Genomic DNA, 114,277 nt, shown 5'->3' with positions numbered 1-114,277 from the left:
CCTGGCTGCTGCCAAGGGCGAAAAGGCTGAGTCAACCGTAAAGCCCGTTGACGCCAAGCCCGAGTTCGTTGTTCCCGAAAAGGGTTCGGTCATCCTCCCTGAGGCAATCACCCCCAAGGGCGAGGACAAGGCTGAAGAGGTAGCTGAAGAAGCTCCCGCAGAAGAGGCTGCTGACGAAGCAGCTTCTGAGGAAGCAGCTGAGTAATCATGTTGGCTGACGCTCTCGAACACCTCGTTCGGGGTATTGTTGATCACCCGGAGGACGTGAAAGTTCGTTCTAAGGACGGCCGTCGCGGTGAAACTCTGGAGGTTCGTGTCAACCCTGATGATTTGGGCCGTGTGATTGGCCGCTCCGGCCGTACCGCCCAGTCCATCCGCACCGTAGTCAACGCCATCAACGACGGCGACCACGTGCGGGTAGATGTGATTGACACCGACAAGAGACGCTAACTAAATACATAAAAAGAGGCCCCTACCGTTTCACACCAAGCGGTAGGGGCCTTCTTGCATCTGCCCCCTGGCGTCCGCGCCTTTGGCAGACCACCTGCTGGGCTAGGTCCTTTCGCTCCTGCTTACGGTCACCAGCCCCGTAACAATGAAACGGCGTAGAAGAGCCAAAACCCGGTAAAGTTAGTACAAAACCCACACACCACCTCAAGGAGAACCCATGCAGGTTCTGGTTGCCCGCATCGGCAAACCCCATGGCATTCGGGGCGAAGTCACCGTTCAGCTCTTTACGGATGCTCCTGAAGAACGCTTTGCCCCCGGTTCCGTACTCAAGATTGACAACTTTGACCCGACGTCCGCAGCGGGGCGCATCGCCCCCGCCGGCACCCTCACCGTCAAATCTTCCCGCTGGAACAAGAAAATCTTGGTCGTCGGCTTTGACGAAGTAAAAAACCGAAACCAGGCTGAAGACCTGCGGGACACCCGCCTCACCTTTGACTCTGCTAGCGAAGCAGAAACCGACGGTGACGATGAAGGCTACTATGAGCACGAACTGCTTGACCTACCCGTCTACTTGGCCGCCGACATCAAGGACGGCTACCTGCCAGAGGAGCCCGTCGCCATCGTCACCGGGCTGCAGACCATGCCCACCCAGGACCTGCTCATCCTTGAAAACACCGCAGATGGTGAAGAGGTCATGATTCCCTTCGTCGAAGAACTTGTGCCTGCCATTGACACCGAAGAAGGATACGTCATCATCAACCCGCCTGCCGGCTTGCTCGAACTCAACAGCGATGAAGACGACGAAGTAGACACCGAGAGTGAGCACAGCTAAACCCCATGCGCTTTGATGTCATCACCATCTTCCCCGAATACCTGGCCCCGCTCCGGCTTTCTCTCATGGGTAAAGCATGCAACTCCGGCAGGGTTGATTTGCACGTGACCGACCTGCGTGATTTCGCTTTCGATCGCCACAAAACAGTGGATGACACCCCTTACGGTGGGGGAGCGGGTATGGTCATGAAGCCCGAGCCCTGGGGCCTAGCCCTTGACCAGGCGCTTGCCGCCACCCCAGTGCCCCTCACGGAACAGGGCGAGAAGCCCCTGCTCATTGTGCCGTCTCCCGCCGGGGCCGTGTTCACCCAGCAGATGGCCTATGAACTGGCAGCTGAAGAGCATATTGTCTTTGCTCCTGCCCGGTACGAGGGAATTGACGAGCGTGTACTTGACTGGGCTCAGGGCCATTTCAGGGTCAGGCCGGTCTCTATCGGCGACTACGTGCTCTATGGTGGTGAGGTAGCGGTCATGGTCATGATTGAGGCAGTCACCCGCCTGATTCCCGGTGCTATGGGCAACCCTGAATCACTGGAAGAAGAATCTCATACCGGGGGCCTACTGGAGTACCCGGTGTACACCAAACCTGCCACCTGGCGGGAGCAGGAGGTGCCGCCCGTCCTGCTCTCAGGTAACCACGGGGCCATTGCCCGCTGGCGCCGCGACGAGCAAATAAAGCGCACCTTCGCCCGCCGCCCCGACATGGTCAAGGCCTACCCGGCAGAGGGCTGGGATAAAAAAGACCGCAAGCTCCTGCAAGAACTGTATTCTGCCAAGAAAGAGGGCGGGAGCTAACCACCGCGCGTTTTACCTGCCCTTAAAGGCTGGCTCTGCCGCAAGCAGGGTAGTGAGACACCGGAGACGGTAGAGGTCAGCTGCCCCTACTCGGAACCTGCAACCAAACTCACAGAATTCCTCCGCTGCGCCCGCCTCCATTCATCTGGCGAAGGTGGCTTTTCTGTGGGATAATTTTTCTTTGTGTTCGTGTTGGGCACGCCCCTGCCGCAGGGGGAAGAGCGACCACCAACAACACGAGCTACCGGTGCCCCAACGGCGGGTACCGGTGAGAACAGTGTACTCGCAGACAGCATCGGTCTGGTGCCGCCAGATAGCGGTAGCCCTCAGACACTGCCTGCGCGAAACTCGAATATGTTTGACCTGCGGCAGAGATATTCACGGAGAAACTCAATGCAGACTCTTGACTTCATTGACAACAAGTCACTTCGCACCGATATACCCGAATTTGGCCCCGGAGATACCCTCAACGTTCACGTTAACATTGTTGAAGGTAGCCGTAGCCGTGTTCAGGTTTTCAAGGGCTTTGTGGTAGGCCGTCAGGGTGGCGGCGTCCGCGAGACCTTCACCGTCCGTAAGGTTTCCTTCGGCGTTGGTGTTGAGCGTACATTCCCCGTTCACTCTCCTGTCATCGATAAGATTGAGGTTGTGAGCCGCGGTGACGTTCGTCGTGCGAAACTGTACTACATGCGTGACCGTCACGGTAAAGCCGCTCGTATCCGCGAGAAGCGCGAATCCTAAACCGCGACCAGGTTTTAGCTGTATCAATGGTAACTGGCGATTCCGCCGAATCCACTGAGATAAGGCGCCAGCCCTTTGCGCGGGGCTGGCGCCTTATTGCTGTTGCCACCGCCTTGGCATTTGCCTTGCTCTTGCTCATGAGGACGTTTGTGTTTGATGTGTTTTATATACCGTCAAGTTCCATGGAGCCAACCTATGAGCCGGGTGATCGTATTGTGGTGGCTAAATACGATCGGCACCCAGCGCGCGGTGATGTGGTGGTGTTTGATGGTTCTGGCTCATTTGCGCCCTATGTCTCAGGTAGCCCCTGGGTGCGTGACCCCATAGGGACGGCTGGGCAGTGGCTGGGACTGGTGGGCTCAGATACGGTGTATATCAAACGTGTGATTGGCATTGAAGGTGATACTGTGGTCTGTTGCGATTCTGAGGGCTATGTACTGGTGAACGGTGAGCGCGCCGATGAGCCCTACTTATTCCCGGGAGATGCACCTAGCGACGTTGAATTCAGTGTTCAGGTACCCGCTGGGCGTATGTGGGTTATGGGTGATCACCGCTCAGCGTCAGCTGACTCACGGGCACTACTGGGCGCTCCAGGTGGCGGCATGATTCGCACTGAAACCGTCATTGGTAAGCCAATCTTTTTGGCCTGGCCAGCAGGGAGATTTGGCCAGGTGCCGCACAGCGCTACACTTTCTCCTACAGATTAAATTTACTCGCAGACGTTCACAGCAGAAAGGCGCATGCTTATGGAGCAAAACCAAGATAAGGTCGATGAAGCTGCAAGTCAGGCCGTCACCGACACCAAAAATCAGCCGCGTGGCGGTAAACGCCGGCGCGAAAAGAGCGTGATTAAAGAGTACGCGCTTATTATCCTCTATGCGGTACTCATCGCTTTTCTGCTGAAGACTTTTATTGTGCGAGGATTTTATATTCCATCAAGCTCGATGGAAGATACTCTTCAAGTTAATGACCGCGTGTTCGTCAACGTAGCTGGAGGACTCTTTACCGAGGCTGAACGCGGCGATATCGTGGTGTTTAAAGATACTCAGGGCTGGATGCCCGCTGTATCGAACCCCAATCCGGTACGTTCGGTTCTGGCGTTTGTGGGTGTCATGCCTGAGAGCTCTTCGAACTATTTGGTCAAGCGTGTCATTGGTGTGGGTGGCGACCATGTTGTGGGTACGGCTGACGGCCGCATCACCGTAAACGGGGTAGAGATTGACGAGACTTACCTCAAGCCCGGTGTGAGCCCCACTGACATACCGTTTGATGTAATCGTTCCACAAAACTCATATTTTGTGATGGGCGATAATCGCTCAAATTCCGCTGATTCACGCTACCACATACCGGCAGGAACAGAGTTCATCAATGACGCGGATGTGGTAGGCGAGGTCTTTGTAGTGGCCTGGCCCCTGTCTAACTTCACTTTTGTGAACGGGGCAGATGAGGTCTTCGCTGACGTGCCTGCTTCTGAATAGGGTGCCTATGGCGGAAGGCGGTACTGTTGCTGATCTGACGGTGGAACGCGAGCTCTTTGCTCGGGGTATAACACTGCTCGCTGGTATGGATGAGGTGGGCCGCGGTCCACTTGCCGGGCCGGTGACGGTGGGCGTAGCCGTCATCGGTAGGAATGCTCAGCTGAGCATAGATGGCCTGGTTGATTCTAAGAAGCTGACAGAGAAGAAGCGGGTAGCAATGGTTCCGCTGGTGCGGCAGTGGGCAGTCACAGCGGTGGGGCACGCTAGCCCAGCTGAGATTGATGCCCTCGGAATTATTGTGGCCCTTCGCCTCGCGGGTCAGCGGGCCCTGGCTCGGGTAGCGGCCGCTGGCGCTTACCCGGATGCGGTTCTACTCGATGGCAAACACAACTGGCTGACCCCGCCTCAGACTGACCTGTTTACTGCTGAACTTGACTCAACCACAGCTCTGTATTCTCACTTAGTGGGGCAGGCGTGGGCAGAGGGAGATGTAACTGGACAGGCCCATGCAGGCTGGTTCGGGCCGGTGCAGATGGAGGTCAAAGGAGACCTGCGGTGTGCGTCAATAGCGGCAGCCTCGGTGCTGGCCAAGGTGGAGCGAGACTCTCTCATGGGAGATTTGGACGCCCGCTACCCCGGTTACGGTTGGGCCAAAAACAAGGGCTATGGGTCAGCATCACATCGCACTTATATAGAGCAAGTGGGGCCTACCCCAGAACACCGGCTCACCTGGGCTCTCCCAGCTAGCCCCGAACAGGTGAGAAAAGCAATGATGAAGCGTGAGAAGGAGGAACTGTGAGTAATGAGGATCTTGAAAGCTACGAGTCAGGAGCCCAGCTTGCCCTGTATGAAGAGTACAAAAATGTGGCAGAACTCTTCACCTACATTGTAGAAACTGAGCGTCGCTTCTACCTGGCTAACCAGGTCAAGATCACCCCCAGGGCTACTGATGGCGCGGTATTTTTTGAAGTGGAGATGCAGGACGTGTGGGTGTGGGATGTCTTCCGTTCCTCCCGGTTCGTCAAGAATGTGAAAGTATATTCAGTGCGTGATGTCAACGTGGAAGAGCGTGCAGCTACTGAAGATTTCGTCGTCCCCACAGTGACTGGCTTCGACCCGAGCGCAAGCTAATTTTTTCTCCACACCTCTTTCATCGCCCCCCGTTAGGTTAGCCCTGGCGGGGGCTTTTTATGGAGAGCAGGTTATCCACAGACGGTGCCGGGCAAGAGACCAGCGCGTCATATCAGCGTCATGACTGCACCAATGCCCGAGCTGTTGAAAACACCGAGCCTGTAAAGCCAGGGGTGGGAGCTTGCACTTTTATCCACAGGCAGCACTGGGCTGGACGCTGAGGTAGACCGACCAGCAGAATGGGGCCCAATAAAGGAGCTTATGGCAAGCCCAAGAGAAAGGACGGCCCCATGACTCGTAACGCAATCATTTTACGAAATAACCCTGCACGGGTGGGGCAATGGGGTGAGAGCGTGGCCCGGGTGGTGCTGGAGCAAGCCGGGTATACGTGCCTGGCAAAGAATTGGAGGGCACCAGCTGAGCTGGGCAAAGAACGGCCCACCGGGGAGCTTGATTTAGTGATGGTTGATCCGGACTGCGTCCTGGTTGTGATTGAGGTGAAAACACGGTCGGGTGAGGGGTTTGGGCACCCGTTCGAAGCCATCACCGGTGAAAAAGCAGGTAGATTACGGCAACTAGCCTATACTTGGGCTCAGCTACACCCCGGTGATTTCAGGGGACTCAGGGTAGATGCTGTGGCTATCTGCGGAAACCCCGCCCGCTTTGACTTTGAACACCGGCAGGCGGTGGTGTAGCCGTGGCTTTCGCACGTACCTTTTCTGTAGCTCTGGTGGGAGTTACAGGGCATATCGTGGAGGTTGAAGCCGATATATCAGCGGCTCTACCCAGTTTTGTGCTACTGGGTCTACCCGATAGTTCACTCAACGAAGCTCGCGACCGAATCAGGTCGGCGGCCAAGAACTCAGGGCTACCGCTACCCGCTCAGAAACTCACTATCAATTTGACGCCTGCGACCTTGCCTAAACGAGGCTCAATGTTTGATTTAGCTATGCTTGTGGCGGCTCTGCAAGCCGATGGCGAACTACAGCCATCGGGGCAGACCGTTTTTCTCGGGGAGGTTGGGCTTGACGGATCAGTGCGTGAAATCCCAGGAATCCTGCCGGCAGTTAAAGCGGCCGTGGACGCCGGTTACTCACAGGTTCTCGTACCGGCAGGTAACGCACGCGAAGCAGCCCTCGTGAGTGGTGCCCAAGTGCAGGGAGTCACCTGCTTGGCAGAGGTATTTGTGGCCCTGGGGGCAAAAAACCCAGATCAACTCAAACGACCCGCCCAAGAGCGTCCGGTACCACAGACTACCACCGCATCAGCTCTTCGGCTGGAGCCAGATATGGCAGACGTTGCTGGGCAAGCCGAGGGGCGTCTAGCCCTTGAAATCGCAGCCGCTGGCGGCCACCACCTGCTTTTCACTGGGCCACCTGGCTCGGGTAAAACCATGCTGGCTGAGAGGCTTACCGGTATTCTGCCGCCTCTGAGCACAGAGGATGCCATGGAGGTTACTGCCATTCATTCACTCTGCATGGCCGGTGCTCCACTTCAGGAACTCATCAGCAGACCGCCCTTTGAATCTCCCCACCATTCCGCCAGTTCGCCAGCCATCCTTGGTGGTGGAGCCGGACTACCTCGACCTGGCTGTGTATCAAGGGCCCACCGAGGTGTGCTCTTTCTCGACGAGGCCCCGGAGTTCAAACGAACGGTTCTTGATTCGCTCCGTCAGCCCTTAGAGAACGGTGAAATTATCATTGACCGTTCGGCAGCCTCAGCCCGGTACCCTGCCCGCTTTCAACTCGTGTTGGCGGCTAATCCCTGCCCCTGCGGAAACAACGTTGGGCGCGGCCTAGAGTGTACCTGTACCAGTCGCGAACGTAGATCGTACTTCGGCAGGCTTTCGGGCCCCTTACTTGACCGGATTGACCTTCAGGTGGCTGTGCCCAAGGTTACCGCTACCGATCTTGCCGCCACTGGAAAGGGTGAGTCATCGGCACACATCAGAGCACGAGTTGAACAGGCCAGGGCCACCCAGGCTGAACGCCTCGCCCCCTTAGGCCTGACCACCAATGCTGAGACTAATGGTCAGATTCTACGAGGACCCCTCAAAATTTCTTCTCAGCTCACCTCTGGGCTTTCGCAGGCACTTGACCGGGGGAGTTTAACGGCCCGGGGGTTTGACCGGGTCCTGCGCACCGCATGGACTCTGGCTGATTTAGACGGTGCTACCGGCCCCACACGTGAGCACATAGACCTGGCCCTCTATTTTAGAAACCTCAATAGCGAAAGGGTAGGAGCATGACAGGCTCAGTCAACGCTACAAGTGTGCAGATTCAATCCAGTTCGACAGCAGACCTCGAAGACATCCGACGGGCACGTACCGAGATTCTGCGCATTACCGACCCCGAAGACGCCCCTACATCAGCGCTGATTCAGCTTGTGGGGCCGGTGCTGGCTGCTGACTACCTCACCGGGCGGGCGCAACTAACCTCCAGAGTCCTGGCTGAGCACCTTGAAGAACGTGGCGTTCAAGATCTCGCTGGAGCCCAGGCCCTTTCTACTACTGTATCTGAGCGCAATCAACGGTGGGTGACCCGTCGCGGCCACATCACCGCAGAGCAGGACGCTCAGCTGGCTCGGGCCTGTGATGCTTGGTTCTGTATACCAGAAGATGATGACTGGCCCAGCTCCCTCAATGATCTTGACACCGCTGGACCTGTAGGCATCTGGGGTAGGGGCGACCGCGCTCGGCTGGCACAACTCAACAGAGCCCTTACCGTGGCCGTGGTCGGTTCACGGGATGTGACCTCCTATGGCAACTCTGCTACCAGCCACCTCGCCGGTGATTTAGCGGCGGCCGGTTACACTGTTATTTCAGGGGGAGCCTTTGGCGTTGATGCCACAGCCCACCGGGCAGCACTTGCCACAGGCGTTGGTGACCTATCAACGGTAGCGCTTATGGCTGGCGGACTCGACAGGCTATACCCCAAGCATAACGAGCAACTCTTACACAGCATCATTGAGCAGGGGCTGGTGCTGAGTGAAATACCCCTGGGGCAAAACCCTACCCGCTTTCGCTTTCTTCAACGCAACAGGTTAATAGCGGCTCTATCCGATAGCACTGTGGTGGTAGAGGCCAGGTGGCGTAGCGGCGCACTCAACACTGCCAACCATGCACTTGCCCTCGGCAGGTCGGTTTATGCCGTACCCGGCCCTATTTTTTCACCCACCTCAGAGGGGTGCCACCGGCTGATACGTGACGGATTAGCTCAGCTGACTACGGATGCCCGGCACATTATTGAAGACAGTGCCCCTCTGGGAAACCAGAACGAACAGAGTCTACTAAGCCAGCCAGATACTCATCAGCTACTGATTGACTCACTGACCGAGGCTCAGGCGCGAGTTTGGGATTTGCTACCTGTGCGCACACCGGTGGGTGCCGACACCCTAGTTGCTCAAGTAGGGTTGCCCGGTAGAACCGTCATGCTGACCCTAAGCCAGCTAGCGTCGCTAGGTCTGGCGACAACCAACCGAGGCGGGTGGGCCAAAACACGTATGCCAGCAGACAACCCTGCGGTGGGGCGATAAACTAGTTTCGAAAGGCGCCAAAATTGAGGGGAGGGACTCACGGTGAGTGCAGAGAACTCGAGTCAGCTACCTGTTACTCTCAAAATTGGTGCTCCCACGGTGAACGAAGACCGAGAGTTCACCAGGGCCAGCGAAGCTTTTGAGCGGTATCTGACGTATGAACTACACCGGTCACCGGCAACGGTACGTGCCTACCGCTCTGATATGTCAGATTTCTTCGCCTACGCCGCCCGCCACGGAGTCACTCACCTGACTGACATCACTCTCGACATGCTTCGTAGCTGGCTGGCCACGCATCACCATCGGCGGTCAGCCAGAAGCTCCATGGCACGGCGTACCTCTACCCTGCGTACTTTTTTCTCCTGGGCTGAGGAAGAGGAACTTATGCAGACCAATCCGGCTCTCAAGCTGAGCACACCGAAGAAAACTCAGCACCTGCCACCGGTCCTAACCGAGGAACACATGCAAACCGTCACCCAGACCTTGGTAACGGCGCTTGAAGCTGACCCTCTCGACCCCAGGCTACTCCGTTTGCACGCAGTGGTTGAGCTACTCTATTCCACAGGCATTAGAATCTCTGAGCTCACCGGCCTTGACCTCGACTCTGTTGACCGCGCCAACCGTACCGTGCGGGTCCTTGGTAAAGGCAATAAAGAACGTATTGTACCTTTCGGTTCTCCCGCTCTGGTAGCTCTCAACCGGTGGGTCACTCGCGGGCGCCCGATATGGCTTCCCGCGAAAAACAACGCCCAACCCGCCGTTAGCTCACCCCAACCCGCTCTGTTCCTCGGGCCGCGAGGAGGAAGAGCTAACCCCCGGCAGATCCGAGCAGACCTGACCACCTTGCTGGGCACCCTAGATGACACCACCGCCAGCGGAGCCCACATCTTTAGGCACACGGCTGCCACCCATCTGGTTGACGGGGGAGCAGACATCAGAGCGGTACAAGAACTACTGGGGCACAGCTCTCTAGCGACCACCCAAATCTACACACATGTTTCAGTAGATAGGCTAGCTTCAGCCTATCTGGGAGCCCACCCCCGAGCCTAGCGTCACGAGGGTATAGGATGGAAGCAATTATGTTTTCGACACCAGAAGCACTCCCTGTGCCCAAGAACGCTGGTAGCCAGCGCCACCCACACGGCGGTAGCTTAGTCACCTCCACCGGTGGATTGATTCTGCTCCATGCGGTGCCCGCCCATCTAACGAGCCATGTACGCTGGTCATTAGAAAATATATTGGGTACCACAGTACAGTTGCGGTGGGAACCTCAACCACATGTAGTAGCGCACCAACGAACAGAGCTGAGCTGGAATGGGCCAGCAGGTACAGCTGCACAGCTTGCTTCCGCCCTGAGACCCTACACCGGTAGTTTTTATGAGGTGACCGAGCGCCCTACGCAGACCACCAGTGGTCTGCGTATCATGCATGTACCTGATTTGGGTATCTGTAGCGTCCCAGTAGATGCGCACGGTAACTTTACGGTCACCGAAGACCGAATCCGTTACGCCCTCGAGCAGGCGGCCGGGGATTTCAATACTTTATACGACCATCTGGCTTTGGCCCTCGGGCAACCTTGGGATGATCAACTTGAGCCTTTGCGGCCCGGTGCCGTTCTTCACCCAGCTACACGAAACATCGATGCGGATCAGGGCGGTATGTAGAGTGGGTGGCATGAGCAGCCTTCGCAGACGCTATTGAGCTTTACAAGAAAATAAGTTGCGGGGTTTCCATCAGGAGGAAACCCCGCAAAGGCCTCAATCAGGGGTGACTCAGATTAGGCTTCAACGCTACGGAAAGCAACTACAGCGTTGTGACCACCAAAGCCAAACGAGTTAGATACGGCAACAATTTCACCGGAGGGCAAATCGCGGGCTTCGGTGACCACATCTAGATGAATTTCTGGGTCCTTGGTGACTAGGTTAATAGTGCAGGGGGCCTGGCGGTGGTAGACAGCGAGAACCGTGAGCACAGCTTCAAGCGCCCCAGCACCACCGAGTAAATGACCGGTCATAGATTTGGTTGCCGACACAGCTACCTGCTCAGTATGATCGCCAAAGACCTCCCTCAGAGCTAATGACTCGGGAATATCACCGACCGGGGTTGAGGTTGCGTGGGCATTGACGTGTACAACCTGGTTTGGGGATATTCCGCCGTCGGCCAGCGCCTCACGTAGGGCACGGGTGGCGCCAAGCGCAGTTGGATCCGGTGCAGTGATGTGGAAGGCGTCTGCTGAAACACCGGTGCCAGCCAGTTCAGCGTAGATGCGGGCGCCCCGAGCGCGAGCGTGCTCTTCAGACTCAAGGATCAGAGCGGCACCGCCTTCACCCATCACGAAACCGTCACGGTCAGTGTCATAGGGGCGCGAGGCACCCTCAGGGTCGTCGTTACGGGTTGAAAGGGCCTGCATTTTGGCGAAAGCTCCAATGGTCATGGGGTGGACGGCAGCTTCAGAACCGCCAGCAATTACCACATCAGCCTTGCCCAAACGAATGAGCATAAGGCCCAGTTCAAGAGCTTCAGTTGACGAAGCGCAGGCAGAAACAACAGTCTGTGCCGCACCGCGAGCCTTGAGGTTCATTGATATGGCGGCGGCGTTGGAGTTGGGCATAAGCATGGGCACAGTCATCGGAAGCATCCGTCGTGGGCCTTTGTCGCGCAGGGTATCCCAGGCACCCAGCAGGGTCCACACCCCACCAATGCCAGTGCCGAAAGCAACAGCGGTGCGCAGGGGGTCGCATTCCTCTGCTGCTTCTGCATCAGGCCCCGAAAAACCGGCATCCTCCCAGGCCTCACGGGCAGCAGCCAGCGCCAGCTGCCCTGATGGATCAAGGCGCTTAGCCTCGACCTTGGTGATTCTGCCTGAATCAACCGGGTCGAGAGCGACTCGACCGGCAATTGAGACCGGCAAATCATATTCTTCAACCCAGGGCTCATCAATGGTGCTAATTCCTGAAACACCGGCGATGGCGTTCTTCCAGGTGGTTTGAACATCCCCGCCAATGGGGGTGGTAGCGCCGAGGCCGGTCACCACAACTTTACGAGTCATGAAGGTTTTCCTTTGAACTGAAATGTGGGTTGAATGATAAAAAGCGGGTTGGGCACGGAGTTCCCGTGCCCAACCCTTAGCGCTCAAGCTTAGGCGTTTGCGATGAAGTTAACTGCATCGCCAACGGTCTTGAGGTTCTTGACCTCTTCGTCGGGAATGGTGACGCCAAACTTCTCTTCAGCATTGACAACGATGGTCATCATTGAAATGGAGTCAATGTCGAGGTCCTCGGTGAAGGACTTATCGAGCTGTACGTCTTCAACCTCTACGCCGGTTTCTTCGTTGACGATTTCCGCAAGGCCTGCAAGGATTTCGTTCTGGTCTGCCATGATGGCTCCTTCATCTGGTTCATCTGATTTGCGCGGCGGACGCCGCCTGATTCGGTCTCACCGCAACAATAGGGGCGGCGAGGGCTTGATGGGGCCGTGCCCACTTCAGTAGCCTCCTCACATGAGTGTAGCCCCTAGCCCGCGTAAAAGAAGACTAAGACTCCCCCGAATTTTTGAAATAAATCTAACAATTTTCAAAATATGGTGGGGCCCTCCTAGCCAGCTACAGTGAGCGCATGACCGCGGCGAGGGCCGGTGTGCAGAGGGTCAGGGAAGACGTACGACCTGTGCAGCGTAGACCAGTCCGGCACCGAAGCCAATCTGTAGGGCTAACTGACCCGACAGCTCTGGGTTATCCTCCAAAAGCTGGTGAACTGCAAGAGGCACAGAGGCGGCGGAGGTGTTGCCGGTGCATTCAATATTGCGGGCAACCGCTACCGTCTCTGGCAGTTTGAGGGTCTTGACCATCTGGTCGATAATTCGCATGTTGGCCTGGTGGGCGACGAGAGCGCCCAAATCTTTGGCAGTGACCCCGGCGGCATCCAGTGCTTGTTGGGCTACCTTAGCCATTTCCCATACAGCCCATCGGAAAACGGTCTGGCCATCCTGACGTAGGGTAGGCCACAGCTTCTCTCCCTCCTGCACCGGATTTGCCAGAAAGTCGCGATGACGAATTTCGAGCAGGGAGTGGGTCATGCCTATTGCATCCCATCGGGCTCCGTCAGATCCCCAGACCGTGGGGCCGATACCGGGTTCATCTGAAACACCCACAACTGCGGCACCAGCGCCGTCACCGAGCAGGAAAGAGATGGTGCGCTCGGTGTTGTCGATAAAGTCTGAGAGCTTCTCAACGCCAATGACCAGTACTTTCTGAGCCGTGCCTGAACGTACCAAGGCATCAGCCTGGGCGATGCCATAGCAGAACCCCGCGCAGGCAGCAGAAATGTCGTAAGCCGGTGCCTTAGAACCAACAGCTTCGGCAACAAGCGCAGCTAAAGAAGGTGTGGCGTAGGGGTGGGTGACTGTGGCAACGATGATGCCGTCAAGTTCCTCGCCGCTGACGCGTGAGGCAGCCAGCGCGTCTTTGGCCGCACCAATGGCTAAATCGGCAACAGAAATCTTCTCTGACGCTCGTTGACGGGTCTTAATGCCGGTACGCTGAACAATCCACTCGTCGGAAGAATCGATAGGCCCAGCGATATCGTCATTGGTGACCACGAGGTCGGAGCGCGAAGCGCCATACCCCAGGATGCGGGAGTAGCGGTTGATATCAACCTGCTTCAGAGAGGGCATAGAAGGTCCTTTCAAGGAGTTAGGCAGTCAGTGTATCGGCTAGCGCTACGATGTCGGCGGGGGAGTTGATAGCAGAAGCAGGGGTGCCTCGTAGGCCGCGCTTAGCGAGGCCTGTGAGAGTGCCAGCGGGTGACACCTCAACCAGATGCTGTACGCCCATGTCAGCCAAGGTGAACATGCACAGATCCCAGCGGACAGGGCGGGTAACCTGGGCAACAAGCGAGTTCAGGGCGGCCTGGCCGTCAGCTACCTGCCTGCCGTCAAAATTCGACAGCAGGGGAGCGGTGGGTTCACCGGCAGAGAGTGTCGTGGCAAACTCGGCTAGGGGCCCTTGAGCTTCTGCCATGTATTCGGTGTGGAAGGCTCCCGCTACCTTGAGCGGAATCACGCGGGTCCTTGCGGGAGGAGCCTCGGCAAAAGCGGCTAGATTGTCGAGCGACCCGGCTGCGACGATTTGACCAGCACCGTTGGAGTTGGCTGCGGTGAGACCAGCTGCCTCAATCGCCTCACGCACATCAGCCTCAACCCCGCCCAGCACGGCAGACATGCCTGTGGGGTGAGTGGCCGCTGCCTGCGCCATACCGGTGGCCCGTACCTTAATAAAGCGCATAGCTTCTTCCTCAGTGAGGACGCCCGCCAAAGCTGAGGCAGTAATCTCACCTACAGAGTGCCCCGCAAACACTGAGGAGCGGCCCTCGAGAACCTGCTGGGTGAGGCGTCCTGTTACAAGCCCAGCCGCAACAATGAGCGGCTGGGCGATAGCGGTATCTTTAATCGTTTGCTCATCAGCTTGGGTGCCATAGTGAACCAAATCGAGCTGGGCAGCATCTGAGAGGCGCTCCAGGTGTTCCTTCACGCCCTCTTCGCCAAGCCATTCTGAAAGGAAACCTGGCTTCTGAGAACCCTGCCCGGGGCACAGCAGTGCAATCACGCGTTTAACCGCCTCACATTACTAAAGAACGCCAGATGTTGAAACTTCCTGGCAAATATTTCAAATAACCATCCTACACCTGCTGCAATAGATACAACAAAGGGTGGCACCCGGTAAACCGAGTGCCACCCCGTGCCAGCGAAGTATTACCTGTTAGGCGTCGCCACCTGCGGTGCCTGATGTGCCGGCCTTGATGTTGTTGAGGTCGTACATCTCAAAAGCCTTGGCAGGAGCCTCTGCCGGGACCTCGCCACGCTTGGCCAGCATCTGCAGGGTACGGACGACGATGGACTCAGCGTCAATCTTGAAGAAGCGGCGGGCGCCGGCGCGGGTATCTGAGAAGCCGAAGCCGTCAGCACCCAGGGTGGCGAATTCGTTGGGAACGAACTGGCGGATACCGTCCATCAGGTCGGTCTGGTAGTCAGACACAGCTACGATAGGGCCGGTAGCACCCTCTAGCTGTCGGGCAACAAAGGGGGTGCGGGGGGCGGCTGAAGGATTGGTCATGAGCTCGCGTTCTGCAGCCAGGCCGTCGCGTCGCAGGTTGGTCCAGGAGGTCACTGACCAGACGTCTGCTGAGACGCCCCAGTCCTCGGCTAGAATCTGTTGAGCCTTTTCAGCCCAGGGGACCGCAACACCTGAGGCCAGAAGCTGGGCGCGAGGGCCGTCATTCTTTGCCTCGTGCAGGCGGTAGATTCCGCGGAGCAGGCCGTCAACGTCGAGGTTTTCGGGTTCAGCGGGGTGCTGAATGGGCTCGTTGTAGACGGTGATGTAGTACATGACGTTGTGGTCTTCGTCCTTGTCACCGTACATGTGCTCGATACCGCGCTTGACGATGTGGCCGATTTCGTAACCGTAAGCAGGATCGTAGTGAATCACTGCGGGATTGGTGCCAGCCAGAATCGGTGAGTGGCCGTCAGCGTGCTGCAGGCCTTCACCGGTCAGGGTGGTGCGACCAGCGGTTGCACCCATGATGAAGCCGCGAGTCAGCTGGTCAGCGGCTGCCCAGAAGGAGTCACCGGTGCGCTGGAAACCAAACATGGAGTAGAAGATGTAAACCGGAATCATGGGCTCGCCGTGGGTGTCGTAGGAGGAACCTACGGCAGTGAAGGCGGCAGTACCGCCAGCCTCGTTGATGCCCACGTGAATAATCTTGCCCTCGGGGGATTCCTTGTAGGCCAGCATGAGCTCACGGTCAACAGCCAGGTAGTTCTGTCCGTTGGGGTTGTAAATCTTAGCGGTGGGGAAGTAGGAATCCATGCCAAAAGTACGGGCCTCATCGGGGATGATGGGCACGATACGGTGGCCGAAGTCCTTCTCTCTCATCAGGTCTTTAAGCAGACGCACAAAGGTCATGGTGGTAGCGGCCATCTGCTTACCGGTGCCCTTGAAGGCACCCTTGTAGGCCTTGTCAGAAGGCAGGGTAATCTTGGGCTGAATGTTCTTGCGTGCGGGAACGAAGCCACCCAGCTCCTCACGGCGAGCCATGAGGTACTTGTATTCCTCGGAGTCTTTACCGGGGTGGTAATAGGGCGGGTTGTAGAGATCCTTCTCTAGCTCTTCGTCAGAGATAGGGATGCGCAGGTGATCGCGGAACTGCTTCAGGTCCTCCATCGACAGCTTCTTCATCTGGTGGGTTGCGTTGCGAGCCTCGAATGAGGCACCCAGGCCGTACCCCTTAACAGACTGTGCCAGAACCACGGTGGGCTGGCCTTTGTGCTCAACGGCTGCCTTAAAAGCTGAGTACACCTTGTGGTAGTCGTGGGCACCGCGCTTCATGGCCCAGATTTCGTCGTCGGTCATATCTGCAACCAGTTCTTTGGTCTCAGGGGTCTGGCCGAAGAAGTGTTCGCGGATGAAGCCACCGGACTCAGCCTTATAGGTCTGGTAGTCGCCGTCACGGGTCTCATTCATAATACGGACGAGCTCGCCGGTCTTGTCCTTCTCGAGCAGTGAGTCCCACTCACGGCCCCAGAGAACCTTAATGACGTTCCAGCCCGCCCCGCGGAAGAAGGCTTCGAGTTCCTGAACAATCTTGCCGTTACCGCGAACAGGGCCGTCCAAGCGTTGCAAGTTGCAATTGACCACAAAGGTCAGGTTATCGAGCTTGTCGTTGGCAGCTAACTGCAGGGCGCCACGTGACTCGGGCTCGTCCATCTCGCCATCGCCCAAAAAGGCCCAGACATGCTGCTGTGAAGTGTCCTTGATACCGCGGTTGTGCAGGTACTTGTTGAACTGTGCTTGGTGGATTGCGTTGAGGGGCCCAAGGCCCATAGACACGGTGGGGAACTGCCAGAAGTCGGGCAGGTTGCGGGGGTGGGGGTAGGAGGGCAGGTGGGTGCCGGCCTTGGTCTTCTCCTGGCGGAAACCATCCAGCTGCTCTTCGGTGATGCGGCCCTCAAGGAAGGCGCGGGCGTAGTTACCGGGGGATGAGTGACCCTGGAAGAAGATTTGGTCACCGCCGCCGGGGTGGTTGCGGCCGCGGAAGAAATGGTTGAAGCCTACCTCGTAGAGGGTAGCTACACCTGCGTAGGAAGAAATATGGCCGCCTACACCGATGGTTGCTTTCTGGGCGCGCTGAACCATCATGGCTGCATTCCAGCGCAGGAAGGCACGGTAACGGCGTTCAATTTGCTCGTCGCCGGGGTATTCGGGCTCCTGATCGACGGGGATAGTGTTGACGTAGTCAGTGGTTGTCACCATGGGCACGGTGATTGACTTCTGGCCTGCACGCTGCATGAGTGAGCGCACAATGAACTGCGCACGTTCTGTGCCGTGGGCTTCAACGAGTTCGTCGAAAGACTCAAGCCATTCGCTGGTCTCTTCGGGGTCGATGTCGGTGAAGCTGTTGGTCAGTGCACTCAAAACGTGATCGTTCGTTTCTGAGGGTCCCACTAGTCAACCTCTCTTTGTTGTTGGGGAGTGTGTCAGTGCCCGGCTCTTTACATAGCCGGGGTAACCGGGCGTGTGTCAGGAGCGGCGAACAAGCTACTTCAGACAACTTCCTTTCTATGTTGTCACATTGCGGCGGTTTTAGGGCTCCGCTGTCTTGGGTTTGTGAGTGTGAATTAGCCGTCACTTGAACCCTCTTTTTCTGTAGGTGAAATTCAGTAGGCTGTTTTGACCGTGTTCTGTTGATTTGAAGGCTGTGAGGGTGTTCAGTAGGTAGTGACGATGCCTGCCTACATAGGCCAGCGCGTCACTGGGCTATGAGGGCCTATTTTGTTTCACACATGATGATGGAGGATGCACGTGAGCGCCACCGGTGCTGCACAGGAGCTAGCTGTTGCAAAGATGGGCTTGCCGCAGGGAAGCCTGGTTCAGGAGTTTGGTTACGATGAGGACGTAGATTTTGATTTACGCGATGCGCTCGAAGACTTCATTGGGTCTGAGCTCCTTGACGAAGATGACCAGGACGTTGTTGATGGGGTGCTGCTGTGGTGGCGTGCTGAGGACGGCGACCTGGTTGACGGCTTGATGGATGTTTTAGCGACTCTTGATGAGGGTGGTGTGGTGTGGTTGCTAACCCCAAAGTCCGGACGTGAGGGTCACGTTCCTCCGGTTGAGGTTGAGGAGGCGGCCCCACTGGCTGGGTTGCACGTCACCACTTCCGAACCGCTCTCTCGCGAGTGGGCTGCAGCTCGTCTTGTGATGAAACAGGGTGGATAGTTTGCTCTACCGAGTAGGGCGCTGTGCGGGGTTGTACTGCTTCTGATGGCTGATGCCTCAGGGGTTCGAAAAAATGTGAAAATTTTTTTACAGCAATAAAATACCTGGTCAGATGCTTTTTAGGTGAGTTCTGTGGATGCTAAACAGGTGGAAAACAGGGGCGTTTGGCGGCTTCATGAGCGGTGTTGATTTGCGCGTCAGTTTCAATCTGCGTAGAGTATTACATGTCGTCGCGCGAGAGAGCGCGAATGGCCTTATGGGTCTTTAGCTCAGCTGGTAGAGCGCCACGTTTACACCGTGGATGTCATCGGTTCGATCCCGGTAGGACCCACCCCGTATGAGGGCGGCGAAGGGCTCAGTGAGTCAGTTCGCCGCCCTTTTTGTCCTATAATCCCCTATACCCCGAATAGCCGGTTCAAGCCTCAGCTGCTGGAATGAAATCACCTATGGATCGCTAGGTTCTCATGTTGTGGGTAAACTAACCCGCAACATGAGAACCTAGTGGCCCATAAGGGGGGGGGTAAGGCGACGTCTGTGGCTCGGTTGGAGTTTGTCACTGCCCATTCGAAAAGCCCTGCACTGTTCGCCCGAGATCTTTTGCAGAAAAACCTTCCTAGTGCCACTGATCTTAGTGGGCGAATTGGCGAAAATGTAGGCCTATATGTGGGCACTTTTGGGCCCACATTCTGAAGTGGGTGCCTTGGTGCCGCGGGTAAACTAAAAATCTCTGTTGTTACAGCATCGCACCTATATACAAATGAATAAAAGGGGAATACACTCTTGACCACTTCACGTCGCACCGTCCTTCAGGGCGCCGCTTGGGCTGCTCCTGCCGTCCTTGCAACCGCTACCATTCCTGCATACGCTGCGTCATCATCTACTAGCGTTTTCGTTCAGGGATCACCTGAAACCTTTAATTTTCAGAACTCTGATTCCACTAACCCAACTAAGTTCACCGGTAGAGTCCGTCAGCAGTCGTTCGCGAACGGTTCCAGCGGTTTTGGTTTCTACACCACAGACGGTAGCCAGGCAACCGTGACACTGACCGGGCTGACCTACTACCTGCTCATCCCCCGTAGTGCCGACTACACCATTGATTCTGTTAGCACCAATTACGGAGTCGCGGCGACCACCTGGGATACGATACAGCCTGCCGCCGAAGGAACCGTTACCCTCGCCAACGGCAACGTAGCCTCAGCCGCTGATTACTACATTTTCAGTTCAGTCTACAATGCAGTCCCTGTAGAGACCACTGCCGCGTCACAAGACGCTTCGACTACGGTGAAGTCAACCACTGTGGCCACCGATATCGCCGGTGCATTCACCTCGCCCGACGGCCCTGTGCAGGCATCAGGTATTAACGGTGTACTGACCGGGTACGTAGCTAACTACGTGGTCAGCGGTGGTGTCTCAACCACCTCATCAACCGTCACCGCCGCAACCAAGGCTGCCTAGCCTGTATTCAAAGGTTGGTGTAGAGGAGGGGAAGGCTCACGAGGCCTTCCCCTCCTCTACGTTTGTTTTTATGCGACTTGCTTTTGGGCTCAGATATACACTTAGGTCTGGAAAGCAGAAAACAATTGTTGATGGGAGAAGACTTTGAGTCGCAACTTTAAACCTCGTCATACCACCGCGGTTTTTTTGTCGGTGACCTGGCTACTTATTTCTCTCTTCTTCATAACACAGGGGACCCTGGTCACGCTTTGGTCGATTTTCGCGCTTGTTGCCCTTCTCATCGGTGCTGCCGCCGTCTGGGTGCTTTTCACCGATACCTACGACGCCGACTAGCAGGAGGGAGTAGGGGAGCGGCACGTGGGCGCCCCTGCCGCCCGCCCAAAATATGAGAGTTTTGTTGCTCTCAGCACTCCAAGGCGCTCAACAGTGCCGAACCAGCGTAGTCTTAAAGGCATGACTGAAAATAACTCTGCGCGTAAGGCACAAATTGGCGTAACCGGCCTAGCGGTTATGGGGGCCAACCTGGCTCGTAACCTGGCCCGTAACGGCTACACCGTAGCACTGCACAACCGCTCTGTTGAAAAAACAGATGCCCTCCTGGCAGCACACGGCGATGAAGGTGACTTCATCCGCACCGAGACCCTGCAGGAACTCGTGGACTCTCTAGAGGCCCCTCGCCGTATTCTGATTATGGTCAAGGCGGGAGCTCCGGTTGATGCCGTCATTGATCAGCTTGTGCCCCTGCTCGATGAAGACGACGTCGTTATCGACGGCGGCAACTCGCATTTTCCCGACACCATCCGCCGCGAGCGTGATCTGGCTGAGAAGGGCCTGCACTTCGTCGGTATCGGCGTCTCCGGCGGCGAAGAAGGTGCACTCAACGGCCCCTCCATCATGCCCGGTGGATCGGCCAAATCCTACGAATCTCTCGGACCCCTGCTCGAAAAAATTTCCGCGAAGGCTCCCAACGGCGACCCCTGCTGCGCATGGATTTCAACCGATGGCGCAGGCCACTTCGTTAAGATGGTGCACAATGGTATCGAATACGCCGATATGCAGGTCATCGGTGAAGCCTACGACCTGCTACGCACCGTTGCCGGTATTGAACCCGCTGAGCAGGCTGAAATTTTCAAGCAGTGGAACACTACCGACCTGAACTCCTACCTCATCGAAATCACTGCTGAGGTGCTGGCCCAGGTCGATGCCAAGACAGGCAAGCCCCTCATCGATGTCATTGTTGATGAGGCTGGCCAGAAGGGGACCGGCCGCTGGACTGTTCAGGCCGCCCTTGACCTGGGTGCGCCTGTATCCGGTATTGCAGAATCAGTATTCGCCCGTGCCCTTTCATCATCCAACAGCGAGGCCCGCCGCCAGGCCCAAGAACAGCTCCCAGCTGGCCTCATCGCCACCACCGCTGTTGCTAACGGTGATGAAGAATTCATCGAGGACGTCCGCAGAGCTCTCTTCGCGTCCAAGCTGGTTTCTTACGCCCAGGGCCTTGACATGTTAGCTAAGGCTGGCGACGAATACGGTTGGGATCTCAAACTTGACGTCATCGCAGGCCTGTGGCGAGCTGGCTGCATCATTCGCGCCGAACTGCTGGGCGAAATCATGGAAGCCTACAAGAACGAAACTCCGGCTAACATGCTCCTGGCCCCCGGCTTCAAGAAGCTGATGGAAGAGCTGGTTCCTTCTTGGCGTCGTGTGGTTGCTAAGGCAACCGCCGAGGGCGTGCCCGTCCCTGTATTCGCCTCATCCTTGAGCTACTACGATGGACTGCGTCGCAAGCGTCTGCCCGCAGCCCTGATTCAGGGCCAGCGTGACTTCTTTGGGGCTCACACCTACGGTCGTATTGATTCTGAGGGCATGTGGCACACTGAGTGGAGTGGCGATCGGAGCGAAATCAACGCTGAGGATTCCCACACCCACTAACTCTAGAAAATCTAACCGCTAGATTTAGTCAAGGGCCGGCCGCGATTGCGGCCGGCCCTTAGTCGTGGGTGAGTGGTTAGATCCACATGGTGGGGTCAACGTACTCTACTGCATCGACCAGGGGTTTCTTTGCATCGGGGGTACGCGGACGCGATCGGGCAGGAATGCCGGTAATGATGGAGTCGGCGGGGTGGTCGTGAACCACTACTGAGTTTCCACCTACTGCGGAGTCCGCTCCAATGAGAACCGGGCCAAGTACCTTGGCACCGGCACCAATAGTAACCCGGTCACCTATGGTGGGGTGGCGTTTACCTTTCTCAAGCGACCGCCCGCCCAGGGTGACGCCGTGATAAAGCATCACATCATCACCGATTTCAGCGGTCTCACCAATCACCACGCCCATACCGTGGTCAATGAAGAAACGACGGCCAATTGTTGCCCCGGGGTGAATTTCTACACCGGTCATAAACCTGATGAACTGGCTTAGCGTACGTGCCAGGGTCTTGGTTGCTTTGTTCTGCCAAAGGTGATGCGCCAGTCGATGCCCCCAAATGGCATGCATTCCTGAGTAATTAATCATAATTTCAAGGTCACCGCGGGCAGCGGGATCATGTGATTTAACTGTCTCAAGATCCTCACGCAGTCGTGCTCTAAAACTCATCGGCTCCTCGTCTCTTTGTTGTATCGCCTGGGCAGTCTGATGGCGACAAGTCTCCCTTGCGCAACTGTATAACAGCTAATGCCTTCCCGCTATTTCCATTCCGCCGTGCAAAACCATAAAATCCTACCCGGCTGGGGTAGCTGCGACCAAGCCGTCCGGTCTATAGCTCAAAAGCACCCCGTTTCTAGTCTCAACGGGGTGCTTTCAAGAAGGTTCTGCTGTGCCGGGTTTTAGCCTCGGATGTCTTCGTAGAGGAGCGTGGAGATGTAGCGTTCACCGAAATCAGGCACAACGGCAACAATCAGTTTGCCAGTATTCTCGCTCTTTTTCGCTTCTTCGAGCGCGGCCCAGACCGCCGCACCCGAGGAGATGCCGCCGAGAATGCCTTCGTCAGTGCCAAGCTTGCGGGCTGTAGTGACGGCATCATCAATAGAGACGTCAGTGACGGCATCGTAGATATCGCGGTCAAGGATTTCGGGCACAAAATTAGCACCCAGGCCCTGAATCTTGTGGGGGCCAGCCTTACCCTCGGTCAGCAGGGGGGAGTCCTTGGGCTCGACCGCAACAACTCTAATGTTGGGGTTCTTTTCTTTCAGGTACTTACCTGCACCTGAGACAGTACCCCCGGTGCCCACACCAGCAACAAAAATATCTACCTTACCTTCGGTAGCCTCCCAGACCTCAGGGCCAGTGGTGTTGTAATGGATTGCAGGGTTGGCCTCGTTAGAGAACTGTGAAGCTAAGATTGCGTTGTCGGTTGAAGCAACAATCTCCTTGGCCTTCTCAACAGCGCCGCGCATGCCCTCAGAGCCGGGGGTCAGCACGATTTCAGCACCGTAGGCGCGCAACATGACGCGGCGCTCGTTGCTCATGGTCTCGGGCATAGTCAGAATAACCTTGTAGCCGCGGGCAGCGCCCACCATGGCCAGAGCGATACCGGTATTACCTGAGGTGCCCTCAACGATGGTTCCACCGGGCTTGAGAGCACCCGACTTTTCAGCCGCGTCAATAATAGCAACGCCAATTCGATCCTTGACGGAGTTGGCGGGGTTATAGAACTCCAGCTTGACGGCGACATTGCCGGGTAGGTCAGCGTCCAGGCGGTTCAGGCGCACGATAGGGGTGCGGCCAACAACCTCGGTGATGTTGTTGTACAGGGCAGTCATGGGTTTCATCCTTACCGTATTAGAGGTGTGATTGATGTTCGTTCTCTAGTGTACGAAAGTTAGGCGAATCAACTACGCCTTAAGAAACTTGGCGTAACGTTGGCGGGCCTTACTCAGCTTGGGATTAATCACGGCCATGCAGTAGCCCTGGTATGGGTTGAGCGCGTAGTAGTTCTGGTGGTAGCTCTCGGCCTCGTAAAAGGCACCCAGAGGTTCAACTACAGTGACGATGGGGCGCTCCCAGAGTTTCTGCGCCCGGGTAATAGCCGACTCAAAGAGCTGCTTCTGTTGCTCATCAGAATAGTAGAGGGCTGAACGGTACTGGCTACCGACGTCCGCGCCCTGACGATCCCAGCTCGTGGGGTCGTGCGAGGTAAAGAAAATATCGAGCACAGTTTCAGCCGGAATGACGGCTTCATCAAACTCGACCTTGACCACCTCAACGTGCCCGGTGAGCCCTGAACAGACCTCCCGGTAGGTTGGATTCTCAGTGTGGCCGCCGGTGTAGCCGCTAACACTCGCTGTAATTCCATCAAACTGACGGTATACGGCGTCAATGCACCAGAAGCACCCACCGCCAAAAACAAAAGATTGCATACCAACCTCAAGGTTGAGCCAGTACCTTTTATTCCCGTGAGAAGTTCACCCATGACAAAATAAAACCTATGACTGAACTTGCTACCCCCACCCTAGGCGACGTCGTTACCGCCTTCCACCAGATCTTCCCGCCCGCACTCGCAGAGAAGTGGGACGCGAGCGGGCTCATTGTCGGGCGCACATCGACCCGTGTAACCACCGTCGGCTTTGCCGTGGACGCCACCGTAGCCACCGCACGAGAGGCAAGAGAAAAAGGGGCGGGGCTACTGGTCACACACCACCCACTTCTGCTACGCGGGGCATCCTTTCTACCTGACACCGACTACAAGGGCGAAATCGTCCACACCCTCATCGAAGGTGGCTGCGGCTTACTAGGTGCCCACACAAACGTGGATTCAGCCCCGCACGGCACCAATGAGGTCTTCATGGATCTACTCGGTGTGACTGACCGCAAGATACTCTCAGGAGGAGAACTCACCCAGGTTAACGGTGAGGAGGCCGCCGTCGGCATTGGGCGCGTAGGTATGCTCCCCGCACCCAGGACCCTGCGCGACCTAGCCGAGACTATTGCCGACTTCTTGCCCGCAACCGCAGGCGGACTACGCATCGCAGGATCGCCTGAGACAACCGTTGAAACGGTTGCCCTGTGCACCGGTGCCGGAGATTCGCTCTTCGCTGAGGCACGAAAGTCAGGAGCAGACGTTTACATTACCGCCGACCTCCGCCACCACCCCGCCTCAGAAGCCCGTGAACAAGCCCTTATCTCCAACGGTACCCCCGCCCTAATCGACTGCTCCCACTTTGCCAGCGAATGGCTCTGGATGGACGGTGCCGCCCGCTTACTCACCGATAAGCTGGCCGAGCAAGGATTCGGCGTCGACACCTACGTCTCCACCCTTAACACCGACCCGTGGGACTTCACCGTCTCAACCGGGCAGGTAGAAGGATCAGCCTCAACAGCCCGATAAGGCGCATCACTTCAAGCGCGAACCACCAGGGTCAGAGTACCCGGTTTCTTCTCGGTAGGGGAGCTCAACTCCACTTCAAAATCCTGCCCCAGAGCAACAGCCAGCTCACCCGGCTCCTCAACACCCGTAAGATTGTGCTCTACCAGATAACGGCCCAGCAGCCCCCGGTAATGCTTAGCCATATGAGAGACCACCTGACGAGTACCACCCGCGGTGACTCGCTCCACCCGCACCAGCAGGTGCCTGGCAGGAGAGGGGGACCAGGCCCTCAGATAGGCAGAAGAGCGCCCATCAATCACCAGCTGCTCCCCGGCATACTCATCCAGGGCCTCCCCCAACTCACCCTTCCAAAACTTCGCCAAATCCCCTATCTCACCGAGCTTGGTGCCCATCGACAGGCGATAGGCCGGAATACAATCTCTCAAGCGCACAGCACCCCAAACAGCAGAGATAATCACCGTAGAACTTTCCGCGCGCACTCGGGAGGCAACGTCCAACCCCTCATAGTCGAACGCCTCATACAGCACCCCCGAATACACCTTCGCTGCCGCCTGTGCAGGCTCTCCCCACAACCGGGTATTGCGCTGCACCTCAGCGAGAAGAGACTTACCCACCTTTAACTGCTCAGCGGCACCCTCACCTCTCGAAACCCGAACCAGCTCATCCACCACCGCCTCACGGGCACCCGTCAACGCCGGAAACGACAACTCACCCAACTCAACAGGCGCACCCCCGAGCGCGGCAGATTTACCCTCAGACGGCGGAAACAAAATCAACATATCCACCAGTGTAGTAAAGTAGACCCAGAACGGGATGCCCAGGCAACCGCGCGGCTAAACAGCCTCGAGGAAAGTCCGGGCTCCACAGCACAGGGTGGTCGATAACGTCGACTCAAGGTAACTTGCAGGCCAGTGCCACAGAAAACAAACCGCCCCACACAGGGGTAAGGGTGAAAAGGTGAGGTAAAAGCTCACCAGTGCCGCAGGTGACTGCGGTAGCTCGGTAAACCCCACCCGGAGCAAGGCCAAACAGAGCGCGCCAGTAATCAGTGCGGTGAAGCGCTCGGGTAGGCTGCTTGAGCCCCCAGGCAACTGCGGGCCTAGATGGATGGTTGCCGCCCACGTTGGTGGGTACAGAACCCGGCTTATCGGGCATCCTGTTCACACTTCAGTCTTTATACTCGGGGCCGTAGCCGGGTTCTGCGGCTCGCTCACGCTCACCGATTCCGCGCATTTTTTGTTTCCTCGCGCGCTCGGAAAAATGCGCTTCATCCCGGGCTTATCGGGCATCCTGTTCCTGAGAAAAATCCTCGCTCACCGAGTGACCGAAAGGATCAGGATCAACACCCGGAAGCCAGGTATTACCGTCCACAGTCCAGCCTTCAGCCTTCACAACCCTCTTATATTTCTTGGTGTACCTGGCATTTAAACGATTCACATAGAGCTTGCCATCCAAATGATCGGTTTCATGCTGCATAACACGGGCAAACCATCCTGTTGCCTCAAACCTGAGTGGGTTACCGTCCCCATCAAAACCGTTGACAGTCACCCAGTCAGCACGCTTGAGCGGAAAGGAATAACCAGGAAAAGAAAGGCAACCTTCAACCTCCTCATGAGGATCAGGATCAGTGGTCGCAATCTTGCCCAGAGTCAGAACCGGGTTAACTACCACCCCAACCGGAGGAACGCCGTCCTCATTCTCATAAGAATAAGTAAAGAGGCGTAGACCCACACCCACCTGAGGGGCCGCCAGACCAACACCATGAGAGGCCTCCTGAGTCTCATACATATCATCGATGAGAGCGCGTAACTCATGGTTGAACTCGGTGACCGGGGCAGCTGGTCGGTGTAACACAGGATTACCGTGAATAACAATCGGACGAACAGACATAATCAACCTCTCAAAAACAGGGAAAAGAAAGAAGGGCCGCCACGGTACTACCGTAGCGGCCCTTCTCACTCAGGGTGATCGACGGGGGTTGAACCCGCGACCTCCTGGACCACAACCAGGCGCTCTGCCAACTGAGCTACGACCACCATGTTTCAAAATCTCACCGAATCGACCGGGTTATTTTGGCAACGGATATTAGCTTACATGCTACTTTTAATCCCCGCAAACTCAGAGGGCCGCCAACAGGGTGGCTATACTCACGAGCAGGAGATTTGACAGCTCAATCGACTGGAAAATGGTGGGGTAAACTAGCAAACACAAGCAAACTTTCACTCACATTCATCCGCTACGGCACTACAGAAAACTAACTCGCCAGCGGATACCAATCACATCAGGGGCTTACCACAACACCATGACGACACCAAAAAACCCCCACTCATGGGTAGGTTACGCCATACTCGCGCTCGTGATTGTAGGCCATAGCATCTACTCGCTCACCATTGGCGGCCTAGACTTCTCAGTCTACCGAGCCGGAGCCATGACCATCTTCAACAATGAAGGCTTCGCCAAAGATCTCTATCAGATTGATCTCATGAAGCTCAGTGACACTTTCTGGCTACCCTTCACCTACCCACCCTTCGCGGCCATGCTTTTTGTGCCCCTGGCCTTCATGCCCAGCTGGCTAGGAGTCACCCTCATGCTGGTGCTTTCCTTTAGTGTTGCCTGGTGGATGTCCACCTTGATATATGACTACGCCAACCAGCGGGGTTACTCTCTTCCCCTTCAATCAAAACTAGGGCGGACCGGCACCATCGCACTCTTGACCGCCCTCATTCTCCTTTCAGGCCCTTGGAGGCGAGGGCTGGGCCTGGTCCAGATCAACCCGCTCATTATGCTACTGGTCATGCTTGACATGCTCCGCCCGGCAACCAAGGTGCCTCGCGGCGTCCTCATCGGCATTGCAGGTGGCATCAAACTCACTCCACTTGCCTTCGGCTTGATCTTGCTCATGCGCAAGGATATCAAGGGAGTTATCACCCTAGGAATTAGCTTTGCAAGTACGGTGGCTCTGGGCTTTATACTGATGCCCAAGGAAGCCCAAGACTTTTGGTTCTCAGCTGTTTCAGACCCCTCACGCGTTGGTAACATCAACTATCCCGATAACATCTCAGTTCTAGGCTGGCTCATGCACCTAGGGGTTCCTGAAGGGCCAGTCCTTAAACTTCTGCAGTACACCCTCATCCTGCTTCTGCTTGCAGCAACGGCAGCCCTGCTGCCCCTGTTGCACCGGCGCGGCATGGTCCTCAGCGAAATCGCGGTCAATGCCTTCTTAATGATGTCGATGTCACCTATCTCATGGTCTCACCACAACACATGGCTACCGCTGATTGTCCTGGCCCTGGCTGTTGACGCCTTCGGTGTCTTCTTTGAACCCGGCAAGGCAGTCACAAAGCTTGCCAAGGTGCTCAGTTGGGTATCAATCGTTGGTCTCTTAATCTCACCGCTCTGGATCGCATCGGCCATCAACGGTAGCTCCGATGATCTTGACCATGCAACCTTCACCGCAATTCTCATTGCGGGCATACCTGCTATTTGTCTCTACCTGGTAATTATTATGTGGGCAGCGGTTGCCCTTCAGAGGCGCAAGACTCTGCCTCACCCTGAGCTGAATCAAGCCTCTGAGAGCTAAAAAATCGGTGGTCACATGTTTGTGTGGCCACCGATTTTTATTTAAAGAGGACTAATAACCTGCCGGGTCTCAACTATCTGGTGGGCAACTGCCTGCGCAGTTTTGCTGTCGGGCCCAGGGGAGGGCACGAACACCGTGGAACGGTAGTAGCGTAACTCGTCAATCGAATCCTGGATGTCGCCGAGGGCGCGGTGATTTCCCGTTTTTTCGGGTGAATTGTAGGCGGCTTTCTCGAACCAGCGCTTAGACAGTTCCTTAATGGTCGAAACATCAATGACCCGATAATGAAGGTAGCCAACGAGCTCGGGCATATCTCTCATAAGGAACGTTTTATCGGTTCCCACCGAATTGCCGCCCAAAACAGCCTTACCTGGTTCAGGGACCCACTGCTTAACGTAGTCAAGTACCTGGGCCTGAGCCTCGGCTAGAGTTACTCCCTGCTCCAAGTCATCAAGTAGGCCAGAGGCGGTGTGCATTGACCGCACAAAATCCCCCATCTGCTCAAGAGCCTCAGGCTCAGGGCTAATCACTACATCAACACCGGTACCTAAAATGTTCAGCTCAGAATCGGTGACAAGAGCCGCAACCTCAATGAGGGCGTCTGTCTCAAGCGAGAGACCGGTCATCTCGCAATCAATCCATACAATGCGTTCAGTAGAAGTAGACACATCTCTAATCTACCTCCCCAGGGCTTCTGAGCGCCCCGGTGCCAACCGCCGTTTCGCCCAGAAAAAAACAGGGAGGGTTCCCCTGTGACCGGCTCAAGGAACCAGCAGGTAAAATGCAGGTGTAATCACTTGGCTGAAATCAGGAGACCCATGAGCCCAAGAACTGCGGCGGCCCCCACCGATGACTGGCCTGTGCACCGATACGACCAGAAAACAGCAGCCTATGTCTCAGGAAGCCCTCTGCGTACCCTGGTCTTTGGAACCATTGGCTCCCTTCTGGTGATGTTTGCATCCTTTGGGGTCGGCTGGCTCGCAGATGCTTCGCCCTTTCGCAGGGTTGAGTGGATTATTCCGCTGAGGTACACGGTCAGCGGTATTGTTGTCTGCATCGTCCTGCTGGCGGTTGGAGCTATGATGCTCTGCCGCGAATGGATTCGCATGGTACAGAAACTTAGAGTATGGGACTTACGCACCCAAAAATGGGCTGTGGCGGCAACCATCTGCTGGATTATCCCACAGCTTTTCGCCTTCCCTCTCTTTAGCCGCGACGTCTTTTCCTATTTTGCTCAGGGGCGAGTCATGGCCTCTGGCCTTAACCCTTACGACTACGGGGTATCGGCTGTTAACAACTTTTTTCAGTATGGCGCCGATCAGCTGTGGTCTGAATCTGCCCCTCCCTACGGGCCACTTTTTCTCATGATTGAAAAATGGGTTGCGCAAATTTCGGGGAATTCGGTTGACCTGGCCCTGTATCTTTTTCGTGCCGTTGCACTGGTAGGAGTGGGTCTCATCGCCTTTTATGTGCCCAAGCTAGCGGCACTGCACGGGATTAACGGAATCCGGGCTAACTGGCTGGTTGTAGCAAATCCTCTTTTTATTGCGGCTTTTGTGACTTCTTCTCACAATGATGCGCTCATGACAGGTCTTATTTTGGCAGGTATCTATCATGCGGCCTCCCGCAGGGACGCCGTAGGCGGCTTGGTGGGGGTGACCCTTGTGAGTGCCGCGATAGCCATCAAGCCTATCGCCCTCGTTGCCCTGCCCTTTATCGGGCTTATGTGGGCGGGGAGAGGGGCCTCTTGGCCCCAAAAATTTATGTACTGGGCTTTGACTCTTGCACTTTCTCTAGCGGAACTAGCACTGCTCGGGTTTGTGACTGACCTTGGTTTCGGCTGGATTGGGGCCCTTGCAACTACTGGCGGCCAGTTTATCTGGTTCACGCCAATTGGGTTCATCGGAATCCAACTCAACCAGATTGTTGCCTCTATTACTTCAGACAACGACTTGGCTAACTCTATCCGCGATACTTTCTTCTCTGCGAGCAAAATGGTGGGTATGATCTTAGCTGTTGTAACAATGTTTGTGGGTAAGGACGAAAATCTTATCCGCCGCACCGGGCTTGCTTTAGCCCTGGTTGTTATCTTTTCGCCTATGATTCAGTCATGGTATCTACTCTGGTTTATTCCGCTTTTAGTTGTTGCAGGTATCAGAACTGACTGGCAGCTTGATTTCTACTTTATTACTACCCTCTTCTTTGTGATGTTCGCGGTCTCAGACCAGCTGGCGGTGTCACCCTACCTAGAGAACTTTAATCAGAATATGGGCCGTCTTATTGCTGCCGTTGTTAGCGTTGCTTATGCCTTCTGGCTCATTTTCTTCGACCCTGCAACAAGTAGGGTTCTCAGGCGAGCTCAGAGATCTTCCCTCTACGAGATCACCATCTAACCATCCACCTCAAAGTGACTTTTAGAGCTCCAGTGGATAGTATGGACTGGGCCAGCCTCAGTAGCTCAGTGGATAGAGCAGGAGCCTTCTAATCTCTTGGTCGGGGGTTCGACTCCCTCCTGGGGCACGCACAGCAGGCGTCTCATGAGGAGCTTCATAGAATCTCATGAGACGCCTTGCTCTGAATGCTGATGGCCGGTGACCACGGTTTGATAGAACATATGCAATACAATGAACTCATGCGTTCGAATAGCCGCCCAACCGCACCATCACAGGCAAAAGTGCCCCTGCCCGCCACAAATCGTCGCCAGATACTCCAATGCATCGGTCTCGGTTTAGCCGGTATATCAATGATGTCAGCCTGCGGACCGGACGACGAACAGATACAGCCCACCGCAACCGGCGGGGAGCACACTAACGAACCCCAAGATGTTGATATCAATGTGGCCCTGAACAAACTGGAAACCACACACGGTGTCACTATTAGCCTCGCAGTTTATAACCACAGCACTAACAAGATTTTTCTGCATAGGGGAGACCAGTGGTCTTATGAAGCCTCCATCGTGAAGGTTCCCATATCGCTTACGTTACTCCGCCTTGCTGCCTTTGAACAGCGCAGTCTCACTGAAGACGAAAAAGCTCTCATTGAAGCATCGATTACCTATTCCGATAACGGTGCAACGGTCGAAATCTATAACCGTTTCGGTAACGGTGATGGCACCTTAGAGGCATCCGCAGAGTCACTCAATAAAACCTACGAACTTTTGGGAGCTACCCAGACCCGTTCAGCAGGAACGTGGGGAGATAATCAGACCTGGGCTGAAGACCAAGTTCAGATTATGCGTTCCATCGTAGATACAGTTGAATGGGTCAACGCACCTGATGCACAGTATCTTCTTGAAAAAATGGTGCCACTTGACTGGTCGCAGACATGGGGTGTGGGCGCCCTTTACGGGCAGACTGTGCTCGGGGCTCCGGTGAGCGATGTATCCGTCAAGAACGGGTGGATTCAGGACGACACCGGTGCTTGGCATATAAATTCCGTTGGTGTAACCCGCACTGAGAGCGAGATTTTTTCTATAGCTCTTCTCTCGAAAGGTTTTGCCGATCAGACAGAGGGCTACGACGTTGCCAGCCAAGCCGTACAGGCTTACTTTGACTACGTCGGTTAACCGCTTCTAAATCTGATGTAGCCAGTTGCCTGAGCGAGAGCGCACAGGGTCACAGGGCCCAGCCGCACAAAACCCATCTCTGTGAGACTCTTCGCTAATTCATCGGTTGCTTCTAATCTTTTGGGAGGATTCTCGATTGACTCTACCCAGATGGGCTCGGGGAGAGCTTCACTCAAAAGATCTGCTAGCTGTAACCCGGTTTGGTCAAATATTGAAGCGTTAGTGAGGCAGGCCCGTAATTTTGACTCGTTACGAATACCCTGATTTCCTGTCAGATAGGCAGCGATTTCAGGCTCACCCCACCTAGCTAGCCTGGTCTGGTTAAACCCATCAAGGGCATTAGCTAGCTCCTGGCGTTTTCGAAGTACAAGTGACCACCCTAGACCCGAGTGAAAAATGAACAGGCAGAGGTGCTCAAACAGGGCTTGCTGAGTTCTGGGCACCTGCTGCCACTCCTGTTGAAGATAGTCTCTGGTAATGCAATCCTTGGCCCAGGGCGGGTAAGGTCGAGCTGACTCGGGTTCTTGAGACGAAGCCATGTGGGGGCCTCCTTTCACAGAGACAGGGCTAGAGATATTTGAAAGTGCCGAAGCTATGCTCTTTGTTGCACGAGCGGTGCTCTATTCCGTTGAGCTACACACTAAAACCATCGCTTGGTTTCGGACCAGGTATGTGGACAAAATCCGTCATAAAGACGCGTACTCTCGCAATGGCTGCACCACTTGTGCAAGCGCTACCCCGGAATGGCAGGGAAATACTGATAAAAAGTTATCCACAAACGGCACTTTGCTGGCATTGTGACGGCATGCTCTGCAACCTGGAAACTACCCGTTGTAGTTAACGAGTCACTCAAGGAGGAGTCATGACAGATACCGTCACTATCCGAGGCTTTATTGCCACAGCACCCACTCAGAGGTTCCTGCCGAATGGAAATATTCCGGTAACCAATTTTCGTATCGCATCAACTCCCAGATGGTTTGATGCAGCTACCGGGAGCTGGAAAGAGGGAGCAACTAACTGGTACACCGTCAATACGTTTAGAGCTCTTGCCTATAACTGCGCCCGAAGTCTGCACGTTGGGCACCCCGTCCTTATTACCGGGCGGTTAAGGGTGAAACAGTTCGAGCGGGCCGATGGTTCCCCGGGAACCAGCATAGAAATTGATGCTACCGCTGTTGGCCATGACCTCAACTTTGGACTGGCGAATTTTGCCCGTATCTCCGATTGTAAACCCGAGGTGGACGAGACCGACCGTAAGTTCCATGAGCAGATGCAGGGCAAACAGCAGCAGGATCAGCTTGCTCATCACGGGTATGCCAGCCTCCCGGCAGTAAAGCAGCAGGGAGAACCGAGACACGAGAACCAGGGGCAGGATTTACCGCTAGCTCATGAAGCACCGAAAGAACAGGGCACACAGACACAAGCTAGTGATTCTCCGCTGGTTGAGGCTGGAGAGCACGCTGTTGAGGCCGCCCTCACCTCATAAGGTGACGGTGACGGATTTGCGATGGGGGCTCAGCCCCCGGAGGTACCGGGAGGGCTGGGCAAAATTACACAAAAATCTGCCCAGCACTTTACCGGGAGTCATCGTCACCTTGACAGCAACCGGTAGGCTTAAAGGCATGGCAGAATTTATCTACACCATGACCAAAGCCCGCAAAACTGTGGGAGATAAGGTCATTCTCAACGACGTATCCATGTCGTTCTTCCCCGGCGCAAAAATCGGTATGGTTGGCCCCAACGGTGCCGGTAAGTCCACCATTCTAAAAATCATGGCGGGGCTAGACACCCCCTCCAACGGTGAAGCCCGGCTTTCAGAAGGGTACAGCGTAGGCATCCTGCTACAGGAGCCCCCGCTGAACGAAGAAAAGACCGTTCTTGGCAATGTTCAAGAAGGCGTCGGCGAAATCTACGAAAAGATTGTTCGTTACAACGAAATCTCTGAAGAGATGGCGAATCCTGAGGCAGACTTCGACTCACTGATGGAAGAGATGGGTAAGCTGCAGGAGGCTATTGACGCCGCCAACGCCTGGGACATCGATTCTCAGCTGGAGCAGGCCATGGACGCTTTGCGGTGCCCCCCGGGGGATTCACCTGTCACCCATCTTTCCGGTGGTGAACGTCGCCGCGTGGCCCTCTGCAAGCTCTTGCTCCAAAAGCCCGACCTTCTACTACTTGACGAGCCTACCAACCATCTTGATGCGGAATCGGTGCTCTGGCTTGAACAGCATTTACAGTCCTATGAAGGCGCGGTTATTGCAATTACTCACGACCGCTACTTCCTCGATCACGTAGCTCAGTGGATCGCCGAGGTCGACCGAGGCAACCTCTACCCATATGAGGGTAACTACTCCACCTACCTTGACAAGAAGCGTGCGCGCCTTGAAGTCCAGGGCAAGAAGGACGCCAAGCTCGCCAAGCGTCTAGAAGAAGAACTGGAATGGGTGCGCTCCAACGCTAAAGGACGCCAGGCTAAGTCAAAGGCTCGTCTGGCCCGCTATGAAGAGATGGCAGCAGAGGCAGAGAAAACCCGCAAGCTGGACTTCGAAGAAATTCAAATTCCTCCGGGCCCGCGTCTGGGTAACGTCGTTATTGAGGCTGAGAACCTACAGAAGGGCTTTGACGGCCGCTCCCTCATCAGCGGCCTCTCTTTCTCGCTGCCTCGCAACGGTATCGTCGGCGTCATCGGTCCTAACGGCGTGGGCAAGTCGACTCTTTTCAAGACCATCGTAGGCCTTGAAACCTTGGACGGCGGTACCCTGAAGATTGGTGAAACCGTCAAAATTTCTTACGTTGACCAGAACCGGGCCAACATCGACCCGGAGAAATCACTCTGGGAAGTTGTCTCGGATGGGCTAGATTACATCCAGGTAGGGCAAGTAGAAATGCCCTCCCGCGCCTATGTTTCTGCCTTCGGTTTCAAGGGCCCCGACCAGCAGAAGAAGGCAGGTGTGCTCTCTGGCGGTGAGCGGAACCGTCTGAACCTTGCTCTAACCCTGAAACAGGGCGGCAACCTGCTCCTACTCGACGAGCCGACCAACGATTTGGACGTCGAAACCCTGACTTCACTGGAAAACGCGCTACTGGAATTCCCCGGCTGCGCCGTCGTGGTCTCCCACGACCGCTGGTTCCTCGACCGTGTGGCCACTCACATCCTTGCATGGGAGGGCACCGAAGAAGAACCCGATAACTGGTACTGGTTTGAGGGTAACTTTGAGTCTTACGAGAAGAACAAAGTTGAGCGTCTTGGCCCCGATGCCGCCAAGCCGCATCGCGTCGTTCACCGTAAACTCACCAGATAGTTTTAATAAACCGGCACGGGCCTCTCCCACCATTTCAAGTGTGGGAGAGGCCCGTGCTGTACCCAAGGTTACCGGTCGCGGTACTCAGGGAGCCGAATCATAGCCTCTTGGGCTACAGTGGCCACATGAACGCCGTCCCGTGTAAAAATCCTACCGACTGATAGGCCTCGGGCATCCTGCGCGCTAGGCGACTCCTGCACAAGTAATAACCACTCATCAGCGCGTGCCGGGCGATGAAACCACATGGCGTGATCCAGCGAAGCTACCTTCATATCAGGCTCCAACCAGGTCTTGCTATGCTGACGTAAAACCGGCTCCAGCTGCGTGTAATCTGAGGCATAAGCTAGAGCCGCCTGATGAATTATGGGGTTATCGGGCAGAGAATCGAACGTTTTAAACCACACCATATTGGTTGGCACCTGTTCTGGAGCGGGAGCAATATAGACCGGGTCGCTGATGTGGCGCACATCGAAGGGCCGCCCAAAAGCCACTTTCTGAGCAACCGGAACCTGTAGGTGCCCAAGCAGATCAGCTGCTGCGGGCAGGGATTCCGGGTCAGGCAGGTTCTCGGGCATTGTCGAAGAATGACTGGGCCCTGCAGAAACCGATTGAAAGGAGGTAATACACGAAAAAATGGGTTGCCCACCCTGGTAGGCTTGAACCCTGCGTGTGGCGAAGGAGCGGGCATCGTTCAGCCTCTCGACCCCGTAGGAGAGGTCGCGGTCTACGTCCCCGGGTCGTAGAAAGTAGCCGTGTAAAGAGTGGAGATTCTTACCTTCAACCGTCTGGTAGGCTGCCATGATTGCCTGAGCCAGAACCTGCCCACCGAAGATGCGTGGGGATTCCTTAGTCAAGGTAACTGCTTCAAAGACATGCTCGTGAGCCGAGGCAACTGCACGGTTAAGGTTGAGCATGGCAAGGAGTTTGCCTGTGGGGGTTAGTTGCTGTGATGCTGCTTGACTCATGGTTCAACTTTCTCATATTTGGGCTACAGTTGTGGGGTAAGTGAATGGAAGAGACGTAGGGAGAACAATCATCATGGCTGACCCCCATCACTCGGGCGCCACCGAATTTTTGCACCTGCCCGATGCTGCAACGGCTCGGGACTTCGTAACCTTCTTGACCCGAGCTCGGTCAGTTGACCCTTCTGCAGCGGTACGCCTGCAAACCAGGGGAACAGTACTGGGCATCTACGTGTGTGTGCTGGCCCCAGAAGGCCTTCTCGATGTAGCCCCTACAGTTCTGGGTTTGCGGGCTCTGCACCTTGCCCAGCCCGCAACCTGTAATCTCACCGTTGATGCCCAAGCGCTGTTAGACCGGTTGAATCGCATTGAGGACGCTGGCCTTCGCCTAGCCCTCCCGCCGGTCTCCGTAACCGCTCCCTGGGCCGGAGTCACGCCACCCACCGCAGGTTGGGAAAAGACCGGTTTTTATCTCTCTGATCATGCTCGGACTGCCGCCCAAGAAGGTATCTTAGCCGTGGACAAGGCTTTACCTGCCAACCCCGGCCCTGCTGTGGTGAATACGGTACGCTCCCGCATCTGGTCTTCGCCCCTCAGCGCCCCCGATACGACTGCTCAGTTGCCCACAGGCGCAGCTTTTGCCCTCGAAGTGCTCGGTTTTTTGCCGCCGCGTTCAACGGAGGCGATGCCGGTTTTCACAGCCGGCCGCTGGGCGCGCATCTCGGCTCGTGCCGGTCATGTTCTGATAAGAAACGGGGGAGCGGGTCTCTAAAACCGCCCCATATACGCACAGGCTGAGAAGAGTGCCCGCCCCGCAAAACTCTCATTCAGCCCGGTTCTGCATGGCGTGGGCTGCACGGTCAAAATAGGCCCACATCTCAGCGTCATAGAGAGGTGGAAGCTCAAGGGTGTCTAGGGCCTCACGCATATACTTGAGCCAGGTGTCACGCTGTTTGGGGCCGATAGAGAAAGGCACGTGACGCATGCGCAAACGAGGGTGCCCGCGCTCAGCCTGATAGGTTTTGGGCCCGCCCCAGTACTGTTCCAAAAACATGAAAAGGCGCCGCTCGGCGGGCCTTAAGTCCTCTTCAGGGTACAGGGCGCGAAACTCTGGGTCTTCAGCTACCCGCGCATAAAACTCGCGGGTCAGCTTCTCAAAAACTGGGCGGCCGCCTACCTGATAGTAGAAGGAACGCTCGTCAACCGAATCATCGGTGTTAGGTTTCTGACCGCTGAGTTCACCGGCCGTAGACAGAGGACGGAAGGCTGGGTTAGGTAGCTGACTCATACCCACCAGTTTACTCCCGCCCTCTATCGGAGGCCTCACACACATCTCTAGATATCAGCTTCCTGAACCTTCAGTGCACGAACTAGCGCATCGCGGCCCTCGGCAACCTGACGTTTGAGAGCAGCGGCGTCCTCAGGCAAAGATGCAAGGAAGGCTTCAGCTTTTTCTAGAACCTCAGCAGTGTAGAAACGCGGGAACAACCCGCCGATAATCTGGCTTGAAATTTCGTGGGAGCGTTCACGCCATACACCCTCAACCGACTCAAAGTATCGGTCGATGTAGGGCTCAGAAAACTCAGGTGCACCCCGGTAAAAACCGAGAATAGCTGAGCGCTGCATGATGTTGGAGAGTTCGCCTGTCTCAACTATTGAACACCAGGTGACAGCCTTGGCTTCCGCAGTAGGAATGGCTGCCTGAGCTGTTGCTGCTGCCTGCTGACCATTAGAAGTGTTGTCAGCAGCCAAGGCCTCGTCGATGTCTGCGGCAGTGCGGCGGCCGCCAGCTGCCAGAGATCCGAGCAGGGCCCAGCGTAAGTCAGTATCAATGGTCAGGCCACCCAGAGTGACCTCACCGGTCAGTAGGGCCTCAACAGCATCTAACTGGGCATCGGTATGGGCTAAACGAGCAAAAGTACCAACCAGCTGGAACTGGCTATCTGAGCCGGTTTCAGCATCCTGCGCCAGCTCCCAAACACGGTCAGCAGCCTGTTCACGCACTTCAGCTGCATGCGCGGGATTCAGGTAGGCGCGCAGGGTAGTTTCGAGGTTGAGCAGCTGAGTGCGCACAGCGGTAGAGTTAGTTTCAGAGCCAATATTGTTGAGCACAAGGTCAACGAACTGGCGGGCAGGCATCTGGCCATCACGCACGGTGTCCCAGAGCGAGCCCCAGACAACGCCGCGGGCTACCGAAGCATCAATGGCGCCCAGGTCGGTCACGGCGGTGGCGCGGGAGCGCTCGTCCAAGCGAATTTTGGCGTAAGCCAGGTCTTCATCATTGACCAGAATCAGGTCGGGCCGCTTGGCACCAAGAGCTAGCGGCACTTCGGTCACCTCGCCGTCCACATCAATTTCTAGACGTTCGGAGCGGGTCAGCACGTCTTCGCTCAGGTTGTAGAAACCAATGACCAGGCGGTGGGGGCGCAGGGTTTCGTAGCCTTCGGCGTAGGACTGACGCAGGGCCAGGCGGGTGATGGTGCCATCCTCAGCTTCTTCAACCTCGGTGGTGAGAGTGTTAACTCCTGCGGTCTCGAGCCAGAGCTTAGACCAGGCGCGCACATCGCGGCCACTGGTAGCTTCTAGCTCATCTAGCAGGTCATCGAGCACAGTGTTGCCGTAGGCGTGCTTATCGAAGTAGACCTTGAGCGCTGCCATGAAATTTTCCTGGCCAACCCAAGCCACCAGCTGGCGCAGAACAGAGGCACCTTTAGCATAGGTGATTCCGTCAAAGTTAACCTGGACGTCCTGCAGGTCGCGGATGGGGGCAACAATGGGGTGAGTGGAGGAGAGCTGATCCTGGGCATAGGCCCAGGTCTTCTCGGAAGCTGAAAAAGTCGCCCAGGCCTCAGGGGCGAACCGGGTATTCTCTGCGGCAGCCAGGGTTGACATGAACTCAGCAAAGGACTCATTGAGCCACAGGTCGTTCCACCATTTCATGGTGACCAAATCACCGAACCACATGTGGGCCAGCTCGTGTAGCACGGTAATGGCGCGGCGCTCAACCATAGCTTCGGTGACCTTGGAGCGGAAGATGTAGTTCTCCAGAAAGGTCACAGCACCGGCATTCTCCATGGCCCCAGCGTTGAACTCAGGCACAAAGAGCTGGTCATACTTTTCGAAGGGGTAGGGGGTCTTAAACTGTTTCTCGAAGAAGTCAAAGCCCTGGCGAGTGGTATGAAAGATTTCATCAGCGTCAAGGTATTCCATGAGCGATTGACGGGCATAGCAACCGAGTTTGATATCGCGGCCCTCGCTGTTGGTCAGCGAAGAATGCACGGAAGCGTAGGGGCCTGCGATAATAGCGGTAATGTAGGACGAGATGCGGGGCGTTGGTTTGAAGGCCCAGGTCTTATTGCCGTCGGCACCCTCAACAGAGGCTTCAGGCTGATTCGACACTACAACCCAGTGGTCGGGGGCCGTCACAATAAACTCAAATTCAGCCTTCAAGTCGGGTTGCTCAAAAACGGGGTAAACCCGGCGTGAATCGGGAACTTCAAATTGAGAGTAGAGATAGACCTCGCCGTCCACCGGATCAACAAAACGGTGCAGACCCTCACCGGTGTTGGTGTAGAGCATGTCGGCTTCAATAAGCAATTCATTGTGCTCAGCTAGTGCTGGCAGAGCAATCCTCACACCGTCAGCGGCACTCACGTCTACGGTTTCACCATTGAGCTCAACGCGATGCACCCTGTCTGTTACTGCATCAATAAAAGTTTGCTGCCCCGCCACAGCATCAAAGCGGACGACGGTGCGCGAGCCAAAAATCCGTTCGCCCAGCGTCAGATCTAGCTCGATACGGTAGGATTCAACGCGCTGAATAATAGAAGCCCGTTTTTCGGCCTCAGCACGGGTTAAGTTCATTCCAGGCATATCAACCTCATTTTGTCTCGTTTAATATTTGGGTCGCGGCAGTTCACTCCGACGGTTTAGGCCGCCTGTCAGAAACTCTGGCTACCTACTTTGGCGCTCGCGGTGCCCTACAATCGTGTATAGGCACACCCTCGCGCATTCCCAGCCAATTCTATGCGCTCGGTGAGTGATTCACCTAACTAAAACAACCATCGGGTATCCGATGAGAAGCCCAGCTTCAAGGAGAGAAACTGTGCGCGTACATATCGCAACTGACCACGCAGGCCTCGAACTCAGCCACTACCTCATTGAGCAGCTTTCGGCTGAGGGGTATGAGATGGTCGACCACGGCCCAGCTGAGTATAACGCACTCGATGACTACCCCAGCTTCTGTATCAATGCAGCCTTGGCTGTGCGCGCAGACCGTGAAGCAGGCCTTGATTCGCTGGGCATTGTGCTTGGCGGTTCGGGAAATGGTGAGCAGATGGCCGCGAATAAGGTTGAGGGAATTCGGGCCGCTCTAGCCTGGAATCACAGCACAGCTGCTCTTGCACGTGAACATAACAACGCTCAGATCGTTGCTGTAGGGGGGCGTCAGCACTCCGCTGAAGAAGCTTTGAGCATCATCAAGGTCTTTCTCACCACTGCCTGGACTCAGGAGGAGCGCCACACCCGCCGTATTGGTCAAATAGCGGAGTACGAAACCACCGGTCGTATTAGTGGTAAGCAGATTGACGGGGCAGAAGGCTAGCCCATGCCTGAGGGTCACTCCATCCATCGTCTGGCTCGACAACTTACCGATGTGTTTACGGGTGAGAGGCTAGAAGTAACAAGCCCTCAGGGGCGCTTTTCCGATGGCGCCTCCCTGCTCAACGGTCAGGTTTTCTGCCAGGCCTTTGCCCACGGCAAGCACCTCTTCGCCCGGTTCGGCAACGACCTCTACCTTAACGTTCACCTGGGTATTTATGGGGCCTTCACCTTTGGTGGCGATGAGTATTTTACCGGTGCTTCTTCTATCGGTGCCCCGCGCAGAATAGGTGAACAAGAGGATTACACCGGGGCCCTGTCCTCTAAGCCGTCAGCGCCCAGGCCGACCACGCGCGTCCGGCTGGTCTCAGCTCACGGTTGGGCAGACCTGGTGGGTCCGACTGTGTGCCGTACCCTCACTGAAGAAGAGGTGGGGCAGGCACGGGCCAAGCTTGGCCCTGACCCCCTGAACAAGGACGCTGACCCCACGGCCTTCTTTGAGGCGGCAGGAAAGACGTCGCGCCCGATAGGGGTGGTACTCATGGATCAAAAAGTGATTTCTGGGGTGGGGAACATTTTTAGGGCCGAATCGCTCTACCGTATCGGGCTAGACCCTTTTAAACCGGGTAAGGACTGCACCCTGGCCGAGCTTGAAAACCTGTGGCAAGACAACAAACAGCTGTTAGAAATTGGGGTGAGAGTCGGCCGCATTATCACCACTGACCCGGCTGATCGGCCCGGTGTTCCTGAGTCTCAGGCCTGGCCTGACCACGCCAATTATGTTTATCATCGCCAGGGGCGTAGCTGTGGAAGGTGTGGAGCAACCATTGCTGTGCAAGAAGTTGCAGGGCGTAAGCTTTACTGGTGCCCCGGCTGCCAGTGTTAGGGATGAGTGATGAGAGGGTTAACTGCTGAAATCCTTGATGTTATTGCTGAGCGCAAACCAATGTGTACCATTGTCGCAACGGGCAGCCCCTTCAGGGGTCGCAGTGCAGGTGAATTCACCGAGTGTCAGGGTTTGCCCGGCTGGCAGAATCGAACCGTAAGCAAAAGCCGGGAAGCCTGGTTGAATGAAATCGAGGAAATCCTGATATGGAACGCTCCCAGGATTCAGCCACATGACACCGTAGCCATGGCGACCCTGTGACCCGATGCGGTAGCATGACACAGCCTCAGGTTCCATGACGCACCCGGCTCCGTCTGCGGTTTGGAAGTAAAGTTTGCCGTCCTGAAGCGGGGTTGTACGGTCTCTACCTACCTGGTAGGGGGCGAGGTCGGTGACGAGGGCGGGTGCCCCGTCATTTACCGGCGGATTGATAGCCTGTACAGGGGTTTCTTCAGGAGCAGAGGGTTGCTCTGACGGCTCAATGATGGTTGTAGCGCCGGTGGAAGCCGAGGTTTCGGTTGCGGGGTTGCTCGGGCTCGCCTCGGTGCTTTCTGGGGGCGTGCTGGTGGCAGTTGCTGTGGTTTCACCGGTTGATGGTTGAGTACTTACTGCGCTGGTGGGGCTAGAAGTAGGTTCAGGGCTGGGGGAGGAGGTCTCAGCTTGATTGTTGCTGCCGCATGCGGTGAGAGCTAGGGCTGCGAACAGGGGGAGTATCAGCGAGGCTGCGCGGGGTGACATGGTGTCTCCTTTGACGAAATGGGGGTGTACTCCATCATAGCCATAGGGAGAGGATAAGCTGGTGCGTGACCAAAATTCGCTTGTGTGTTGGGAGGCGCCTTGATACATGCCGGGAGTTTGCTCCTGGAAAGAGCCAACCTGGTTTTGTTTGACCTTGATGGCACTTTGCTTGACTATGACACGGCCACAGCGGTGGGTTTTAACCGAGCTGTGCGTGAGTTTGTTTCTATTGGGGGGTTAGCCGATACCCAGAGCTATTTTCAGGCTTGGGCTGATATCCAGCGTGAAGACTTTCAACGCTATTTAGTGGGTGAGCAGGCTTTTGATGAAAACCGTTTGTACCGTACATCGAGTTTGTTGCATCTGATGACCGGGCGGGAGCCGTCAGCTGAGTGTGCTCAGGGGTTTTTGGCGGCTTTTCAGGAGGAGACGAGTAGGGCCTGGGCTCCTTTCCCTGAAGTGGATAGTTTTTTTGAGCGGTTAGGGGAACGGTTCGGGCACTTACAGGTGGCTGTGATTTCTAACGGTTCACTGTTGACGGAGCGGAAGAAGCTTGAGGCGATTGGGTTGCACGATATACCGCTGTTTTCTTCGGAGCGGGTGGGGATTTCTAAGCCGGACCCTATGCTCTTTAGGTTTGTGTGTGCCCAGTTGGAGGTTGACCCGGCGTTTGCGGTGCATGTGGGTGACAATTATATTGCGGACGTTCTTGCACCGGTTCGTTCAGGCTTACAGGCGGTTTGGGTGGCTCGGCAACGCCGTGTTCAGAAGCTACCTCGCGGCACGGTGCGTGTGAAGGATTTGTCTGAGCTGCTCGATGTTGTGGTTCCTGCCCCGGTGCGTGCCTGGGGCTGGTAGGTGGCTTGTGTTGGACTGGTTTCCGTTAGGGTGAGAAGTTAAATGGAGCGGCTGACGGGATGAGCGCTGGGATTCCGAGCGAGCGAGGAAATAAATCCCGGCGCGAATTAAGAAAGGGGGGGGCTGGTAGGTGGCTTGTGTTGGACTGGTTTCCGTTAGGGTGAGAAGTCAAATGGAGCGGCTGACGGGAATCGAACCCGCGTATCAGGCTTGGGAAGCGTGCGCTCTACCATTGAGCTACAGCCGCATGAGAGGGGATGACGGGAATCGAACCCGCGTCATCAGTTTGGAAGACTGAGGCTTTACCATTAAGCTACATCCCCATATGTACCTGGCACTGTTGTGGGTGTGCCCGGTGTTTAGACGAGTTCCAGTAAACCGGTTTTGGTGTGGCCTTGTCAAATCCGGCGGGTTTAGGGTGTGGCAACACGCGGGGTGGTTTTGGGGGTGTGGGTTAGGTGTTGGGGTGGGTTTGCCGTTAGACTAGGTGGTGCCTTCCGTGCAAAATTCGGGGTGTGGCGTAGCTTGGCTAGCGCGCCTGCTTTGGGAGCAGGAGATCGCAGGTTCGAATCCTGTCACCCCGACGTGAAATAGATTGGCCCGCCGGAGACGGCGGGTTTTTCTATAGAACGTATGTATTTAGCCCCACTCTTTTCCGGGTGGTGGTTCCAACAAGTTATTCAGGAGATCAACGGACGTGAAGACTGCCGTCGAGAAGATCAACCCGACCCTCGCAAAGATTGAGGTTGAGGTTCCTTTTGCTGAGTTCAAGACCTACCTTGACAGCACTTATAAGTCGCTGGCTAACCAGATTTCGGTTCCCGGTTTCCGCAAGGGTAAGACCCCTAGGGCTTTGATTGATCAGCGCGCTGGTTTTGATTTTGTGGTTGAGAGCGCTTTGAATGATGCTCTGAACAATTTTTACCAGCAGGCTTTGGCTGAAAATGAGCTGACTCCGTTGGCTCAGCCTGAACTTGATGTTGCTTCAAAGCCTGATGCGGGTAATCGTGAGGCTGACGTTAAGCTGACTATTGAGGTTACTGTGCGCCCTGAGGTTGAGGTGCCGGACTATTCAGGTATTAAGGTTGAGGTTGCTTCTGTTGAGGTGACTGAGGAGGACGAGCGGAAGGCTCTCGATGCCTTGCGCGGCCGCTTTGGTACTTTGAAGTCTGTTGAGCGCCCGGCAGCTGATGAGGACTTCCTGACCATTGATATCTCTGCTGACATTGACGGTGAGCAGGTTGACGCTGCAAACGACCTCTCGTATCAGGTCGGTTCGGGTACCATGCTGGACGGTTTGGATGAGGCTGTTCTGGGTCTGTCGGCTGGTGAGGACGCAACTTTTGTGACCAAGCTTGCTGGTGGCGAGCATGCTGGTGAGGAGGCGACCGTTAAGGTTAAGGTCACCGCTGTTAAGGAGCGCGAGCTGCCTGAGGCTGATGATGATTTTGCCCAGCTGGCTTCTGAGTTTGACACTATTGAGGAGCTGAAGGAAGACCTGAAGAAGCAGGCTGCTGATTCTAAGGTTGCCGAGCAGGGCGCCGAGGCGCGTGAGAAGGTTCTGGATGCTCTGGTTGAGCTTGTTGAGGTTCCTGTTCCTGAGAAGGTGATTGATGACCAGCTGGCTCAGCACTTTGATGCTCCCGGCCAGGATGAGGACCACGATACTGAAGAGCATCGTGCTGAGGTTCGTGAGAACACCGAGCGTGCTTTTAAGAACGAAATGATTCTTGATGCTATCGCTGAGAAGGAAGAAGTTTCTGTTGAGCAGTCTGAGCTGATTGATTACATCATCACGATGAGCCAGCAGTACGGTATGGATCCCAACCAGTTCGCTCAGATGCTTGACGGCTCCGGGCAGTCTGGCATGATTGTTGGCGAGGTTCGCCGCTCCAAGGCTCTGGCGGCTGTTTTGGCTCAGGCTGAGGTTAAGGACGCTGACGGTCAGGTTGTTGATCTCTCCTCCTTCCTGGGTGAGGGCGCAGACTCTGAGTAGTTGTAGCTGGCGTAGGCTCTAGCCATAACCCCCTGGTGACCGTAAAGGGTCACCAGGGGGTTTGCGCGTGTGCGGGCACCTTGCTACCTACCTACAGAAAAATAGATTAAAAAAATATTCCGTAATAGAGGTTTTGGTTTGAAAACTTAGGTGGGGCTAACTAGGCTTGAGTAAGTCAAGCCTTATTAGAAACTGAGGCTTACCAAGATGCACACCACACTACAGATATAGGAAAACCAGTGAAGGCAAACCGTATCTCCCTTATTGCAGCCACCTCCGTTTTTGCTTTGGCTCTCACCGCTTGTGGAGCAGGAACAACTGAGTCTTCGAACGAATCGTCGGCCTCTTCCTCATCATCAGCCTCGCAGGCTTCAGGTACCGTCACCGTCACTGACAACTACGGTGAGCATACTGTCACTGTGCCCCCGCAGAAGGTCGTAGCAACCGATAACCGCACTTTTGAGGTGCTTGAAGAATGGGGAGTTAGTTTGGTTGCAGCCCCCGTCCCCCTGATTCCCGATACAGTTGAGACCTACAAGAACGACTCCTCAATCACCGATATCGGAAATCACCGTGAGCCCAACCTTGAACTTCTAGCCGCTGAAGAGCCGGACCTCATTATCAACGGTCAACGCTTCTCCCAGTACTATGAGGACATCAAGAGCCTTAGCCCTGATGCGACCATTCTTGAGCTAGAACCCCGTGACGGTGAACCTTTGGACTCCGAACTTAAGCGCCAGGTCACCACACTGGGCGAGGTCTTTGGCAAGCAGGCTGAGGCTGAACAATTGATTGCGGACTTTGACGCGGCCCTGGCTCGCGCGAAGGCTGCCTACGACGGCGAGTCCACCGTCATGGCCGTCAACGTCTCCGGCGGCGAAATCGGCTATATTGCCCCCTCTATCGGCCGTACCTACGGGCCGGTCTTCGACATGCTCGATCTCAAGCCCGCTCTTGAGGTAGAGGGATCTTCTGATAACCACCAGGGCGATGATATCTCGGTTGAAGCTATCGCCGAAGCTAACCCTGACTGGTTGCTGGTTCTGGATCGCGATGCGGCAACGAGCAACGATGAAGGCTCAGCTGCCGCTGCCGACGTCATTGCCGGTAGCTCAGCCTTGGCAAACGTTACTGCGGTAACCAAGGACCAGATTCAGTACGCCCCGGCGGACACCTACACCAACGAATCGATTATCACTTACACCGAGATCCTTAACGATCTTGCAGATAAGTTCGAGGCAGCCAAGTAGCTTTCGGGCCATCAAACTGCCTTTAATACAGGAGTCACTCCACCACAGCCTTGGTGGGGTGACTCCTTGAAAGCTTTTATGACAACGATAGACAACACCCGCTTAACACGCACCCGTAGCTCTCTCTGGAACCTGCGTTTTATTTTTGCTGTACTGGGCGTGCTGGCTCTGCTGGTCGCCTCACTGCTCGTGGGGCAGTACGATATCTTCAGCCAACCCGACGGTGCATCAATGTTTGGGACTACCCGTATACCTCGAACTGTTGCACTGGTTCTGGCAGGGGCGGCTATGGCTATGTGCGGCTTGGTCATGCAAATGCTGACTCAGAATAAATTTGTGGAACCTACCACCACAGGGACCACTGAATGGGCCAGCCTGGGGTTGCTGTGTATGCTCTATTTCTTTCCCGCAGCGAATATTTTGCAGCAGATGACAGCAGCCATTGTATTTGCCTTTATCGGGTCAATGGTCTTCTTCCTCTTTCTGCGCAGGGTCTCTTTACGCTCGTCACTCATTGTTCCAATTGTGGGTATCATGCTGGGCGCGGTGGTCTCTGCCTTCACCACTTTCTTTGCGCTCCAAACCAATCTATTGCAGAACCTGGGTGTTTGGTTTGCCGGTAGCTTCACCTCGGTGATTGGGGGCCAGTATGAGGTTCTTTGGCTGGTGGTCATCGTGGTGGCCGTTATCTTTTGGTACGCTGACCGGCTCACCGTAGCTGGTCTGGGCCAGGAGTTCGCTACCAACGTGGGGCTCAACTACGCTCAAATCATGTTTATCGGAACTGCGCTTATTGCTGTGGCAACCGGCGTGGTCACGGTCGTAGTGGGCTTCTTACCCTTCCTGGGTCTCATTGTTCCTAACCTGGTGAGTATGTTCCGCGGTGACGACCTGCGCTCTAACCTGCCGTGGGTGGCGCTGACCGGCATCGCGGTCGTCACCGTCTGTGACCTGGTGGGCCGTACCATTATCGCCCCCTTCGAGATTCCGGTCTCGGTCATTTTGGGAATGGTGGGAGCTGTTGTCTTTATCGGTTTGATTGTGAAGGGGCGCCCCGGTGCTACAGCCCGCAAGTGACGATAATCGTGCCCTGCAGGCCGCTGGTGCGGGGCCTGTTGGGGGTAAGGACGCCCGCCCCCTAGTGCATGAATCTGCTCGCGCCCGGAGCGCCGGGGCTTTCAAGACTCCGGCGGCTGCCCGCACTTACTGGCTGATACTTGCCGGTTTACTGGTCATCTCTTTACTGGCGGCCTTTGGGCTTTTGGCCTACAGCAACCCCTTTGACACCGGAACACCCAAGTGGTGGCTGATAGCTGAGCGCCGCTCCAACGCGCTGATTGCCATGGCTGTAGCTGCGGTATGCCAGGCTGTAGCCACCGTTGCCTTTCAGACCGTGACCAATAACCGTATTTTGACCCCGGGCATTTTGGGCTTTCAGGCTCTCTACACCGCGATTCATACCTCAACGGTGTACTTTGCCGGGGCTGCTGGCCTGGTGGCCGCGCGCACCCTCGATACCTTTATCTTTCAGCTGGTTATGATGGTGGCGCTCTCGCTGCTGCTCTACTCCTGGTTACTGACCGGTAAACGTGCCAACATGCACGTGATGCTCCTGGTTGGAGTGGTGTTAGGTGGAGGCCTGGGGTCACTCTCCACCTTCATGCAACGTATGCTGACTCCCAGCGAATTCGATATTCTAACTGCGCGTCTTTTTGCTTCCGTCAATAACGCTGACCCGGAATATTACCCCATCGCTATTCCGCTGGTGGCGGTCAGCGTCCTTGTGCTCTATCTAAAGTCGCGAACCCTCAACACCCTCTCGTTGGGGGAACCGGTGGCAACTAACCTGGGTGTTAACCACCGGCGAGAAACTATCTTGGTGCTGGTACTTGTCTCAGTCATGATGGCAGTATCCACTGCTTTGGTTGGCCCGCTTACCTTTCTGGGGTTCCTGGTCGCCACCTTGACCTACCAGTTCGCAGACACCTATGACCACCGCTACCTCTTCCCTATGGCCACGGTGCTCTCTTTTGCTGTGCTGGCAGCTGCCTACTTCATCATGAACCATATCTTCGCAGCTCAGGGCGTAGTGGGTATTATTATTGAGCTGGTTGGCGGCCTCACCTTCCTCATCGTTATTCTCCGAAAGGGCAAACTATGATTACCCTCAGCCAGGTCGCTAAAAATTACTCCGGCGAAACCAGCATCGGCCCGGTGAACGTGCAGCTACCTTCCGGGGGCATTACCGCCCTGGTTGGGCCCAATGGCGCCGGCAAGTCAACCGTGCTGACCATGGTGGGGCGCCTGCTCGATATTGATGCGGGCACCATCGAAGTTGGCGGGCTCAATGTGGCTACCAGCAAGTCGAAAGATTTGGCAAAGGTCGTGTCAATTTTGCGCCAGGAGAACCACTTTGTCACCAAGCTGACCGTGCGCCAGCTCGTGGGCTTTGGCCGTTTTCCCTACACCGGCGGGCGGCTAACCGCTGAGGACGAAGACATCATCTCGCGGTACATTGATTTTCTTAATCTGACCGACCTTGAAAACCGTTACCTGGACGAGCTCTCGGGCGGCCAGCGGCAACGAGCCTACGTCGCTATGGTCCTTTGCCAAGAAACCAACTATGTACTGCTTGATGAGCCCCTCAACAACCTTGATATTTCTCATTCTGTTCAGATGATGCAGCACCTGCAGAATGCTGCCCGCACTCTGGGGCGCACCATTATTGTAGTGCTACATGACATTAACTTTGCCGCCCGCTACGCTGACTATATTTGCGCTATCAAGGACGGCAAACTGGTTAGCTTCGGTGCCGTTGAGGAAATCATGCAAGATGAGCTTTTGAGCGATATTTTCAATACCCCTATCAGGGTGATTGAAGGACCCAACGGTCTCATCGCCTGCTATCACTAGTGCAAGGAAGCTGACCAGGCTCAATCCACGACGGGGCATCATCTCGGGAGTACTCAGCTTTATAGCGTCCACGTGACTTCACGCGGACGCTCAAAGGTTGGCGAAGACAGACGCAAGGGCTACGTGCCGCCGAGTCTGCGCGTCAACCGCAGTTGAGAGGGACTCGGTGCCATGCCAACAGCGAACTGCCCCGATTTTGGGAATCCGGGAGCAGGCAAAAGCGATAACCTAAGTGTCAAGCAAATCTTTGGCACCGGCGTCCGCGCTGGTGCTACAACCGACACAAGGAGCGGAACACATGTCCTTCACCCCTGAAGCACACCAGAGCCCCACTATGGAAACCCCCATGGGCAGCCAGGATGACTATGTTTACAACCGTCTACTCAAAGAACGCATCATCTGGCTGGGCTCCGAGGTGCGAGACTCCAACGCCAACCGCATCTGCTCCCAGCTTTTGCTGCTCTCAGCCGAGGACCCCGAGGCAGACATCTACCTCTACATCAATTCACCCGGCGGCTCCGTTACCGCAGGCATGGCCATCTACGACACCATGCAACTGATTCCCAATGACGTTGTCACCGTGGTGACCGGTATGGCTGCCTCCATGGGGCAGTTCCTGCTGACCGCAGGTGCCCCCGGCAAGCGCTTTGCCACCCCCAACGCCCGCATCCTCATGCACCAGCCCTCCGGTGGTATCGGTGGCAACGCTTCTGATATTCGCACCCAGGCCCAGTTTATTCTCGACATGAAGCAGCGCCTGAGCGAGATTACCGCTGAGCGCACCGGCCAGAGCATAGAAACCATCCAGCGTGATAGCGACCGCGACAACTGGTTCAACGCCGAAGAAGGCCTAGCCTACGGCTTCTTCGACAAGATTCTCGATAAGATCGGCCCGGCTACCAGCGCTAGCGACAAGTAAACCGGCACAAACTTTTACAGGAGAAACGAATGATTCATCTTCCCTCATCCACCGCACCTGCCGGTATGCCCACCAGCCGTTACGTGCTCCCTAACTTCGAAGAGCGAACCCCCTACGGCTACAAGCGCCAGGACCCCTACGCCAAGCTCTTTGAAGATCGCATTATCTTCCTTGGCGTGCAGGTGGACGACGCTTCCGCAGACGATATCATGGCACAGCTGCTGGTGCTGGAATCCCAGGACCCTGACCGCGACATCACCCTCTACATCAACTCACCCGGTGGCTCTTTCACCGCGATGACTGCTATCTACGACACCATGCAGTACATCCGCCCCGAGATTCAGACCGTCTGCCTGGGCCAGGCCGCCTCAGCCGCCGCTGTGCTTCTGGCCGCCGGTACACCCGGCAAGCGCCTGGCTTTGCCCAACGCCCGCGTGCTGATTCACCAGCCTGCCCTCTCAGGCCAGCAGGGCGGCCAGGCCTCAGATATTGAGATTCACGCCAACGAAGTGATGCGTATGCGCGAGTGGACTGCTCAGACCCTGGCCCTGCACTCTGGTAAGGACTACGACGAGGTCGATAAGTCCATTGAGCGCGACAACATCCTCACCGCTAAAGCTGCCCTGGAATACGGCATTGTGGATCAGGTACTTGAATCCCGCAAGGCAGTCAAGCCCGCCTTCAACACCGCTGAAAAGCACGACTAAACCTTTCTAGGAGTACAGCACGCGGACGCCGTTCCCCGCCTTGTCAGCCTTGGGCAGGGTACCGGGGGAGCGGCGTCCGCGTTTCATGCACCTGATATAGGGCTCCGGTGGAGCACGGTTAAGTCATCAAGACGTAACCTTGCACAAATCGTCACATCTTGGGTCTAGACAGGTTTTCACGGTAGATTAGTTTAGAGGAACCGAAGGAAAGGTAGGGTCTATGGCTCGTCTAGGCGATAGCACCACTCTTCCCAAATGCTCATTTTGTGGGAAGAACCAGCGACAGGTTCGCAAACTGATTGCCGGCCCCAACATCTATATCTGTGACGAGTGCATTGAGCTGTGCAACGAAATTCTCGAAGAAGAGCTAGCAGAAGTCAAAGACCTTGGTGCCGTTGAAGAGTTACCTATACCTCGTGAAATCTTCGACCATCTCCAGGAATATGTCATTGGTCAAGAGGCCGCCAAGCGCGCACTTTCAGTAGCCGTTTACAACCACTACAAGCGTATTCGCGCCCAGCAAAACCCCACCCTTGAAGCCGTAGAATTTTTGGCAACAGAAGGGGAAGACGTAGAAATAGCCAAGTCCAACATCCTACTCGTTGGCCCGACAGGCTCCGGTAAAACCTATCTCGCTCAAACCCTGGCTAAGAAGCTCAACGTCCCCTTCGCGGTAGCCGATGCGACCAGCCTAACCGAGGCCGGGTACGTGGGTGAAGACGTAGAAAATATTCTGCTCAAGCTGATACAGGCAGCTGACGGTGATATTGAAAAAGCTCAGCGCGGGATTATCTACATCGACGAAATCGACAAGATCTCTCGTAAAGCTGACAACCCCTCTATCACTCGCGACGTATCAGGTGAAGGTGTGCAGCAGGCGCTCCTCAAGATTCTTGAGGGCACTGAGGCAGCGGTGCCCCCTCAAGGTGGGCGTAAACACCCTCAACAGGACTTCCTCAAAATCAACACCTCCAACATCCTCTTTATTGTGGCCGGTGCCTTTGCCGGCCTTGAAGAGATTGTGGGTAGCCGTGTGGGCCGTAAGGGAATCGGGTTTGGTGCATCGATTGACCAGGCCGCCAAAGAGAGCGATATTCTGACCAAGCTCATGCCGGAAGACCTGCTGAAGTTTGGTCTGATTCCCGAGTTCATTGGCCGCCTGCCCGTCCTAGCCACCCTCGGCAAACTAACAGAGACTGACCTGCAACGGGTTTTGACCGAACCTAAAAATGCTCTGGTTAAGCAGTACAAGCGCATGTTTGCCCTTGACGGGGTCGAGCTCATCTTTGAGGATGAGGCCGTGGCCGCTATTGCCCATCAGGCGGTTGAGCGTGACACCGGCGCCCGCGGACTGCGTGCCATCATGGAGTCTATTCTGCAGCCTGTCATGTTTGACGTGCCCAGCCGCGACGACGTCACCACCGTCATCATCGATGAGGCAGTGGTTGCCGGAACGAAGGACCCGATTTTAGTCATCGAGGCCCCGGAGAAGAAGTCAGCCTAAATACTTTCCCGCTATCAGTGCTCTACACACCGGTAGCGGGCTACTCTTCTACCTAACCACTGATTGAAAGGATAACCTGTGGCTGAAAATACTGTTGATTTCTGGTTTGACCCCACCTGCCCCTGGTGCTGGATGACCTCCCGCTGGATTAAGGAAGTGGAGACCCAGCGCGACGTTGCCGTAACCTGGCACCCCTTCTCCCTGGCCGTCCTGAACGAGGGGCGCGACCTTGACCCTGACTACCGCAAGCACATTGATAACACCTGGGGCCCGGCCCGTGTTGCCACCGCTGTGGCAGAGCAGTACGGCCAGGAGAAGCTGGACGAGCTCTACACCGCTCTGGGCGAGCAGATCCACCATCAGAAGAATAAGGAGGGTACCTACTTCGAGAAGGCTATCGAGGTTGCCCTGGCTGAGGTGGGCCTGCCCACCGAGCTTGCCCAGGTTGCCTTCACCGAAGAGTACGATGAGCAGATGCGCGCATCCACCCGCGCTGGCCTGGACTCAGCCGGTGGTGACGATATCGGCGTGCCCCTGATGAGCATCAACGGGGTGACCTTCTTTGGCCCCGTGATGTCACCGGCCCCCACCGGTGAAGAAGCTGCCAAGGTCTTTGATGGTGCAGTAGCCCTGGCCTCCTACCCGGGGTTCTTCGAGCTCAAGCGCCCCCGCAAGGTCGGCCCGATTTTCAACACCGAAAAGTAGTAACGAGCGGGCGCTTTACGCCCCTGTTACTGAATACACGAAAGGCCCGGTTCCAGAAGCTCTGGAACCGGGCCTAATCTTTTGAGACGCAACTACGTCAGGGCCTGTATACCCCCGCAGGTAGCTGGCTGGGGCTGGCATGAATTGAGCGAGCGCCCCAGCGCGAGCTCAAGAAGGTTAGCCGCCTAGGGGGCATGCAGGCCAAATACATTAGCTTTCGTCCTCAGTAATGAGCACAACGTCGGTGACAGCCAGCTCGCCCTCTGCTTCGGTGAGGGTGAGGTCGCGGGCGTTACCTGCTGCCTTGAGGTCGCCAAGACCGCCGCGGATGCGGGTGAGGTCGTCCGCTGAACCGGTAATGGTTGCGGTTTCAACCTCGGTACGCTGCTTGACCTGGGCCTCTGACTTGGCCTTACGCAGACCACCCAGGGCAGCTGCGACAGTGGGCAGGACGGCGGGGTCGGCGTCCGCTACGGCGGCGGCAAAGCCCTCGGTGGTGGGCCAGGGGGCGCGGTGCACCGAGCCTGCGCGCCACCAGGACCAGATTTCGTCAGTGACGAAGGGCAGGAAGGGGGCGAAGAGGCGCAGCAGGGCGTCAAGGGTGGTGGCCAGGGCTGCCAGCACGGAAGCCTGCTCAGCCTCGCCGGCCTTGCCGTAGGCGCGGTCCTTGATGAGTTCTACGAAGTCGTCGGTGAAGTGCCAGAAGAAGGTCTCTGAGATCTGCAGGGCCCGGGCGTACTCGTAGTTCTCAAAAGCGGCGGTGGCTTCGTCAACGAGGGCAGCGAGGCGGGCCAGTAGGGAGCGGTCCAGCTCGTTGGTGAGGGCGCTCGCGGCAGCCTGGTCGGTGATGACCGAGTTGGCGGTAGCTCCCAGGCCGAGCACGAACTTGGAGGCGTTCAGCAGCTTGATGGCCAGGCGGCGACCAATCTTCATCTGAGCCTCGTCGTAGGCGGTGTCGGCACCCAGCTTGGCGCTGGCAGCCCAGTAGCGAACGGCGTCCGAACCGTACTTTTCCAGAACCTCGTTGGGCACCACGACGTTACCCTTAGACTTGGACATCTTCTTGCGGTCCGGGTCCAGGATCCAGCCGGAAAGGGCGGTGTCGGTCCAGGGTACGGACTTCTCCAGGGAGTTGGAGCGAACCACGGTGGAGAAAAGCCAGGTGCGGATGATGTCGTGACCCTGGGGGCGTAGATCCATGGGGAAGGTGACCCTGTGCAGGTTCTCGTCCACGGCCCAGCCGGTGGCAATTTGGGGGGTCAGCGATGAGGTCGCCCAGGTGTCCAGGACGTCGGGGTCGGCGATGAAGCCGCCGGGTACGCCGCGTTGGTCTTCGGTGTAGCCGGGGGCGGCGTCCGACGCGGGGTCAACGGGGAGCATGTCTTCGCTGGGGACGATGGGCTCATCGTAGTTGGGTTCGCCATCGGCGCCCAGCTTGTACCAGACGGGGAAGGGCACGCCGAAGAAACGCTGGCGGGAAATGAGCCAGTCGCCGTTGAGGCCCTCGACCCAGTTCTCGTAGCGGGAGCGCATGAAGGCAGGGTGCCAGGTGATTTCACGCCCGCGCTCTACCAGGGCATTGCGGCGCTCGGCGTCACGGCCACCATTGCGGATGTACCACTGGCGGGAGGCAACGATTTCGAGGGGCTTGTCGCCCTTTTCGTAGAACTTGACCGGGTGGGTGATGGGCTTGGGGTCGCCGTCCATTTCACCGGCTTCAACCAGCATCTCAACGACCGTTTTCTGGGCGGTGAAGACGGTTGCACCGGCCATGCGCTCGTAGCGCTCGCGGCCCTCGGCGGAGGTAATCCACTCGGGGGTGTCGGTGGCGAAGCGGCCGTCACGGCCAATTAGGGCACGGGTGGGTAGCTGGAGTTCGCGCCACCAGGTGACGTCGGTGGTGTCGCCGAAGGTGCAGATCATGGCGATACCGGCACCCTTGTCGGGCTGGGCCAGGGGGTGGGCCTTGATCTCGACCTCGACGCCAAAGAGAGGAGAGGTGACCTTGGTGCCGAAGAGGGGCTTGTAGCGCTCATCGTCGGGGTGGGCCACCAGGGCGACGCAGGAGGGCAGCAGCTCAGGGCGGGTGGTCTCGATCCAGACCTTCTCGCCGTTCTCGCGGGTAAAGGAGATACGGTGGTAGGCGCCGGGGCGTTCTTTGTCTTCCAGCTCTGCCTGGGCAACTGCGGTGCGGAAGGTGACATCCCACATGGTGGGGGCTTCTGCCATGTAGGCATCGCCGCTGGCCAGGTCGTTGAGGAAGGCCAGCTGGGAGACCTTGCGGGAGCGGGCGTCGATGGTGCGGTAGGTGTGGGACCAGTCAACGGAAAGACCCAGGGTGGTGAAGAGTTCTTCGAAGACCTTTTCGTCTTCTACCGCCAGGATTTCACACAGCTCGATGAAGTTCTGGCGGGAGATGCGGGGCCAGTCGCGCTGGTTCTTGGCGGGTTTTTCGGGGGCCTTGAAATCGGGGTCGTAGGGGATTGCGGGGTCGCAGAGTACGCCATAGTAGTTCTGGACGCGGCGTTCGGTGGGCAGGCCGTTGTCGTCCCAGCCCAGGGGGTAGAAGACGTTCTTGCCCTTCATACGCTGGTAGCGGGCGATGACGTCGGTCTGGGTGTAGGAGAACATGTGACCGACGTGCAGGGAGCCGGACGCGGTGGGCGGCGGGGTGTCGATGGAGTAGACCTTCTCGCGGGTGGTATTCAGGTTGAAGGCGTAGGTCTTGTTGGCGGCCCAGTTCTCGGTAAACTTTTTCTCGAGACCTTCAAGGCCGGGCTTTGTAGGGACGGTAATATCTACGGTGTTTTCTGCGGGCGTGTCTGTGCCCCGGTTGATTTCAGCCATGGTGCCTATTCTCTCACGAATAGATTTAGTGTGCAGGTTAGGCTAGTGCTATGACTACTTCACTACTTCCCGCTAATCCTTTTGCTCCTGACTCCCAGGCCGGTAAGGTCGCCGTGGTCACCGGTGCCTCCTCCGGTATTGGCCGGGCGACCGCCGAACAGATGGTAGCTACCGGGTGGAGCGTCTACGCTGTGGCCCGCCGCGCCGACCGCCTGGCAGAACTTGCTGAGCGTACCGGGGTGCGCCCGGTCGTCCTCGATATTACGGACGCCGACGCGGTAGCTGCCCGCGCTCAGGATATTCTGGGGGAAACCGGTGGTCGCCTAGATGCCTTAGTCAATATTTCTGGCGGCGCTATTGGGGCTGATTCTGTGGCCAACGCTGACCCCGCTGGCTGGTCAGCCATGTTCGAGCTCAACGTTATCGGTACCCTGAACATGGTCAAGGCCTTCCTGCCCGCCCTGCGCGAGAACGGGCAGGGCACCGTGCTCAACCTGACCTCCACCGCAGCTGAAGCCGGCTACGAAGGGGGAGCGGGCTACAATGCCGCCAAATTTGGTGAGCGGGCCCTGACCGAGACCCTGCGCTTAGAGGAAGCTGAGCACAACGTGCGCGTGATTGAGGTACGCCCCGGCATGGTGCGCACCGAAGAGTTCTCCCGCAATCGCCTAGGCTCCGATGAGGCGGCTGCCAAGATTTACGCGGGCGTGGAAAAACCTTTGCTGGCTGAGGACGTGGCCCAGACCGTTACCTTCGCCGTGAACGTTCCCCAGCACATCAACCTGGACCACATCACCATGCGCCCGGTGGCCCAGGCGGCCCAGTACAAGGTGATTCGGCGGGTCGCAGCCTCATAGCCGGAGCGGGCAGGGGGCTGGGACGAACCAGCGTCATCTTCTTGATAGCAATTAGCCAGCCTACTTAGTATGGGAAGAGGGAGCCCACGACGGTAACCAGCCATCAATCAAAGGAGATGATGACCGTGAAGCGCAACCCTCGCACCCGCCCCGCCCTCACTAGCCGCCCCGGTAGCTGGCGTCCTAACCTCGGAATGCTGGCCCTGCTACCACTTCTGACCGCCTGCGCCGGTGGCGGTGAAGCTCCAGCGCAGGCACCGGCTCAGACCTCTTCCTCCGTTTCTGCCTCTACGACCGCACCAGCAAGCACCCCTACACCCTCAAGCTCTTCAGCGGCAGCTGCACATCAGGTTGTTGAGGACGCCTGCTTAGGTCGCTGTACCAACTACGAAACCATTGCTGTCACCCACCCCACCCTCAGGCCGGTAGAGATTCGCACCTACGGTTGGGATATGAACCCGGGGTCAACCCCTTCCCAGATGTAACTGGCCTACGCCGTTTATCGGGACGGCGAACCCATTGACTTCTACGAGGGCCGGGGCAATACCTACGCCTTCATCACTGCGCATACCGAAATGGGCAATATGGTCTGGAATCTTGAAAGAGGCTCCAATGTCGACCGCTACGGCAACATCTATCTGGCAACGGATAGGTCCGTGGTGGTGCTAGCACCCACCGATACCGGGTATAGCCAGGAAGGCACCCTGCCGTCCGCGCCGGTAGAGAAACCGCGGTTCGAAATTCAGCCCTTCTTTGGCGAGGCCGGTGAACCCGCAGCTGGCCTGCATCTCGATGCGGACGGGCAGGCCTACCTTGTTCTGGGGAAGGATGACAGTGGAGAAGTGCGGCAGGTCAGCATTACGGGGCCGCTAGGGGAAGAGGACTCGACCGTTTACACCAGTTGCGCCAGCACTGAGCCCCGCTGTGGTTTCAATGTTGACCGCTAGGTTGTGATTGTGAGGCTGTTGGCTAAATTGTTCCCGTCGTTAGGGCTGGGGCTCGTCTTGTGTCGAATTAAGACGCGACCCAACCCCCTTTTGTTGAAAATTAAGAGCGCGAGAGTAAAGTGAGAATAGTCAATATATGAACTAAATAAGGAGTTTGTCATGACTACAGCAATCATTGGAACAGGGCGCATCGGTTCACAGGTCGCCCTTCGCCTGGCCCGCGGGGGAAAAGAGATACTGGTTGCGGCATCAGATCTCGAATCGGCTCAGAAATCAGCCCAAGAACTGGGGCTAGGTATTCGGGCTGGTACCGTCGAGCAGGTCATTGAAGAAGCAGACACAGTTGTCTTCGCTACGATGTTCCCCGTTACCCAGCAGCTCCTGAAGGAACACTCTTCACAGTTGGTGGACAAGGTCGTTGTTGACCCATCCAACAACTTCCGGGTTACTGACGACGGCCGGGCGGTTTCCGCCAACCCAGAAGGGTCCTCAGCTGGTCAGCAAAACGCTGCCCTGCTTCCTCAGGGAGTTCATTTCGTCAAAGCGCTAGGAACCATGAGCGCGGCTAATCTGGGCAAAGAAACTACCGATAGCGGTGAAAAGGTTGCTCAACTGTTTGCAACGGACGACCCTGTAGCGCAAGAGCGCATTACCCACCTATTGCGTTTGGGTGGCTGGGAGCCCGTCAAGGCTGGCGGCTTGGACATTACTTCCAGAATCGAGGTCGGTGGTGCCTGGCACGACCGCGGTGGACTGAGCGGACGGATTCTCAGCAAGGAGGAAGCGGAGAAACTGGTCAGCCAACCCCTTGCTGAGGAATCAGCACGATAAAAGCGGGAGAAGCGCATCTGCCAGTCGATTGATTGTGCTGTACAGTGGGTGGGGTTAACCCCACCCACTTGCTGTGCAGGCAGCAGACTGGAGCCCCATGATTCACCTGGTCGCCACCTCCCATGGAACCGACAACCCCCAGGGCCGTGAAGCCGTCAATCTCATCCGTGACCAGCTCACCGCCCTGGTCGAGGCCCAGGCTCCGGGAACCTACACCGTGCACGAGGCCTACGTAGATGTGCAAGAACCCGCCCTGCCGCAGGTGCTACAGGCGCTACCGTCCGGGGCGAGAGCCGTCCTTGTGCCCCTGTTGCTCTCACCGGGCTACCATACCGAACACGATATGAAACAGGCCGCTGCTCAGGCTACCCACCTGACCACCGCAATTGCTAGAGCATTAGGCCCTTCAGCAGCCCTAGCTAAGCTCCAGCTCCAGCGCCTTGAAGAAGCGGGCTGGGACGGCTACGACGATATCGCTCTGGCAGCAGCGGGTTCCTCCCGCGCCGATGGCCGTGAAGCCGTGCTCTACCAGGCAGAAGTTTTCAGCAGCCTGCTCAGCCGCCCGGTGCCCTACGGCTTTATTGCAGATATTGAACCCACCATCGACCAGGCCTGGGAGAGCAACCAGGCTGATTATATTTCCACTTATCTGCTGGCCCGCGGCTACTTCCACAGCAAACTCACCAAGGCTTATCTGGGCACAGAAAAAGCGGCCGTCACCGAGCCGCTGGTGCTACCCGGTGACGCCGCTTCAGCAACAGTAGTTGCCTCAGTTGCATTGGAACGGGCTACTGAAGCCCTAGCCGCTCTTAGCGCTTGACCGCTACAGCCTCAAAGGTCTCAGCGGGCTCAACATAGGCCTGCTGGGACTCAATCAGTTGTAGTTCACGCTGCCCCGAGGCCAGGGTGTTTTTCAGCAACTCGTAGACGCTGGCGGTGGTCAGTTCCAGGGCCTCTTTCAGGCTCTTGCCCGATGCGAAGTGGGAGGCAAAGAGGGCCTGGGTAACGTCGCCCGAGCCATTGGCCTTCATCGGCAGACGCGGGGTAGTGATCAGCCAGGCTTCATCGCCCGAAACTGCCAGCATCTGAATCGAATCCTCGGGAGTCTCGGGGGTATTCACGCTGGTGACCAGCACGGTCTGAGGGCCGATCTTCTGGGCTGCGGCCACAGAGTCGAGAACCTCATCTAAGGTCTTGGGGTCGGTGCCGGTCACAAAACCCAGCTCAAACTGGTTGGGGGTGATGATATCTGCGTGCTGAATCACGCGGTCACGAATCAGCTCCTGCACTTCGGGGGAGACAAAGCAGCCGCTGGTGGCATTACCCAGCACCGGGTCGCAGGAATAGAGGACGTTCGGGTTGGCTGAGCGGGCCTTGGCAACGGCATCAAGAATGGCATCGCCGATGGATGAGCCGCCCTGGTAACCAGAAATCACCAGTGCAGTGTCGGTCAGGCCGCCTCGCTCATCAATGCCGGTGACAATCTCGCGGACGTCGTTACCCGAAATCAGCGGGCCGCGCCAGGCGCCGTAGCCGGTGTGGTTGGAAAACAGCACGGTATTGACGGGCATGACCTCGTGGCCAAGACGCTGCAGGGGGAAGACGGCGGCTGAATTACCCACGTGGCCGTAGGCAACAGCGGACTGAATAGACAAAATACGCATAGTCACCATTGTGGCACGCTCTGCGGCCTCCGCGGTACGCAGATTTCACTAGATGACGGGTGAGCCAGGCTGAGTGACGCACACTAGTGTGCCACAGGCGATTTGCGCAAACTAGATTGCGTAAAAATTACCCCCCATGAAGTCGCGTGACGTAAAAATGTCGCCTCGTGACCTGGTAGCTGAAATAACTCGACCACCCTACCCCCATAAGCCTAGACTTTCAAATTATTCACCCAACAAACTGTTGTGAAAGGAGCGCCATGGCACCCTTACCCATAAATTTTAAAAACTTTGGTCTTGGCTCGTCGGCTGCATCGCTGCAAGACCCCGCGATTAGCCCAGAAGGCACGGCTGAACCGGCCCAGCTCTCTGCAGCCGAGAAAGAGGCCAACCGTGAACTCGTTGACCGTTACGCGGCAGACCTCTACGAGGCAGGTGCTGAAGAGATTCTCACCTGGGCCCGTGAGCATGTGGATGGCAGGCTGGCCGTCACCCTCTCTATGGAAAACACCGTACTGGCCGAACTTGCCAGCCGCTACCTACCCGACTCTGAGTTCCTCTTCCTCGACACCGGCTACCACTTTCCCGAAACCCTGGACGTCGCCCAGCAGGTGGAAGAACGCTACCCCCAAACCTTGGTAAGAGCTAAGCCCCTGCTCACCACCGGTCAGCAGGACGCCCGCTACGGCATCAACCTCTACAGCAGCGACCCCGCAGCCTGCTGCCGCATGCGCAAGGTGGAGCCCCTGGCAGCGTCCATGGCTCCCTACAGCGGCTGGATTACCGGCCTGCGCCGTGCCGATTCGCCGCTTCGCGCCACCACCCCGGCCCTGGACATTGACCCCAACGGGAGACTCAAGATTTCACCCCTGGTTACCTGGAGCCTTGAAGACACCGACCGGTACATCGAAAAGAACCACCTGATTGTGCACCCCCTGACCAAGGCAGGCTACCCCTCCATCGGCTGCGCCCCCTGCACCGCCAAAGTAGAAGCCGGCCAAGACCCCCGCAGCGGACGCTGGGCAGGGTTCACCAAAACAGAATGCGGACTACACACATGAGCACAACCACTACCTCAACCCCCCTCTCACCCCACCTCAAAGACCTAGAAAACGAGTCAATCCAGATCCTGCGCGAGGTCGCCGGTCAGTTCGATAGGGTCGCCCTGCTCTTCTCAGGCGGTAAGGACTCTGTGGTGGTTTACGAGTTGGCTCGCCGTGCTTTTGCACCGGCACCCGTGCCCTTTGAACTGCTCCACGTGGATACCGGCCATAACTTCCCTGAAGTCATCGACTTCCGCGACCGCCTGGTGGAGCGCACCGGCGCCCGCCTGCGCGTGGCTAAAGTACAGGACTGGATCGATCGGGGTGAGCTACAGGAGCGCCCCGACGGCACCCGCAACCCCCTGCAGACCGTCCCCCTGGTCGAAACCATTGAAGAGCAGGGCTACGACGCCGTACTCGGCGGTGCACGCCGAGATGAAGAGCGAGCCCGCGCCAAAGAGCGTATCTTCTCGGTGCGCGATGCCTTCGGCGGCTGGGACCCCCGCCGTCAGCGCCCCGAACTGTGGAACCTCTACAACGGCGGACACCTGCCCGGTGAAAACATCCGCGTCTTTCCCATCTCCAACTGGACGGAAGCCGACATCTGGGAATACATCGGTGCCCGCGGCATTGAATTGCCACCCATCTATTTCTCCCACGAACGTGAAGTCTTCAACCGTGACGGCATGTGGCTCACCGCAGGGGAATGGGGAGGCCCCACCAAGGGCGAACCCATCGAAACCCGTCGGGTGCGCTACCGCACCGTAGGTGATATGAGTTGCACCGGCGCTGTGCTGTCAGAAGCGAGCACGGTGCAAGACATCATCACCGAAATCTCCACCTCAACCCTGACCGAACGCGGCGCGACCCGAGCGGACGACCGCCTGAGCGAATCCGCTATGGAAGACCGCAAGAAGGAAGGTTATTTCTAAAATGACCCTACTCACCCACCCCACCGATGCTAAGACGGCAACCGGGGCGCCAGCCCAGCTAGCTACCCGCCAAACCCTGCGCCTGTGCACAGCCGGTAGCGTTGACGACGGCAAATCAACCTTCGTGGGCCGCCTGCTCCACGACACCAAGAGCGTGCTGGCCGACCAGCTCTCAGCCGTGGAACGCACCAGCCGCGAGCGCGGTCATGAAGGTCTGGATTTTTCCCTGCTGGTCGATGGCCTGCGCGCCGAACGCGAACAGGGCATCACCATCGATGTGGCCTACCGCTATTTTTCTACCGCCGAGCGCACCTTTATTCTGGCCGATACCCCCGGCCATGTGCAGTACACCCGCAATACCGTCACCGGGGTATCGACCTCGCAGGTGGTAGTGCTTTTGGTGGATGCCCGCCGCGGTGTGGTGACCCAAACCCGCCGCCACTTAACGGTTGCGGCCCTACTCGGTATTCGCCAGGTGGTGCTGGCGGTCAACAAGATTGACCTAGTGGGCTACTCCCAGGACGTCTTTGAGCAGATTCGCGAAGAGTTTACGGCTTTGGCGCGAGATAAGGGCATTGCCGAAGTAACCGTGATTCCCATCAGTGCGTTACGGGGTGACAACGTGGTCGAGCCATCTGCCAACACCCCCTGGTACACCGGCCCGACCGTGCTGCACTACCTCGAAACCGTAGAAGTAGCTGATCAGGGGGCTGAGACCGGACTGCGTCTACCCATCCAGTACGTGATCCGCCCCCAGGGCACCGACTACCGGGGTTACGCCGGGCGTATCAAAGGCGGTCACCTGGCTGTGGGAGATACCGTGCACCTGGGCCAGGGGCGCACCAGCACCGTCACCCATATCGACACCGCAGACGGTGACGTCGCTACTGCCACCACAGGAGATTCCATCGTGGTGCGTCTAGCAGACGATATCGACCTCTCCCGCGGAGACCTGATTGCCGGTGCCGACCGCCCCGAAGGCAGCCGGGAACTCACCGCAACCCTGGTGGGCTTAGCCGATACTCCGCTACGTCCCGGCGCCAAGGTAAAACTCCGCTACGGAACCTCCCTGGTACGAGCTCGATTGGTCTCCATCGATTCCCTGCTCGACATCGATACCAACCAGGAACACCCCGGCGAAGCCATCGAACTCAACGACATCGCCACCGTCACCCTACAGGTGGCAGAAGAGCTCCCCACCGAACCCTACACCGGGCGCGGACTGGTCGGCTCCCTGCTGCTTATCAACCAGTCAGACGGCAACACCCTAGCCGCAGGCCTGGTCCGCTAGCGCCCCTCACAGAACGAACACCACCATGAACAAACTACTTCTCATCGCCCTGGGCGGTCTGCTCGCCCAACTGGTCGATGGCAGCCTCGGCATGGGCTTCGGAGCTACCTCAACCACCCTGCTCCTTGCCCTTGCAGCGATGAACCCGGCCAGCGCGTCCGCAGTTGTTCATGTGGCAGAACTCGGAACCACCCTGGCCTCGGGGGCTAGCCACTGGCGATTTAACAATATCGACTGGAAGGTCGTGCTACGGCTAGGCCTACCCGGCGCTGTAGGTGCCTTCGCCGGAGCCACCCTGCTCTCCAACCTCTCCCTGGCAACCGCGAAACCGGTCATGGCAACTATTCTCACTCTGATTGGTATCAACCTGGTGCTCCGGTTCTCCACCGGCCGCCGCACCGCCCGGGGAACTGGCGCCCCTGCCACCCCGCGCACCCTGGGCTTCCTCGGGCTCTTCGGTGGATTCGTGGACGCCGCCGGTGGGGGAGGCTGGGGCCCGGTCACCAGCTCCACCCTGATGAGCATCGGCAAAACTGAACCCCGCCGTATCGTGGGTACCGTGAACACAGCAGAGTTCCTGGTTACCCTGGCAGCTAGCCTGGGATTTATCTTGGGTATGTGGCAAGATTTGACCGAGCATCTGTTGGCTGTACTGGCTCTGCTAGCGGGCGGGGTTTTGGCTGCTCCAGTGGCGGCCTGGCTGGTCACCCGCATTAATCCCACTGCCCTGGGTGGGTTCGTGGGCACCTGCCTGGCTGTAACCCACCTGCCCTACCTGATCGGTCTTATCCCAGCGCTTGCCCCCTATAGCCTGCCACTGACCCTGGCAACTGCCCTGACCGGGCTGGCTCTGAGCACCCGCGGGGTACTGCGAAGCCGCCAGCTCGCACCGAGCCGTCCCACCGGCTACCGGGAAACCGTTTCACCCTCACTTCACACTCTCGCAACCAGCACCACACGCACGAAAGACTAGAACCCATGGCTAAAACTCTCACCGCCCGCCCCGACCAGACAGCTACCCCAGTCCCCCGTAAACCAGTTTCCAAAAAGCCCAACGGCCAGTGGAAAATTGACGGCAAAACCCCGCTCAACGCCAACGAAGAATTCAAGCTGGCAGACGACGGGCTACACGTGCGCGAGCGCATCATTGAAACCTACTCCAAGGAAGGCTTCGACTCCATCGAGTCGGACGACCTGCACGGCCGCTTCCGCTGGTGGGGCCTCTACACCCAGCGCAAACAGGGCATTGACGGCGGACGCACCGCCACCCTCAGCCCCGAAGAACTCGAAGATAAGTACTTCATGCTGCGTGTGCGTATCGACTCTGGCCAGCTCACCACCGAACAGACCCGCGTCATCGGTGAAATCTCCCGAGACTTTGCCCGCGATACCGCAGATGTGACTGACCGTCAGAACGTGCAGCTGCACTGGGTTCAGGTAGAAGATGTGCCTGAAATCTGGCGCCGCCTGGCTGAGGTAGGGCTCGATACAACCGAGGCCTGTGGCGATGTAGGCCGCGTCATTCTGGGCTCACCCCTAGCCGGTATTGCAGCGGACGAACTGATCGACCCCACACCGGTCATCCGCGAGATCAAAGAAAAGTATATTGGGGACCCGGCCTTCTCTAACCTGCCGCGTAAGTTCAAAACCTGCTTCACCGGCCACCCCAGCCAGGACGTCGTCCACGAAATCAACGACGTAGCTTTCGTTGGCGTCACCCACCCCGACCTGGGCGTCGGCTATGATCTGTGGGTTGGCGGCGGCCTGTCCACCAACCCCAAGCTAGCCGAGCGCCTGGGCGTATTCGTGACCCAGGAACAGGCTGTAGAGGTCTGGAAGGGCGTTATCTCCATCTTCCGTGACTACGGCTACCGCCGCCTGCGCAACAAAGCCCGCCTCAAGTTTCTGGTTGCTGACTGGGGCGTAGAGAAATTCCGGCAGGTGCTAGAAGACGAGTACCTGGGCTACGCGTTGCCCGACGGGCCGGCTCCCGAAACTCCCGCTGTCACCGGTGATCATGTGGGCGTTCACGCCCAGAAGGACGGTAAGTTCTATATCGGCCTGACACCCACCGTGGGGCGCATCAGCGGCAGTCAGCTCATTGACCTGGCCAACCTGGTTGAACGGTACGGCTCCACCCGCCTGCGCACCACCCCCTACCAGAAGCTGGTTGTGCTCGACATTAAAGGCGATGACGTAGAGCCCTTCATCACTGAAGCAGAGAAGCTGGGTTTCTACGCGCGTCCGTCCGTTTTCCGCCGCTCAACCATAGCCTGCACCGGTATCGAATACTGCAAGCTGGCTATCGTAGCTACCAAGTCCACCGCAGCGCGCGTCATCGACAACCTTGAAGAACGCATGGCCGATGTGGCTGACCAGCTCCCGGAGCGCCTGACCCTGCACATCAATGGCTGCCCCAACTCCTGCGCCCGTATTCAGACAGCTGATATTGGGCTCAAGGGCCAGATTATTACCACCGAGGACGGACGCCAGGTACCCGGCTTCCAGGTACACCTCGGCGGCGGGCTGGCCGACTACCAGAACGACGCGGCCGGAACCCTGGGGCGCACCGTGCGAGGGCTCAAGGTAGAATCCGACCTTCTCGAAGACTACCTTGAACGCCTGATTCGCACCTACCTGGCTGAGCGCACCGACGCGGCCCAGAGCTTTGCGGGCTGGGCTATGGCCGCTGACGAGCAACAGCTTGTGTAGAGGTAATCTTTCGACGCGTCCGCCGGTTTTCGACTATTGAGGAGTCGAAAACCGGCGGACGCGTCGAAATTATAGATATACACCGGCGGCAGCAAACGCCTGCTTCAGTTTTTCTGCCAACAACTGCGGCCGGTACACAACCTCATGCCAATTGGTGCGCACCACGTTATACCCCCTAGCCCGGAGCCAGGCTTCACGTTCGTTTTGCTGACCAAATACCTGCTCACGATTCGCACCCGCGTATTTGATGTTTCCGTCAAACTCCAAAATAATCATGTACTCCGGCCACATAAAATCAGGCCGGTAGCGCCGCCCACCGCTCTCAACCCACACCTGTTGCTGACAGTGCGGAAACCCAAACTCATCTAAAAAACAGACCACCAGACTTTCCCCGGCAGATTCTGAGAGCGGATTGACCAACTCAGCCAACCTCTGTAGACGGTTGCTTCCATGCCCCGTAGCCTGGTGCAAGTAGGCCATGAGATCCGGGTAGAGAACCCCAGCGTGCAGGGAACTATCGGCTAGTACTACCGCATGGCGTAGATCAAGAACCCGGCAACAGTCCACTACAGTCTGCAGAGCGGATGTCACTGGAAGACCCGCTAGCTCAACGGGTTCGCTCACCAAGCCGTGCACAGTCACACCTGGAGAAGAATGAGCCCTTGAATTTGGCGCTGCAACGTGGATGCGTTCTGGGACAGTCAGCTGAGCAAAACCAAAGAGGGCCGCAGCGCTTTGGTGTGAAAAGACTGTTCGGGTACCCATGTTTTTTGAATGCGCAACTAGCTGTGCCACATAGCGTTCGCTCGGTAAGAGCGAAGACCAACTCTTGGCTGGTACATAGACACCGCGACGTATTCTAACGATGTCTCCGCGTGAGATTTTTTGACGCAGGGCATGGCGGGTGAAACCGCGAAGCTCCAAATCGCGAGCCGTTTGGACTAGAGGGTGAATATCATGCAGGCTTTTCATGTATCTAGATTGCACTGTTCAGACCCTCGGCGTAGACCCTATTTGAGAATCTGTGGATAACTCTGCCTTCTAACCGTTGTGAGACAGGTTTTCAGCCACCTTCGAGGTCACAAAAGCTTCATAGTTAGTCTCGGGTGTGGAAAACTTTCTCAGCCTGTAGCAGGGGTGCGCACCCGTCCGAATTCCCAGTACCTCGCTGACATTTCGACGCGTCCGCCGGTTTTCCACTCCTCAATAGTCGAAAACCGGCGGACACGTCGAAAAACTTCAGTGAATCTGTCTATGAGCACCCGTAACCTGCAGTAGATTGGGCCAGCAGACTAGCTACAACCTAGTGAGTTTCAAAAGCCCGGGCTAAGACCTCATCGCGTCGGGGCCCGGCAAGTGCGCATACCTCACCTAGGGTAATCACAGCCGGAGGCTTCACATCGGCCAGAGTCTTCAGGCAGTCACCTAAGGTCGCGTATATTTCACGCTGGTTGAGGCGGAAACCGTCCTGCACCGCAACCAGGGGCAAGGACGCTGGCACCCCGCGCTCGCGCAGACCGGTAGCAGTATGGGGTAGGGACTTGACGCCCATGAGCAGGGAGACCGTTCCACCGCCCTTGAGCAGGCCAGCAAGCTGATCCAGTTCAGAAGCTGCTAGTGGAAGATGACCTGAGACTACGGTAAACATGTGGGAGACCCCGCGCAGAGTAACGGGCACACCGGCTAGGGCCGGTAGGGCAATGGACGAAGTGACCCCGGAGAATACCTTCACCGGTATGCCAGCCTGTTCGCAGACATACAGTTCTTCAGCCCCGCGCCCAAAAACGTAGGGGTCACCGCCTTTCAGACGCGCCACATTGCGCCCGGCCAGGGCGTATTCCACCATGAGCCGGTCAATCTCATGTTGGGGTACCCGGTGTTTGCCGGGGATTTTGCCCACATCTATGATTTCAGCGCGTGGAGCCCAACCAGGCAGGTCTTGGTGGGGAGCCAGATGATCAAGGAGTACCACATCGGCCTGAGCCAGGGCAGTGAGGGCGTGGCGGGTCATCAGACCGGGGTCACCCGGCCCGGCACCAATCAGAAAGACGGTGCCAACCTGTTCAAAGGGAGCTTCATCATCGACCAAAATAAGGGCTGAAGACCCGGCTGCACGGGCTGCAGCACGCCAGGAGTCAGCTTCTTCAACAAGAGCAGTACAGATTACGAGTAGGGTGATAGGTTCTTGCGTCAGGGCAACTGCTAGCTGGGCTTTATCCTTCACCTGAAATAGATGAGCAGCACCCACATACTTGGCTGCAACCCGTTGCGTGCGCTCGGGAGCGCCGCACAGCAACACACTGGCATCCATGAGTTCGAGGTCAGCAAACATGGCTTCCTTTGTAGGAGAAGACAATAGGGGTTTTCATCGTCACATGAACCTCCTGCTATCACCTATTTACGTGTCCTCAGATGAAACAGCCCGCAACGCGCCGTAACATGGGGCTTCATACGGAGTTTTATTAAAGCGAGAGGTGGAACTATGAATCGCAGGCTCCCTATTGCCCTGGATATAAGCGGGCGCAGGGTTGTGGTCGTCGGTGGTGGGCAGGTTGCTGCCCGCAAGATCCGAATACTGCTTGAGGCTGGTGCCCGAGTCGAGCTTGTTGCACCCAGTCTGGTACCTGAGCTCGAAAATCTCGTTGCCCGGGGTGAGCTACTAGCCCACCGTCGTCCTTTGAAGGATGATGATCTGACCGGTGCCTGGCTGGTCTTTGCGCTGACCAATTGCGCCGAGCTACACGAGCATATAGCGGCTTTCTGCGAGACGCATGGTATCTGGTACCAGCTCGGTGGCGGTGGAGAAAAGTCTCCCTTTTGGTCATTGGCTCACCGTCGGCAGGGGAGTGACCTGCTGGCAGCTTCAGGCGGTGGCAATCCCCGGCGCGCGCTTGAGCTTCTGAGTCAGGCTGCAGGTTCTCTGGGGTGGGGGTAGGGACGTCCCCCTTGACCTTGGTTGTTGCAGTTAGGTCAAGTGCAGGTAATGAGCGCTTAGTCAAATCGTCCGTGATATTCGTCTCTTTGTATAATATATACACACACCGCATGTTTATTCAGTAAGGTATTTCCAGCCGTTAGTGTTGCACCTCACAAGGGTGCTATGACCTTTTGGAGGAATCATGTCTGAGCACATGAGTGATCACCCTGAACTTAAAAAATCAATGGGCCCAGCCGCTGTTCTCGCACTCGGGGTGGGTGCAATGGTTGGATTCGGTTGGGTTATCCTCGTCGGTGACTGGATAACCAGCGCCGGGTCAATCGGGGCCATGCTCGCCTTCGCAGTCGGCGGAGCCATGATGGCGCTTATGGCATACATTTATTCGGAGCTCGTAGCTGCTATGCCTCAGGCTGGTGGAGAGCACAATTACATCATTCGAGCCCTAGGCCCCCGGTGGTCGCTAATCGGTTCCTGGGCAATTGCGGGAGGTTACGCCACCGTTGTTGCCTTTGAAGCCGTAGCCCTACCCCGTGCACTGAGCTACGTGGTCAACCTCGACCATATCAAGCTCTATACGGTCGCTGAATCTGATGTGTATCTTGTCTGGGCACTTGTCGGGTCAGTCTCAGCTGTCATTATTACTCTCATCAACATTCTGGGAGCAAAGATTGCCGGTAGTGTTCAGATTTTCGTGGTCGTGTTCCTGTTTGCCATTGGAGCGCTGCAACTTATCGGTATGTTCAGCGGTGGTGAAGGTGCAAAAATGGAGCCCCTGTTTTCTGGGGGAGCTGCTGGTTTCTTCGCCGTTCTCATCATCGTCCCCTTCATGTTTGTGGGTTTCGACGTGATTCCGCAGACCGCCGAAGAAGCTAATATGAAGCCCCGTAGCATCGGTAGAATCTCGGTGATCTCAGTACTGATTGCAGCTGCCTGGTACATCTTGATTGTGCTGACCGTGTCCGTGGCACTTGACGATACCGAACTTCAGGCTGCTGGCCTTCCTGCCGCAGATGCCATGGGCGCGCTGTTTGGGAATAATTTCGTGCCTAACCTCATGGTGGCTGCGGGGGTAGCGGGTATTATCACCTCGTGGAACTCCCTGCAGATGGGGGCCTCCCGCCTGCTCTTCTCTCTGGCCCGCGGTGGCATGCTACCCAAGTGGCTAGGCGTTGTTCACCCCAAGTTCGGCACTCCTATCAACGCCCTACTGCTCCTCGGGTTTTTCGCAACTATCGCTCCCTTCTTTGGTCGTGCAGCACTGGTATGGGTTGTGGATGCCGGTTCACCCATGATTGTGATTGCCTACCTGATGGTGATGATTAGCTTCGTCGTCCTTCGTAAGCGTGATCCCGAGATGCCCCGCCCCCTGCGCATTGGAGGTTCCGGCAATGGCGGTCTATACATCGGCTACCTGGCCATTGTGGTAGCACTCTTTCTTGTAGCCCTCTATCTGCCCTTTATGCCTGCCGGTAGCCAAATCTCTTGGCAGTCTTGGGCAATCTTTGGAGTCTGGTGGATTGCCGGAATTATCTTCATGCTCCGTATACCACCCGGAATTGCTCCTGGCCCTGACGCTGAGCACAAGGTTATTGAACAGATGAAGGCCCAGGGCAAGCTCTAGGTCGTTTCGATAATAGGAGCTTAATAACCCACCGCTGGCAGTGCGATGCCGACGGTGGGTTAAGCCTGGTTGGGGACGCAAAGTTAGAGATGTAATGTCATGTCGTGCCAGACAGCCCCACCGTGGGTAGATTCTGATACCCCGTCAAGCTCAAAGCCCAGTTTCTGGTAGAAGGGGATAAGTTCTTTCTTGCAGGTGAGAATTACCCCCGAGCGCTGCTGACTCCTGGCCTGTTCTATAAGGTGCTCAATCAGTACAGACGCATACCCCCGGCCCCGATAGGCTGGGCGGGTATTGATGCCAAACACCGTTTGGTAAGCGCCATGGCGGGTGTGGGCCTGGGGATTTTCGTAGAGGTCATCAAAGATAACGGGGGAGTCAGTGGCTAGCCCATTGATGAAGGCAACGAGCTGGCCGTCGGCCTCAAGTACCCAGAAGTGTTCGCTAAAAACCTCAAACCTGGCACGCAGGTCACTTTCGCTAGCGGCCTCAGCGGCAGGGAAGCACTCGGCTTCAATGGCCGCCAGGGTAGGTAGGTCTTCCTGCCTTGCCTGGCGAACCTCAAGGCGGGCGTCCTGGTGCTGTGCAGCAGCTTCTGCGTCGAGCCTTGCTAGCGATTGGCCACCCACACCCCAATCGGTGCGCGGCACCTCGTTGAGCACGACCCACACCGAGCTCTCCTTTGCGCCCATTACCTGTACATAGGTGCGGGTAAGTTCAGCAATCAGCTCAGCCTTCTTCTCATCAGACTGAATCGACGCGTACGAGACATTAATTAGGGGCATGATGTTCTCCTCGGTATTGCTTGCACCCAGTCTAGCGGCGTTTTTGTGGGGTGTCAGCGAGTACTGCGTAGCAGACTCGGTGGAATGTTTACGCCGCTGATGGGCAGCGCGAGGGTTTGGTATGTACTCATGACCAGTGAGATGGAAATGGGTGAACGCCAGGGGCAGCAGGGTAGGCAGGGGTGGTGCGGCAGGGGATCCGGGGCAGGAGATAGAGTCGAGGGTAGGAATTGTAATTTTGCTTTCCCTGCGATGCTGTTCTGCACCTTATCTTGGGGTGCAGTCTCCTGGGCTACCCCATATCTTGTACTCACACTCCTGTAATTCTTTCCCACATGCAGATGATTAGACTAAGCAACTTCAAAAACACGTTAGACAGTCACCGCACCTGCCCCCTAAAATAGGTAGCAGTTGCAATGACCCGGCCATCACCGGCGAGCAATCCGGAAGAACAGGTTGTACCTGCACACCCCCGTAATTCGTTGCGACGAGGGGAGTGCGCGGAATAGATATAGCCCCAGTAGACCCGGACGGGTAAGCCCGAAACAGCTGTCATGAAGCGACTGATAACCGGTTCGACCCTGCGCTGGGTGCAACCTGCCTCATCTCACGAGACGGCAGATTGCCCCGGCGCAGACCCATGCCCGCCAATCAGGGTGTGGGGGTCGGGCCGGTTGAGGTAAGCAAGGTGGTACCGCGCAGGTTTCTTGCCCGTCATAAGGACGGGGGAGGGCAGGCGTCCTTGCACCCCACGTTATTGGCAATAAGTAACCTCAAGGGCGCAACCATGACTAAGAAGCCTGTCTACCCCAAGGCAAGCGCAAGCGGAGCCAGCTTGGTGGCCGCTTCCCCCTCCTTTCCCGCACTCGAAGAAGCAGTACTGGACTACTGGAAGAAAGACGGTACTTTCCGGGCTTCCATCGATAACCGCGACGCCGGTGAAAACGGAGCTAACGAGTTCGTTTTTAATGACGGCCCCCCCTTCGCAAATGGCTTGCCTCACTACGGCCACCTATTAACCGGCTACGTCAAGGACCTGGTGGCCCGCTACCAGACCCAGCGCGGGCACAAGGTCGAACGCCGCTTTGGCTGGGACACCCACGGCCTGCCCGCAGAGCTTGAAGCAATGAAGCAGCTGGGCATGACCGATAAGCAGCAGATTATCGAGATGGGCATCGATAACTTCAACGACGCTGCCCGCGCCTCGGTTCTCAAGTACACCAAGGAGTGGGAAGAGTACGTTACCCGCCAGGCCCGCTGGGTGGACTTTGAAAATGACTACAAGACTCTGAATGTGGAGTACATGGAGTCCGTGATCTGGGCCTTCAAGCAGCTACACGATAAGGGCCTAACCTACGAGGGATTCCGCGTGCTGCCCTACTGCTGGAAGGACGAAACCCCGCTTTCTAACCACGAGCTGCGCATGGACGATGACGTCTACAAGGATCGTCAGGACCCCTCCGTCACCGTTGCCTTCCGCATCACCGACGATACTTCCCTGGCCAAGCACTCCGAGGTCGCCGCCGAGCTGACCGGTGTTGAGGCTCTTGCCTGGACCACCACCCCCTGGACCCTGCCCACCAACCAGGCCCTGGCCGCTGGCCCCGAGATCAGCTACGTTGTGGTGCCCGGTGCCGGCGAACTGGCAGGGCGCCGCTTCCTACTGGCTGCTGACCTGCTGGGCGAATACGCCAAGGATCTGGGTTATGCGGATGCCGAGAAGCCTGCGGACGCCGCCCGCGAGGCCATACTTGCCACCTACACCGGTGCCCAGCTTGAGGGCGTGCGCTACGCGCCCCTGTGGGACTACTTCACCGACACCGAAAAGTTCGGCACCGACAAGGCCTGGCAGATTCTGGTCGCTGACTATGTGACCACCACCGACGGTACCGGCCTGGTGCACCAGGCCCCCGCCTACGGTGAGGACGACCAGAAGGTCTGTGAGGGCTACGGCATCCCCGTCATCCTTTCCATCGACGAGGGCGCCAAGTTCCTGGACCTCTTCGCCGACTCCACCCTAGCTGAGGGTGCCCCCCTGACCGAGATTGCCGGCGTCCAGATCTTTGAGGCCAACCGCACCATCATCAAGACCCTCAAGGCTGATAGTGCGCTGATCCGCGAGAAGTCCTACGTTCACTCCTACCCCCACTGCTGGCGCTGCCGCACCCCCCTGGTCTACCGCGCCATCACCTCCTGGTACGTGCGCGTCACCGACTTCAAGAACCGCATGAGCGAGCTGAATGAGGACATCAACTGGATCCCTGAGAACGTCAAGCACGGCCAGTTCGGCAAGTGGGTTGAGAACGCCCGCGACTGGTCCATCTCCCGCAACCGCTTCTGGGGCTCACCCATCCCCGTGTGGGTATCGGACGACCCCAACTACCCCCGCACCGACGTCTACGGCTCCCTAGCTGAGCTGGAAGCCGACTTCGGTCGCCTGCCCCTGAACAAGGACGGTCAGGTCGACCTGCATCGCCCCTACATCGACGAGCTGACCCGCCCCAACCCGGACGACCCCACCGGCAAGTCCACCATGCGCCGCGTGGAAGACGTGCTGGACGTCTGGTTCGACTCCGGTTCCATGCCCTTCGCCCAGTTCCACTACCCCTTTGAAAACAAGGAGTGGTTCGAGGCCCACTACCCGGCAGACTTCATCGTTGAGTACATCGGCCAGACCCGCGGCTGGTTCTACACCATGCACATTCTGGCAACCGCCCTCTTCGACCGCACCGCCTTCGAGAACGTCATCGCCCACGGCATTGTGCTGGGCTCGGATGGCCAGAAGATGTCTAAGTCCCTGCGCAACTACCCGGATGTCTCCGAGGTGCTGGACCGCGACGGTTCGGACGCCATGCGCTGGTTCCTCATGTCATCTCCGATTCTGCGCGGCGGCAACCTGATTGTGACCGAGCAGGGTATCCGCGAGGGCGTCCGCCAGGTCATGCTACCCCTGTGGAACGTCTACCACTTCTTTGCCCTCTACACCAACGCCGCAAACGGCGGGGCAGGCTACGAGGCCAAGCTGGTCACCGAGGGGCAGCACGTGATGGACCGCTTCATCCTGGGCAAGACCCGCCAGCTGGTTGCCGAGGTCACCGAGGCCATGGACGCCTACGACGTCTCTGCCGCCTGCGAGGCTTTGCGCACCTACACCGACGCTTTGACCAACTGGTATGTGCGCCGTTCCCGCGAGCGCTTCTTCAACGAAGACACCGCAGCCTTCGACGTGCTCTACACCGCCTTAGTGACCTTCGTGAAGATGGCCGCGCCCCTGCTGCCGCTGACCACCGAGGAAATCTACCGCGGCCTGACCGGGGAGCGCTCGGTCCACCTGACCGACCTGCCCTCACCTGAGGATTTCAAGGACGAGTCAGAGCTGCTGGGTCTCATGGAGACCACCCGCGCTGTGGCCTCTGCCGGCTCAGCCCTGCGTAAGGCCCACAAGCTGCGCGTGCGTCAGCCCTTAGCCGCCCTGACCGTTGCGGTTGCTGGCGGTAAGGATCTGGCTGGCACCTTCGAGTCCATTATTGCTGATGAGCTCAACATCAAGGCGGTTGAGCTACTGGACGCCGCCGAGGTGGCTCCCGCTGACTTCGGCATCTCCCAGCAGCTCAAGGTCAAGGCCCGTGCCGCTGGCCCCCGCCTGGGTAGGCAGGTTCAGGTTGCTATCAAGGCGGCTAAGAGTGGCGACTGGGCTGTCACCGAGGACGGCACCGTGGTCGTTGGCTCCGACAAGATGGCTCTGGAGTCGGGCGAGTACGAGCTGGAAACCGTGGTTGCTGAAACCGAGGGCAGCACCGAGCGCGCCGTCTCCGTCCTGCCCGGTGGAGGCTTCCTGGTGCTCGACACCCACCTGACCGAGGAGCTACTGGCCGAGGGCACCGCCCGCGACGCCGTCCGCACTATTCAGGCAGAGCGCAAGGAGGCCGGCCTCAAGGTCTCAGACCGTATCGAGCTGGCCGTCACCGCCCCCGCTGCTGACCTTGAAGCCATCAAGAAGCACGAAGAGCTGGTTGCCGGTGAGACCCTGGCTGTCTCTGTCACCTACTCTGAGGGAGCTAAGTTTGCTGCCTCTGTGAAGAAGGCCTAAATGACTGACGACAGCATGGAGTTTGACCCCGTTTTTACCGGGCTTGTTGCCGAGGGCGTTCGCCACGACGACGCCCTCGGCGTCGCCTCGGTCTACGCTGAGCTGCTGGCTCGTGCACCTGAGAACAAGATGGCCCCCCGCCTGGACGCCATGGCCCGCGCCGTGGAGGTTCTGGGGGAGCCGCACCGCGCTGCCCCGGTCATTCACGTGACCGGCACGAACGGTAAAACCTCAACCGCCCGCATGATTGAGAGCCTGCTCATGGCACACGATATTCGGGTGGGCCGCTACACCAGCCCCCATATTTCGAATGTGACAGAGCGTATCGCGATTGATGGCGCTCCGGTAGCTGATTCCACCTTTGTGAGGATTTGGGGCGAGATCCAGCCCTATTTGCAGATAGTGGACGCTGAACTCGAGGCCGCCGGTGCCCCCCGCATCACCTACTTTGAAGCCCTGACCATTCTGGCCTTCGCTATTTTTGCGGACGAGCCGGTCGATGTGATGGTGCTCGAGGTGGGGATTGGTGGCACCTGGGACGCCACCAACGTAGCTGACGCTACCGTCTCCGTGGTCACCCCCATCGGCCTGGACCACACCGACATGCTGGGGCAGACCCTGGCCGAAATCGCCGGTGAAAAGGCGGGGATTATTAAGGACGGCGGCTTCCTGGTCTCTACAGCCCAAGACCCGTCTGCCGCCCAGGTGCTGCTCGAAGCAGCCCGTGCCCACAACGCCGACTACCGTTTTGAAGGGGTTGAATTCGGCACCCTCGACCGCACCGCAGGTGTGGGTGGGCAGTTGCTCACCCTCCAGGGGTTAGCTGGCCGCTACGAAGACATCGCACTACCGCTCTTCGGTGCCCATCAGGCCCAGAACGCGGCCGTTGCCCTCGCTGCGGTGGAGGCTTTTTTGGGCGGGGGAGAGAAAGAGCTGAATCAGGAGCTGGTTAAGCTGGCCTTTGGCCAGGTGCGCTCGCCGGGCCGTCTTGAGGTGGCCCGCACAGAACCTCCGGTAGTACTGGATGCTGCTCATAACCCGCATGGGCTGACTGCCTCGGCCGCCGCCTTTAAGGAATCTTTCAGTTTTGAGGAGCTACACCTGGTGGTCGGCATTTTAGAGGAAAAGCACGCAGAGGCCATGCTGGCCTTGCTCTTCGACGAGTACCTTGGTCGGGCTGACTGGCGCACCGTGTTGCATCTGACAAAGTCAGATTCCCCGCGTGCGATTGCTCCGGAAAAGTTAGCTGAGCTGGCTCTTGAAACTGGGTTTGATGAAGAGACCATCGAGACCTACGAGAACATCCCCGACGCTCTCTCAGCAGCGGTGACGGCAGCAGCTGACGTGCCCAACCTGAACTCGGCGGTACTGGTTACCGGTTCTATCACCGTGGTAGGCGAAGCTAGCACCCTGCTCGGATTGTAAAGGAGAGATAATGGCGAGAATGACCCGCGCCCAGCGCGAATGGCGCCCAGGCCAGCCGAAAAAGCAGCGCTCTATCAAGGTCATGTTTACCTCGATGGTGCTCTCACTCGAAGCTCTGGTTGCCTTCTTTGCAACCCTGGCGATCTTCGGCCACCACTTCAACGACCCAACCTGGGTTAAGGTGCTGATTTGGGCGCTGGGCCTGACCCTGGTTGTTGCCCTGCTTGCCACCCCGGCCTTCCTGAGAAAGAACTGGGGTTATCATCTGGGCTATGCTCTTCAGGCAGTGTTGATTCTGACCGGTTTTGCCCTGCCCTCCATGTTCTTTGTGGGTGCTGCTTTTGCGGTGGCCTACTGGTACGGTGTGACCAGTGGGGCTCGGCTCGATGCTGAAAACGCTCTTCGGGCTAAGGAGCAGGAAGAGTGGGAAAAGGCTAACCCGGCCTAAAGCTAAAGACTGGTAGGGTGAGAGTGGTCGCAACCACTATCGTCGTCAAAGGAGAAGAGATATGACTGAGCGTACCCTGATTCTGGTCAAGCCCGACGGGGTTGAGCGTAACCTGACGGGCCAGGTTTTGGCCCGTTTTGAGCGTAAGGGCTACCGCATCGCTGAACTGAAGATGCTGACCCCCAACCGTGAGCTACTCGAACAGCACTATGCCGAGCACGAGGGCAAACCTTTCTACGAGCCCCTGGTGACCTATATGAGCTCTGGCCCTGTGGTGGCCCTGGTTCTGGAAGGCAACGGTGTGCTTGAGGGCGCCCGCACTCTTATGGGCGGGTCCAACCCCACTACGGCGGCTCCCGGTACTATTCGCGGTGACTTTGGTCGTGACTGGGGTGGAAGCGTGCAGAAAAATCTGGTGCACGGCTCAGATTCCCCCGAATCAGCCGAGCGGGAGATCGCTCTCTGGTTTGATGCCTAATCTGTAAAAATCTAGGGGCCCGTAGAAAGCGTGAACTTTCTGCGGGCCCCTAGTGCATCTTCTGCGGGGTTTAAAACATTCCCACGATAACGTCAAAGAAGCGAATAAAGATGATGCCGAAAATGAGAATATACATCAGGATGATGGTGAACCAGGTCCAGTTCGGCGCAGCCTCGCGGATGGCCTCAGGAGCCGGAATGACACCGGCGTGGATGTTGCGCGTGGTGACTTTGACAAAGATAGCAATCTGCATAACCCACACAATCATGCAGAAGAGGCAGAGCGCGTTAATCTCAAAGGTGGTGTTGTACCAAAGCCAGAACACAAAGCCCAGAGCCAGAGTGTGGCCAACCTGCATGGCAACCCAGTACCAGCGGGCGAAGTGGGCTCCAGCAAGCAGGGCAGTGGAGATAGTCAGCACAATAGCGTAACCAGCAATACCGATGAAGGGATTAGGGAAGCCAAAAGCCTCAGCCTGCCAGGTGCGCATGACGGTGCCGCAGTTCAGCAGGGCGTTGATATCGCAGACCGACTTGTGGGCGGCGTCCATATAAATCTGTAGACGCTCGTAAACTAGCATGCCTGCCGAGCCAAAGGCGAGCAGGCCAGGTAGCAGAGTAAACCAACCCAGACGGCGGTCTGCTACGATCTGCGAAACCGTCGGTTCTTCGGGTGGCGTGTGTACGGAGGTAGACACAGTGAATCCTTAGGGTGTTTCTATCTTTTGATTCCATCCTACGGGGCACGGTCACCGGCATCAGCCTGGCAGGGTGCATGGTGGGATTTCTTTACGAACTTCACAGGTAGCGGTGCGCTCCCTCCCGTTGGGTTACAGCGAACAGGGGTGGGTTTAGCTCACAGATGAGTAGGCAGGTTCGTTGCTGCAGAGCCAAAGGTTGCGGTCTGTGAGAGAATGGGTGTGGCAGTGTGCCGTCCGCATGCGGTGGCACTGCCCAGCAGGCACCCCGATTGGCCCCCAGGTTCCACCTGAGGTAGGCGCACGAACCGGCTTGAACCGCTACCAAAACGAGTAGTTCAAAGAGCCCCTCGGGTTGTTGCCGCTGGCCCGGCCCCTCGGTATGGACGATAAAAAGCTCAGACTGACCGAGTATTGCTTGAGGAGCAAGAAGGTCTTAGCCGGGTAGCAAGGTTTTCGTTTGGCCCTGCCACGTAGAAACGCAAGGGCACAAACGACAGCAGGCAAGCCCACAGGTGCGGCTGCGGCACACCGACAAGGAGAGTGAACGCTGATGAGCAGCGAACAGCCCGAGGTCACCGAAAACCTCGAGAGCACAGAAACCCCCGCCCCGGGCGAGGTTGATTTCAGCAAGGCAGAGGCCACCCCCCAGGGGCCCGAAGCAGAAGCCCAGATCAGTGAGTTAGCTGATGGTAGCCAGCAGTCCGATGACGCTGAGGAGCAGAAGCCTGAGACGGCAGGAAAGACCGAGCCCGAGAGCAAGAAAGCGGCCGAAGCTCAGATAGATACCAATCCTTCCAAAGAATCGGAACCAGCCCAACAAGAGCCCACTGAACACCGTAAGTCTTTACGTGAGATTACAGCCGACGAGCTGGCCCAGGTCAATGCTGCGGTGAGCTCAAACACCATGCTTTTCTACTCGCCCAACATGGAAGAAATCGCTGAGCAGCTCAAGGCTGAGCGTGAAGCCCGCAGGGCCGCCGAAGAGGCAGATCGCCGAGAGCGCCGCCTAGCTGACCTTGATCCCGAAATTACCTCCCACCGCCGCCGCCGTCGCCGTAAAGGTGATGCCGACTACGAGTTTGAGGGGGGCGTTGAAGGTGACCCAGAAGATACCGTGGTCAAGGTTCGCGCACCGCGCCTGTCTGACTCTCACAGCACCAACCGGGTAACCGGAGTGCGTGGGTCTACCCGCCTCGAAGCCAAGCGTATTCGCCGTCGCGAAACCCGCGCCACCGGCCGCCGCCGCCAGGTTATTACCGAGGCGGAGTTCCTGGCCCGCCGCGAATCCGTAGACCGCCAGATGCTCGTGCGTCAGAAGGACGACCGTATACAGATTGGTGTGCTCGAAGATGGGGTGCTGGCTGAGCATTTTGTGTCTAAGACTCAGCAGGACTCCCTGATTGGCAATGTTTACCTGGGCAAGGTGCAGAATGTTCTGCCCTCTATGGAAGCCGCTTTTGTCGATATTGGCCGCGGCCGCAACGCCGTGCTCTACGCGGGCGAAGTCAACTGGGATGTCAGCGGCCTTGACGGTGCCCCCCGTAAAATTGAGAATGCTCTCAAGGCCGGGGACTCCGTACTGGTTCAGGTCACCAAAGACCCGGTGGGCCATAAGGGGGCTCGCCTGACCAGCCAGGTTTCCTTACCCGGCCGCTACCTGGTCTACGTACCCGGCGGGTCCATGACCGGAATTTCCCGCAAGCTACCCGACGTGGAGCGTCAGCGTCTCAAGAAAATCCTCAAGGACAAGTTGCCTGAGGACGCGGGCGTCATTGTGCGCACCGCCGCTGAGGGAGCCAGCGAGGAGGAGCTGGCTAATGACGTTAACCGCCTGCGTGTGCAGTGGGAAGAAATTCAGCAGAAGAGCGACTCCCGTAAAGTGCTGGCTCCCGAGTTGCTTTATCAGGAGCCAGATCTGACTATCAAGACCGTGCGCGATGTCTTTAACGAAGACTTCATCTCCATGATGGTGCAGGGTTCGGATGCCTGGGATTCTATCGAAGCTTACGTCACCTATGTTGCTCCCGACCTGCTGGACCGCTTGAAGAAGTGGGAAGAGGACGAGGACCTCTTTGACCACTACCGTATTGAAGAGCAGCTGGCTAAGGCCCTGGATCGCAAGGTCTACCTGCCCTCCGGCGGCTCCCTGGTCATTGACCGCACCGAGGCGATGACCGTGGTGGACGTTAACACCGGTAAGTTCACTGGCTCCGGCGGCAACCTCGAAGAAACCGTCACCAAGAATAACCTCGAAGCTGCAGAAGAAATTGTGCGTCAGCTGCGCCTGCGCGACATTGGCGGCATCGTTGTCATTGACTTTATCGATATGGTGCTTGAGTCTAACCGTGACCTTGTGTTGCGCCGCCTGGTCGAATGCCTGGGGCGTGACCGTACTAAGCATCAGGTCGCTGAGGTAACCTCGCTGGGCCTGGTACAGATGACCCGTAAGCGCATGGGCACCGGTCTGCTCGAAGTCTTCTCAGAGCCCTGTGAGGTCTGTGGGGGCCGCGGCATTCTGGTCCACGACCAGCCGTTGAATGGCCGCGCCGGCGGTGCCTCTGACTTTATTCATCGTGCTGAGCGCGACGATCGTAAACGCTACCGTAACCAGAAGGTGAGCCGTCGCGAGGCTGCTCAGGAGGTCGATGAAGAGACCGAGCAGAAGACCGAAGCCCGTAAGGCCGCTCTGGCTAACATTGTGGCTGCCTCAACCCACCATGAGCATGAGGACGAGGAGGCCGAGTCGAAATCTGCCCGTAAGCGCAAGCGCCGCAAGCGCAACCGTCGGGCTGACTCTGGTATGGAGACCGCTGCGGCACTGTCTGAGAGCGGTGAGCAGGTTTTGACCATCGGCGATGAGGTCATCGAACTACCTGCTACCTCTGACGGGGGACAGAACGAAGAAAGCATGGGGGAGCAGGGCTCCTTCACTCTCGAATCACTGGCCGCGGTGTTCGACGCAGAGAGCGATGAGTCCGGTCAGGAATCCACCGAGACTAGTACCGGCCACCAGCGTGGCGAACAGGGCCGTGGCGGGCGTGACCGAACCCAGGGCAAGCGCCGCAGTAATAGGCGCAATGACATCTCTGCTGACGCCCTTACCGCTAATTCAGATGCTTCCTTAGAAGTTGATCCCGAGGCCGATTCTCGTTTCTCCCAGACTTCTTCACGGCTGGACGCCATCCGGGCAGGTGAGGCTCTTGCCCGCGCCTCCCAAAAGGCAGGCCGTGACTACGACCGTGACGGTGAGGACGCTCCCGTTTCAGGTAATCGCCGGGTCGGTAGCGACCGTCGTGCTGGAGGGGAGTATGGGGACACCGCTCGCGGGGAACGTCAGGAACGCCGTGCCCGTAAGCCCCGCCGTGCCTCTACTAGCGACGTCAAGTATGTGGCTCCTATCGAGGTAGCTGCCGACCCGGCGGTTACCGGTGTAGCCACCCCGGGTAAGAAGGTTGCTGAACCTGAGGCTACCGGGCAAGTCCCTGTCAGTCAGGAGGGAACTGCTCACGCCCCTGCCTCACGCCCCAAGCGCCGCTCACGCCGGGCCGTCAGCTCAGGTGCTGGTTCCAGCCAGGTGCGTACTGAAGAGGTCACGGCAGCAAGCGGTAGCTCCGTGGTAGCCAGCATCGACCAGGCAGCCAAGCCCGCAACTACCGACAGTGATGCCCCTGTCATGCTCGGTGTCGGTGTCTCAGCTGCCGACATCAAGCGTGTAGGTAACTAAAGATACGGGGAATGAAAGGCGCCCCTACGCCGACTAACCTTCTTGCTGGTTCGCTGGCGCTCATACGCAATTCATGCCAGCCCCAGCCAGTCGGTTTTGGGGCCTTTCATTCCCCAGTGCCTGAGGGGTTCACCACATATCTTGCCCGGCACCGACTCACCGCGTAAACTGGTGAGTCGGTGCTGTTTCCACAAGCAAGCGTTAGCGTGGACTCAGCTAGGCATATTCCACACGAAATAAGGCCAAACCATCTCAAAACGACAGAACCTGAAATCGCCCGGTATTTACTGTGCAAACCGGGTCACCACCTTGCTGTTGAGCCCGAGTTCCTTTCAGGAAGACTCGTTTTGAACCATTAAAATGACGTCAAGAAGAAGTGAGTTCCCAAGTGGCATACGCAATTGTCCGCGCTGGCGGCCGCCAGGAAAAGGTCTCAGTTGGAGACCTGGTTACCCTTGACCGCGTCGCTGGCGAGCCCGGTAGCACCGTTGAGCTGCCCGTGCTGATGCTGGTTGACGGCGACAAGGTCACCGTTGATGCAAAGTCCCTGGCTTCAGCCAAGGTTACCGCAGAAAAGATTGAAGACCTCCGCGGTCCCAAGATCGTTATTCAGAAGTACAAGAACAAGACCGGTTACAAGAAGCGTCAGGGCTTCCGCGCCGAACTGACCACCGTCAAGATCACCGCAATCGACGCATAAGTTCAGCGTAGACTGGTTTCTAACAAACTTTCTTTACCTAAGGTAGGCATCAATGGCACATAAGAAGGGCGCAAGCTCCACCCGCAACGGCCGTGACTCAAACCCCCAGTACCTCGGTGTTAAGCGCTATGGCGGCCAAACCGTCAACGCAGGCGAGATTCTTGTTCGCCAGCGCGGCACCCACTTTCACCCCGGCAACAATGTAGGCCGCGGTGGCGACGACACCCTGTTCGCTCTAGCAGCAGGTAAGGTCGAGTTCGGTACCCGCAAGGGCCGCAAGGTTGTTAACATCCTTGCAGCTGCTGAGTAAGGTCCCATATCTTATTCGGTTAAGAGGGCGATCACGAGGCAACTCGTGGTCGCCCTCTTGCGTACCGCTGGCTCAGCCTCAAAAGGTAAGGCCTGTAAACTAGATACCCAAAGAAATTGTTAGCTTGAAGGAGCTGAATCGTGGCAGAGTTTGTAGATCGCGTGGTCTTGCATGTAACCGGCGGGCACGGTGGGCACGGCTGCGTCTCGGTTCGCCGCGAAAAGTTCAAGCCCCTCGGCGGCCCGAACGGCGGCAACGGCGGTAGCGGCGGCAACGTGGTCTTGCGGGTGGACGGCCAGACCACCACCCTGCTTGAATACCATCACAGCCCCCACCAGCATGCCCCCAACGGTGATATTGGCCGCGGTGACCTGGCCCACGGTTTCAACGGTCAAGATCTTATTCTGCCCGTGCCCCAGGGCACCGTGGTCAAAGACAAGGACGGCAACGTTCTGGCCGACCTGGTGCGCGTTGGGGACGAGTTCGTGGCGGCTGAAGGTGGCTTGGGCGGCCTGGGTAATGCCGCGTTAGCCTCTACCAAGCGTAAGGCCCCGGGCTTTGCCCTGCTCGGTATTCCCGGTTCAACCCGTGACCTTGTGCTGGAGCTCAAATCCATTGCAGATATTGCCCTGGTGGGGTACCCCTCAGCGGGCAAATCCTCGTTGATTGCAGCGATTTCAGCGGCCCGACCCAAGATTGCCGATTATCCTTTCACCACCCTGATTCCCAACCTGGGTGTGGTGCAGGCGGGTGATGTTCGCTATACCGTAGCCGATGTGCCCGGTCTGATTGAGGGAGCCTCTGAGGGCCGCGGGCTGGGTCACCGCTTTTTGCGTCATGTCGAACGATCAAGTGCCCTCGTGCACGTCATTGACTGCGCCACCCTAGAATCCAGCCGTGACCCCATCAGTGACTTTGATGTGATTCGCGGTGAGCTCGAAAACTACGAGGTTGACCCCACCGCCGGCGTCACCGTGCCGCTCAACGAGCGCCCGCAGCTGATCGTCCTCAACAAGATTGATGTGCCAGAGGCCCGCGAGCTGGCTGAGTTTGTGCGCCCCATGTTTGAAGAGCGGGGCTACCGGGTTTTTGAGATCTCAACAGCCTCCCACGAGGGTCTACGCCGCTTGACCTTTGCTATGGCAGAATTGGTCGAGGCGGACCGCAAGGCCCGTAAGAAATCCAAGGAGGCCCCTGCCGAAGACGCCGTCATTATTAAGCCCAAGGGATTCCGTTCCAAGAAGCGCCAGGAATTCACCATCCGCAAGGAGGAACGCAACCTGGAACCGCTCTTTCGGGTGCTCGGCGAAAAACCCGAACGCTGGATTAAGCAGACCGACTTCAACAATGACGAGGCCGTGGGCTACCTGGCTGACCGCCTCAACCGCCTGGGCGTTGAGGACGAACTTTTCAAGGCCGGTGCCCGTGCAGGTGATGCCGTGGTCATTGGTGAGGAGGCTGATTCCGTGGTCTTCGACTGGGAGCCCACCATGGTCGGCGGTGCCGAGCTGCTCTCATCCCCCCGCGGTACCGACGCCAGGCTCGAAGAAATCATCCGCCCTACGCGTGCCCAGCGTAAGGCAGATTTCCACGAGCGGATGGACGCCAAGGCCGAAGCCCGCGCCGAACTTGAAGCTGAACGCGTAGCTGGTATCTGGACCGAATCGGTTGACCAAGCCAAGTCAGACAAAGCCCGTGCAGCCAAGACTGGCCAGCGTTCGGCTGAGCAGGACGCTGAATAGTGCCATTGAGGGAGCTAAAATTTTGGATTTGAAAGGCGCCTTTCAGGCTTCAGCGGAATCACGTGGCAAGCACCGCCGCAGCCCCATTGTCGACCGCTCCGACATGCCCCGAGCTCAGCGCATTGTGGTCAAGGTCGGCTCGTCGTCACTGACTTCAATTGAAAATTCCCTGGACGAGCTGGCAATAGCCACTATCTCTGATGTGCTAGCGAAAAAGAAGAAAGAGCACCCCTCCATCGAGTTGGTTTTTGTGTCTTCTGGCGCTATTGCGGCGGGGCTAGCGCCCCTTGGCCTATCACGCCGCCCCAAGGATTTAGCCACCCAGCAGGCCGCAGCATCTGTGGGGCAGTCACTTCTCATGAGCCGTTATACCGATATCTTCTCCCGCTACGGCGTCACGGTCTCCCAGGTGCTACTGACCGCCGAAGATTTGATGGCGCGTGACCGCTACCGTAACGCACACCGGCAGTTAGAGCGCCTGCTCGATTTGGGGGTCATGCCCATTATCAACGAGAATGACGCGGTGGCCACCCGCGAAATTCGTTTTGGCGACAACGACCGCATTGCGGCTCTGGTAGCTCATACGGTTAAAGCTGATGCCTTGCTCCTCCTGTCAGACGTTGATGCCCTCTACACCCGCCACCCGGCGGAGGGCGGGCAGCGGGTCTCACAGGTGCGTTCTGCTGACGATGTGGCAGGCATGGATATCGGCTCAGCTGGTTCAGCGGGGGTGGGCTCCGGTGGTATGGTGACCAAGGTCAAAGCAGCCCAGCTGGCCGCTGCCTCCGGTATCCCAGCACTCGTCACCAGCGCCCCCAATGCCCGTGCCGCGTTTGCTGGTGAGGACGTGGGAACCTGGTTTTATACGACCGGTGAGCGCCGCCCGGTACAGACCCTCTGGTTGGAGCACCTGGCCGATATTGGGGGTGCAATTACCGTTGACGCGGGAGCCGCTGCGGCTCTGCGTCGCCGCCGCTCCCTGTTAGCGGCTGGAGTGACCGGTGTGCAGGGCGCCTTCGACGGCGGTCACCCGGTTGCCATCGTTGATGAAGCGGGGCAGGTGCTTGCCCACGCGCTGAGTTCCTACTCGGCGGGGGAGACAGCCCAGATGATAGGGTTGCACACCGAGCAGATTCAGGCGGCCATGGGCGAAACCTATGACGGTACTGTGGCTCACGCTGATAATATAGCGCTGGTTGGTGGCGCACAACCCACTCAATAGCCACGCCAAGCTTCCGCCACTGGGCCACCCCGGGCACGGTAGGATGGTGGGCGTAGAGTCCTTTTAGCCTCGAAGGAGAAGCTCATGGGTGAGCAACTGACTGTTCCCGAAGACGTTATGGAGCAGGTCGTTCATATGGCCGTTGACGCTCGAATAGCCTCGCGCCGACTGGCTAAGGCAGATACCCGCTGGAAGAACCGCGCCCTGACTGCTGTGGCTGATTCGCTGGAGAAACACACCGGTGTGATTATTGAGCAGAATGCTCAGGATTTGGCCCGCGAGCGTGAGAACGGCATGAGTGAAGCCATGCTCGACCGCCTTGCCCTCAATGAGCGTCGTGTCAAGGAGCTGGCTGATGCCCTGCGGGAGCTGGTAGCCCTACCTGACCCGGTGGGGGAGTTGGTGCGCGGCTCCACCTTGCCCAACGGCTTGCTGATGCAGCAGGTTCGGGTTCCTATGGGCGTCATCGGTGCGATTTATGAGGCGCGCCCCAACGTTACCGTTGATATTGCGGGACTGGCTATCAAGGCAGGTAATGCGGTCATGCTCCGCGGTGGCTCAGCTGCGGCCAAGAGTAACCAGGTGATTGTGCGCATTATCCGCGATGCTCTGCATGCTACCGGGCTTCCCATCGACTCGGTACAGTCGGTGGACGAGTTCGGCCGAGACGGCGCCAAGGCCCTGATGCAGGCCCGCGGCCACATTGACGTGCTGATTCCCCGTGGTGGGCATGACCTGATTCAGTCGGTGGTACAGAACGCTAAGGTGCCCGTGATTGAGACGGGAGAGGGCAACTGCCACATCTACCTCGATGTTACAGCTGACCCCGTTAAGTCAGCTGAGATTCTGGTGAACGCTAAAACTCAGCGCCCCGGCACCTGTAACACCGTAGAGACCCTCCTGCTGGCTGAGGGGGCTAAAGCCGCTCCGGGCGTCCTGGCTGCCCTGGCGAAGGCCGGGGTAACTTTGCACACGGACGAGGCTACCCGTGCAATTCTTCCCGAGGGCCTTGACGCTGTTGCCGCCACCGATGAAGATTGGGCCACCGAGTACGGTTCACTGGACATAGCGGTCAAGACCGTGCCGGATGTGAGGGCAGCTATCGCTCACATTCGAACATTTTCCACCGGCCACTCCGAGGCTATTCTGACCAACGATATAGCCAACGCCGAGAAGTTCATTCGGGACGTTGACTCTGCGGCGGTCTATGTGAATGCCTCCACCCGGTTCACGGACGGCGGGCAGTTTGGTCTGGGGGCTGAGGTGGGTATCTCCACGCAAAAGTTGCATGCCCGCGGCCCTATGGGGCTAGAGCAATTAACGACGACCAAGTGGATTGTGCGCGGCAACTGGCATACGCGTGACTAGGCCCCGTCATACCAAAAAACATTGCCGTGCAACCGAGTAAGCTGGGCCAAAGCACTCACGACCCGGTAGCATGGTAGATAGATTCCACCCTATGCCCGTGCTGGGGCGGGCCACCCGCCTCAGAAACGAAAGGTACACATATGTTTTCATCTGTTCTTGCCGCTGGCGCAGCGGTTGTTGCCTCAGAGGAAGGGAGCCACCAGCTTGAACTCTTTGGTATGCCCACCTGGTGGTTTGCCATTTTCGGCTTCATTTTCTTCGGCCTTCTTTTCTTTATTACCATCTCTTTCTCAGGCCGTGGCGTTGTCCGCCCTGATCACGCACCGGATCACCTGAGCAGTGATGAAACCGAAGCTCTGCGTGACTACCAAAGCAAGCGCAAGCACTAGGGAATAAACCCCGAACCCGTTGTCGGCGCGGTACCCGCAAGGCCCCTTCTCGGGGTAGGTGCCGCGCCGAACGTGTACGTAGTAAACCGCCGATCTCGTCACCGCCCTCAGGAGCCCTGTGATTCGCCCTGCCCACGAAATTCGACGTCAGCTTGGAATTCCTGAACCTGACCCAACCACCACCCGTGTTGGAGTTATGGGAGGAACCTTCGACCCAATCCACAACGGGCATCTGGTCGCAGCGAGTGAAGTCGCCGCGATTCTCAGCCTTGACGAGGTGCTTTTTGTGCCCACCGGTAACCCCTGGCAGAAAGCCAATAAAAGGGTTACCGCCCCCGAGCACCGCTATCTTATGACGGTGATTGCTACGGCCTCCAATCCGCGCTTTACCGTCAGCCGCGTGGATATTGAACGTGATGGGCCCACGTACACCATTGACACGCTGACCGATTTACACGCCCAGCGACCTGACGTTGAACTTTTCTTTATTACCGGTGCAGACGCGATGAGCCAAATCACCACATGGAAGGACGCCGACCGTATGTGGGATCTGGCCACGTTTGTGGCAGTGACACGCCCCGGGCACGAGCTAGAAGTACCTGCTGAGGCCGCCGACCGCGTCCGTGTTCTCGAAATCCCGGCCATGGCTATCTCCTCTACCCACGTGCGCGATCGCGCCAAACACGGCCTCCCCGTCTGGTACCTGGTGCCGGATGGGGTAGTGCAGTACATCAACAAATACGAGCTCTACAGTCAAGCTGACAGCGATACCGACGCCTCCGGCGGGTACGTTGCTGGCCTGCCCCGGCTAAAATAGATTGGGCTGCAGCAACCTGTTGCTCTGACGGGGTCAGAGCAAACTTGGTAGCATAAGAGCAAGAAACCTGTTGACCGTAAGGACGCACAGTGACCACCAGCCCCCAGCAACCCGATAGCGGCCAGCCCGGTACCAGCCCGGATGAGGCAACCCCCAGCTATCTCTATGAGCCTTTCATCACTCCAGATGGGCTAGAGGTGCCCCCACCAACCCGCCCCATGGGGCCCCGACGCCTTGCCCGTTACTACGATGAGGTCGCGGAGTACCTACGGGCACTACAGCGCGGTGATGAAGAGCCACCAGAAATGCCTATGTTTATGGGCGACGTTGACGGGGTGGAGGTACCCAAGGACCCAACCCGCTCTCTCGCCAATCTTTCGCAGATGGGCAATATCAGCTCAAATGATCAGGGTGAAGTGAACGTCGATTTTGACGAGACTCGAGCTACCGTGCTCGATGACCCCCTGGCAGGAATTGAACAGCAAGTTTATGCTACGGATGCCTACCCAGCCGATGAGAGAGCTGAGAAGGTTGATTTTGCGGCCGCTACCGGAGAAATCACCGGCCACACGGGCTTTGTGAGCGTTGATCAGCTTGGGTTGGCATCTGATGAAAACACTGAGTCTGAAGCTGAGCCGATAGAATCAGCTACTGAAGATTCCGGCCAGAATCAGACTACGACCAACTCTGAGGCTGTTACAGCTATTATTGCGCGTGCCCAGGCCAAGGAGGACGAACGTCAGTCTGCCCAGTCTGCAGCGGAAGGTTCTGACGCTCTTGTTGGGCCTGACCACGGTGAAGTGACAGAGCTTGCTGTCTCGGAACGTCCTAGCGCTTACGCAGATACAGCTATACCTGAATTACCTGAACCCGTGCCTGCTGTTGATGCTCAGGGCCTGGACCTGAGCGAAATTGATTCGGCGAGAACCCCGTGGCCCCTAGCGTCTGCACGTGATGCAACCGATTCTGCGGTAGACTCTGATAGTTCTGAAGTAGACCGGCTGGCACCGGCAGGCTACACCTACGACGAGCCCCTTGAGGACGATGACGACCCCACGAACGAGCTGGAGCAATTAGGCGATAACGAGAAGGCGGAGAGCTCTAGCGGCACTCGGCGGCACAGGCTAGCAGACGATGCCAATGAGACCTCCTTATCTGAGACTGTGGAGGCAGGGCACGAATCTGGCTCCTCTGAGGTGCCCGCTCAGACTAAAAAGTCTGGGGCGCTGGTCTCGATGCTGGGAATTCTCCTGCTGTTGCTGATAGCAACCGGTATATGGTTCTACTTCTTACGGTAAAACTTTAGATGAATGAAACCCCTCAGAGGTTGAGGGAACGATGTGCTCGGAAAGGGCGAAATGACCGCTGCTGCAGAGTCTATTGAAGCGTTGAAGGTAGCCGCACGCGCGGCTGATGACATGCAGGGCACCAACCTGCTGGCTGTTGATGCTTCTGACATTATGGGTTTGATTGACGGCTTTTTGGTTGTCTCTGCCCACAACGAACGACTGGTTAACGCAATTGTTGACGAGGTTGAAGATAAGCTACGTGAGGAGCTGGGGCTTAAGCCCCTGCGCCGTGAAGGTCGCGCTGAGGGCCGTTGGGTTCTGCTTGACTTCGGTGACATCGTGGTGCATGTTCAGCATGAGGAAGATCGCGCTTTTTACGCGCTGGACCGCCTGTGGGGCGAAGCTCCCCGCATTGATTTGGGTCTTGAGAGCGAGGCCGGTGAGGTTGATGTTCAGGGAGCTGAGGCTGACTTTGAAATCATCACCCCCGAAGCGGACCTGGTGAACCAGCGCGAAGACTAGTTTTCTAGCTGGTATTGGGGCGCATATGCGCCCCGACCTGCCCTAGAGCGGGGGAGGGAGTTGCCTTCTTAATTGTGCTGAGTCATACCCCGTAGCCTGAGTGTTCTAGCTCATATCATTAGGTTGAGCCTCAGTTTGCTTTGGGGCTCAGGGGTGGCCTAAACTAAAGAGGTCGCTGTAAGCGGCAGATAAATAAGGGGCTATGGCGCAGTTGGTAGCGCGTCTGCATGGCATGCAGAAGGTCAGGGGTTCGAATCCCCTTAGCTCCACGGGGGTATGGCGCAGTTGGTAGCGCGTCTGCATGGCATGCAGAAGGTCAGGGGTTCGAATCCCCTTACCTCCACGTAAGATGAGAAAATCGAAACTTGCCCCGCCTGATGGCGGGGCAGTTTTGTTTCTGTGGTGACTTCGGTCGGCGCATCGATGGTGGTGTGGGCGAGGATCGCTGAGCGGGTGATGATGCCCGCACCACAAGTTCAGGTCATGGTGCCGAACTGCTCGGCGTGTTCGTGCGCCCACCGAGCGAATGTCCGGGCCGGTTGTCCGGTGACCTCTTCAACGGTGGGCAGGACCACTCCGGCGGCGTCGGGAGGGTTGGTGGCGAGCTGGATGCCGAACTCCACATACTCCTCGTCGTATCCGTAACTTTGCAGCCGTGCGCGTTCGGCTTCCTCGTTCAGGTGCACAAAGGCGATGTCCTGGCCCGTCGCCTCGGCGAGGATACGCACACGTTCGGCCGGGGTGAGCGCCTCTGGCCCGGTGAGCGGGTAAAACTGTCCCGCATGGCCGTTCTGGGTGAGTGCGGCGACAGCGACAGCGGCGATGTCGGCTTCATGCACGACCGCGCTGGGGTAGGTGGCGAGCATTGAGACAGTTCGGGAGGTGCGGATCTCCTCGGCCAGTTCCAGGGCGTTGCCCATGAACTCGCCCGGTTGGAGGATGGTCCAGGCGATCGAACTGCCTTGCAAGGCGGCCTCAATACTGGTGGGCGACCAGCCGCCGAGCACGGTGGCGCGGCGGATGCCGTGACGTTCGGCCAGCGCGATGATTTCTGGGCCGTTGGTCAGTTCCTCACCGTTGTCACCGCCAAAGGTGATCAGGTGTATCCCTTCGATGCTGTCGAAGGCTGCTGTGAGGGTGCTGGTGTCGGTGAGGTCACCAGCAACCACTTCGACGCCTGCCGGCAGGTTGGCCCTGGCTGGGTTGCGGGTCAGGGCCCGGACGCGGTGTCCGGCGTCGTTCAGTTGGGTGACAAGGTGGCGGCCAACGTGGCCGGTGGCTCCAGTGACAAGAATGTGCATGGTTACGGTCCTTTCGTGAAGTGGGTTAGCTGGTGCTGGCGCGGAGGGCGCGCAGCCCGAGAACAATGCCGAGGACGGCGGTGATGGTCGCTGCCAGGAATCCATGGGCAACGTGGGTGGTGGCGATCTGACCGGCAAACAGGTCGCGCTCGGCGGCCACGACGTGGGTAAGCGGGTTGATCTGGGACAGGACGCGCATCCAGGCGGGTGCGTTATCTAGGGGCAGCAGCATGCCGGAGAGGATCATCAGCGGGAACAGCACAGTCTGGTGCACGGTCCAGAACACCCAGTCCTGCCGGCGAGTGGCGATGGCCAGCGCGTAGCTGAGTGAACCGATGCCGATGCCAAGGATGCCCACGAGCAGCAGGCCGATGAGGCCCCCGCCCAGGTGGGGACGGAACCCAAACGGGATCATGATGACGATGACCACGACGGCCTGAACCACGAGTGGCACAAATTCCTTCAGTGCGCGTCCGACGAACAGGGAGGAACGGGTCAGCGGTGTGACCAAGAGGCGTTCGTGGGAGCCGCTCTGCAGGTCGAACTGGAGATTCGACCCGGTGGCGGCAGTGCCAAACAGGGAAGTCATGACGAGGATTCCCGGAACAAACCAGGCCCAGGGCGACTCGTGATTCGTGGCGATCAGCGGCCCGAACAGCAAGAGGAGGAACAGCGGCTGGACCAACCCAAATACCAGAGAGAACGGATCGCTGGTCACGGGGCGCAGCTCGCGGCTCATAACGATGATGGTGTCGCTGAGCATGTTGCGGCGGTGTGCGGTGGTGGTCATGGTGTGTTCTCCTGTCATTCGGTGGGGGTTTCGGCGATCTCACCCGCATCACGCAGGCTCCGCCCGGTGAGCTTGAGGAACACGTCGTCTAGGGTGGGCAGCCGGGTGTCGGCGGCCGTTACCTCAATTCCGTGGCTCTGCGCGACCGCGATGGCGGTAGGCAGAGCAGCGCGGCCATCACTGACCTGGGCGACAACCGAGTTCGCCTGTGCGGTGGTCTCACGGACGCCGTCGATCTGTGCGACGAGCGCCCGGAGCTGGTCAGCCTGGGTAGGGTTTGGAACGTCCAGGCTCATCCGGTCGCCGACGTGACGCTGTTTGAGCTGTGTCGGCGTACCCTCGGCGATGATACGTCCGTGGTCGACGACCACGATGCGGTCGGCAGCGTCATCGGCCTCTTCCAGGTAGTGGGTGCTGAACACCACCGTCATGCCGGTTTCTTGCCGGGTATCGATGATGTGGTCCCACAGGTTGCTCCGGTTCTGCGGGTCGAGGCCCGTGGTGGGCTCGTCCAGGAAGAGCAGCGGTGGCTTGTTCACCAGCCCGATTGCCAGATCCAGCCGGCGACGCTGGCCGCCGCTCATCGCCTGGGTCTTGCGTTTTGCCAGATGCTCTAGTCCGAGGATGGACAGCAGTTCTGCGGCACGTTTGCGGGCAGCGGCCCTGCTGAACCCATAGATGCGGCCTTGTGTGACGACCTCGTCCATGGCGCGCTGGGTGTGCCCGGCGCCATTGCCCTGACCGACATAACCGATGCGTGTGCGAACCTGCGAACTCTGAGAGGTCACGTCGAAGCCTGCGACGGTGGCTGTGCCGCTGGTCGGTGGCAGCAGCGTGGAGAGCATCCGCATGAGCGTGCTCTTGCCCGCGCCGTTGGGGCCGAGGACCGCGACTGTTTCTCCGTGATCCACGGTGAGATCAATGCCCCGAACAGCTTGGACTTCCTCGCCGTCGGGGGCGCGGAAGCTCCGCGTGAGGCTGCTTGTGGTAATCATGAGCTGTCTGCACTCCGTTCCTTGGTTGATGACAAACCCAACCTACCAAGGGTTGTGGACGTTATATGACCACAAGAAGATTTAGGATAGAAAGCATGTCGACAAGAACACGGGCCCTGGAACTCCTCGGGCTGCTCCAAAACCGACGCCACTGGCCCGGCGACGAACTCGCGCGTCGCCTTGGGGTCAGCCAGCGCACGCTACGGCGCGACGTCAATGACTTGCAGAAGCTCGGCTACCCGATCATCACGACCAGGGGAACCGGCGGCGGGTATCAACTCGGTTCTGGTGCTTCGTTGCCGCCATTGGTGCTCAGCGAGGACGAGGCTGCGGCGGTGGTCCTGGGACTCAAAGAGGTCGCCTCCGGCCACCCCACATCAGGGGACGCGGCAGTGAGCGCGATGGCAAAGATCGTCCAGGTGCTTCCAGCGCGCATCCGTCGGCGCATCGACAGCCTGCGGGCAGTGGCGACCGCCCCACTGGACTATCCTCCAGAGGGCATCACGGATGTCGCATCGCTGACCACCGTTGCCCTGGCCTGTCGCGATCATGAGTCGCTGAAGTTCAGCTACTGCATGAGGGACGGCAGTATCACACAGCGTTCAGTCCAGCCGCACCGCAGCGTCAGTATCGACCAGCGTCTCTACCTCATCGCCTGGGATCTTGACCGCGCGGACTGGCGCACCTTCCGCCTCGACCGGATCAAGGACCCGGTCCGAAGCGGCAAGCGGTTCGCTCCGCGGCAGCTTCCCGAAACCGACCCCGTCGAGTTCGTACACAGTCAGATCAGATCAATGCCTGCGAGGTACCCGGTGCGGGCGACAGTGAGCGCTCCCGCGGAACGAGTCAAGCAGGAGGTGGCGCGTTATGGCAGTGTCGAACCCGTCGATGAAGGCACTTCAGAGGTTTACATCCCAGCAGAGTCACTCGACTGGGCCGCGTTCTGCCTTGCAGCCATCGGGGCCCCTTTCACCGTCCACGGGCCACCCGAAGCCATCGACTATATGCGCGGCTGGGGCGAACGACTCACTGCCGCGACCAGAGGGTTACCTCAGTGACGACGAAAGGTGGTATCTGATGAAGAGACTGGTCACAGACCTGGAACGTCGGGCACGGATCGGTGTGAGACACGCACTCGCTCGTACAGCCAGGGTTGCTTCTCCAGAAGAGGCAACTCGTGCAGTGGTCTGCTTGCACGCAACCGACCCGCCGAGCGTGCACCTGTCGTGCTGGGCACGCATCGACGAGGTCAGTGTCGATGATGTGGAACGCGCGCTGTACGAGACACGTTCCTTGGTTAGGCAACAATCCATGCGCGAGACGATCTTCGTCTTCCCGCGAGACTTGGTTCCAGCCGTGTGGGGAAGTGCCGCCGCACGCATCGCGATGGTCTACCGCAAGCGATTCATCAAAGACCTTCAACGGTGGGGCTCGGTGCCCGAGGGGGAAGGCGCAGCCCGACTTGCTAGCGCTGAGCGCGCGGTGCTCGGTCATCTCGCTGACGGAGTCGCACGATCCTCAGCGCAGGTGCGCGAAGAGGTGCCGGAGGCAAGTGGATTCCTAGTGCAGGCTCCGGACAAGGCCTGGGGTGGCAAACAGGCCATCGCTCCGAAGGTGTTGACCCAACTGAGCCTGGACGGCGTGGTGGCTCGGGCAGGTAATGCGGGCGTCTGGTACACGAGCCGTCCGACCTGGACGACGACCAAAGCGTGGTGGGGCCATGACGTCCCCGAGGCGCTGGAGGCGCGAGAAGGGTACGCCGAACTTGTGCATCGATGGCTGTGGTCGTACGGCCCTGGCACCCTTGAGGATATCGCCTGGTGGCTTGGTAACACCAAAACGACGGTCCGGACTGCTCTCGATGATCTCAACGCGGTGCCGGTGTCACTGGAAGACGGCAGGGTTGGTTGGTTGCGGCAAGACGATGTCGAGCCGGTCACCAGCCCCGAGCCCTGGGTGGCGTTACTGCCGTTGCTCGACCCCACTGTGATGGGGTGGAAGGAGCGAGACTTCTTCCTTGGTAAGCATGGGCCGCAACTTTTTGACAGCGCGGGTAATGCTGGAACGACTGTGTGGGTCGATGGGCGCGTGGTGGGAGTCTGGGTGCAGGACGGCGATGGGGTGGTGCAGGTGAGGCTGCTTGAGCACGTCGACCCAGCGATTCACCAAGTGCTGCACGCTGAAGCGCGGAGGCTCACAGAGTGGCTTGATGGGCAACGAGTGTTCACTGTCTATCCGTCACCGGCCATGCAGCGTCCAGACTGATATGTACTGGGTTTCGGTCACACCTTCCACCCACACCCCACGGAAGGAATTGATATGTACTGGGTTCTGCTATAGGGCCTTCATTACTGATGTGTTTTCACCCAAGGTTGTCGGTTGGGGTGTCTCATCGACCATGCGTGCTCTGGGGGTGCCTCTAACGGCATTGAAGCAGGCTTTATTTGAAGCCAGGCGGGCTGGAAGTGACCCAGCGCAGATTGTGCATCATTCGGATTGTGGTTGGCAGTATGTTTCTGCTGATTACACTGCTGATGTGAAAGAACTTGGTGTGCAGTTATCGGTGGGTTCTAGGGGGGATTCTTACGATAATTGCTTTGGCTGAGTTGGTCAATGGGGCTTATAAGGCTGAGATGGTGCGGGGTCGGGTTCTTTGGATCAGTGGTGCAGTTGGAGGCGCAGACGGCTGGTTGGGTGGTTTGGTGGAATACTGGTCGGTTGCATTAGGGGCTTGGGTTTAGGACTCCGGATGAGGTGTTTTCTGGTGCTTTGATTGGTGTTTGGGTTTATAGAAGCTTATTCATAAGGGGTTCCGCAGGCTCACGCTCGCTGCCGACCCTCTCGCCTGGTTCGCTTCGCTCACGAGGCGATTCACGCCAGCCGCCGAGCCAGCAGCTTCGCTGTGAGCCTGCTTCACCTACCCTTATGAATAAGCCTCATAGTTTGTTTGTGGGTGGTTGGTATGACCTGAACCCAGTACATATCAACCTTCGCCCTCGTCTCATTGCACGCCCCGTTCACCATCCACGAACCCGTAGAAGCTGTCGCCCACGCCGCAGAGTGGGGTAGCCGATTGGCCGCGGCCATCAATACCTAATCGAGAGGCCACGTATCTTGCAGATTGAGGTTGAGAAGTTGCTGGCTCACCTGTGTGACGAGCGAGCGGGTGAGGAGTGGTTTAGGCGACGGTGTCGATGCGGGTGATGCTACGCCGAGGCGGGCCCCGCAGGGGAACAGACCCGGGTCTGGTATTCACATGAGCGACTGGTGAACATAAGGAGCAGAAATCTACCTGCTATTTGTCAGTTGAGAGCATTGCATAAATAAGGGTGTCGGTCCATTCACCTTTTGAGAACCAATCTTGGCGATGATGGGCCTCTTTCACCATGCCCAAGCGTCCAGCCAGCTTCGACGAAGCCTCGTTGCGGGCGTCCATCTGCGCAATAACCCGATGGCAGTCATAATGATGGAAGGCAAGATTCAACACTGCCTGCACCGCTTCGGTAGCGAAACCCTTGCCGCCAAAAACTGGATCGAGAACCCAACCGATTTCAGCAACACGATATTCAGTATCAGTAAGCCAAAGGGCCACGTCACCGATGACCGTGCCATTGGCCTCCACTATGAGAGCGAGAGCCTCTGCTGGCCCAACTAAATCGGTCCTTGGGAGACGCTCTTTTACTTTCGCTTCAGCAAGTTCTTGAGTCCATGGCTCATCCAGCAGGAAACGAGCTACTTCGGGTTGGCAATAGATAGCCTGGAGTGCCGAAACATCCTCTGGCGAGTGAGCTCGCAACGTCAGGCGCTGGGTACGAATGGGTAGATTCATACTTCTCCTTGACGTAGGTTATTGTTCATTGAGGGTTATTTATAAGGGTAGAGGTACCCCGGGCTCGCCGCAACGAGCGCGAGCCTGTGGTGCTCCGAGAAAGACTTTATGGAAAGCCTCAAGGTTGCAATTAATGAGCTAGGCAAGGATTCGTTTTAGACCTTCAGATAAATCTGAAGAAAGAGCCTCTGCGGAATCCTTGCTCAGAGGAATATTGATGTAGTCAACGGTTAGTCCATTGACTAAAGCGGTGATAAGGCGTGCAGTTTGTTCAACTAAAGTAATTTCTACTGTTGTATCAGATGAGGCAGGTGTGCTTGGTGCTTGGAGATGGTTTTGGACGCTAGTTGTCACTTCGGCTTGAAAGCCTTTCAGAAGCTCAAGATATGTTGCTGCAAGAGCTTTTCTGGTAGACGCAGCTGCGCTCATGACAATCCATAGGGCTGCGTCTTCACGTTGAACTTCACCAATAGGTAGTAACTCACGAAGAATGAGTGTGAGTCTTTCGCGGGGAGTAAGGTTTTGCGGGAGTTCCATGAGTTCAATGCGTTCTACCTGGCGCTGCGCCGAACGTTGTAGTGCCTTGATGAGAAGCTGTTCCTTGGTGCCCATGAAATATTGGACGGTGCCAGGTGCGACACCAGAGGCTGTGGCAACTTTGCGGACACTAACATTGTCAAATCCCTGGCTTACGATAAGGGAGATCGCTGAATCAGCGATGGATTTCTCCTGGGGGGAAAATTCCCTGAGGCTAGAAGAGGCAGTCATGCTGGTTGAGTTGGGTATTTCGTGTGGTTGGATTTTGAATAGATGGGTTTGATGTTGTCTTCGTTCATATAACTCCAATTATCTCATACGGTCGTATGATACGATAGGTTCTCATACAAATGTATGAGAGAGGATTGGTGACATGGAACTCCTCCCACTCGTGGGCCTTGCATTTGCGGATAGCCTCAGCGCCGGAACGCTTGTTATTCCGCTAGTGTTACTTATCTCCTGGGGGCGTATGCGCCCCGCTCACTATAGAGTCTATCTAGCAACTATTGCGCTTGCCTATTTTGGAATCGGCGTGGCACTTTTCTTCGGAATGCACTGGCTCTTCGACGTCATTGATTCAGTCGCTGCTACCACATGGTTTAGATGGTCCAGCCTGGTACTTGGGCTCGCGTTGCTAGCCTTTGGAGCTCTCTCACCCAACCCGAAGAAACAAAGCGTTGATGAAATTATCGCCAAACGCTCTGAAACTAAGCACACGGGTACAGCGTCGCTTGCTGCCATGATTGGATTAGCTATAGGCGCTGCCGTCATTGAAATCGCAACCATGCTGCCCTACTTGGCAGCAGTAGGCATTATCGAATCTCTGGGTCTGAGCTTCCCAATTCAGTTGCTGATTTTAGCAGCCTACTGCCTAATCATGATTTCGCCAGCTTTGCTGGTGGGGTTACTGGCCAATATCTGGGGAGGGAGAATGCTCGGCCGGGTTATAAGAATCATTCCCCGCTTGGAGTATGAAGCAAAGGTGACAATTTTGTGGGTCTTAGCCCTCGTTGGTTTTTATATGGCAGCTGACGCTGTTGTACAGCTTAGACTCATTAACTAACAAGAGTTTGCTCCTCGATTGATATGAGGGCAAAGATGAGACCCGCCCCGGCAGTTGTCGGGGCGGGTCTCGGTATACTTCACAGTGAAGAGAACCTAGTTCGTCTCACGAAGCTGGTGCCGATGGTTGGTGTCAGCCGATGCCACCCCAACAATCCCGGTTAGCTCTTCCTTAGTGATGTTTGAGCTGTGAGCGTGGATGATGCCAAGTGCTGGTAGTGTGCGGGTCACCTGCACTCCGCGAGAGCGCAACGTGTCAGCCACCAGCTCCAAGTCCTGTGTGTGGGCATCGTCTACAGTAATAACCCACTCTCGGTCTTGTGGCTGCCTTCCAGCCGACGTGCTCGAGGGCGCGATGCTAAGCCCAGCACCCACATCGGCTACGTCCTGATTAAGCGGCTGCACATTAGTGATGATTTGATCCCATAAATCCTGGCCAGTTGCACCGGTGGACTCCGCGATCAGAGCAGCAACCCCCGAGACGTGAGGTGTCGCCATGGACGTACCGCCGATGGTGTTATAGACCTCCGGGGCGATCCAGGAGGAGTAGACATCGACGCCAGGCGCTACGATATCTACCTGGCCCCCGTCCTCGGGGACGGCACGAGCAGAAAAATCGGCAACTTGAAGGCTCTGATCCACGGCACCTACGGCCATGATGTAAGGGCTGTTAGCAGGCGCCCCAACAAATCCAGGGTTGCCCTGGCTCCGAGAAGCGTTGTTTCCAGCTGCCGCGACAATCAAGGACCCCTGCTCCAGCGCCCGGCGTCCGGCTGCTACATAGGGTGGGTGAACCTCGCGCACATCTGCACCTAACGACATAGAAATCACCTGGCAGCCTTGTTGCAGGGCCCAGTCAATACCGGTCAAAATTGTCGTATCTGTGCCCTCCCCGTTCACGTCGAGAACCTTACCGGAATAAATCTCCGCCGCTGGCGCTACGCCGTATCCCGGGCCTCCTGAACGTGAGCGCGGCCCGCAGGCGGTGCCGATGCAGTGGGTGCCGTGCCCGTGTAGATCCTCTGGCCCTTCACCCTCAATAAACGACTCGGCAACCACGGTTCGTCCGGCAAAGTCCGGGTGCCCGGTATGAAAGCCGGTATCTAGCACAGCCACACGGATGCCTGCACCGGTAGCAGAGGACTGCTCTGCTCGAATAGCTTGTAGGCCCCAAGTCAACTCGGCGGTGTCGTCGTAGGGCGGCTCAGATAAGGCGTAGTATTTGGTTTCTGGGCGCACAGTCAAAGGTATCTGACGCTCACCACAATGGGCCTCTAGCGCCTCGAAGTCGAGATTATCACCCCCAACAACGGCGATGCCGAGCCTGGGAAAGTAATGGTCGGTGGGGAAGCCATCGGCTTGGAGTAGCGACGGCGCAAGGTCCTCGCGAATCATGCTGTTGTCGGTGTCAAAGACGAGAACAAAACGGTCAGTTGAGTTGGATTTGATCGGGTCCATACTGGTCCTCCTCACGCCATGGGCACGCGTTAGTTTTCGTGTCAGCCACCGCCGATTGCGGTGACTATGCCCAAGTCGCCAATCTAACACCGGGCGGAGCTATGGGTCAACCATACGCATTTACGCTCCGGGAACTCCCAAAGCCGCTATTCTCTACCTGCTAATTCAGTCAAACTCAGTCAACCCAACGCCGAATCTTCTCACGCTGAGCACGAACGTGCCCCGTGATTTGAGCAATTACTTTCGCGCTTTCACGTGCGCCGTCCTCGTCCTTATGTTCCTGCGCAACGTACCGCGCAGTTGCCCGCACCGAGGCATCAGTTAGTATGTGCCGCAAAGACTTATGAAACCTCAGAGCACGGCCACGAAAATCACCCGCAGTTAAGCTCACTGCGTTGCCGCGTCGTACCCAAACATCTACATTCCATCGTTGCTCAGCGCTCAAACCCACCCCAACAAAAGGTACTCCTGTAGCGCAAGCGGTCTGTACCGTACCTTGCCCTCCGTGAAGCACAGCCGCATCAACCAGCTCACCCAGCCGGTGAGCTGGCAGTAAGTCAGTCACATGAACATTCTTGGGCAACCGTGAAATCTGCTCTTGGCTAAGATACTGCTTAACCGGAGCTATCACATTCACCGGAGCGTTCCCCAAAGCCCCAAGAGCCCGCCAGGTTAAGGAGGCTGTGCCAGAAGATCCGAAAGCACAATAAACAAGCGGGGCATCCTGAGCTGCCAGCTCTAGTACCTTATCTGGCAACTCCGCATCCAGATGGGCAAAAATTGGGCCAACCCGCACCGTCCCAGCCGGTAGAGGGGCACCCTCAAACTCATCGGGCATGCAGGTAAGAAGGGTGTAATCCGCGTGAAGTAAATCGAGAAGCCCCCGTAATCTGATGCCGTTCTCCTGCGCGATAGTTCTAAAGGGTTTTGGCATCAGCCACGGTGAGTTCAAAGCTTTAACAGCGGGGCCTTGCAGCAGACGGTTTATATGCGGGCCGACTCCACGATAGGGCACAAAGGGAATAGTCTGCCGCCTTACAAGCTGAGCCTGGCTGTAAATATAGGGCACCGGATATATCAAGGGAACTTGCTCAGCCCGGGCAGAGATGGGAGAAGTTGGATTAGTACCGTGAACCACCGCCCGCGCCCCGAGAAAACTGATTGCTTGACGCTCTTTTACCACGCGCTCTCGGACTACCGTTTCTGTAAAAGGGTGCGAGAAAGAACGCCCTTGGTCGAAGGCGATAGCTTTTTGTGCTTGTGATGTGGTTAGGGGCTGTGCCCCCGGTAGACGCTGAAAACCTGCATCGTCAACAAGACAGTCATAGCCGGAGTCATGTATCTGGAAAACAGGGGTCATACCAAGTTGAGCTGTTGCACGGGCGACCTCTATCATCCGGGTTACCTCTGCAAGGTTAAAGCCAAGCGGGGAGAAAAGAATTGTATTCTGTGATGTAGGGGTGCGATTGGTAGTGAGCTCCATTTGGTCATATTACCAGTGGTCCTGCATTGCGTAACTCTTGCACCACAGTCGATGTTTTCCGAGACATCCTGCGGGCTGTGACCGGTGAATATGGAACTGTGGGCCTCCCTCCAGCTTGTTGGCTTCATCTTGATAACCCTCGGTCTTCTGAAGGCATGAGATAGCATAAAGGGAACTACCCGGTATTAACGCAACCCACTTTAGGAGGGCGCCGTGCCTGAGCTTTCACTTCCGCACCCCATCGAAATGCTCCAAGGAAGATACGTAACCCTTGAGCCCCTGTCCCTTGAGGGGTTGCGAGAAGTGGCTCCCAAACTGTGCGTGCCAGAAGTTTTTGCCGGTGGGCACGCCGGAGGCAGCGCGGCTCTGCCAACATCACCTGAGGATTATGTGGCGTTTTTTGTAGACTACTACCCTTGGTTGAAAGGTGGGCGGAGCTACCTGGTGCGGTACAAGGGTGAGCTGGTTGGCACTACGTCCTTCTACAAATTCAGACCGGAGATTGAGAGCCTTGCCATTGGCTACACGGCCTATGCGCCGGACGTGTGGGGGAGCGTGGTCAACCCTGACACTAAACATACCCTACTGACCTGGGCCTTTGATCACGGGTTTTCCCGGGTGGAGTTTGAGGTAGCCGGGGGTAACGAGCGGTCGGCTGCCGCCGTCCGTAAGCTGGGCGCCACCTTTGACGGAGAGCTGCGCCGCACCAAGAAAATGGCCGACGGCTCCTGGAACAGCACCCTCATCTTTAGCATTCTGCGCGACGAATGGCCTCACATACGAGCTGACCTTAAAACACGGATAGACAGTTAGGCAGTGAGTGTAGGTCATAGAGCTACGCTCGCTGAGGACGGTTGCTGAGGCGGCACTGCTCCTTGATTTTCTAGTGCGCTGCCTAGTGTGTATTTACTGCTACAAACACCATCAGTGCTTCGGTGCTTTCTGAGGTAAAAGGATCTTGCCGCCAATTACGGTAGCAGGCTTCAACACTCAGCCCAACAGCCTCTAGGTCAGACACTATGCGTCCGTAGGAGCGATATTCAAGGGTTAACTGACTGGTGATGGTTTGTCGGTGGTCAAGGAACTCATGGGTAGAGGCTATCAGCACCCTGCCCTGTTCATCAGGGCCTTCAACGCGAGTGGTTTCTCGTAGCTTCCCAGCGGGAGTCTGCCTTTCTAGGCCCTGGGCAGACCACTGCTCCCAGGCGCGGGCCAACGGGTTGCGTGCTTCAAAAGCAAGAGTGCCACCTGGGGCAAGGGACCCAGCGATATCCTGCAAGGTTTGGTGCCAGCTGTCGCCAATAATATGCATAGCGACGTTGCCGGTCATGAGCACTAAGTCTGCCGAGTGCTTCTCCATGACGGAGCTGGTGCCCTCGAGCCAGGTAACCTGGTGAGAGTTGGCGTGAGCGCGAGCATAAGCCAGCATTGTTTTCGATGGGTCGATACCGGTTACTGTGCGTCCTTGACCTGCTAGGGTGACGGTGAGAATACCTGTGCCACACCCCAAGTCGGTAATGCGTTCGGCGCGGGTATTTTGAGTAAGTTGTCGGTAGAAGTCGTGGTCGGGGCCGTCGGGGTTATCGTGGTCGTAGATACTAACGAGTAGGTCTTCCTCGAATGCCTGATTCATGGGGGAACTCCTTGAGAGGTGTGGGCTAGTTCTTGGGAATGAGTAGACCCTGCTCGGCCTTAGCTACAGTATGAGCCAGTGACTCAGGGGAACGGCCGTGCAAGAGGTCAAAAGCTACCACCTGAAGCGGGTCAGAAGCACGCAAGAGACGTGCCCGAGCAGCCAAGCTAGTATTATCACCCGCTATTTGGCCTATCACCTGCGAGCCGTGCCAGGCGGCAAGGCAGGCCACATCAACAGCGGGGTCATCGAGGGCGGCTAAATCCCAGTCTAGAACCCCAAGGACCTGTGAGCCCTCAAAGAGCATGTTACTGCCGGCCAAATCACCGTGAGACAACACAAAATCAACGGAACTAATATCACTTTCATAGCTGCTGAGCTGGTCGAGTATTTGCTGAGCAATTTTCTGGGCTGCGAGGGAGAATAACGGGAGCACCTGGCTGGCCATGACATCAAGCCACTGCGGTCCACCACAAAAGGAATGGCGCTCTGCCAATAGATGGGAAAAAGGCTCTACCGGGGTCGCTTGAATCTCGTCTAGAAGCGCCCCAAGCACTTTTGGGTCACCGCTACCTGCCGGGTGAGGCTTACCTCGTAAGCGAATAGTAGGGACGGCCACGATACCGTCCTGTTCTATAGCAGGCCCCGCCGATCGGGGTAGGGCGAATGAAAACTCGGGTAGGGCGTCTACGAGTTGCTGTCTCTTGATGAGGGTGCGGGCGGTATCGCTATCGCGCGCAATACGGATAGCCACGTGTTCTGTGAGCGCAACTACGGAGCTTGTACCTACCTGACGAATTTCAAGGAGACGCTCACCGGGAGCTGCACGCTCAGTGAGGGCCTGGACGATTCCAGGGGGCAGCTTGTGCTGTTGGGGCTGAGGTCTGTGCATAGTTGATATGGTGTGAGGTGACAAGGGGCTTGAGCTACTGTTTGCTCCTTACAGTAGCATTGAGATATGTGAATCTGATTGTCTAGTACCGTCTAGAGATGTTTCTTTGAAAAGCGAGAATGCAATGAACACTGAAACCATTTCATTGGTGCGAATTGACCCTGTTATCGATAGAGAAGAGCTGATAGCTTTTCTGACCGGGAACGAGTGGCCATACCACATGGCTCCCATTGTGTCCCGCCAGCAGGTTGAAGAAGCGCTCGATTCTGGAGCTTTTCAGAACGAGGAACGCGATTCTTACTGGATTGAATACTCTGAGCACGGTCGTATCGGCTACATTCGTTTCGAGGACCTGTGCGATGACACCCCGGTATTTGATCTACGACTAGCCTCCCAGTGGCAAGGACGAGGGTTCGGAGTAGACGTACTTAACGCAGCTACATCATGGATTTTTGAGCAAAAACCAAGGATTCGTCGTTTTGAAGGGCAGACTCGGGACGATAACCTTGCTATGCGCCACACCTTTCTTAAAGCTGGTTGGGTTATGGAAGCCTACTATCGCCAAGGCTGGCCGGTAGATGGCGCTGAGCCGCGAGCGTCCGTCGCCTATGCAATTCTGCGCAGTGATTGGGAGACAAATACTACAACTCCTGTACCTTGGGAGGAACTTTAGCGACGCCCGATGCGTACTTGCCCCTTTACCTGTTCAAAGTTCTACATCGCAAGTAGGTAGTACAAGCACGTCTAAAGATTGGTGGTACGCGAAAGTGCGTCATATCGCTGAGCGTGCACATGGCAGGTACACGCTCAGCGATATGACGCACGGTCGTTGAGTTGGTGCTTCAGTTATGCCGGGTTAATTCTTGGGCACGGGCGGTCCCGCCATCAGGAGCACCACAAAGAGCAGAACCACGAAGGCAAGCAAGAGGGCGCTGGCCAGGGCAGGCTTAGCCAGGACCCAGGCCTGGGCTTTCTCGAACGGGCCGGACGGTGCGGCCCCGCCAGGTGCCAGACGCCAGCCCCCGCGCAGTAGGCCCCGCTTATCGAGGAAAAGCTCAAAGGGAACCGTCGCAAAGGGAATCACCGACAGGAGCAGACCAGCGACGCCCACGGGAGCCTTCCACTGCTGGTTGACCCAGATAAAGACCGTCACCACGCAATAACTCAGAAAAACAAAGCCGTGAATACCACCGGCAATGGGCACAATATTGGTCACGCCGGTACCCCGCAGAATCAGGGCCGTAATCAACAGGGCCCAAGTAATCATTTCAGCGGTGGCAAACGTACGGAAAAGAGCCCGAGGGGTGGGCTTAGAATCTGGTCGCATAGGGTCCTCAGCACAAGATAATAGGGGAAAGTACACTGATTATTCAGCACCCTACTTTACAGGGTCAGCTCCGGTGGGACAGAACCCAATCACCGCCTAAGCCCTAGCGCAACTCAAGTCACCCGGAGCTGTCCGCGTCCTGCCCGTATCGGCAGGCATTCAACATGCAGTTTCATGAGCTACTTTGGGTAACAGTCTGCCTCATGCCTTTGAAGGGTAGTCCTCAATCAACATACAGTTGTCTGTATCGGTAGCTGGTAGGAGACTTACACAGTGCCTAGAAGTGTGAGTAACCATTAGAGGTGGAATCTTTGCCTAGTACATCAGTAGAAAATATTGCTCAGGACTTGGGCCTAGCGTGGCTGGGAGGGGAAACTGTATTCCCAGAGCACCCCCAAGAAGTAGGCAGTCGGTACTTCCTCAGAACGCCTAACAATGATTCTCAGACAGAAAAATAGTGTTTATTGGAATCAATCCATCCACTGCAACATGTTTGGGCCCCCTTACGCAGGGTGGCGACCCAACTACCGCAGTGATTACGCGCTTCTTTCCCGTCGACTCAGAAGGTAAACCAATTCAGTTTCAGTCAATGACACTAATTAACTTAATTCCGTTGGTCGGCCAGCCACATGATTTACCCCTGTGGAGTGATGAAGAGGGAAGAGAAAAAATTAAAAGAACTTTAGAGGTAACTCGACACATCTTTAGTGTATGTCTGGCTGAAGCTGACCGAATTCACTTGATGTGGGGTAGTCCTCAAGACCGCAGATTCCCCTGGAAAAAAGAAATACTCGCCAGCATTCAAGAAATGATAGAGGATATTAAGAAACCAGAGGCAAAAGTGCAGGCCTATGTATCGAAGGCTGGTTATCCAATGCACCCAGGTTTTGGTGGTCTTTCACATTGGTCCAGAACTGAACTGTCTATTGTTGATCGTTGAGAGAAAACCTAGCGAGTATACTTTCATTGCTAGAAAGAGGTATGAATAATGACCCACAAAATCTTTGACATGCCCGTGGCCGAGGTCTGGCCCCACTATCTGGCCAAGGTGGAACGCAAGGGGCAGGACCCCGCCCTGGTCGAGATCGTCACCTGCTGGCTGACCGGTTACAGCCCAGCCGACCTGGCCCAGCACTTTGAGGGGCGGACGTCCTTTCGTGACTTCTTTGCCTCAGCCCAGCTCAACCCCGCCGCGCACCTGATTACCGGATCCATATCTGTGGGTATAGGGTGCAAGAAATAGAAGACCCCCTCATGCAGCAAATCCGCTACCTCGATAAACTCGTAGATGAGGTAGCTAAGGGGCGCCCGATTGAAAAAATCCTGCGCTCCTAAGCTCCGCCGGGAGCATACATGTATTGATTAGATGATGTTGGACTAACGCACAGCCTGGCTTAAGTCGGCATCTATTGCCCGCAGAGCCGGTAGGTGCTCTGCGAAGTGGGCATCGGCGTCCACGAGCTCCCCTGCCTCATTGAAGAAACTGCGGCTCATTCTGATATTGATGTGGGTGGGTAGTAGCGTGAAGCCCCAGCCGCCCGTTGCAGCTTCAAAACCGGCAGCTGAACCCATGCCAGCGCGTCCGCCAAAGGAGATGTAGGTGATAGGCTTGCCCTCCCACTCAACAAAGAGGTAGTCAAGGGCGTTTTTGAGCACCGCAGGCATGTTGCCATTGTATTCGGGCAAAATGACTACAAAACCGTCAAAGCCAGAGACAAACTGTGCCCAAGCTTGGGTGTGCTCATGCTGGTAGTTGCCTCCAGCTGCACGGGGCGGCAACGGCTCATCGTAGAAGGGCAGGGAGTGGTCGCGCAAATCAATTATTTCGTAGGTGTTGGCTGAACCTGAAGCTAGGTGAGACAGGGCCCACTGGCCAATTGCGGGGCTGACGCGGTGGGGGCGGGTTGATCCCAAAATGATGCCGATGCGGGCCATAACACTCCTTAGGAAAGAGTAAAGATGGTTTCTAGTTTACATATGCTCACAGGGAGATTTATTCATAAGGGTATGAAGGTAACCCGGACTCGTAGCGAAGCCGCTGGACGCTCCACTGAGTACGAGCCCCTTCTTCGCTACGCGAGAAAATAGTCAGCCTAATGAGGAATAAGCTCGTGGCAGGGTAGGTTAGAGAAAGAACCTTGCATCTGAGGCCCAACAGAGAAAGAACCGCATATATGACCCATCAAGCGGCCATCACCTTCACCGGCGTTACCAAAAAATACGGGAACACCACAGCAGTTAACAACCTCACCCTCACCATACCCGAGGGAAAAATAACCGTCTTCGTCGGCCCATCGGGCTGCGGTAAAACCACCTCACTGCGCATGATTAACCGCATGGTAGACCACACCAGCGGGCAGATTCTTATCAAGGGGCGCCCTAACACAGAGCAGCTAGCCCACGAGCTCCGCCGCTCTATCGGCTACGTCTTACAGCAGGCCGGTCTCATGCCCCACCAAACGGTGCTTGACAACATCGCCACCGTTCCCCGTCTCAAGGGGGTGTCAAAGGCAGAAGCAAGAGAACGGGCGGCTGAGCTTCTGACCACCGTAGGGCTTGAAGCCTCCTACGGTAGCAAATACCCCGCGCAACTTTCGGGAGGGCAGGCTCAACGCGTGGGTGTGGCACGGGCTCTAGCCAGTGACTCCGATATTCTCCTCATGGACGAGCCCTTTAGCGCCATTGACCCGGTCGTCCGCGCCGACCTGCAGCAGACCCTTTTGAACCTGCAACACAGGCTAGGGCGCACCATCGTCTTCGTCACCCACGATGTCGATGAAGCCACCCTGCTCGGTGACTATCTGGCCGTCTTTGCTCCCGGCGGCACCATCGCCCAGTCCGGTACCCCAGAAGAAATTCTGCGAGCGCCGGCCAATGATTTCGTGGCCTCCTTCGTTGGCCGCGACCGGGGGATGCGCCGCCTCACCTTTGCCGGCGCAGAGAACGTTACCTTCTACCCACTCGACGCGGCTGCGGTTGAGGGGTGGGAACTCAAACTTGAGGACGGGCGCCCCAACGGCTGGGTAACGAGGGGCAGGTACCTGCCAGGGGGTTCCCTCTTCACTGTGGACAGCACCCTGCGCGATGCCCTGGACTCTGTACTCTCCTCACCCTCAGGCTGGGGTGTGGCTGTAGACACCGATCAGCGGGCCGTAGGCCTGCTCGCTGCAGAGAACGTGCTAGCCGCTACCCGTGCTGAACGCACCCTACGAAATAACCTGGCTGATACTGCGGCTCCTGGCGGTGCTACCGCATGAATTGGCTGAGCAATAATCTGCCGCTGGTAGGCCAGCTGACGCTCACTCACCTTGCCCAGTCAGTGATTCCGGTGGTGGTGGGCTTTATCGTGGCCCTGCCTCTCGCCCGGCTTGCACTGGGGCGGCGTAGGGACGGCCGTTCCACAGCCGCCTACTCCGCAGGAGCTCGGGTGCGCCGCGGCGCCGTTATCAACGGGGCAGCCCTTCTTTACACCATCCCCTCGCTGGCTCTTTTTGTGCTCATGCCGCTGGTACTCGGTACGTCCATCACATCACCGGTCAACGTCTACGTTGCCCTGTCAATTTATGTGGTGGCGATGATGGTTCGCTCCGCTGTTGACGCATTCGACTCGGTTTCACCCACTACCTTAGAAGCTGCAACCGCCGTGGGTTATACCCCTCAGAGCCGCTTCTGGAAGATAGAGTTTCCCCTAGCCCTGCCGGTCATGATTGCAGGCTTGCGCGTGGCTTTGGTCGCTAACATCTCTATGGTGTCAGTTGGAGCGGTCATTGGCATTCAATCGCTGGGAACCCTGTTCACCGACGGTCTGCGCCGCAACCTTCCCGCCGAAATTATCACAGGGATTCTACTCACCGTCGTCCTTGCCCTCACCCTTGACCGCCTGCTCGCTCTGGCAGGAGCGGCACTGACTCGCTGGAGGAAGCCATGATTATATCGGACGCTTGGGCGTGGCTTACCACATCAGACTCCTGGGCCGGGCCCACCGGTGTACTGGCCCGACTGGGCGAACACATGGGCTACACAGGGCTGGTTCTGCTTCTGGCCGGGCTCATTGCCCTTCCCCTGGGGGGCTGGGTGGGGCACACGGGCAGGGGAGAGCACCTGGTTGTGGCTCTCACCGGTGGCCTACGAGCTCTACCTACCCTGGGCCTACTGACTCTCTTTGCCCTGTGGCTGGGTCTTGGACTCACGGCGCCGGTGCTAGCGCTTGTGATTCTTGCCGTCGCCCCTCTACTTGCAGGTACCTATGCGGGCATAGCGTCGGTAGACCCGCTTACTAAAGACGCGGCCAAAGCCCAGGGCATGACCGGGTGGCAGATTCTTACCCGGGTGGAAGTTCCGCTGGCCCTGCCCGTTATCTTTGGGGGAATCCGCAACGCCGCCTTACAGGTTATCGCCACTGTCACGGTGGTTGCCTACATCAATCTGGGTGGCCTTGGCCGCTATCTGATCGATGGCCTGGCAGTGCGAGACTACTCCCTCATGGTTGCCTCCGTAGTGTTGATTGCCGGGCTCGCCCTCATTGTTGATGCTCTCCTTGCCGTACTTCAACGGCTGTGCACCACTCCCGAAAGGAAATAACTATGTCACCTCTCAACCGCCGTCATTTTCTCGCTGGTCTTGGCCTGGGGGCAACCGCCCTGGCCCTGGCAGCCTGCGGTAACTCGGGCGAAAACGCCCTCGGTGGTTCTGGTGCCTCGGCCGGTGGCACCATTACCGTGGGGTCTGCCGATTTTACTGAGTCCCAGATTATCGCTGAAATTTACGCCGCTGCGCTCAACGCTAGGGGCTTGGAGGCGACCACCTCCCCGGCTATCGGTGCACGTGAAGCCTATATTGGGGCACTTACCGAGGGCACGGTTTCCGTTGTGCCCGATTACTCTGGAAACCTGTTACTCTACTTCGACAAAGAATCTACCGCCAAAACCTCCGATGAGGTTCTAGCTGCTCTCAGTGAGGCGCTTGACGATTCTTTGCTGGCACTTGACGCTTCACCCGCCCAGAATAAGGACTCCCTGGTTGTCACCTCTGCCACCGCCGCTGAAAAGAACCTGGCCAGCCTCGAAGATCTGGCTGCCCATTCGGGTCAGCTATCGGTCGGTGCTCCGCCGGAATTCGCTCAGCGCGCCTACGGCCTACCCGGCCTCAAAAGCGTCTATGGGTTCGAGCCCTCGTCCTTTGAGCCCATTAATGATGGCGCTGGCCCGCTCACTGTTGCCGCACTGACTGACGGAACCGTCGATATTGTTGACCTCTTTTCTACCGACCCAGCAATTGCCGCCAACAATTTTGTGGTGCTGGAAGATCCCAAGAATATGATTTTGCCCCAGCAGGTCTTACCCCTCATCAATGCAGAAGCTGTTTCTGAGGGCGCTCGCGCAGTGCTCAACGAGCTTTCAGCCAAGCTCACTACCGAGGTTTTAGTTGAACTTAACACCCGGGTTTCAGGTGATGAGAAAGCTAACCCGGCTACCGCCGCAGGTGACTGGGTGGCACAGAACTTTAGCTAGGGTGAAGCCTCATGGGCTCACCATCAGATGGAAGGGGAGTGAAAGTGACCCCTGAGGCAAACAGCCTGCCGCTGGCCGAATACGGAACACCCGGGCCCCTGCGCGATGCCCTGGTGGCAGCTATCTTATCTGGGAAGAAAACCGCAACAACCTCTTTAGTAGCTGACTACGAAAAGTATGGGGATACGCTACCTGCTGTAGGCGAGCGTGAAACTGTGATTGACTCTCAAAATCAACCGGTTTGTATAACGGAGACTGTTGAGGTGAGCATCTGTCCTGCGCGAGAGGTCACTGATGCATTCGCTCAGGCTGAAGGCGAAGGATACACCAACTATGAAGAATGGTGGCAGGCTCACCAAAACTTCTGGGAGGGTCAAGAGCCTGCTACTGCGGAGGCTACCCTAACCGAGGATGTGCTGGTGGTATGCCAGCGGTTCAAGGTTGTTAGGCGACTTCTTCAAAAATAATCAGACCTCCGGTGCATGATGAAGCTGCCTCCTCAATCTAGTGCCCAGCAAACACCATGACGGCAGCTACCACAATAAAGAGGGAGCCAAACACCAGATTCAGCGTCTTCTGGCCACGCTCCGAGTGCGAAAGCCTGGTCAGGGCTTGAGCAACCACTGCGAAACCGCCCCACATGACCACCAGGTCAACGGCAACCATGGTCGCAGCTAACATCAGGTACTGGGGTAGTTGCGGGGCATCCGGGCGCACAAACTGCGGAATAAAGGCCAGAATAAACACAATCGCTTTAGGGTTCGACATATTCACCCAGAAGCCCCGGGTGAAGAGCGTTAGCGCAGAGCTCGGGCTCCTCAGTTGTGTTGTACGCACAAAGGACGCCCGCGCCCCGCGCCCCTGACCCTCAGCAGGTAGCTGCTCACCGGCGTCCTGGCCCTGCTGAACCACTGCTTCCTGTCGGGCCTCGCCGGGCGTCCTCACCTTAGCCAGCATCATTCGAATACCCAGGTAAACCAGGTAGGCAGCCCCGCCATAGCGGATTACATCAAAGAGTACGGGGGAGCGGGCTACCACCACACCCAAGCCAGCTGCCACAATCGCGATCTGTGCCACGAGGGCCACCTGCTGACCCAGCACCGTAAAGACGGCCCTGCGCCATCCGTAGAGAAGGGACGTGGTCATGGTATTTACCGCCCCCGCACCGGGAGTTAAAGAAATCACCAGACAGGCGGCAACCAAAGAAAACCACAGTGGAAAGGTCATGGGATCCATCATATAAGCTCGGGCACCTACCTCCACCCCTGGCCTCCCCCGCTCAACGATAGGATTGAGCGGACTAATGGCGAAGTCACCGCACAGAATCAAAGCATAGCCACTACTATTATCACTATGGCCCAGAGCACCTCACCACCTGAACACCTAGAATCATCTCAGCGAGACTCCATGCAACGGCGAACTCTTGTAGCTCTCAGCCTCACCCAGGTTTTCGGGACTATTGGGGTAGGCGCTGCGCCCTCAATCGGTGTGCTCCTAGCCAGTGAGGTCACCCAGAATGAGGCACTTGCCGGGATCGCTCGCACAGCCTCCACCTTCGGCGCAGCTCTCTTCGGAATTCCCCTTGCCAACCTTGCCGCACGGACCTCTCGCCGGGTAGCTCTGGGAACTGGCTGGGGAACGGCCGCCTGCGGTTCGACCCTGCTAGCGCTTGCAGCAGCAGGAGGTAATCTCTGGCTAGTGGTGATTGGTCTGCTCCTGATGGGGGCCGGTAGCGCCGCCAGCCTACAAGCTCGCTTCGCCGCAACTGATCGCGCTGCTGACGGTAGTCAGGCCTCAGCCCTGAGCCTCATTGTCTGGGTGGGAACCATCGGCTCAGTGCTCGGCCCTAACATCGGTACCCCCGCCAAGGCGCTCGCTACCGTCTTTGGAAGTGACCTCTACAGTGTGGCCTTCACCCTGGCCGCAGTCGCCATGGCCGGAGCGACTCTGACGGTTCTTCTCATCATGCCCCGTCAAACCGCCAGGTCACAGCCTTCACAGACCGCTGGCCCCGAACCGCAGACTCAATCCAGGCCCGCCCCCAACCCTCTACAGAAAATCAGCTCTTTTACCCGTGAGATTGTAGGCAACCGGCAAGCTCGCTACGCCGCAACAGCTCTGCTGGGGGCACACGTAGTCATGGTCACCGTGATGACCATGACCCCGGTTCACATGAACCATCAGGGCTCGGGCATTGAGCTCATCGGACTCACCATCAGCTTGCACGTACTGGGCATGTACGCTTTATCGCCGCTCATGGGCTTTGCCGCAGAT

At 57.3% G+C, this 114,277-nt stretch carries 110 protein-coding genes, 8 tRNA genes, 1 other RNA gene and 1 pseudogene (2 of these 120 running past the window's edge); 83 read left to right on the top strand and 37 right to left on the bottom strand.

Features of this window, described 5'->3' with window-relative positions:
- From rpsP to L6966_RS02825, 14 genes are all read left to right on the top strand, one after another.
- Positions 1-205, top strand: the end of a protein-coding gene (gene rpsP, locus L6966_RS02890; RefSeq protein WP_083091240.1) for a 30S ribosomal protein S16. 236 nt of this gene lie to the left of the window's left edge; only the last 205 of its 441 coding nucleotides appear in the window; the start codon falls outside the window, past its left edge; the stop codon is at positions 203-205.
- Between the two features lie 2 nt (positions 206-207).
- A complete protein-coding gene (locus L6966_RS02885) occupies positions 208-450 on the top strand; it encodes an RNA-binding protein (protein WP_083091239.1) in 243 nt (80 codons plus the stop codon).
- Between the two features lie 217 nt (positions 451-667).
- Positions 668-1,282 carry a ribosome maturation factor RimM gene (gene rimM, locus L6966_RS02880; protein WP_083091238.1) on the top strand — a complete coding sequence of 205 codons (615 nt, stop codon included), beginning with the start codon at positions 668-670 and terminating at the stop codon, positions 1,280-1,282.
- Between the two features lie 5 nt (positions 1,283-1,287).
- Positions 1,288-2,076, top strand: coding sequence for a tRNA (guanosine(37)-N1)-methyltransferase TrmD (gene trmD, locus L6966_RS02875; protein WP_083091237.1), 789 nt, complete (start codon positions 1,288-1,290; stop codon positions 2,074-2,076).
- A 393-nt stretch (positions 2,077-2,469) separates the two neighbouring features.
- Positions 2,470-2,817 (top strand): 50S ribosomal protein L19, encoded by a 348-nt coding sequence (gene rplS, locus L6966_RS02870; protein WP_083091236.1) that lies wholly within the window; start codon positions 2,470-2,472, stop codon positions 2,815-2,817.
- 26 nt (positions 2,818-2,843) lie between these two features.
- Positions 2,844-3,524, top strand: a complete 681-nt coding sequence (gene lepB, locus L6966_RS02865; protein WP_237224403.1) for a signal peptidase I — start codon at positions 2,844-2,846, stop codon at positions 3,522-3,524.
- Between the two features lie 39 nt (positions 3,525-3,563).
- On the top strand, positions 3,564-4,295 hold the full coding sequence (gene lepB, locus L6966_RS02860) for a signal peptidase I (RefSeq protein ID WP_237224404.1): 732 nt from the start codon (positions 3,564-3,566) through the stop codon (positions 4,293-4,295).
- A gap of 7 nt (positions 4,296-4,302) precedes the next feature.
- Positions 4,303-5,094, top strand: coding sequence for a ribonuclease HII (locus L6966_RS02855; protein WP_237224405.1), 792 nt, complete (start codon positions 4,303-4,305; stop codon positions 5,092-5,094).
- Positions 5,091-5,426 (top strand): DUF2469 family protein, encoded by a 336-nt coding sequence (locus L6966_RS02850; protein WP_083091234.1) that lies wholly within the window; start codon positions 5,091-5,093, stop codon positions 5,424-5,426. The genes L6966_RS02855 and L6966_RS02850 overlap by 4 nt, the downstream gene beginning before the upstream one ends.
- 290 nt (positions 5,427-5,716) lie before the next feature.
- Entirely contained in the window at positions 5,717-6,121 is a 405-nt protein-coding gene (locus tag L6966_RS02845) for a YraN family protein (protein WP_180377817.1), read from the top strand.
- Between the two features lie 2 nt (positions 6,122-6,123).
- Positions 6,124-7,674 (top strand): YifB family Mg chelatase-like AAA ATPase, encoded by a 1,551-nt coding sequence (locus L6966_RS02840; protein WP_083091233.1) that lies wholly within the window; start codon positions 6,124-6,126, stop codon positions 7,672-7,674.
- A complete protein-coding gene (dprA, locus tag L6966_RS02835; protein ID WP_237224406.1) occupies positions 7,671-8,960 on the top strand; it encodes a DNA-processing protein DprA in 1,290 nt (429 codons plus the stop codon). The genes L6966_RS02840 and dprA overlap by 4 nt, the downstream gene beginning before the upstream one ends.
- A 42-nt stretch (positions 8,961-9,002) precedes the next feature.
- Entirely contained in the window at positions 9,003-10,010 is a 1,008-nt protein-coding gene (locus L6966_RS02830) for a tyrosine recombinase XerC (protein ID WP_237224407.1), read from the top strand.
- 29 nt (positions 10,011-10,039) lie between these two features.
- A complete protein-coding gene (locus L6966_RS02825; protein ID WP_237224408.1) occupies positions 10,040-10,624 on the top strand; it encodes a DUF3145 family protein in 585 nt (194 codons plus the stop codon).
- Between the two features lie 113 nt (positions 10,625-10,737).
- Here the strand turns inward: L6966_RS02825 and fabF are convergent, their stop codons facing one another.
- From fabF to aceE, 5 genes are all read right to left on the bottom strand, one after another.
- On the bottom strand, positions 10,738-12,009 hold the full coding sequence (gene fabF, locus L6966_RS02820) for a beta-ketoacyl-ACP synthase II (protein ID WP_237224409.1): 1,272 nt from the start codon (positions 12,007-12,009) through the stop codon (positions 10,738-10,740).
- Positions 12,010-12,098: 89 nt separating this feature from the next.
- On the bottom strand, positions 12,099-12,338 hold the full coding sequence (locus tag L6966_RS02815; protein WP_083091228.1) for an acyl carrier protein: 240 nt from the start codon (positions 12,336-12,338) through the stop codon (positions 12,099-12,101).
- Between the two features lie 267 nt (positions 12,339-12,605).
- Positions 12,606-13,631: a beta-ketoacyl-ACP synthase III gene (locus L6966_RS02810; RefSeq protein WP_083091227.1), complete on the bottom strand. Its 1,026-nt coding sequence runs from the start codon at positions 13,629-13,631 to the stop codon at positions 12,606-12,608.
- 19 nt (positions 13,632-13,650) lie between these two features.
- A complete protein-coding gene (locus tag L6966_RS02805) occupies positions 13,651-14,562 on the bottom strand; it encodes an ACP S-malonyltransferase (protein WP_237224410.1) in 912 nt (303 codons plus the stop codon).
- Positions 14,563-14,715: 153 nt separating this feature from the next.
- A complete protein-coding gene (gene aceE, locus L6966_RS02800) occupies positions 14,716-17,457 on the bottom strand; it encodes a pyruvate dehydrogenase (acetyl-transferring), homodimeric type (RefSeq protein WP_219336339.1) in 2,742 nt (913 codons plus the stop codon).
- 357 nt (positions 17,458-17,814) lie between these two features.
- On the opposite strand from aceE, the gene L6966_RS02795 reads away from it, so the two are divergent.
- The 5 genes from L6966_RS02795 to gndA all read left to right on the top strand — a co-directional run bounded on the left by L6966_RS02795 (position 17,815) and on the right by gndA (position 21,618).
- A complete protein-coding gene (locus tag L6966_RS02795; protein WP_083091383.1) occupies positions 17,815-18,231 on the top strand; it encodes a DUF3052 domain-containing protein in 417 nt (138 codons plus the stop codon).
- A gap of 258 nt (positions 18,232-18,489) precedes the next feature.
- Positions 18,490-18,562 (top strand) — tRNA-Val (locus tag L6966_RS02790).
- A gap of 449 nt (positions 18,563-19,011) precedes the next feature.
- Complete coding sequence (locus tag L6966_RS02785) at positions 19,012-19,686, top strand: hypothetical protein (RefSeq protein ID WP_237224050.1); 675 nt, start codon at positions 19,012-19,014, stop codon at positions 19,684-19,686.
- Between the two features lie 144 nt (positions 19,687-19,830).
- On the top strand, positions 19,831-20,019 hold the full coding sequence (locus tag L6966_RS02780; protein ID WP_083091224.1) for a hypothetical protein: 189 nt from the start codon (positions 19,831-19,833) through the stop codon (positions 20,017-20,019).
- A 120-nt stretch (positions 20,020-20,139) separates the two neighbouring features.
- Positions 20,140-21,618, top strand: coding sequence for an NADP-dependent phosphogluconate dehydrogenase (gndA, locus tag L6966_RS02775; protein WP_237224049.1), 1,479 nt, complete (start codon positions 20,140-20,142; stop codon positions 21,616-21,618).
- Positions 21,619-21,694: 76 nt separating this feature from the next.
- Here gndA and epsC read toward each other — a convergent pair whose 3' ends face one another.
- The 3 genes from epsC to msrA all read right to left on the bottom strand — a co-directional run bounded on the left by epsC (position 21,695) and on the right by msrA (position 24,042).
- Entirely contained in the window at positions 21,695-22,279 is a 585-nt protein-coding gene (gene epsC, locus L6966_RS02770; protein WP_083091222.1) for a serine O-acetyltransferase EpsC, read from the bottom strand.
- 230 nt (positions 22,280-22,509) lie between these two features.
- Positions 22,510-23,445, bottom strand: a complete 936-nt coding sequence (gene cysK / locus L6966_RS02765) for a cysteine synthase A (protein WP_083091381.1) — start codon at positions 23,443-23,445, stop codon at positions 22,510-22,512.
- A gap of 72 nt (positions 23,446-23,517) precedes the next feature.
- Positions 23,518-24,042: a peptide-methionine (S)-S-oxide reductase MsrA gene (gene msrA, locus L6966_RS02760; protein WP_083091221.1), complete on the bottom strand. Its 525-nt coding sequence runs from the start codon at positions 24,040-24,042 to the stop codon at positions 23,518-23,520.
- Positions 24,043-24,110: 68 nt separating this feature from the next.
- Between msrA and L6966_RS02755 the strand changes: the two genes are divergently transcribed.
- Positions 24,111-25,010: a Nif3-like dinuclear metal center hexameric protein gene (locus tag L6966_RS02755; RefSeq protein ID WP_083091220.1), complete on the top strand. Its 900-nt coding sequence runs from the start codon at positions 24,111-24,113 to the stop codon at positions 25,008-25,010.
- An 11-nt stretch (positions 25,011-25,021) separates the two neighbouring features.
- Here the strand turns inward: L6966_RS02755 and L6966_RS02750 are convergent, their stop codons facing one another.
- The gene (locus L6966_RS02750) at positions 25,022-25,789 is read right to left on the bottom strand and encodes a YaaA family protein (protein ID WP_083091379.1); all 768 of its coding nucleotides are present in this window, start codon (positions 25,787-25,789) and stop codon (positions 25,022-25,024) included.
- A gap of 30 nt (positions 25,790-25,819) precedes the next feature.
- Between L6966_RS02750 and rnpB the strand changes: the two genes are divergently transcribed.
- An RNA gene (rnpB, locus tag L6966_RS02745) (RNase P RNA component class A) lies at positions 25,820-26,173 on the top strand.
- 115 nt (positions 26,174-26,288) lie between these two features.
- Here rnpB and def read toward each other — a convergent pair.
- On the bottom strand, positions 26,289-26,900 hold the full coding sequence (gene def / locus L6966_RS02740; RefSeq protein ID WP_083091219.1) for a peptide deformylase: 612 nt from the start codon (positions 26,898-26,900) through the stop codon (positions 26,289-26,291).
- Positions 26,901-26,973: 73 nt separating this feature from the next.
- A tRNA-His gene (locus L6966_RS02735) sits at positions 26,974-27,046 on the bottom strand.
- A 266-nt stretch (positions 27,047-27,312) separates the two neighbouring features.
- Here L6966_RS02735 and L6966_RS02730 point away from each other — a divergent pair.
- On the top strand, positions 27,313-28,590 hold the full coding sequence (locus L6966_RS02730; protein WP_237224048.1) for a glycosyltransferase family 87 protein: 1,278 nt from the start codon (positions 27,313-27,315) through the stop codon (positions 28,588-28,590).
- A gap of 41 nt (positions 28,591-28,631) precedes the next feature.
- Here L6966_RS02730 and orn read toward each other — a convergent pair whose 3' ends face one another.
- The gene (gene orn, locus L6966_RS02725; RefSeq protein WP_237224047.1) at positions 28,632-29,258 is read right to left on the bottom strand and encodes an oligoribonuclease; all 627 of its coding nucleotides are present in this window, start codon (positions 29,256-29,258) and stop codon (positions 28,632-28,634) included.
- A 150-nt stretch (positions 29,259-29,408) separates the two neighbouring features.
- Between orn and mptB the strand changes: the two genes are divergently transcribed.
- From mptB to L6966_RS02710, 3 genes are all read left to right on the top strand, one after another.
- The gene (gene mptB / locus L6966_RS02720; RefSeq protein WP_237224046.1) at positions 29,409-30,983 is read left to right on the top strand and encodes a polyprenol phosphomannose-dependent alpha 1,6 mannosyltransferase MptB; all 1,575 of its coding nucleotides are present in this window, start codon (positions 29,409-29,411) and stop codon (positions 30,981-30,983) included.
- A 54-nt stretch (positions 30,984-31,037) separates the two neighbouring features.
- Positions 31,038-31,110, top strand: a tRNA-Arg gene (locus L6966_RS02715).
- A 94-nt stretch (positions 31,111-31,204) separates the two neighbouring features.
- Positions 31,205-32,155 carry a serine hydrolase gene (locus L6966_RS02710; protein WP_237232832.1) on the top strand — a complete coding sequence of 317 codons (951 nt, stop codon included), beginning with the start codon at positions 31,205-31,207 and terminating at the stop codon, positions 32,153-32,155.
- On the opposite strand, the gene L6966_RS02705 is transcribed toward L6966_RS02710, so the two are convergent.
- A complete protein-coding gene (locus L6966_RS02705) occupies positions 32,152-32,694 on the bottom strand; it encodes a DNA-3-methyladenine glycosylase I (RefSeq protein WP_083091214.1) in 543 nt (180 codons plus the stop codon). The genes L6966_RS02710 and L6966_RS02705 overlap by 4 nt on opposite strands.
- A 323-nt stretch (positions 32,695-33,017) precedes the next feature.
- Between L6966_RS02705 and L6966_RS02700 the strand changes: the two genes are divergently transcribed.
- Both L6966_RS02700 and ettA read left to right on the top strand, forming a co-directional pair.
- A complete protein-coding gene (locus tag L6966_RS02700) occupies positions 33,018-33,641 on the top strand; it encodes a single-stranded DNA-binding protein (protein ID WP_237232831.1) in 624 nt (207 codons plus the stop codon).
- A gap of 136 nt (positions 33,642-33,777) precedes the next feature.
- Positions 33,778-35,457, top strand: a complete 1,680-nt coding sequence (gene ettA / locus L6966_RS02695) for an energy-dependent translational throttle protein EttA (protein WP_237232830.1) — start codon at positions 33,778-33,780, stop codon at positions 35,455-35,457.
- 68 nt (positions 35,458-35,525) lie between these two features.
- Here ettA and L6966_RS02690 read toward each other — a convergent pair whose 3' ends face one another.
- Entirely contained in the window at positions 35,526-36,422 is an 897-nt protein-coding gene (locus L6966_RS02690) for an acyl-CoA thioesterase (protein ID WP_237224042.1), read from the bottom strand.
- A 73-nt stretch (positions 36,423-36,495) separates the two neighbouring features.
- Between L6966_RS02690 and L6966_RS02685 the strand changes: the two genes are divergently transcribed.
- On the top strand, positions 36,496-37,191 hold the full coding sequence (locus L6966_RS02685) for a DUF8185 domain-containing protein (protein WP_237224041.1): 696 nt from the start codon (positions 36,496-36,498) through the stop codon (positions 37,189-37,191).
- A 51-nt stretch (positions 37,192-37,242) separates the two neighbouring features.
- Here L6966_RS02685 and L6966_RS02680 read toward each other — a convergent pair whose 3' ends face one another.
- Both L6966_RS02680 and pepN read right to left on the bottom strand, forming a co-directional pair.
- Positions 37,243-37,707, bottom strand: coding sequence for a globin (locus L6966_RS02680; protein ID WP_237224040.1), 465 nt, complete (start codon positions 37,705-37,707; stop codon positions 37,243-37,245).
- Positions 37,708-37,754: 47 nt separating this feature from the next.
- The gene (gene pepN / locus L6966_RS02675; protein ID WP_237224039.1) at positions 37,755-40,292 is read right to left on the bottom strand and encodes an aminopeptidase N; all 2,538 of its coding nucleotides are present in this window, start codon (positions 40,290-40,292) and stop codon (positions 37,755-37,757) included.
- Between the two features lie 232 nt (positions 40,293-40,524).
- Here pepN and L6966_RS02670 point away from each other — a divergent pair, with 232 nt between their 5' ends.
- Together L6966_RS02670 and L6966_RS02665 are read left to right on the top strand one after the other, a co-directional pair.
- Positions 40,525-41,022 carry a ribose-5-phosphate isomerase gene (locus L6966_RS02670; protein ID WP_237224038.1) on the top strand — a complete coding sequence of 166 codons (498 nt, stop codon included), beginning with the start codon at positions 40,525-40,527 and terminating at the stop codon, positions 41,020-41,022.
- 3 nt (positions 41,023-41,025) lie between these two features.
- Positions 41,026-41,904, top strand: a complete 879-nt coding sequence (locus L6966_RS02665) for an Fpg/Nei family DNA glycosylase (RefSeq protein WP_237224037.1) — start codon at positions 41,026-41,028, stop codon at positions 41,902-41,904.
- Positions 41,905-41,922: 18 nt separating this feature from the next.
- Here the strand turns inward: L6966_RS02665 and L6966_RS02660 are convergent, their stop codons facing one another.
- Positions 41,923-42,642 carry a hypothetical protein gene (locus L6966_RS02660; RefSeq protein ID WP_237224036.1) on the bottom strand — a complete coding sequence of 240 codons (720 nt, stop codon included), beginning with the start codon at positions 42,640-42,642 and terminating at the stop codon, positions 41,923-41,925.
- Positions 42,643-42,786: 144 nt separating this feature from the next.
- Here L6966_RS02660 and L6966_RS02655 point away from each other — a divergent pair, with 144 nt between their 5' ends.
- Positions 42,787-43,500, top strand: coding sequence for an HAD family hydrolase (locus L6966_RS02655; RefSeq protein ID WP_237224035.1), 714 nt, complete (start codon positions 42,787-42,789; stop codon positions 43,498-43,500).
- Positions 43,501-43,673: 173 nt separating this feature from the next.
- On the opposite strand, the gene L6966_RS02650 is transcribed toward L6966_RS02655, so the two are convergent.
- Together L6966_RS02650 and L6966_RS02645 are read right to left on the bottom strand one after the other, a co-directional pair.
- Positions 43,674-43,747: transfer RNA gene (locus L6966_RS02650), tRNA-Gly, on the bottom strand.
- A 5-nt stretch (positions 43,748-43,752) separates the two neighbouring features.
- A tRNA-Gly gene (locus L6966_RS02645) sits at positions 43,753-43,823 on the bottom strand.
- Between the two features lie 186 nt (positions 43,824-44,009).
- On the opposite strand from L6966_RS02645, the gene L6966_RS02640 reads away from it, so the two are divergent.
- The 10 genes from L6966_RS02640 (at position 44,010) to L6966_RS02595 (ending at position 53,494) form a co-directional block, all read left to right on the top strand.
- Positions 44,010-44,084: transfer RNA gene (locus L6966_RS02640), tRNA-Pro, on the top strand.
- Positions 44,085-44,197: 113 nt separating this feature from the next.
- On the top strand, positions 44,198-45,496 hold the full coding sequence (gene tig, locus L6966_RS02635; protein WP_083091204.1) for a trigger factor: 1,299 nt from the start codon (positions 44,198-44,200) through the stop codon (positions 45,494-45,496).
- Positions 45,497-45,735: 239 nt separating this feature from the next.
- The gene (locus L6966_RS02630) at positions 45,736-46,746 is read left to right on the top strand and encodes a siderophore ABC transporter substrate-binding protein (RefSeq protein ID WP_237224034.1); all 1,011 of its coding nucleotides are present in this window, start codon (positions 45,736-45,738) and stop codon (positions 46,744-46,746) included.
- A 78-nt stretch (positions 46,747-46,824) separates the two neighbouring features.
- On the top strand, positions 46,825-47,823 hold the full coding sequence (locus tag L6966_RS02625; RefSeq protein ID WP_237232829.1) for an ABC transporter permease: 999 nt from the start codon (positions 46,825-46,827) through the stop codon (positions 47,821-47,823).
- Positions 47,804-48,907 (top strand): iron chelate uptake ABC transporter family permease subunit, encoded by a 1,104-nt coding sequence (locus L6966_RS02620; RefSeq protein WP_237224032.1) that lies wholly within the window; start codon positions 47,804-47,806, stop codon positions 48,905-48,907. Before L6966_RS02625 ends, L6966_RS02620 begins: the two co-directional genes overlap by 20 nt.
- Positions 48,904-49,659, top strand: a complete 756-nt coding sequence (locus L6966_RS02615; RefSeq protein ID WP_237224031.1) for an iron ABC transporter ATP-binding protein — start codon at positions 48,904-48,906, stop codon at positions 49,657-49,659. Before L6966_RS02620 ends, L6966_RS02615 begins: the two co-directional genes overlap by 4 nt.
- A 298-nt stretch (positions 49,660-49,957) precedes the next feature.
- Entirely contained in the window at positions 49,958-50,578 is a 621-nt protein-coding gene (locus tag L6966_RS02610; RefSeq protein ID WP_083091200.1) for an ATP-dependent Clp protease proteolytic subunit, read from the top strand.
- Positions 50,579-50,607: 29 nt separating this feature from the next.
- Positions 50,608-51,285 carry an ATP-dependent Clp protease proteolytic subunit gene (locus L6966_RS02605; protein WP_083091199.1) on the top strand — a complete coding sequence of 226 codons (678 nt, stop codon included), beginning with the start codon at positions 50,608-50,610 and terminating at the stop codon, positions 51,283-51,285.
- 220 nt (positions 51,286-51,505) lie between these two features.
- Entirely contained in the window at positions 51,506-52,789 is a 1,284-nt protein-coding gene (gene clpX / locus L6966_RS02600; RefSeq protein WP_083091198.1) for an ATP-dependent Clp protease ATP-binding subunit ClpX, read from the top strand.
- Positions 52,790-52,867: 78 nt separating this feature from the next.
- Positions 52,868-53,494, top strand: coding sequence for a mycothiol-dependent nitroreductase Rv2466c family protein (locus tag L6966_RS02595; RefSeq protein ID WP_272878583.1), 627 nt, complete (start codon positions 52,868-52,870; stop codon positions 53,492-53,494).
- Positions 53,495-53,704: 210 nt separating this feature from the next.
- Here L6966_RS02595 and valS read toward each other — a convergent pair whose 3' ends face one another.
- Entirely contained in the window at positions 53,705-56,341 is a 2,637-nt protein-coding gene (gene valS, locus L6966_RS02590; RefSeq protein ID WP_237232828.1) for a valine--tRNA ligase, read from the bottom strand.
- 50 nt (positions 56,342-56,391) lie between these two features.
- Between valS and L6966_RS02585 the strand changes: the two genes are divergently transcribed.
- The 5 genes from L6966_RS02585 (at position 56,392) to L6966_RS02565 (ending at position 59,796) form a co-directional block, all read left to right on the top strand.
- The gene (locus tag L6966_RS02585; protein WP_237232827.1) at positions 56,392-57,198 is read left to right on the top strand and encodes an SDR family oxidoreductase; all 807 of its coding nucleotides are present in this window, start codon (positions 56,392-56,394) and stop codon (positions 57,196-57,198) included.
- Between the two features lie 125 nt (positions 57,199-57,323).
- Complete coding sequence (locus tag L6966_RS02580) at positions 57,324-57,683, top strand: hypothetical protein (RefSeq protein ID WP_237232826.1); 360 nt, start codon at positions 57,324-57,326, stop codon at positions 57,681-57,683.
- 99 nt (positions 57,684-57,782) lie between these two features.
- On the top strand, positions 57,783-58,145 hold the full coding sequence (locus tag L6966_RS02575) for a hypothetical protein (RefSeq protein WP_237232825.1): 363 nt from the start codon (positions 57,783-57,785) through the stop codon (positions 58,143-58,145).
- Positions 58,146-58,304: 159 nt separating this feature from the next.
- Positions 58,305-58,976 (top strand): NADPH-dependent F420 reductase, encoded by a 672-nt coding sequence (locus L6966_RS02570; RefSeq protein WP_237232824.1) that lies wholly within the window; start codon positions 58,305-58,307, stop codon positions 58,974-58,976.
- A 97-nt stretch (positions 58,977-59,073) separates the two neighbouring features.
- Positions 59,074-59,796, top strand: coding sequence for a sirohydrochlorin chelatase (locus L6966_RS02565; RefSeq protein WP_237232823.1), 723 nt, complete (start codon positions 59,074-59,076; stop codon positions 59,794-59,796).
- Here L6966_RS02565 and pdxY read toward each other — a convergent pair.
- Positions 59,786-60,640, bottom strand: coding sequence for a pyridoxal kinase PdxY (gene pdxY / locus L6966_RS02560; protein WP_237232822.1), 855 nt, complete (start codon positions 60,638-60,640; stop codon positions 59,786-59,788). The two genes, L6966_RS02565 and pdxY, sit on opposite strands and share 11 nt — an antisense overlap.
- Positions 60,641-60,900: 260 nt before the next feature.
- On the opposite strand from pdxY, the gene L6966_RS02555 reads away from it, so the two are divergent.
- The 5 genes from L6966_RS02555 to L6966_RS02535 are packed head-to-tail and all read left to right on the top strand — an operon-like array spanning position 60,901 to position 66,618.
- A complete protein-coding gene (locus L6966_RS02555; RefSeq protein ID WP_237224024.1) occupies positions 60,901-61,701 on the top strand; it encodes a phosphoadenylyl-sulfate reductase in 801 nt (266 codons plus the stop codon).
- A complete protein-coding gene (gene cysD, locus L6966_RS02550) occupies positions 61,683-62,615 on the top strand; it encodes a sulfate adenylyltransferase subunit CysD (protein ID WP_180377814.1) in 933 nt (310 codons plus the stop codon). The genes L6966_RS02555 and cysD overlap by 19 nt, the downstream gene beginning before the upstream one ends.
- Position 62,616: 1 nt before the next feature.
- Positions 62,617-63,906: a sulfate adenylyltransferase subunit 1 gene (locus tag L6966_RS02545; protein ID WP_237232821.1), complete on the top strand. Its 1,290-nt coding sequence runs from the start codon at positions 62,617-62,619 to the stop codon at positions 63,904-63,906.
- A gap of 25 nt (positions 63,907-63,931) precedes the next feature.
- Positions 63,932-64,879, top strand: a complete 948-nt coding sequence (locus L6966_RS02540; protein ID WP_083091188.1) for a sulfite exporter TauE/SafE family protein — start codon at positions 63,932-63,934, stop codon at positions 64,877-64,879.
- Between the two features lie 5 nt (positions 64,880-64,884).
- On the top strand, positions 64,885-66,618 hold the full coding sequence (locus L6966_RS02535; RefSeq protein WP_237232820.1) for a nitrite/sulfite reductase: 1,734 nt from the start codon (positions 64,885-64,887) through the stop codon (positions 66,616-66,618).
- Positions 66,619-66,687: 69 nt separating this feature from the next.
- Here the strand turns inward: L6966_RS02535 and L6966_RS02530 are convergent, their stop codons facing one another.
- On the bottom strand, positions 66,688-67,047 hold the full coding sequence (locus L6966_RS02530) for a DUF559 domain-containing protein (RefSeq protein ID WP_237224020.1): 360 nt from the start codon (positions 67,045-67,047) through the stop codon (positions 66,688-66,690).
- Between the two features lie 874 nt (positions 67,048-67,921).
- Positions 67,922-68,974, bottom strand: a complete 1,053-nt coding sequence (gene cobA / locus L6966_RS02525; protein WP_237224018.1) for a uroporphyrinogen-III C-methyltransferase — start codon at positions 68,972-68,974, stop codon at positions 67,922-67,924.
- A gap of 126 nt (positions 68,975-69,100) precedes the next feature.
- Here cobA and L6966_RS02520 point away from each other — a divergent pair, with 126 nt between their 5' ends.
- Together L6966_RS02520 and L6966_RS02515 are read left to right on the top strand one after the other, a co-directional pair.
- Positions 69,101-69,553, top strand: a complete 453-nt coding sequence (locus L6966_RS02520; RefSeq protein ID WP_083091184.1) for a precorrin-2 dehydrogenase/sirohydrochlorin ferrochelatase family protein — start codon at positions 69,101-69,103, stop codon at positions 69,551-69,553.
- A 184-nt stretch (positions 69,554-69,737) separates the two neighbouring features.
- Positions 69,738-71,177 carry an APC family permease gene (locus L6966_RS02515; protein ID WP_083091183.1) on the top strand — a complete coding sequence of 480 codons (1,440 nt, stop codon included), beginning with the start codon at positions 69,738-69,740 and terminating at the stop codon, positions 71,175-71,177.
- A gap of 83 nt (positions 71,178-71,260) precedes the next feature.
- Here the strand turns inward: L6966_RS02515 and L6966_RS02510 are convergent, their stop codons facing one another.
- A complete protein-coding gene (locus L6966_RS02510) occupies positions 71,261-71,962 on the bottom strand; it encodes a GNAT family N-acetyltransferase (RefSeq protein WP_237232819.1) in 702 nt (233 codons plus the stop codon).
- 787 nt (positions 71,963-72,749) lie between these two features.
- On the opposite strand from L6966_RS02510, the gene ileS reads away from it, so the two are divergent.
- The 4 genes from ileS to ndk all read left to right on the top strand — a co-directional run bounded on the left by ileS (position 72,750) and on the right by ndk (position 78,403).
- Positions 72,750-76,052, top strand: coding sequence for an isoleucine--tRNA ligase (gene ileS, locus L6966_RS02505; protein ID WP_237232818.1), 3,303 nt, complete (start codon positions 72,750-72,752; stop codon positions 76,050-76,052).
- A gap of 15 nt (positions 76,053-76,067) precedes the next feature.
- Positions 76,068-77,477, top strand: coding sequence for a bifunctional folylpolyglutamate synthase/dihydrofolate synthase (locus L6966_RS02500; RefSeq protein ID WP_419721879.1), 1,410 nt, complete (start codon positions 76,068-76,070; stop codon positions 77,475-77,477).
- A 10-nt stretch (positions 77,478-77,487) separates the two neighbouring features.
- Positions 77,488-77,925 (top strand): DUF4233 domain-containing protein, encoded by a 438-nt coding sequence (locus L6966_RS02495; RefSeq protein ID WP_083091180.1) that lies wholly within the window; start codon positions 77,488-77,490, stop codon positions 77,923-77,925.
- Between the two features lie 61 nt (positions 77,926-77,986).
- Positions 77,987-78,403: a nucleoside-diphosphate kinase gene (ndk, locus tag L6966_RS02490; protein ID WP_083091179.1), complete on the top strand. Its 417-nt coding sequence runs from the start codon at positions 77,987-77,989 to the stop codon at positions 78,401-78,403.
- A 70-nt stretch (positions 78,404-78,473) separates the two neighbouring features.
- Here ndk and L6966_RS02485 read toward each other — a convergent pair whose 3' ends face one another.
- Entirely contained in the window at positions 78,474-79,100 is a 627-nt protein-coding gene (locus L6966_RS02485; RefSeq protein WP_237224015.1) for a vitamin K epoxide reductase family protein, read from the bottom strand.
- Between the two features lie 553 nt (positions 79,101-79,653).
- Here L6966_RS02485 and L6966_RS02480 point away from each other — a divergent pair.
- The 12 genes from L6966_RS02480 to L6966_RS02425 all read left to right on the top strand — a co-directional run bounded on the left by L6966_RS02480 (position 79,654) and on the right by L6966_RS02425 (position 91,529).
- Positions 79,654-82,827, top strand: coding sequence for an Rne/Rng family ribonuclease (locus L6966_RS02480; protein ID WP_237224013.1), 3,174 nt, complete (start codon positions 79,654-79,656; stop codon positions 82,825-82,827).
- Between the two features lie 388 nt (positions 82,828-83,215).
- Positions 83,216-83,527 (top strand): 50S ribosomal protein L21, encoded by a 312-nt coding sequence (gene rplU, locus L6966_RS02475; protein ID WP_083091176.1) that lies wholly within the window; start codon positions 83,216-83,218, stop codon positions 83,525-83,527.
- 52 nt (positions 83,528-83,579) lie between these two features.
- On the top strand, positions 83,580-83,837 hold the full coding sequence (rpmA, locus tag L6966_RS02470; RefSeq protein WP_083091175.1) for a 50S ribosomal protein L27: 258 nt from the start codon (positions 83,580-83,582) through the stop codon (positions 83,835-83,837).
- A 140-nt stretch (positions 83,838-83,977) separates the two neighbouring features.
- Complete coding sequence (gene obgE, locus L6966_RS02465; RefSeq protein WP_237224011.1) at positions 83,978-85,579, top strand: GTPase ObgE; 1,602 nt, start codon at positions 83,978-83,980, stop codon at positions 85,577-85,579.
- 28 nt (positions 85,580-85,607) lie between these two features.
- Positions 85,608-86,801: a glutamate 5-kinase gene (gene proB, locus L6966_RS02460; protein ID WP_419721878.1), complete on the top strand. Its 1,194-nt coding sequence runs from the start codon at positions 85,608-85,610 to the stop codon at positions 86,799-86,801.
- A gap of 84 nt (positions 86,802-86,885) precedes the next feature.
- Complete coding sequence (locus L6966_RS02455) at positions 86,886-88,169, top strand: glutamate-5-semialdehyde dehydrogenase (protein ID WP_083091173.1); 1,284 nt, start codon at positions 86,886-86,888, stop codon at positions 88,167-88,169.
- Between the two features lie 140 nt (positions 88,170-88,309).
- Positions 88,310-88,558: a hypothetical protein gene (locus L6966_RS02450; protein WP_083091172.1), complete on the top strand. Its 249-nt coding sequence runs from the start codon at positions 88,310-88,312 to the stop codon at positions 88,556-88,558.
- 118 nt (positions 88,559-88,676) lie between these two features.
- Positions 88,677-89,375: a nicotinate-nucleotide adenylyltransferase gene (gene nadD, locus L6966_RS02445; RefSeq protein WP_083091171.1), complete on the top strand. Its 699-nt coding sequence runs from the start codon at positions 88,677-88,679 to the stop codon at positions 89,373-89,375.
- Positions 89,376-89,464: 89 nt separating this feature from the next.
- On the top strand, positions 89,465-90,673 hold the full coding sequence (locus L6966_RS02440) for a hypothetical protein (RefSeq protein WP_237224009.1): 1,209 nt from the start codon (positions 89,465-89,467) through the stop codon (positions 90,671-90,673).
- Between the two features lie 60 nt (positions 90,674-90,733).
- Positions 90,734-91,186 (top strand): ribosome silencing factor, encoded by a 453-nt coding sequence (rsfS, locus tag L6966_RS02435; protein ID WP_083091363.1) that lies wholly within the window; start codon positions 90,734-90,736, stop codon positions 91,184-91,186.
- A 196-nt stretch (positions 91,187-91,382) separates the two neighbouring features.
- Positions 91,383-91,455 (top strand) — tRNA-Ala (locus tag L6966_RS02430).
- A gap of 1 nt (position 91,456) precedes the next feature.
- A tRNA-Ala gene (locus L6966_RS02425) sits at positions 91,457-91,529 on the top strand.
- Positions 91,530-91,662: 133 nt separating this feature from the next.
- Here the strand turns inward: L6966_RS02425 and L6966_RS02420 are convergent.
- From L6966_RS02420 to L6966_RS02410, 3 genes are read right to left on the bottom strand one after another with little or no spacing between them, the layout of a single operon-like run.
- Positions 91,663-92,487, bottom strand: a complete 825-nt coding sequence (locus L6966_RS02420) for an SDR family oxidoreductase (protein ID WP_237224008.1) — start codon at positions 92,485-92,487, stop codon at positions 91,663-91,665.
- Between the two features lie 25 nt (positions 92,488-92,512).
- Positions 92,513-93,277: an ABC transporter permease gene (locus L6966_RS02415; RefSeq protein ID WP_083091168.1), complete on the bottom strand. Its 765-nt coding sequence runs from the start codon at positions 93,275-93,277 to the stop codon at positions 92,513-92,515.
- A gap of 14 nt (positions 93,278-93,291) precedes the next feature.
- Positions 93,292-94,272: an ATP-binding cassette domain-containing protein gene (locus L6966_RS02410; protein ID WP_083091167.1), complete on the bottom strand. Its 981-nt coding sequence runs from the start codon at positions 94,270-94,272 to the stop codon at positions 93,292-93,294.
- Between the two features lie 95 nt (positions 94,273-94,367).
- Between L6966_RS02410 and L6966_RS02405 the strand changes: the two genes are divergently transcribed.
- From L6966_RS02405 to L6966_RS12165, 3 genes are read left to right on the top strand one after another with little or no spacing between them, the layout of a single operon-like run.
- Positions 94,368-95,330: a helix-turn-helix transcriptional regulator gene (locus L6966_RS02405; protein WP_237224007.1), complete on the top strand. Its 963-nt coding sequence runs from the start codon at positions 94,368-94,370 to the stop codon at positions 95,328-95,330.
- Positions 95,331-95,349: 19 nt separating this feature from the next.
- Positions 95,350-96,537, top strand: a complete 1,188-nt coding sequence (locus L6966_RS02400; protein WP_272878781.1) for a winged helix DNA-binding domain-containing protein — start codon at positions 95,350-95,352, stop codon at positions 96,535-96,537.
- Positions 96,482-96,877: a DDE-type integrase/transposase/recombinase gene (locus L6966_RS12165; RefSeq protein WP_419721877.1), complete on the top strand. Its 396-nt coding sequence runs from the start codon at positions 96,482-96,484 to the stop codon at positions 96,875-96,877. Before L6966_RS02400 ends, L6966_RS12165 begins: the two co-directional genes overlap by 56 nt.
- Positions 96,878-97,567: 690 nt before the next feature.
- Here the strand turns inward: L6966_RS12165 and L6966_RS02395 are convergent.
- Together L6966_RS02395 and L6966_RS02390 are read right to left on the bottom strand one after the other, a co-directional pair.
- Entirely contained in the window at positions 97,568-98,101 is a 534-nt protein-coding gene (locus tag L6966_RS02395) for a GNAT family N-acetyltransferase (protein WP_083091163.1), read from the bottom strand.
- A 138-nt stretch (positions 98,102-98,239) separates the two neighbouring features.
- Complete coding sequence (locus L6966_RS02390; RefSeq protein WP_237232815.1) at positions 98,240-98,869, bottom strand: TetR/AcrR family transcriptional regulator; 630 nt, start codon at positions 98,867-98,869, stop codon at positions 98,240-98,242.
- A gap of 142 nt (positions 98,870-99,011) precedes the next feature.
- Between L6966_RS02390 and L6966_RS02385 the strand changes: the two genes are divergently transcribed.
- Entirely contained in the window at positions 99,012-99,701 is a 690-nt protein-coding gene (locus L6966_RS02385; RefSeq protein ID WP_237232814.1) for a GAP family protein, read from the top strand.
- 95 nt (positions 99,702-99,796) lie between these two features.
- On the opposite strand, the gene L6966_RS02380 is transcribed toward L6966_RS02385, so the two are convergent.
- Complete coding sequence (locus tag L6966_RS02380) at positions 99,797-101,158, bottom strand: S8 family serine peptidase (RefSeq protein ID WP_237232813.1); 1,362 nt, start codon at positions 101,156-101,158, stop codon at positions 99,797-99,799.
- A gap of 175 nt (positions 101,159-101,333) precedes the next feature.
- Positions 101,334-102,092 (bottom strand): glycosyltransferase, encoded by a 759-nt coding sequence (locus tag L6966_RS02375; protein WP_237232812.1) that lies wholly within the window; start codon positions 102,090-102,092, stop codon positions 101,334-101,336.
- 762 nt (positions 102,093-102,854) lie between these two features.
- On the opposite strand from L6966_RS02375, the gene L6966_RS02370 reads away from it, so the two are divergent.
- Positions 102,855-103,454, top strand: coding sequence for a GNAT family N-acetyltransferase (locus L6966_RS02370; RefSeq protein ID WP_237232811.1), 600 nt, complete (start codon positions 102,855-102,857; stop codon positions 103,452-103,454).
- Positions 103,455-103,536: 82 nt separating this feature from the next.
- Here L6966_RS02370 and L6966_RS02365 read toward each other — a convergent pair whose 3' ends face one another.
- Together L6966_RS02365 and L6966_RS02360 are read right to left on the bottom strand one after the other, a co-directional pair.
- Positions 103,537-104,274, bottom strand: a complete 738-nt coding sequence (locus L6966_RS02365) for a class I SAM-dependent methyltransferase (RefSeq protein WP_237232810.1) — start codon at positions 104,272-104,274, stop codon at positions 103,537-103,539.
- 25 nt (positions 104,275-104,299) lie between these two features.
- Entirely contained in the window at positions 104,300-105,166 is an 867-nt protein-coding gene (locus tag L6966_RS02360) for a phosphotransferase (protein ID WP_237232809.1), read from the bottom strand.
- Positions 105,167-105,290: 124 nt separating this feature from the next.
- Between L6966_RS02360 and L6966_RS02355 the strand changes: the two genes are divergently transcribed.
- Positions 105,291-105,839, top strand: a complete 549-nt coding sequence (locus L6966_RS02355; protein ID WP_272878780.1) for a GNAT family N-acetyltransferase — start codon at positions 105,291-105,293, stop codon at positions 105,837-105,839.
- A gap of 183 nt (positions 105,840-106,022) precedes the next feature.
- Here the strand turns inward: L6966_RS02355 and L6966_RS02350 are convergent, their stop codons facing one another.
- Entirely contained in the window at positions 106,023-106,493 is a 471-nt protein-coding gene (locus tag L6966_RS02350; protein ID WP_237223985.1) for a DUF3817 domain-containing protein, read from the bottom strand.
- A 457-nt stretch (positions 106,494-106,950) separates the two neighbouring features.
- Between L6966_RS02350 and L6966_RS02345 the strand changes: the two genes are divergently transcribed.
- Both L6966_RS02345 and L6966_RS02340 read left to right on the top strand, forming a co-directional pair.
- Positions 106,951-107,433, top strand: coding sequence for a DUF1643 domain-containing protein (locus L6966_RS02345; protein ID WP_237223983.1), 483 nt, complete (start codon positions 106,951-106,953; stop codon positions 107,431-107,433).
- Positions 107,434-107,481: 48 nt separating this feature from the next.
- Positions 107,482-107,828 (top strand): annotated as a pseudogene (locus L6966_RS02340) (DUF2200 domain-containing protein).
- Positions 107,829-107,870: 42 nt separating this feature from the next.
- Here L6966_RS02340 and L6966_RS02335 read toward each other — a convergent pair.
- Positions 107,871-108,428 carry an NADPH-dependent FMN reductase gene (locus L6966_RS02335; RefSeq protein WP_237223982.1) on the bottom strand — a complete coding sequence of 186 codons (558 nt, stop codon included), beginning with the start codon at positions 108,426-108,428 and terminating at the stop codon, positions 107,871-107,873.
- Between the two features lie 239 nt (positions 108,429-108,667).
- On the opposite strand from L6966_RS02335, the gene L6966_RS02330 reads away from it, so the two are divergent.
- From L6966_RS02330 to L6966_RS02310, 5 genes are read left to right on the top strand one after another with little or no spacing between them, the layout of a single operon-like run.
- The gene (locus L6966_RS02330; protein WP_237223981.1) at positions 108,668-109,750 is read left to right on the top strand and encodes an ABC transporter ATP-binding protein; all 1,083 of its coding nucleotides are present in this window, start codon (positions 108,668-108,670) and stop codon (positions 109,748-109,750) included.
- Positions 109,747-110,421, top strand: coding sequence for an ABC transporter permease (locus tag L6966_RS02325; protein WP_237223980.1), 675 nt, complete (start codon positions 109,747-109,749; stop codon positions 110,419-110,421). The genes L6966_RS02330 and L6966_RS02325 overlap by 4 nt, the downstream gene beginning before the upstream one ends.
- Positions 110,418-111,074 carry an ABC transporter permease gene (locus L6966_RS02320; protein WP_237223979.1) on the top strand — a complete coding sequence of 219 codons (657 nt, stop codon included), beginning with the start codon at positions 110,418-110,420 and terminating at the stop codon, positions 111,072-111,074. The genes L6966_RS02325 and L6966_RS02320 overlap by 4 nt, the downstream gene beginning before the upstream one ends.
- 2 nt (positions 111,075-111,076) lie before the next feature.
- Positions 111,077-112,003: an ABC transporter substrate-binding protein gene (locus tag L6966_RS02315; RefSeq protein ID WP_083091150.1), complete on the top strand. Its 927-nt coding sequence runs from the start codon at positions 111,077-111,079 to the stop codon at positions 112,001-112,003.
- Between the two features lie 44 nt (positions 112,004-112,047).
- On the top strand, positions 112,048-112,470 hold the full coding sequence (locus tag L6966_RS02310) for an ASCH domain-containing protein (protein ID WP_237223978.1): 423 nt from the start codon (positions 112,048-112,050) through the stop codon (positions 112,468-112,470).
- Between the two features lie 37 nt (positions 112,471-112,507).
- Here the strand turns inward: L6966_RS02310 and L6966_RS02305 are convergent, their stop codons facing one another.
- Positions 112,508-113,230, bottom strand: a complete 723-nt coding sequence (locus L6966_RS02305; RefSeq protein ID WP_237223977.1) for a LysE family transporter — start codon at positions 113,228-113,230, stop codon at positions 112,508-112,510.
- Between the two features lie 180 nt (positions 113,231-113,410).
- On the opposite strand from L6966_RS02305, the gene L6966_RS02300 reads away from it, so the two are divergent.
- Positions 113,411-114,277 carry the 5' portion of an MFS transporter gene (locus L6966_RS02300; protein ID WP_083091360.1) on the top strand. 351 nt of this gene lie beyond the right edge of the window, so 867 of the gene's 1,218 nt are visible here — the first part of the coding sequence; its start codon is at positions 113,411-113,413; its stop codon lies off the right edge, out of view.

Origin of the sequence: Rothia nasisuis, from assembly GCF_928381405.1 — a bacterium.
GTDB lineage: Bacteria > Actinomycetota > Actinomycetes > Actinomycetales > Micrococcaceae > Rothia > Rothia nasisuis.
This window is presented reverse-complemented; position numbering and strand designations above follow the sequence as displayed.

What these genes read in the sequence shown, in the direction of transcription:
- L6966_RS02885 (WP_083091239.1), top strand. Translation starts at nt 208, where the DNA reads ATGTTGGCTGACGCTCTCGAACACCTCGTTCGGGGTATTGTTGATCAC.
- rimM (WP_083091238.1), top strand. Translation starts at nt 668, where the DNA reads ATGCAGGTTCTGGTTGCCCGCATCGGCAAACCCCATGGCATTCGGGGC.
- trmD (WP_083091237.1), top strand. Translation starts at nt 1,288, where the DNA reads ATGCGCTTTGATGTCATCACCATCTTCCCCGAATACCTGGCCCCGCTC.
- rplS (WP_083091236.1), top strand. Translation starts at nt 2,470, where the DNA reads ATGCAGACTCTTGACTTCATTGACAACAAGTCACTTCGCACCGATATA.
- lepB (WP_237224403.1), top strand. Translation starts at nt 2,844, where the DNA reads ATGGTAACTGGCGATTCCGCCGAATCCACTGAGATAAGGCGCCAGCCC.
- lepB (WP_237224404.1), top strand. Translation starts at nt 3,564, where the DNA reads ATGGAGCAAAACCAAGATAAGGTCGATGAAGCTGCAAGTCAGGCCGTC.
- L6966_RS02855 (WP_237224405.1), top strand. Translation starts at nt 4,303, where the DNA reads ATGGCGGAAGGCGGTACTGTTGCTGATCTGACGGTGGAACGCGAGCTC.
- L6966_RS02845 (WP_180377817.1), top strand. Translation starts at nt 5,717, where the DNA reads ATGACTCGTAACGCAATCATTTTACGAAATAACCCTGCACGGGTGGGG.
- dprA (WP_237224406.1), top strand. Translation starts at nt 7,671, where the DNA reads ATGACAGGCTCAGTCAACGCTACAAGTGTGCAGATTCAATCCAGTTCG.
- L6966_RS02825 (WP_237224408.1), top strand. Translation starts at nt 10,040, where the DNA reads ATGTTTTCGACACCAGAAGCACTCCCTGTGCCCAAGAACGCTGGTAGC.
- fabF (WP_237224409.1), bottom strand. Translation starts at nt 12,009, where the DNA reads ATGACTCGTAAAGTTGTGGTGACCGGCCTCGGCGCTACCACCCCCATT.
- L6966_RS02815 (WP_083091228.1), bottom strand. Translation starts at nt 12,338, where the DNA reads ATGGCAGACCAGAACGAAATCCTTGCAGGCCTTGCGGAAATCGTCAAC.
- L6966_RS02810 (WP_083091227.1), bottom strand. Translation starts at nt 13,631, where the DNA reads ATGCCCTCTCTGAAGCAGGTTGATATCAACCGCTACTCCCGCATCCTG.
- gndA (WP_237224049.1), top strand. Translation starts at nt 20,140, where the DNA reads ATGACTGAAAATAACTCTGCGCGTAAGGCACAAATTGGCGTAACCGGC.
- epsC (WP_083091222.1), bottom strand. Translation starts at nt 22,279, where the DNA reads ATGAGTTTTAGAGCACGACTGCGTGAGGATCTTGAGACAGTTAAATCA.
- cysK (WP_083091381.1), bottom strand. Translation starts at nt 23,445, where the DNA reads ATGACTGCCCTGTACAACAACATCACCGAGGTTGTTGGCCGCACCCCT.
- msrA (WP_083091221.1), bottom strand. Translation starts at nt 24,042, where the DNA reads ATGCAATCTTTTGTTTTTGGCGGTGGGTGCTTCTGGTGCATTGACGCC.
- L6966_RS02755 (WP_083091220.1), top strand. Translation starts at nt 24,111, where the DNA reads ATGACTGAACTTGCTACCCCCACCCTAGGCGACGTCGTTACCGCCTTC.
- L6966_RS02750 (WP_083091379.1), bottom strand. Translation starts at nt 25,789, where the DNA reads ATGTTGATTTTGTTTCCGCCGTCTGAGGGTAAATCTGCCGCGCTCGGG.
- def (WP_083091219.1), bottom strand. Translation starts at nt 26,900, where the DNA reads ATGTCTGTTCGTCCGATTGTTATTCACGGTAATCCTGTGTTACACCGA.
- L6966_RS02730 (WP_237224048.1), top strand. Translation starts at nt 27,313, where the DNA reads ATGACGACACCAAAAAACCCCCACTCATGGGTAGGTTACGCCATACTC.
- mptB (WP_237224046.1), top strand. Translation starts at nt 29,409, where the DNA reads ATGAGCCCAAGAACTGCGGCGGCCCCCACCGATGACTGGCCTGTGCAC.
- L6966_RS02710 (WP_237232832.1), top strand. Translation starts at nt 31,205, where the DNA reads ATGCAATACAATGAACTCATGCGTTCGAATAGCCGCCCAACCGCACCA.
- L6966_RS02705 (WP_083091214.1), bottom strand. Translation starts at nt 32,694, where the DNA reads ATGGCTTCGTCTCAAGAACCCGAGTCAGCTCGACCTTACCCGCCCTGG.
- L6966_RS02700 (WP_237232831.1), top strand. Translation starts at nt 33,018, where the DNA reads ATGACAGATACCGTCACTATCCGAGGCTTTATTGCCACAGCACCCACT.
- ettA (WP_237232830.1), top strand. Translation starts at nt 33,778, where the DNA reads ATGGCAGAATTTATCTACACCATGACCAAAGCCCGCAAAACTGTGGGA.
- L6966_RS02690 (WP_237224042.1), bottom strand. Translation starts at nt 36,422, where the DNA reads ATGAGTCAAGCAGCATCACAGCAACTAACCCCCACAGGCAAACTCCTT.
- L6966_RS02685 (WP_237224041.1), top strand. Translation starts at nt 36,496, where the DNA reads ATGGCTGACCCCCATCACTCGGGCGCCACCGAATTTTTGCACCTGCCC.
- L6966_RS02680 (WP_237224040.1), bottom strand. Translation starts at nt 37,707, where the DNA reads ATGAGTCAGCTACCTAACCCAGCCTTCCGTCCTCTGTCTACGGCCGGT.
- pepN (WP_237224039.1), bottom strand. Translation starts at nt 40,292, where the DNA reads ATGCCTGGAATGAACTTAACCCGTGCTGAGGCCGAAAAACGGGCTTCT.
- L6966_RS02665 (WP_237224037.1), top strand. Translation starts at nt 41,026, where the DNA reads ATGCCTGAGGGTCACTCCATCCATCGTCTGGCTCGACAACTTACCGAT.
- L6966_RS02660 (WP_237224036.1), bottom strand. Translation starts at nt 42,642, where the DNA reads ATGTCACCCCGCGCAGCCTCGCTGATACTCCCCCTGTTCGCAGCCCTA.
- L6966_RS02625 (WP_237232829.1), top strand. Translation starts at nt 46,825, where the DNA reads ATGACAACGATAGACAACACCCGCTTAACACGCACCCGTAGCTCTCTC.
- L6966_RS02615 (WP_237224031.1), top strand. Translation starts at nt 48,904, where the DNA reads ATGATTACCCTCAGCCAGGTCGCTAAAAATTACTCCGGCGAAACCAGC.
- L6966_RS02610 (WP_083091200.1), top strand. Translation starts at nt 49,958, where the DNA reads ATGTCCTTCACCCCTGAAGCACACCAGAGCCCCACTATGGAAACCCCC.
- L6966_RS02605 (WP_083091199.1), top strand. Translation starts at nt 50,608, where the DNA reads ATGATTCATCTTCCCTCATCCACCGCACCTGCCGGTATGCCCACCAGC.
- clpX (WP_083091198.1), top strand. Translation starts at nt 51,506, where the DNA reads ATGGCTCGTCTAGGCGATAGCACCACTCTTCCCAAATGCTCATTTTGT.
- valS (WP_237232828.1), bottom strand. Translation starts at nt 56,341, where the DNA reads ATGGCTGAAATCAACCGGGGCACAGACACGCCCGCAGAAAACACCGTA.
- L6966_RS02585 (WP_237232827.1), top strand. Translation starts at nt 56,392, where the DNA reads ATGACTACTTCACTACTTCCCGCTAATCCTTTTGCTCCTGACTCCCAG.
- L6966_RS02575 (WP_237232825.1), top strand. Translation starts at nt 57,783, where the DNA reads ATGGTCTGGAATCTTGAAAGAGGCTCCAATGTCGACCGCTACGGCAAC.
- L6966_RS02570 (WP_237232824.1), top strand. Translation starts at nt 58,305, where the DNA reads ATGACTACAGCAATCATTGGAACAGGGCGCATCGGTTCACAGGTCGCC.
- L6966_RS02565 (WP_237232823.1), top strand. Translation starts at nt 59,074, where the DNA reads ATGATTCACCTGGTCGCCACCTCCCATGGAACCGACAACCCCCAGGGC.
- pdxY (WP_237232822.1), bottom strand. Translation starts at nt 60,640, where the DNA reads ATGCGTATTTTGTCTATTCAGTCCGCTGTTGCCTACGGCCACGTGGGT.
- L6966_RS02555 (WP_237224024.1), top strand. Translation starts at nt 60,901, where the DNA reads ATGGCACCCTTACCCATAAATTTTAAAAACTTTGGTCTTGGCTCGTCG.
- cysD (WP_180377814.1), top strand. Translation starts at nt 61,683, where the DNA reads ATGCGGACTACACACATGAGCACAACCACTACCTCAACCCCCCTCTCA.
- L6966_RS02545 (WP_237232821.1), top strand. Translation starts at nt 62,617, where the DNA reads ATGACCCTACTCACCCACCCCACCGATGCTAAGACGGCAACCGGGGCG.
- L6966_RS02540 (WP_083091188.1), top strand. Translation starts at nt 63,932, where the DNA reads ATGAACAAACTACTTCTCATCGCCCTGGGCGGTCTGCTCGCCCAACTG.
- L6966_RS02535 (WP_237232820.1), top strand. Translation starts at nt 64,885, where the DNA reads ATGGCTAAAACTCTCACCGCCCGCCCCGACCAGACAGCTACCCCAGTC.
- L6966_RS02520 (WP_083091184.1), top strand. Translation starts at nt 69,101, where the DNA reads ATGAATCGCAGGCTCCCTATTGCCCTGGATATAAGCGGGCGCAGGGTT.
- L6966_RS02515 (WP_083091183.1), top strand. Translation starts at nt 69,738, where the DNA reads ATGTCTGAGCACATGAGTGATCACCCTGAACTTAAAAAATCAATGGGC.
- L6966_RS02510 (WP_237232819.1), bottom strand. Translation starts at nt 71,962, where the DNA reads ATGCCCCTAATTAATGTCTCGTACGCGTCGATTCAGTCTGATGAGAAG.
- ileS (WP_237232818.1), top strand. Translation starts at nt 72,750, where the DNA reads ATGACTAAGAAGCCTGTCTACCCCAAGGCAAGCGCAAGCGGAGCCAGC.
- L6966_RS02500 (WP_419721879.1), top strand. Translation starts at nt 76,068, where the DNA reads ATGGAGTTTGACCCCGTTTTTACCGGGCTTGTTGCCGAGGGCGTTCGC.
- L6966_RS02495 (WP_083091180.1), top strand. Translation starts at nt 77,488, where the DNA reads ATGGCGAGAATGACCCGCGCCCAGCGCGAATGGCGCCCAGGCCAGCCG.
- ndk (WP_083091179.1), top strand. Translation starts at nt 77,987, where the DNA reads ATGACTGAGCGTACCCTGATTCTGGTCAAGCCCGACGGGGTTGAGCGT.
- L6966_RS02480 (WP_237224013.1), top strand. Translation starts at nt 79,654, where the DNA reads ATGAGCAGCGAACAGCCCGAGGTCACCGAAAACCTCGAGAGCACAGAA.
- rpmA (WP_083091175.1), top strand. Translation starts at nt 83,580, where the DNA reads ATGGCACATAAGAAGGGCGCAAGCTCCACCCGCAACGGCCGTGACTCA.
- L6966_RS02455 (WP_083091173.1), top strand. Translation starts at nt 86,886, where the DNA reads ATGGGTGAGCAACTGACTGTTCCCGAAGACGTTATGGAGCAGGTCGTT.
- L6966_RS02450 (WP_083091172.1), top strand. Translation starts at nt 88,310, where the DNA reads ATGTTTTCATCTGTTCTTGCCGCTGGCGCAGCGGTTGTTGCCTCAGAG.
- rsfS (WP_083091363.1), top strand. Translation starts at nt 90,734, where the DNA reads ATGACCGCTGCTGCAGAGTCTATTGAAGCGTTGAAGGTAGCCGCACGC.
- L6966_RS02420 (WP_237224008.1), bottom strand. Translation starts at nt 92,487, where the DNA reads ATGCACATTCTTGTCACTGGAGCCACCGGCCACGTTGGCCGCCACCTT.
- L6966_RS02415 (WP_083091168.1), bottom strand. Translation starts at nt 93,277, where the DNA reads ATGACCACCACCGCACACCGCCGCAACATGCTCAGCGACACCATCATC.
- L6966_RS02410 (WP_083091167.1), bottom strand. Translation starts at nt 94,272, where the DNA reads ATGATTACCACAAGCAGCCTCACGCGGAGCTTCCGCGCCCCCGACGGC.
- L6966_RS02405 (WP_237224007.1), top strand. Translation starts at nt 94,368, where the DNA reads ATGTCGACAAGAACACGGGCCCTGGAACTCCTCGGGCTGCTCCAAAAC.
- L6966_RS02400 (WP_272878781.1), top strand. Translation starts at nt 95,350, where the DNA reads ATGAAGAGACTGGTCACAGACCTGGAACGTCGGGCACGGATCGGTGTG.
- L6966_RS12165 (WP_419721877.1), top strand. Translation starts at nt 96,482, where the DNA reads ATGGGCAACGAGTGTTCACTGTCTATCCGTCACCGGCCATGCAGCGTC.
- L6966_RS02395 (WP_083091163.1), bottom strand. Translation starts at nt 98,101, where the DNA reads ATGAATCTACCCATTCGTACCCAGCGCCTGACGTTGCGAGCTCACTCG.
- L6966_RS02390 (WP_237232815.1), bottom strand. Translation starts at nt 98,869, where the DNA reads ATGACTGCCTCTTCTAGCCTCAGGGAATTTTCCCCCCAGGAGAAATCC.
- L6966_RS02385 (WP_237232814.1), top strand. Translation starts at nt 99,012, where the DNA reads ATGGAACTCCTCCCACTCGTGGGCCTTGCATTTGCGGATAGCCTCAGC.
- L6966_RS02380 (WP_237232813.1), bottom strand. Translation starts at nt 101,158, where the DNA reads ATGGACCCGATCAAATCCAACTCAACTGACCGTTTTGTTCTCGTCTTT.
- L6966_RS02375 (WP_237232812.1), bottom strand. Translation starts at nt 102,092, where the DNA reads ATGCCAAAACCCTTTAGAACTATCGCGCAGGAGAACGGCATCAGATTA.
- L6966_RS02365 (WP_237232810.1), bottom strand. Translation starts at nt 104,274, where the DNA reads ATGAATCAGGCATTCGAGGAAGACCTACTCGTTAGTATCTACGACCAC.
- L6966_RS02360 (WP_237232809.1), bottom strand. Translation starts at nt 105,166, where the DNA reads ATGCACAGACCTCAGCCCCAACAGCACAAGCTGCCCCCTGGAATCGTC.
- L6966_RS02355 (WP_272878780.1), top strand. Translation starts at nt 105,291, where the DNA reads ATGAACACTGAAACCATTTCATTGGTGCGAATTGACCCTGTTATCGAT.
- L6966_RS02350 (WP_237223985.1), bottom strand. Translation starts at nt 106,493, where the DNA reads ATGCGACCAGATTCTAAGCCCACCCCTCGGGCTCTTTTCCGTACGTTT.
- L6966_RS02335 (WP_237223982.1), bottom strand. Translation starts at nt 108,428, where the DNA reads ATGGCCCGCATCGGCATCATTTTGGGATCAACCCGCCCCCACCGCGTC.
- L6966_RS02330 (WP_237223981.1), top strand. Translation starts at nt 108,668, where the DNA reads ATGACCCATCAAGCGGCCATCACCTTCACCGGCGTTACCAAAAAATAC.
- L6966_RS02325 (WP_237223980.1), top strand. Translation starts at nt 109,747, where the DNA reads ATGAATTGGCTGAGCAATAATCTGCCGCTGGTAGGCCAGCTGACGCTC.
- L6966_RS02320 (WP_237223979.1), top strand. Translation starts at nt 110,418, where the DNA reads ATGATTATATCGGACGCTTGGGCGTGGCTTACCACATCAGACTCCTGG.
- L6966_RS02315 (WP_083091150.1), top strand. Translation starts at nt 111,077, where the DNA reads ATGTCACCTCTCAACCGCCGTCATTTTCTCGCTGGTCTTGGCCTGGGG.
- L6966_RS02305 (WP_237223977.1), bottom strand. Translation starts at nt 113,230, where the DNA reads ATGACCTTTCCACTGTGGTTTTCTTTGGTTGCCGCCTGTCTGGTGATT.